The sequence below is a fragment of the Glycomyces artemisiae genome, from assembly GCF_003002955.1.
Taxonomy (GTDB): Bacteria; Actinomycetota; Actinomycetes; order Mycobacteriales; family Micromonosporaceae; genus Glycomyces; species Glycomyces artemisiae.
The window spans coordinates 1-113,804 of sequence record NZ_PVTJ01000006.1; the positions used below are offsets into that span (position 1 = coordinate 1).

Below are 113,804 nucleotides of genomic sequence, written 5' to 3' on the forward strand. Positions count from 1 at the left end.
AGAGTTCAAGGTCGTTTCCTGCTTTCTGCTAGCGGAGAGCACAAAGCCCGGACCAGGGTCTAGCTGGTCCGGGCTTTCGCGTGCGGGATCGGTTGTGGCTCAGGCAGTGACGGCGAGCAGGACCGTGGCGAGAGCCAGGAGTCCGGCGACGCCGGTCAGCGCCATAGCGGTGCGGAGCCACCGGAACTTGAGAGCGGCGATGCGCTCGATGCGGAACGCCTCAGCGGCGGCGCTGTTCACGTCCGTCGTTTTGTTGGTGAGCGATTCGATGAGTTGCGCCGGAGTCGAGGGTCTAGCGGTGGGGTCCGTGCGGGGCCACAGGACGACCCCAAGCAGGGCGACGGCAAGGGCCGCAACAAAGGCGGCGGTGGCCCCGGTGACGGCCGCAGGGCCGTGGAGGTCAGCGAACGCGCCCGCAGCGACGCTGGCGGCGATCGAGGGCACGAGCCCGGAAGCGAGCGTCTGCGCCTTGGTGTCAGCCAATACGGTCAGATCGCGGGACTTCCTTCCGTGGGAGGCCAGATCGGTCATGACCTTGGGGGGCAGGTTCATGCGTCGTCGCCTTCGCTGATGGCGATGATGCGGCGGGCGGCGGCGGCCCAGTCGGTCACGGTCGGGTCGGTGGTGTCGATGTCGAAGATGGTCACGGCGCCTTCGGGATGGAGCTGGACCTTGACGGTGTCGGCAGAGACATAGACCTCGGTGAAGGCCGTGCCGTCGGCCCGCATGGCGGGGATCGCGGAGTGGTCGAGGGTGAGCTTGGCGCCCTGGTGGTGCAGGTGCTCGCGGATCATGTGGACCGCGATCGGGTCGCCGTAGAGGTAGTGGCGGTTGCGGTGGCGGTGGGTCTTGCGGTACTTGGCAACGCGGCCCTCGATGTCGCGGATGCCCAGGTCGCCCCAGCCTTCGAGATGGGCGCGGATGAGCATGGCGGCCAGCTTGCCGTCAATGGCGCCGCCGGGCCCGATCGGGAGCGTGACAGTCATCGGCAGCGTGCCGGGGAAGTCCTCGATGTGGGCGGTGTCGCCGCCGTGGTAGGTGATGGCGGCGTACTCGGCAGAGGCGATGGCCGCGGCAGCCTCGGGGGTCTCGGGGGCGATGAACTCGTAGTGGTTGGACTCGAACTCGTCGCGGATGGCCTCACGGAGGTCCGGGAGGCCGGTGTAGATCACGGGATAGACCATGATGGGTTCCTTTCGCGGATGTGGTTGGGGCATAGCGGGTTACCGGACGTAGGGGGTGGGGTCGGCGGCGGCGAGGCGGGTGATCCGCTGCGCGGTGAACCCGGCGAACTCCCAGGAGCGGAGGCCGCCGCGCGCGTCGATGAAGGGCGCCGCGTCGATGAAGTGGGGGCGGGCCTTGTAGTAGAGGGTCAGGTCGTGACCGCGGGGGCTGGACTCAACCCACACCTCGTGCGACCACAGGTCATCGCCCGGCCCGGGTTCGGCGGCCCAGTCGATGAGGTTGGCCGTGTCGTCCTCGACCCTGGAGCACAAGACCTCGTCGGTGAGGCCCACGAGCAGGCCGCGGAGCTTCGCCGGGCGGCCGTGCTTGCCGGAGGCGGCAGGGCCGGTCGGCGGCGGGGCCGGGGTGCGCGGCGGCGGTGCGCCGTGGAAGTGACTGGTAGCGCCCTCGCCGATGGCGCCGATGGTGACCGGCCCGGCCGGGTTGACCGCGCCGATGGTGACGTTTCCGGATTCGCCGAAGCTGTACTTCGACATAGGTTGTCCTTTCTGGATCAGGGCCGGGCGGGAGCGGGTCAGCGGCTCCCGCCCGGCGGTCGGGTCTACGCCGGGTGTGCGGCGGCGTAGTACTTCGCGGCCTGCTCGGCCATGGCGGCGGGCAGGGCGATGAGGGCCTGGACATCGGCGGCGGTGATGGCCCGTCCGGCGGCGGCGAGTTCGGCGGCGCGGGATTCGACGGTGTGAGCCACGGCGGTGGGGAGCTTCGGGCGCGGCAGGTTGACCGGCGGCGTCGGCTCCGGCGACCGCGGCGCGACCGGCGGCAGGGCCGGGGAGACCGCCGCCGGAGCCCGGTCGAAGTCCTCGGCGAAGTCGGCGACGGTGACCGGCGAGGAAACGGCCGGCGCCGTCACTGCCGGAGCGTCTTTCGCCTGGTCGGCCTCGCGTTCGGCCTCTTCGGCGGCGAGGTGCGCGGCGATTTCGGCCAGGATCTTCGCCCGTGCCCGCCCGAACCGGTCTTGCACCACGGGCATGACCTCGGCGAGGCAGAACACGAGCGCCGGGAAGATGACGTGCAGGACGACCTCCACGACCGCCCCGCCGATCGAGGAGAGCACGTTCATCACCAGCGTGGACAGCAGCAGCGCCCACTTCGTGATCGAGACCCACCGGGACTCGATGCGGATGCCGCGGATGAGCATCGCCGCCTCCCACCGGAGCACGGTGATGAGCATCCCGGCGAGAGCGGGCTCGACGGCCCAGGCGCCCCACCACATCGGATCGGTGATCGAGGCGCCGTGGGCGATGAACCGCTGGACGCCGACCGTGGTGTAGGCCAGGCCGACCGAGAGGAAGAACCACAGCGCCCCGGTGATCGAGGAGCGGAGCGCGTCCAGTTCCACGACCTTCAGGTACGGGTCGTCGGCGATGGCGTGGACCTGCCGGGCGACCCCGAGCCGCTTGCGCAGCTTCTGGACCTTCTTGGCCTCTTCCTCGTCCTCGTCGCCGGTCGTCTTCTTGATGCTCTGTTTCGTTGCAGCCATGAGGGTTGCCCCTCCTTTCTCGGTCATGGCTCAGGCGACGAGGCGCAGGTGCGCGCCGCCCTGCTCATCGGATTCGGCGCGCTCATCGAGCACGAACTTGACGAGGGCCTTCAGGTCCTCGTCAGTGGCGAACGCGGCGCGGACGCGGACGGGGGTGCGGGTGCGCTCGACCACCTTGAAGCCGATGCCCGCCGTCTCGCCGACGTTCGGAATCTCGTCCGCGAGGGCCCCGCGGGTGCGGGCGCCGTCGCCGAGCACCATCTCGGGGTGGACGGCCGCGGTGACCCGCAGGCACACCCGGAGCGTGAACAGGTCGCGGACCGGGACGGTGTCCTTCGTGGGCTCCTGGACCGCGCCCCACATCAGGTGGCCGGTCGCGCGCCCCTGGGAGCCGACGAGCGCCATGCCCTGCCGGTTGCGGGCCATGCGCATCCGGTCCGAGGCGTAGGCCAGGACCGCGCCCAGCTCATCCACGATGAGGATGTTCAGCGGCGTTTCCACGCTCGGGGTGAACTTCCGCAGGCCCTGTTCGTGGAGTTTCGCCTGCGTGGCCTGCTGGTCTTCGAGGAACTCGGAGACGACTTCGGCGGACGCTTCCTCGCCGGAGGCGTACCGGTAGGCGATCGGGGCGGCCACGTTCAACTCGACCTGCTTGGGGTCGCACAGCCACAGCCGGACCGAGCCCGCCGCGATCATCGGCGCGAGCGTGAACAGCGGCGCCCACAGCACCGAGTTCTTGCCCGAGCCTGACGCGCCCGCGACGAGGAGGTGGTTGTTGACCACCGATTCAGTCCATTCGCGACCGAACTCGTCGTAGCCGAAGTGGACCGAGCCCAGGTCGACCTCCTCGACCGTGGCCGGGATCGCCGGGGCGGGGATCGTGTACGTGAACGGCTCGCGCCGCTGCACGACCAGGGCGACCCTGGTCGGGGCGATCTTCTCGACGGTGACCCGCTCGGCATTGAAGCACGCGGCGAGCACTTCGGCGGCGTCGATCCAGTGTTTGAGGGTCTGGCCCTTCAAGGTCTTGACCCACACCGTCTCCACGGCCGCGGAGTAGGACCGCAGGCGCAGAATCCGCGGCACCAGCAGCTCGCCAGTCGAGGGGTGCTCGCGGACCAAGTTCGCCTCGCGCATGTTCCGCCGCCAGCCGGGGCCGGTGTAGGTGGTCGACAGCCACCGCCGCCGGACGTTGCGCAGGTGGGGCAGGACCAGGTGATCGAAGGAGTCGGGGTGGGCCCGGCCCCAGGCGATGGCCGCGGCGAGGCCGGTTCCGGCGACCGCGGCGGACAGCTCGGGAGCGGTCGCGGCGGCGTAGCCAAGGGCAGGGACCCCGGTCGAGATGAGCGGGTGCCGGGCGGCCCAGGCGGCGGCGCGCCATTCGCGACCGGTCTTGCGCTTGGACTTCGAGTGGTTTTCGGACATGACAGATACCTCCCGCCTATCGGCGTGATTCGTTGCGTGCGTTAAGGATTCGTTCGATTCGGCGGATGTGACCGCCCCCTCGGACCCCGTGTCCCGAGGGGGGATCAGACCGGCCGAAGCGCTAGAGGAAGCTCAGGAGATCGTCCCCGTCCGGGTTGAACCGGGCCGCCTCATCGAGCAGGACCGACAGGACCGCGGCGGAGCCGACGAACCGGCGGTGCGCGGCGTTGAGTCCCAGCCCCCGATCGGGGACCTTCTTCATCGAGTCGCGCAGGTTGGACATGGCGAGGTCGAGGGCCCCGTTGAGTTCCTCGACCTTGTTCTGCGTCAGTGCCATTGGTGGTTCCTTTCTCTCCGGGAGCCCTACAGGCTCCACTCCCAGGTCTTGAGCTGCGATTCGTGGCGGACGATGGCGACCCGCAGCGACGCGAGGTCCTCGTAGACCGCCTGGAGGGCCTGCTTGAGGACCTCCTTTTCGATCGCCTGCCAGGCGCCCGAGGTGTTCTCCGGGACGTAGTCCACGATCGCCTTGTCGATGTCTTCGAGGACGAAGCGGACGCCGTCGAGGTTGCCCATGAGGGCGGCGTACTTCTTGGCGGATCGGGCGTTGATCCCGAGCCAGTCGATCTTTTCCATCGGCGTTGACCTCCAGTTGTCTCGCCGGACTGGGCACCGGTCGGTGACCACAAACCCCCACCACCCGGCGTCCGGGTCGATGGGGGAATGACGCCACCGCGGCGTCTAGGCGCGAAAGATGAACCGCGCCCACGCCCGGCGGATGAACCAGACGTTCAGCGACAGCGACGCCAGCAGCGCCAGACACAGCACCACCACGAACAGTTCCATCCACGCTCACCTCCTCTCTGTGTTGTTGCGGCCCTTCACAACAGGCCGTCCGGATTGAGCCGGAACCAGGTCTCGGCCTCGCGCTGATCGGCGACGCACTCGACATGGACCGTGTGCCCGGCCAGCAGGTGCCGGGCGTACAAGATGACTTCCGGGGGCGGACCGAACTCGAACCCAGGGTCAGCGCCCGTGGCCTCGCACCAGTCCGCGAAGTCCCGCACCGCCCCGAACCCCTCGAACACCCCGGTCAGCTCGCGACCGGCGATCCACCGCGGTTGCACCGTCCCGGCGGGCAGCACCTCAGCGAGGGCCCGCCGGAACAGCGCATCAACCTCGGCAGGGTCGCGACCGGCGACGATGCGCGCTACTTCGGCGGCAGCTACCGCCACCGCTCCTCCTCGGCCTCGCGCCGACGAACGTCGTAGTCGAGGTCAACGCCGCGGTGCTCGCAGTGCTCCAAGACCATCCGTGCGCCGCCGCCGACCGAAATCCGCGGCAGTTCACCACGATCAGCGCACCGCTCGCACAACGTCAGGCAGATGACGCCGACGACGGTGTCGGCCTCGTAGACGGCGAGGTCGCCTCCCTTCGAGCAGGAAGCGCACTCGTCATCGACGGGGCAGTCCAGCGTCCCGCGATCGATCACGACCTCACCCCCGCAAGCCCGAGATGGGCGCGGTGCGCCTCGACGCACATCGGCGCGACGAACGGACTGACCGGCGGCAGCTCGCCGCGGTCGGCGCAGGACTCGCAGACGGTGACACAGGCCGCGCCCGCGTCCGTCTCGACCTCGCGGACCGTGAGCTTGCGCCGCCGTCCACAGGAGGCGCATTCTGAAGCCACGGGACAATCCCGCGTCTCGATTGAAAGCATTTCCACCTCTTTCCCTGTGACCCGCACATCGACGTTCGACGTGCACAAACCCCCACGGAGATGCGTCTCCTTTCCTTGCGCCCGTGGAGGAATGAACCCGGCGACCGCGACACGATGTGTCTATTGCGGACGGCGAGTCAGCCCGGAAAAAGGCAAGCTCAAACACCCTGTTGAATTCAGTGACAACTCACCAGCGAAGGGACCCGCGCGACATCCCGTCAGCGCCGACCGCACCTCACCGGTCTCGCGCCCTCGCCGGACTCAAACCGGCCGCCCCGTCAAAACCCGGGGGAAGGGCCACCAAGCAGCGCCAGCCGCTAGCCCTTGGGCGCAGGAACCAGGCCCTCAGCCTGGAACTTCTGCGAGACGAAGGTCCGGCCCTTGTCGTTGGTGAACTCCGAAACCGAGACCGAAGCGCGATCGAGCTGGATGTACATGCCCTCGTCGAACTCCTGGTCCGGCTCGCGGGTGAACTCCACCTTGATCTCTTCGCCCTTGAGCCGCTTGCCGAACGCGGACTTCTGGAGCGGCTTCGCGAAGACGCTGACCACGTAGATGGGCTCATCCGTGTCGAAAGTCTTCGCGGTCACCATCTGGCCGTCCTTCTCGAACATCTTCAGCTCAGGCATCTCAGTGACCATGAGCGAGTAGCCAGTCAGGTTGATCGGGAGCTTCTGAAGCATGTGTAGAACCTCTTTCCGTTGCCCTCACCAGGACCTTCCCGGAGAGCCACCGTCGATTCGGTGTGTATACCCACTAGCGTATACCCATCTGTGTATACCTAGCAAGCCTCTGGGTATACACAGATTGTGTGAAGCAGCTCACATGTTTGGGCGTTCGGTGACCCCGATTTGCCCGAAGGCGACAGTTAGGCCAAAATGGCACCCATGCTTGAGCTTTCCCCGCAGCGCCGACAGGAGCTACTCCAACTGCTGGATGAGCCAGAGCGAATGAAAACCGAGTACCCCTTGCTTGCCCGCTACTCGGAGACGGCTCCGTTTCTTGCTGGCACGGGGAACGACGAGGTAGACGCGTCCTTCGAGCTTCGCTTCCTTCACTACATGTCGGCAGCCGCACCAACAGACCCCTATTGGTCCATCGTTTCGCCACTGGTGTCGCGGATCGAGGGCCGCCGGGTCCTAAATGGCGGCTCGCCGGACGGCAGCCCTCGGCTTGGGTTCGCGCAGACCGTCCTCCAGGAGGCGTTCGCGTATGCCGTTCCATCACCCGAGACGATTTCCTGGATTCGAGCAATCACACAGGGGCGCAAGGTAATCGAGGCCGGAGCCGGAAGAGGGTACTGGGCACATCAGATGCGGTCGCAAGGCATCGATGTCCTCGCGTTCGATGTCGAACCTCCGGACGCCGCCGACAATGCCTCGTTCTCGCCTCCAGGTCGGCAGCCACAAACATGGCACGAGGTGGAGAAGGCTGGACGCCTAAGCCAGCTTGCCCTTGACGCCACCGACGCCGTGCTGTTCCTCTGCTGGCCTCCTGGATGGGGTAACACCATGTCGTCCGAATCCCTTGACGATTTCGTGAACTCGGGAGGTAGCAGGCTCATCTACGTGGGCGAGCCAAAGGGCGGAAAGACCGGTGACCACCAGTTCTTTTCCGCCCTATCGGATTCCTGGGACCTAGAGTCCACAGATGATGAATTTGTCTCTTGGTGGAACTTGAACGACCAAGCTCAGTTTTGGGTTCGGAAGTCCGGGTCCCTGAACTGATCGCTGTCTATCGGACCAAGCGCCATTCGAAACACGAACGCGTCGTAGCGATCCGGCGGATACGACACGTCCGAAACCATCAGTGTTTGTCCGTCGCGCGTACTCCATCGCTGGTGAACCTTCTTCACCAGTGTGCCGATACCGACTCCCAACCAAGCGCGATGTACGGGATTTGCCATGTCATCCCTCCACGTCTCTTCCAGCCAGTAGGCTCCATCCGTGCCATTCCGGCCAATGGGTTGATACGTATCCGAAATGGATGCGGGCTTACCATCATCCGACGCCCTCGTGACCGTGTGCGTCACGGCGTCTCCCTCGGAGAGCTTGAACTCGTCGCGCAACCAAGGGCTCGCGAGGATGTCGTTGACTTCGCGCTCCACCTTGATGTTACCGTTCGATTCGTGACGGTAAGTCTCCTCCGCGCTTTCCATCTGGCGCTCAGGAGAAACGCGAATGAGCCTCGTCTGGCTAGAAACGAAAACGCCCTTTCGAGGCATCCTTTTTACCAGCCCCTGAAGCTCCAGCAAGTCGATCGCGCGACGAACAACGATGTTCGACACTCCGTATGCTGCCTCAAGATCGCTGTAGCTCGGGAGCCGAAGCCCAGGCGGATACTCACCGCTTCGGATTTTGCTAGCAAGGTCCGCAGACATATCCACGTATGCGGATTCAGCCATCTTTGCAACCCCCTTTCTAGTTTCGGTTGCTATCTCAGTATACACAGCTTAGTATACACAAGGAACCCCCGAGTCTAGTTACGTTCAACTCTCCCATTACCCGCCTAATGCGATCTTTTCTCCCCTTGTCCCACTGCGCCCAATCGTCATTGCTCGCCTTCCTCTCCGCTCGACGTTCCGTCTGGCTCGATCGTCCGGCGTCGACCAAGCTCCACCGGTTCAAACTTTCTATACGTCATCAAGGGCGCGCTGCGCGCGCCTGGCGCGCGCCGCCCGCCCAGGGCATGCGGCCTTCGGCCGGTCCCTGTGCGGCGGCGGGCGCCAGCGAGGCGGACCAGGCGCGCGAACCGGCCGCCATCGCCACGACTACGAGCCGGGTGGGCGCAGGGGCGCCAGGGCAGCGACAGCGAGATTGTGGGGAGTGTCGCGATCTTCGAACATACGTACGTATGAATTGCGCGAGACTCCGGGCCCGATCCGAGCAGGACCGACACGAACGGCGTCCGGGCCCCCTTGGTCGAGGCCGTGGCGGTCAGCGTCACCACCGAAGGGACCAATTGCGCTACTTGCCGCCGCAAGCGTCGGCTGCGGCAAGGTGGCAAGTCCGTTCTGAGACAGGCCCATTGCGTCAGGTGTAGCGGTTGTGGCAATTGTGCGTAATACTGCGGCATGACATTCTGTGACCAATGCGGCCGAAAGCTCCCGCCGGGCACGGTCATGGCCTGCCCGTGGTGTCGGACCTCGCTCACTGGAGAGATGGCGCCAGAGCCGGTGGCGGGGCGACGGTGGGCGGGTCGTCCGGCGGCGGCCTCGATGGGACGGTGGCTGTGGTCAGCGATCAAGGCGCATCCGATGGGAACCACGGCGGCGGTCCTGTGCGCGTGGTTCGGGGTGCCCCTGGCGGTGCTGTTCGGCGCGGTCGGCGTCGTCGCCGGGGCGGTCCTCGGGTTCTTCTCGGGAACGCCCCTGGGCGGCCCGGTTACCGATCGGGTGTGGATGCTGCTGGACCTGGTGATTCCGCTGCCGGTGGCGGTGCCGGACCTCATCCCTGACATTGCGTGGCAGCTCGGCGCGATGCTGGGGCTCATCATCGGTGCCGTCTATGCCGGGGTCACGCTCGCGTGGTTGGGTCTGACCGGCTCGTGGCTGGTGTTGTTCGAGGCCGATCCGACGTGGCCGTTCTCCATGATGCTCGGGAACGTTGCCGCCGCCCTGGTCCTCGGTGCCGCCGTCACGTCGGTCATGGTCGCCGCGGAGCGGTGGCGCCTGACACGCTTTGGTGGCGCCCGCGAGGCGAGTGCGCGCGAGGCCGACATGCTCGCGCCCGCCGTCGCCGCCGCGGCCCGGACGCTCGGAGTCGCCTCGGTGCCGCATGTGCTGATCGCCGATGCCGGGCCCGCCGGAGTCCTCGCGCATGCGCGGCACCTGGTGGTCTCTCGGGCGCTCCTTGCCGAGTGTGCGGGTGATCCCGACCGGTTGACCGCGCGCATCGGCCGGGAGTTGATCCACTGGCGTGCAGGGCATCCGGTGACCAAACTGTGGGTCCAAGCGGTCGCGCTGCCGTTGACCGTGGTGTATGAAGTCGCCGCCCGTCTGCTGGCACCGTCGACCAACACCAGGGCCAGGCCCGCGACATTGGTGCTTTATCTGCTGCTGTGGCCGTTCGTGGTCACCGTGCGGCACATCATGGTTCCGATTCAAGCGGCCTGGTGGCGCCGGGCCACGGTCGAGGCCGACGCGATCGCCGCCGAGTGCGGTTGGGGCGCGGTGCTCGCCGACGTGCTCGCCGCCGCACCCGCACCCGAGGGCGCCGGTGTGGTGACGTGGCGGACCGCGTTCGACACCACCCCACCCGCTGAGACCCGGATAGACGCCCTGGAGCGCGCCGGAGTCCCCCGACGCGACCTCGCAGCCGACCTCGCCGAAGACCAACCGAGAAACGGCCGGCACGGGCTGCCGATGACCGAACTTCCCCAGCTCAGACGCCAGGAGGTGCCCGCCGATGCCGACTGACCACACCCCCGACACCGACACCGCCGAGGACGCCGCCGAGGTGTGTCGCCACGATGGCGCGCGCGCCGGGGCGCGGTTCTGTGCCTCCTGCGGTGCCGCCATCGCCGCGCCTGATCCCGTTGCGCCCGTGGAGCCCGCACCGCGGGCGGGTATCCCGCACCGAGCCCCAGGGGCGCGGCGGCGGTTGCCGCGTCGTGTCGTGGTCCCCGTCGCCGCCGGGGCGGTGCTCGTGCTCGCTGCGGTCGGCGCGCTGTACCTCGTGCAGGGTGCGCGGTACTCACCCGAGCAGCCCGCCCGAGAGCTAGCCGAAGCCCTGGAAGCCGGTGACGGGCCCGCCGTGGCGGCGATCCTCGGCGTCGAGGCCACCGACCACCCGATGCTCGCCGCCGGAGCCCTCGACACCGGCTACGAGGCTCCGACCGGCGTCGAGGTCGTCGGCGTCGAGTACGACACCGCGGGACAGTGGGAGGGCACCGGAGACGGGACCTCGGTGCGCTGGGTCGAGGACTACACCCGCCGCCCGGACATGGACCACGCCACCGTGACACTCGCCTATTCGCTTGGGGGGCAGGCGTACACGGTGGACCTGGACGCGACGCGCGAAGGCACCGGATGGGCGCGGCCCTGGAGCCTCAACCCCGCGCCCCTGGAGACGACGGTCAGAGCGTCGGCGACGCGGGCGGGTGCCGTGCAGCTCGCCGCCGCGAGCGTCAACCAGACCGCCGAAGCCGCGCAGTGGGACGACGAGGACGACGCTCCCGGGCTCCTGGTGCTGCCGGGGGTCTACACCGCCACCGCAGCCGGGGACGGCCTCTGGAGCGACGCACAGACCACCGTCGCGGTGCCGCTCGGCGAGGACGTCGCCGCGGTCCTGTCGGCCGACATCCAGCCCGACGCCGAGGACGCCGTCACCGCCGCCGTGGTCGCGCACATCGATTCGTGCGCCGCGGCGGGCGGGTACCCGGACGCATCGTGCGGGTGGCGCGAGGACACCGGCTGGATGACGATCATGCCCGCGGACACGCCCTGGAGCGTCGAGACGTACCCCGCCGTCGAGGTCGCGCCCGACTACACCGGGGGCCTGGAGGTCACCACGGTGACGCCGGGGTCCGCGGTCGCGGAGTACGAGACGGCCGCCGGAGAGACACGGACCATCACCGCCGAAGTCCACGCCAACGGCGTCGCGATCCTCGGCGACGACGGGACGCCGGTCTACACCCCGCAGGCGTGCGACATCGGCGCGTCCTACTGCTAGACGATTGGGGGCGCGATCGGGGCGCGGGGCGCGCTGGGGGCGCTCCGGAGGGACCGTTGTTGACCAACAATGACCTACAACGCCTCGACGGATGCCCAGGTCAGCCGCTAGGTAGCGCGATCTAGCTGGGGTTGAGAAATCTCACGCCCGATACCCGGCGTATCGGCCATCTCGTTCCACCTGTTCAGGCCGAGGCCGGGGGCTCGTCGGCCGGGTCGCCTTCGGCGAGGGGGCCGAGTCCGTAGTGGGACAGGAGCTTCGCGGTCGCGCGGGTCATCTCGGGGAGGTCGTGGGCGGGGTGCCACCCGGCGTCCCAGACTTCATGGCCGTCGACGATGACCTCGGTGGTCTCGGGGTCGCGGACGAGGCGGAAGACGTTGTCGACCCAGCGGCCGTTGGTGTGGACCACCGCGTTGGGCGTCGCGGGGACGAGTTCGTCGAAGTCGGCTTCGATACCGGTCTCCTCGCACAGTTCGCGGCGGGCGCCTTCGATCGGCTGCTCGCGGCGGTTGAGGAGGCCCGCGGGGAGGGACCAGCGCTTGCCCGGGGGCTGCTTGAGCATCAGGAGCCGTGTGCGGTCCGCGTCCATGACGAGGACGACGGAGCCGAGCGTGTACGTGGGCGTCGCGATCCGCACGATCCGGCGGCGCACCGGGTGCGGGAGGCTGTAGAAGACCGTGCCCACGAAGCGCCGCAGCAGAGGCGCTTTCCGGCGCCGCACAGAGGGAGTCACGCCCACACCCTACAGACGCGCGGAAGGCCCGGAGCGTGGCGCTCCGGGCCTTCAATGCACTGCGGCTACTGAGGGCCGAGCTTGCGCGTGCCCGTGTAGTACTCGTAGGTCAGGCCGCCGACGGCGAACAGAACCGCGACGATCCCGGCGGTGATGAGCCACGGGAGCCAGAAGACGAGGCCGAGGCCGGTGAGGACCGCGGCGAGCGCCAGGCCCAGGGGCCAGTAGGAGCCGGGGCTGAAGAAGCCGACCTCGCCCGCGACGTCGGAGATCTCGCCGTCGGGGCGGTCCTCCGGGCGCGGGTCGATGCGCCGGGAGATCACCCAGAACACGAGCCAGACCATGCCGGTCAGGAGGCCCGAGAAGATGAGGGCGATGGTGCCGACCCACTCGACCTGGCCCGGGTGCCCGTAGGCGGGGTTGTCGTTGAGGTAGGTCCAGTAGCCGTATCCGCCCGCGAAGATGAACATCGTGACGGCCACGATCGCGAACAGCTTGTTCTCGGTCTTCATCGCTGGTCCCCTAGCTCGCTTCGCCCGAGGCCGGGTCGGTGTTGAACGGGTGCGTGGTGGTCGCGTACGGGTCCTGGCCGATGAGCTCCAGCGCCTCGGGGGTGGTCATCCCCTCGACGCGGGCGTTCACGAAGGTCTCGTAGTCCTCGGGGGAGACCACGCGCATCTCGAAGTTCATGAAGGCGTGGTAGGCGCCGCAGAGCTCGGCGCAGCGGCCCACGAAGGTGCCCTCGGAGTTGAAGTCGACCTCCCAGCGGGTGGTCTGCGCTTCGCTGCCGGGGATGAGGTCGCGCTTGAAGAGCAGGTCGGGGACCCAGAAGGAGTGGATGACGTCCTCGGCGTTGCCGACGAAGCGCACGTCGTCCTCGTTGGGGACCACGATGATCGGGATGTAGTCCGAGTCGCCGGTCTCGGTGACGGCCTGGCCGTCGGCGCCGGTGAGGGGCTCGCAGTTCTCGTCGGTGTAGGTGAACTGCCAGTTCCACTTGAACGCCGTGACCTCGGTGCAGGCCTGCGGCTGCTCGCTCAGCTCGGTGACGTTGTCCTGGACGACGACCGTGTAGTAGAAGAGGATGCCGATGAGCACGAACGGCAGGGCCGTGAAGGTGAGCTCGGCGGGGAGGTTGTACTTGGTCTGGCGGGGCAGCTCGGTGTCGCTGTCCTTCTTCTTGTAGGCGGCGACGCACCAGAAGATCAGGCCCCACACGATGACGCCGACGGCGAGGGCCGCGATCGTCGAGCCGATCCAGAGGTCGAACATCTGCTCGGACTGCGTGGTGGGGCGGGTCCGCGGCCAGCCGAAGTAGAAGGCGTCGTCAAGGCTGCACCCCGCGAGGACGATTGGGAGCAGCGCGGCGATCCCGGTGAGACCTATCGCGCGGCGGGCTCGGCCGCGACGTTCTCGGGACGGTGTTCCGACCACCTGTCTCATGCCTTTCTCAGCGCTCGGCTCCGGGCGTCCGCCGCCGGGCAGGCGACATGGCACGGACTTGACGGCAAGAGCCTACTGCTTGGCTCGTGAAGCGGGGCGCAAGGGGTTGGGTTCGGGGACGCGCGTCTTCTAGATTGGAACGGTGACCGAGACCTACTTCGACGGCGCGACCGCCCAGCCGCCCCATCCGGCGGCCCGCGACGCCTATGCTGCGGCTTTGTCGGAGGGCTGGGCGGGGCCCGGACGTCTGTACACATTGGGCCGCCGGTCCCGGATGCTGCTGGAGGCGGCCCGCCAGTCGGCGGCGGCCTCGCTCGGCGTGAGTGCTGATGAGGTCACTTTCACATCGAGCGGGACACAGGCCGTGCACGCCGGGGTACTCGGCGTCATCGCGGCCCGCAGCGCCCCCGGCCCGCTCGTCCACAGCGCGGTCGAGCACTCGGCGGTGCTGCACGCGGCGCAGTGGCATGAAGCGCGCGGGGGCACCGTGGCGGTGGTCCCGGTGGACCGGCTCGGGCGGGTCGATCCCGATCCGCTGGCCGCGGTCGAAGGGGAGGCGTCGGTGCTCGCCGTGCAGTCGGCGAACCACGAGGTCGGGACCCGGCAGCCGATCGCGGAGATCGCGGCGAACTCCTCGGAGGTGCCGCTCGTGGTCGACGCGGCCGCGAGCCTGCCGTGGGAGCCGGTGCCCGAGGGCTGGTCGGTGCTGGCCGCGAGCGCGCGGAAGTGGGGCGGCCTGTCGGGTGCGGGGATCCTGGTGGTGCGCAGCGGGGTGCGCTGGCGCAATCCGTTCCCCGGGGAGGACTCGTCGATCCGGGAGGCGATCGGCGAGGTGGACGTGGCGGCGGCGGTGGCCGCGGCGGCGTCGCTGCGGGCGGTCGTCGCGGAGCGCGAGGAGCTGTCGGCGCGGATGCGGGTGCTCACGGACCGGATCCGGGAGCACATCGCCGAGACGGTCCCGGAGGTGGAGCTGCCGGGCGATCCGGTGGACCGGCTGCCGCACATCGTCACGTTCTCGTGCCTGGGGGTGGACGGCGAGGTGCTGCTGACGGAGCTGAACCGGGCCGGGTTCGCGGTGTCGTCGGGGTCGGCGTGCGCGTCGACGCGGCTGCGGCCCTCGCACGTGCTCCAGGCGATGGGGGTGCTGTCGCACGGGAACGTGCGGGTGTCGCTGCACCGGGAGACGACCGAGGCCGAGGTGGAGCGGTTCCTGGAGGTCCTGCCGGAGATCGTGGAGTCGATCCGGCGCCTCGCAAGGTGATCGGGACTTAAGTCCTAAGACGACAGGGATCACGGGGCGACCCGTGCGGCTTTCTATTGCAAACGACTTGCAGTTGTGAAACGGTGGCAACAGTGTTCGAACTGCCGCGATAGAGAGAGGCGACGATGACCGTCTACACGCTTCCGGACCTGCCCTACGACTACGGCTCGCTGGAGCCGCACATCAACGGCTACATCCTCGAACTGCACCACGACAAGCACCACGCGGCGTACGTCAAGGGCGCCAACGACACCCTGGAGCGCATCGAGGAGGCGCGCGACAAGGGCGACTTCACGTCGATCGTGGGCCTTGAGAAGACCCTCGCGTTCAACGTCTCCGGGCACGTGCTGCATTCCCTGTATTGGGAGAACATGAGCCCCGACGGCGGGGACCGCCCCGAGGGCGACCTCGCCGACGCCATCAACGAGTACTTCGGGTCGTTCGAAGGCTTCCACGGGCAGCTCTCGGCGGCGACGACGCTCGTGCAGGGCTCCGGCTGGGGCGTGCTGTCGTACGAGCCGACTTCCAAGCGGCTCATCGTGGAGCAGGTCTACGACCACCACGGGAACGTCGCGCAGACCTCGGTGCCGCTGCTCGCGTTCGACGCGTGGGAGCACGCGTACTACCTCCAGTACAAGAACGTGCGCCCCGACTTCGTCAAGGCCATGTGGGAGGTCGTGAACTGGCGCGACGTGGCCGCGCGCTACGAGGCGGCCAAGGCCGCGTAAGTCCGTTCGGTCTCCGGGCCGCGTCCGCTCACCCCCGTGGCGGCCGCGGCCCGGTCCCGTCTCAGAACGTGAAGTCGGCTTCGTCCTCGGCGCGGGCCCGCAGGCGCTCCGCGGCGAGGAGGACGGCGATGAGGGGGAGGCCCGCGGCGGCGGCGAGGAGCGGGAGCTGGTCGGCGGGGCCGAACCAGGACGGGGCGGCGTCCTTGAGGAGCGCGGTCAGCTCGTAGCTCGCCCAGTCGCCGAGCGGGAGGTCGCCCGCGACCTTCGCGATGCCGAACCAGGCGATGATCGCGGTGCCCGCGGCGCTGAGGCCCACGGTGGCGTGGACCGACCACTGGGGACCGAAGCGGATCGCGACCGCCAAGGCGGCGAACAGGACCGCGACGGCGAGGTACGCGACCGCGGAGTCGGTGAACCGGAACCGGACGATCTCGTCGAGGTGCAGGAGGTAGACCTCCACGAAGTCGTCGCCGCGGGCCCGGAGGGCCTCGGCGGCCCCCGCGCGGGCCTCGGCCGCGGCGATCCACACCGCGACCGCGCACACCAGCGAGACGATCGCCACCGCCGCCGTCGTCAGGAAGGCCGCCCGCGAACGGCGCGGGGCGGGGTCCGGGAGCCCGGTCAGCGGTCGGAACATGGGAGTCTCCGATCATCGAGTGATATTCCATCCTACGAGGTCCCGGCCCGACGTGCCCGAACCGGCCCGTCCAGGCGTGAGCGCGCCTAGGGTGAGGGCATGGGCGAATCGACAGCACCGCGGCCGGAGGACTGCCCCGACGAGCTCGACGCGCAGGGGCGCAAGACCGGCCTGTGGTCGGACCGGGACCAGCACGGCGGATACATGGTCGGCGAGTACGGCGAGGGCCGCCGCCAGGGCGTGTGGCGCCACTACGGCGACGACGGGCGGCTCAGATCCGAAGGGCCCTTTCAGGACGGGCTCGTCGCGGGCCGGTGGACCTGGTGGCGCGCCAACGGCGAACTGCTCCAGCGCGGCGGCTTCGACGACGCCGAGGCCAAGCACGGCCTCTGGGAGCGCTGGACCGCCGAGGGCGCGCCCCTCGACCGCGGCGAGTACGACCACGGCCGCAAGACCGGCGAGTGGACCGCGTTCAACCCCGACGGGACCGTCCGCAAGACCACGAGGCACCGGCCGCGGAAGTGACCGCTAGCCTCATCCGATGAGGGTTCTGCACCTTTCTGACACGCACCTGACCGGCGACGGTTCCTTGCACCGCACCGGCATCGACGCCAAGGCGGCGCTCGCCGGGCTCCTCGCGCACCTGGAGCCGCTGCGCCGCATCGACCTCGTCGTCGTCACCGGCGACATCGCCGACGACGGCGCGACGGGCGCTTACGAACTCGCCCGCGACCTCATCGGCGCCTACGCCGCCGACCGCGGCGCGCCCGTCCTCTTCACCACCGGCAACGCCGACGACCGCCGGAACTTCACCGAGGTCCTCGGCAGCGGCCACCTCGGGCCCTCCGGCGGCCCGTGCGCGGTCGACGCCGTCGACGGCCCCGACCGGGCCGCGGCCACCGCCCGCGACGGCATCAGGTTCGTCACCCTCGACACGCTCGTCCCCGGGAAGGTCCACGGCCGCATCGGCACCGCGCAGCTCGCCTGGCTCCGCGGCCTCCTCGCCGCCCCCGCCCCGCGCGGCACCGTCCTCGCCTTCCACCACCCGCCCATCCGGTTCCCCAACGCGATCCAGGAACCCCCGACGCTCATCAACCCCGGCGACCTCGCCGAGGCGATCGACGGCACCGACGTGCGCGTGATCCTCACCGGCCACTACCACCTCCAGCTCGCCGGCAGGCTCGGCCCGGCCATGGTCTGGACCGGCCCCGCCGTCGTCAACCGCCGCGACCTCTCCTGCGGCGACGACGCCGTCAGGTACGTCGCCGGATCGGCGGCCACCCTCATCGACCTCGCCGACCCCGCGGCCCCCGTCTTCCACACCCTCCAAGCGGGCACGACGATCGCCGAGATCGGCGGCGAGCAGCTCCGGGAAGCCTTGCAGGGCACCAGCCCCGACGACTGAACGCGGGACGGGAGGCCGGACAGGGGGGAACCGGCCTCCCGTCCCGCAGCGGGCTACTTCACCGCGTGCGTGACGTCGCGCTCCTCGGCGTAGAAGCACGCCGTCGGATGTGTGCCGTTGTCGCCCACGTCGAGGGACGGGACCTCCTCGGCGCAGTGGTCGGTCGCCTTCCAGCAGCGGGTGCGGAACCGGCAGCCCGAAGGCGGATCGATCGGGGACGGCACATCCCCCTGCAGGACGATCTCATCGCGCTGGCCGCGCAGGTCCGGGTCCGGCACGGGCACAGCCGACAGCAGCGCCTGCGTGTACGGGTGCCTCGGATGGTCGTAGATCTCCGGGCCCGTGCCCTGCTCGACCACCTTGCCCAGGTACATGACCGCGACCTCGTCGGCGATGTGCCGCACCACCGACAGGTCGTGCGCGATGAACACGTACGCCAGGCCCAGCTCGTTCTGAAGGCGTTCGAGCAGGTTGATCACCTGCCCCTGGATCGACACGTCCAGCGCCGACACCGGCTCGTCGCACACCAGCACCTGCGGGCGCAGCGCGAGCGCGCGGGCGATGCCGATGCGCTGGCGCTGGCCGCCCGAGAACTGGTGCGGGTAGCGGTTGACGTGGTCGGGGCTGAGCCCGACCATGTCGAGCAGCTCCTTCACCTCGCCGGCCCGCTTCGCCCGCGGCACCACCTCCGGGTGGATCTCGAACGGCTCCCCCACGATGTCGCCCACCGTCAGGCGCGGGTTCAGCGACGTGTACGGGTCCTGGAACACCAGCTGGATGTCGCGCCGGAACGGCCGCATGCGCCGGTTCGACAGGTTGCCGATCTCCTTGCCCTGCAACTTGATCGAACCCGACGTCGGCGACTCCAGGCCCACCAGGAGCTTCGCGAGCGTCGACTTCCCGCACCCCGACTCCCCCACCACGCCCAGGGTCTTCCCCGGGTACAGCTTCAGGTCCACGCCGTCCACGGCCTGCACGTGCCCCACGGTGCGCTTGACGACCACGCCCCGCTGGATCGGGAAGTGCTTCACGAGGTCCTTCGCCTCCAGGACCGGGTCGACACCCCGGTCCGCCTGGCCCAGTTCAGCGTTCATCGGCGTAGACCTCCTCGGCGAAGTGGCAGCGGGAGCCGTGGAACTCCGCGGGCTCGGCCCACGGCGGCACCTCGGTCTTGCACTTGTCCTCCGCGGCGAAGCACCGCGGGTGGAACGGGCAGCCGCCCGGCAGCCGCGCCGGGTTCGGCGGCAGCCCGCCGATCACCTCCAGCTCCTGGCCCACCGTGTCCACGCGCGGGATCGCGCGCAGCAGCGCCTTCGTGTACGGGTGCGCCGGGCGCTTGAACACGTCCCGGATGCCCGCCCGCTCCACGACCTCGCCCGCGTACATGACCGCCACCTCGTCCGCGACGTCGGCGACCACGCCGAGGTCGTGCGTGATGAGGATCAGGCCCATGCGCCGCTCGGTCTGGATGCGCTTGAGCAGCCGCATGATCTGCGCCTGCACCGTCACGTCCAGGGCCGTCGTCGGCTCGTCGGCGATGAGGACCTCCGGGTCGAGCGCGAGCGCCATCGCGATCATCACGCGCTGGCGCATGCCCCCGGAGAACTGGTGCGGATAGTGCCCGACGCGGTTCTTCGCGTCGGGGATGCCCACCTGGTCGAGCAGCTCGATCGCCTTGAGCCGGGCCTCCTTGCGGCTGGTGCCGCGGTGGACGCGGAACAGCTCGCCGATCTGGAAGCCGACCGACCACAGGGGGTTGAGCGCGGACAGGGCGTCCTGGAAGACGATCGCGATGTGGTTGCCGCGCACCGCCCTGCGGGTCTCCTCGTTCTGCTCAAGGAGGTCCACGCCGTGGAGGCGCACCGCCCCGCCGGTGATCTTCGCGGGCGGGGTGTCGAGGATGCCCATGATCGCCTGGGAGGTCACGGACTTCCCGGAGCCGGACTCGCCGACGACGGCGAGCGTGCGGCCCTGCTCCAAGGTGAAGCTCGCGCCGCGCACGGCGGGGATGCGCTCGCCTCGCACCCGGAACTCCACGTGCAGTCCGTCCACTTCGAGCAGCGGCGAGTTGAAGTCGGCGCCCGGGAGGGTGTCGCCGATGACGCGTACGGTCTCTGCCACCGCTGTCACCTCAGTTTCGGGTCGAGGGCGTCGCGCAGGGCGTCCCCGAAGGTCGCGAACGCGAACACGGTCAGGATGAGCAGGCCCAGCGGCCACGCGAAGAGGTAGACGTACCCGCCGCCGGCCCACTCGGTGCCCTTGGACAGCAGCACGCCCCAGCTGGTCGCGGGCGGCTGCACGCCGATGCCGAGCACCGCCAGCGCCGCCTCGGTGACGATGATGCCGCCGATGGTGGTGGGGACGACGGCCGTGACCGGGACGATCGCGTTCGGCAGGATGTGCTTGAACATGATCCGGCGGTCCGAGGCGCCCAGGCACTTCGCGGCGACCACGTAGTCGAGATTCTTCGTCTCCAGCGTGGCCGCGCGCGTGTACCGGCAGAACTCCATCCACCCGAACAGCGAGAGGGCGAGGAACGGCACGGCGATCGTCTCGGCCAGCGTGTCGGTGGAGACGCGACCGCGGAACAGGCTCAGGATCAGGACCGCGCCCATGAGCATCGGGATCACGATGAACACGTCGAGCGCGCGGGAGATGAGCGTGTCGAGCCAGCCGCCGTAGTAGCCCGCCAGGATGCCCAGGATCAGCCCCACCACGACCGACGCGACGATGACGCTCAGCGCCAGCGCGATGGTGGGCCGGGTGCCGTGGACGAGCGTCGCGGCGAAGTCGCAGCCGAACGCGTCGGTCCCCAGTGGATGCTCGCCGGTGAACCAGGTCCCGGGCCGCTGCTTGGCGTCGCGGCCGAAGCACACCGTGGGGTCCTGGTCGGTGAACAGGGAGGGGAACGCGGCCATCGCGAACACGAACAGCAGCACGAGGCTCGCGATGATGACGTCGGGGCGCTTGCGCATGGTCCGGAAGGCGTCCGACCAGAGGGACGCCTGCCGCTCGGCGGTCGGCGTCGGGGCGGTCAGCTCACTCATAGCGGATCCTCGGGTCGAGTACGGCGTAGAGCAGGTCGACGATCAGGCTCACGAACACCACGACCACCGCCGAGACCGTGAGGCCGACGATGACGAGGTTGCCCTCCTGGCGCTGCACCGCCTGGAAGATCATGCGGCCCATCCCGGGGATGCCCATGACGCCCTCGGTGAGGACGGCGCCGGAGAGCATGAACGCGAACAGGAACCCGATGCCGGTGATGATCGGGATCATCGAGTTGCGGATGACGTGGACGATCGTGATGCGCAGCGGCTTGAGGCCCTTGGCCTTCGCGGTTCTCACGAAGTCCGAGCCGAGGTTCTCCAGCTGGCTGGCGCGGATCAGGCGCGTCATGGAGGCGAGGCCGACGGTGCCGACGATGATGCCCGGGATGATGATCGTCGTCCACGGGTAGTCGGGGTTGTAGTTCGGTCTGAACACCTGGCCCATGAACGACTCGGTTCCCCAGATGTCCCTGGCCCACCGGGTGAGCGGCACCGCCACGATGTACACGTAGGACAGCAGGATGAGGAAGACCGGGATCGAGTCGGCGAGGATCGTGGTGCCGCGCACGGTGTGGTCGATGAACTTGCCGCGGTGGCGGGCGGCCCAGGTGCCGAGCACCATCGAGACGGCCACCAGCGTGATCGTCGCGAAGATGAACAGCCGCAGCGTGTTCGGGATGTAGATCGCCAGGAGCTGGCCGACGTCCCGGTTGCCGTTGAGGGTGGTGCCGAAGTCGCCCTGCACGAAGTTCTGGAGGCGGTCGACGAACGGGGCCAGGCACGGGTCGCCCGTGCGCTCGTAGCACTTGTTGTCGAGGCCGTAGAGGCGTTCGACCTGGGCGAGCATGCCCGGGTCGGGGGTGCGGTCGCCGCCGAAGAACAGCAGTGCCGGATTGCCCCTGATCTGGACCGACAGCGCGGTCAGGTAGTGGAGGAGGAAGAGCACGATCCCCAGGGTGAGCAGGGCCTGGAGGAGTCGGCGGATCACATAGCGTCCCATTGGTTCTTTCCAGTTCCAGAATCCGCCGGGCGGGGGCCGCCGCGGCGCGCTCTCGCGGCCGCGGCGGCTCCGCCCGGGCGGTCTTCAGTTGTCGGGCGCTACTCGGCGATCGTGACTTCGCGCAGCTCGCAGTCGCCGCCCGGTCCGCTGTAGATCGGGTGGACGTACACGTTCTCGAGCCGCTCGGTGTAGAAGTAGTTGAACCGCTCGCCGAACACCGGGACGCTCGGCATGTCGTTGGCGAGGATGGCCTCGGCCTCGGCGTAGAGCGCGACGGCCTCGTCGAGGGTCGCGGCGGAGCCGGCCTCGGCGATCTTCGCGTCGTACTCGGCGTTCTCGTAGCCCTGGTCGTTGACCGAGGCGCCGCCGCCGTAGATCGGCTCCAGGTAGTTCTCGTTCAGGTTGTAGTCCGGGCTCCAGCCGGAGCGGAACGGGCCGTCGACGCCGTGCTCCTCGCGGGTGGCGAGGAACTCGGGGAAGTCGAGCGTGACGAGCTCGTACTCGATGCCCAGCGACTGGGAGATCGAGTCGCCGATGGCGCGGAAGATGTCCACGTTGTCGGCCGCGTCGTTGACCCAGATCTGCATCTTCTCGCCCTCGGGCCAACCGCCGGCCTCCTCCAGGAGCGCGGCCGCGGCCTCGGGGTCGTAGGTGCAGTACTCGCCGCAGGAGTGCGTGCCGCCGCCGAGGATCGATTCGGGCACCCACTGGTCGAGCGCGTAGAAGCGCTCGGGACCGACGACGTTCGCGACGCCCTCGCGGTCGATCGCCATCGAGATGGCGCGGCGCACGTTGACGTCCTGGTACTGCGGGTCGTAGAGCGGGAACGCGAGCATGAGGATCGACGGGTCGTCCTGCTGGATGTGGCGCGACTCCAGGTCGGGGTCGTTCATCGCGTTCTCGTAGTCGGCCGCGGTCGGGCGGCAGACGTCGATGTCGCCGGTCAGGAAGTCCGCCCAGCAGTCGTCGCCTTCGAGGTAGACCTTCCAGTTGACGGCGTCGATGTGCGCCGGCATGTCGCCCGCGTAGTCCTCCCAGCGGACGGCGGTGCCGCCGCTCTCGATGTCATAGGGCTCCTCGAACATGAAGGGGCCGTTGCCGATCGGCTTGGCCTCGCAGGCTTCGAGGTCGGCCAGGCACTCCTCGGCGACCGGGTAGAACGCCTCGTAGCCGAGCATCGTCGGGAAGCCGATGAACGGGGCGGAGAGCTTGACCTCGATGGTGAGGTCGTCGACGGCGGTCACGCCGGAGAGGTGGGTGACGTCGATCGGGGCCCACTCGGGGACCTCCGGGTCGGCCCACTGGTCCTCGGGCAGCGGGTCGGGGTTCATCTCCGCGTAGCCCTCGAAGGTCGCGAAGAAGTAGTTGAGCGGCAGGGAGTTGGACGCGAGGGCGGTCCGGTCCCAGGAGCGGATGAAGGCGTCGGCGTTCACCGGCTCGCCGTTCTGGAAGGTCAGGCCGTCCTTGATCTTGATCGTCCAGACCGTGTTGTCCTCCGAGGAGATGTCCTCGGCCACCAGGTTCTCCGGCTCGCCGGTCTCGCGGTCGTAGTAGACCAGGCCGTCGTAGACGTTCTTCATGATCCGGTAGCCCTCGGACTCGCCGGAGCCGCCTGGGACGAGGCTGCGGATCTCGCCGATCTGCATGTTGACGGTGCCGCCGCTGCCGCCGCCCTCGCCGTCGACATCGCTTTCATCGCCGCTACAGGCAGCGGTGGTTACCGCGAGCCCGGCGGCCGCAAGCGCGGCCACCGTCATTCGCATTCGTCGCACTGGGAACGCTCCAGGGTGTGAGTGGGTCGTGGGATAACTCACACGATGTCGCACAACACAACAGAATAAAAGAGTGCGTTGTGAAATCGTTACCTGTCGGACGGTAAGCAGAGACCTTGCACGTGCAGACCTCTGACGGTCTGCCCGCCTATATCCCGCTTTGCGGGAGCGGAGTTGTCGTTGCGGGACAATACGACCCTTGAGTTCAATCCGGCAACAGGTATGCGGACGCCTCGGCCGCCGCGGCGGGTCCGTAGGACTGCTCCAGGCGGTTCACGAAGTCCACGGGATTGACCGAGTAGCCCTGCGGGCCGACCGATTCGAGCGCCAGCGCGGTGAGCTGGCTGCCGACCTCGGAGGCGCGGCGCAGGCTCATGCCCCAGCCGAGCCCGGCGAGGAGCCCGGCGGTGAACGCCTCGACGCCTCCGGCGGGGTCGATGATCTCGCGGGCGCGGGCGAAGGGGACGCGCACGCGGTCCATGTCGTGCCCGGCGATCTCGACGCCGTCCTGGTCGAGCGTGGTCACGCGGACGCGGACGCGCTCCAGGATCTCGTCGTCGGCGAGGCCGGTCGTGGCCTGGAGCAGGTGGTAGCGGTGCTCGCTGGTGACGAGGAACTTGGCGCCGGTGAGGAACTCGACGGCCTCCTCGCCTTCCAGGTCGCCGGGGTCGGCGCTGAACTCCAGGCCGAGGTCGCGGGCCTGGTCGGCGTAGGCGTGCATGGCCTTGGGCTCGGCCGGGCCGATGTGGATGAGCCCGAGGGACCCGCCGCGCTCCATGACCTCGATGAGGTCGAGCTCGTCGCCGCCGAGGACGACCGGGGACTGCCCGAGGCGGGCGAGGCCGGTGCCGACGGCTTCGGCGGTGGTGCCGGTGACGGCGGTCTTCATGCCTTGCACGACAAGTGCCACTGAGATGGTCCTCGCATCAGTCGGGGACTGGAAGATCGGAAAAGGAATTCGCGGGACGAAAGCGATGCGTCCGGCGGGGGGCGCTCAGCCTAGCGCACGGCGAAGCCCGGTCGGCGAAAGCGTCCGACCGGGCTGCGCGAGTCTGGCCGGGGGCCTAGTGGAACGAGTCGCCGCAGGCGCAGGAGCCCTGGGCGTTCGGGTTGTCGATGGTGAAGCCCTGGGCGTCGATGCGGTCGGCGAAGTCGATGTTCGCGCCGATGAGGTACGGGATGCTCATCTTGTCGACGATGACGCCGAAGCCCTCGTAGTCCTGGACGATGTCGCCGTCGCGCACGTCGGTGTCGAAGTACAGGCCGTAGCGCAGGCCCGAGCAGCCGCCGGGGCTGACCTCGACGCGCAGGCGCAGGCCCTCTTCGCCTTCCTGCTCGATCAGGGCTTTGACCTTGGCGGCCGCGGCATCCGTGAGCACGACGCCGACCTTGGCGTCCTTGGCTTCGGTGGACTGCTCGGTGTCAGCCTGCTGAGTGGCGCTCACTTGCTACTCCTCTGATGTGTGCGAGACCCGGGTCGACCGGGTCGATTCGACCCGTCAACAGTACCCAACCGCATCGGAAGTGTTCCTATTCCCGAGATCACTCGGGGAGTGGAATGACTCGCCATAACGGCTGATGTCCGACGGTACCTATTCCCGCCATTCCTTCGCCACCTTCTCGGCGAGCGCGGTGAGCCCCTCGACCGGTCTGGCCATGGCCTCCTTCGCGCTGCCGAGCAGTTCGGTGACGGAATGCACCCCGGCGAGGTCGGGGTGGGCGTCGACGTCGGAGCGCCCGGCCATGACGAGGCAGGGCCTGCCGTGGGCGGCGGCGCCGGAGGCGACCTCGGCGGCGAGCTTGCCGCGCAGGCTCTGGGAGTCGAAGGAGCCCTCGCCGGTGATGACGAGGTCGGCGGCGGCGATCTTGGCGTCGAGGCCGACGGCGTCGCAGGTGAGGCGGGCCCCGGAGGCGCGGGTGCCGCCGAGGAGGAACAGGGCGAACCCGAGGCCCCCGGCGGCTCCGGCGCCGGGGAGGTTCGCGGCGCCGACGTACCCGGTCGCGGGTTCGGCGGCCTGCGCGAAGTGGGCGACGGCCTGTTCGAGGAAGGCGACCTGCTGCGGGTCGGCGCCCTTCTGGGGGCCGAAGACGTGCGCGGCGCCGTGGGGGCCGAGGAGCGGCGAGTCGACGTCGGTGGCGGCGATGAACTCGGCGCCGCGGGTGCGCGGCTGCCAGTCGACGGACGCGGTCTCGGGGAGTCCCATGCCGCCGTAGGCGATCGGGCGGCCGGTGGCGTCGCGGAAGGTGCAGCCGAGGGCGGTGAGCATCCCGGCTCCGGCGTCGGTGGTGGAGGAGCCGCCGAGGCCGACGACGACGCGGCGGGCGCCGTGCTCGACGGCGTGGGAGACGAGCAGGCCGACGCCGTAGGTGGTGGCGCCGAGCGGGTCGCGCTCGCCGGGGCCGAGGAGGTGGAGGCCGCAGGCGGCGGCGGACTCGATGTAGGCGGTGTCGCCGTCGAGGAGGTAGTCGGCCTGCGTGGGGCGTCCGAGCGGGTCGTAGACGTCGACGGTCCGCAGCTGTGCGCCGGGCTTGGCGCGGGCGAGGACCTCGACGAACCCGGGCCCGCCGTCGGCGAGCGGCAGCGTCTCGGCGGTGTCGCCGGGGCGGGCGCGCAGCCAGCCTGCGGCGACGGCGTCGGCGGCCTCGCCGGCGCTCATGGTTCCGGCGAACTTGTCGGGGGCTATGAGGATGCGCACACCTAGAGGGTAGTGGATGCCGCGGACGATGCGGTAACCGCTTTCCGGAATCCACATCGCGGATTCGAGGAGGCCGAAGCAGCCTCGGAAGCGACTACGATTGCGGCCATGACGGGCTTCACTGAACCTGCGAACACCCAGACCGCGCTCCTGCTCCTCGGCCGCGGCTCCGACGCCGGGTCCGAGCGCGGCGTCGACTGCCCCGGCGAGCTGCCCGCGCCCTCCGACCCCGACCTGGTCGCGCGCGCGAAGGCCGCGAAGGAGGCCTTGGGCGGCAACGTGTTCGTCCTGGGCCACCACTACCAGCGCGACGAGGTGATCCAGTTCGCCGACGTCACCGGCGACTCCTTCAAGCTCGCGCAGCAGGCCGCCGCGCGGCCCGACGCCGAGTACATCGTGTTCTGCGGCGTGCACTTCATGGCCGAGAGCGCCGACATCCTCACCGGCGACCACCAGCGGGTCGTCCTCCCCGACATGGCCGCGGGCTGCTCCATGGCCGACATGGCGACCGCCTCCCAGGTCGAGCAGTGCTGGGAGGACCTCCAGCGCGTCGGGATCGCCGACGTCACCGTCCCGGTCACCTACATGAACTCCACGGCCGCGATCAAGGGCTTCGTGGGCCGCGAGGGCGGCCTGGTCTGCACCTCCTCGAACGCCGAGCGGGCCCTGCGCTGGGCCTACGAGCACGGCGAGAAGGTCCTGTTCCTGCCCGACCAGCACCTGGGCCGCAACACGATGGTCCGCGACATGGGCTACTCGCTCGACGACTGCGTGCTCTACAACCCGCACAAGCCGAACGGCGGGCTCACCGACGACGAGCTGCGGAACGCGAAGATCATCCTGTGGAAGGGCCACTGCTCGGTCCACGGCCGGTTCACCCTCGAATGCGTCGAGGAGATGCGCCGCGTCGACCCCGAGGTGAACATCCTGGTCCACCCCGAGTGCAAGCACGAGGTCGTCGAGGCCGCGGACTACGTGGGGTCGACCGAGTACATCATCAAGCAGCTCGAAGCGGCCGAGCCGGGCTCTTCGTGGGCCATCGGCACCGAGTTGAACCTGGTGCGGCGCTTGGCGAACCGCTTCCCGGACAAGAAGATCTCGTTCCTGGACAAGACGGTCTGCTACTGCTCGACGATGAACCGGATCGATCTGCCGCACCTGGTGTGGGCGCTCGAAGAGCTCGTGGCCGGGCGCGTGCCGAACGTGATCACCGTCGACGAGCGGACCGCGTCGTACGCGCGCGAGGCGCTCGACCGGATGCTCGCACTGCCGTAGCGGCGCGGACCCGGAGTCGTTCGCCACAAAGACGTCCGCGAGGTGAACGGTTCCGGGTCCCCCGAACGTGTATTCCACGGAGCCGCGGGTGCGCATGATCACCGAGGGTTATACGGCTACCTGGGCGTTTTCCATGTGGCTATTCCGTTATCGTTGGTCCGCCAAGTCGATTCCCGGTGAACGAGACGTCTCCGCGGAACGAACTGTCGCATTGACGCTTCCCGGCTTCCGTAACCAGTACTCCCTTCCATCCGAGGAGATCTGTTGAGCAGCACCGACGCCACCCCGCTTTCCGAGGACATGCTGATCATCCACGGCGGCACCCCCCTGGAAGGGGAGGTGACCGTCCGCGGGGCGAAGAACCTCGTCTCCAAGGCCATGGTCGCCGCCCTGCTGGGGACGTCGCCCTCGGTCCTGCGCTCGGTGCCCGCGATCCGCGACGTCGAGGTCGTCACCGGCCTGCTTCGCGTCCACGGCGTCGACGTCGAGCTCGACGGGGACACGCTGTACATGGACCCGACCTCGGTCGAGTCCGCGGGCGTCGAGGAGATCAACGTCCACGCCGGGACCAGCCGCATCCCGATCCTCCTGTGCGGGCCGCTGCTGCACCGCCTCGGCCGCGCGTTCATCCCCGACCTCGGCGGCTGCAACATCGGCGGCCGCCCCATCGACTTCCACCTCGACGCGCTCCGCCAGTTCGGCGCGGTCGTCGAGAAGGACGCCTCCGGCACGCACCTGTCGGCCCCGAACGGGCTCCACGGCATCCGCTACGAGCTGGAGTTCCCCAGCGTCGGCGCCACCGAGCAGGTCCTGCTCACCGCCGTCATGGCGAAGGGCACCACGGAGCTGCGGAACGCCGCGATCGAGCCGGAGATCATCGACCTCATCTGCGTCCTCCAGAAGATGGGCGCGATCATCAAGGTCCACACCAACCGGGTCATCGAGATCGTCGGCGTCGACGAGCTCAAGGGCTACCGGCACCGCGCGCTCCCCGACCGCATCGAGGCCGCCTCGTGGGCGTCCGCGGCGCTCGCCACCGAGGGCAGCGTGTTCGTGCGCGGCGCGCAGCAGGCCGACATGATGACGTTCCTCAACGTGTTCCGCTCCATCGGCGGCGCGTACGAGGTCGACGACGACCCCGTCGAGGGCGGCATCCGCTTCTGGCACCCCGGCACCCCGCTCAAGCCGGTCGCGCTGGAGACCGACGTCCACCCCGGGCTCATGACCGACTGGCAGCAGCCGATCGTGGTCGCGCTCACCCAGGCCGACGGCCTGTCGATCATGCACGAGACCGTGTACGAGAACCGCTTCGGCTACACCTCGGAGCTGCGCCGGATGGGCGCGAACATCGAGCTGTACTCCGACTGCCTCGGCGGCACGCCGTGCCGGTGGGGCCGCCGCAACTTCCTGCACTCGGCCGTCATCGCCGGGCCCTCGAAGCTGCACGCCGCCGACCTCCAGATCCCCGACCTGCGCGCGGGCTTCAGCCACCTCATCGCGGCCATGGCCGCCGAGGGCACCTCCCGCGTCTACGGCGTGGACCGGTACATCACCCGCGGCTACGAGAACTTCGAGGAGAAGCTCCTCGGCCTCGGCGCGAAGATCGAGCGACCTGTCACGAAATAGGCGAAGTCCGGGACGTAGGTATGCTTGCAGGAGCACCGCCCGCAGCGAGTTGAGGAAGGCCGATCGTCCGTGGCCAAGAAGTCCGTCCAGGCAGCACCGGAAACCGAGGAACCGAAGCCGGTTTCGGCCACGGACAAGAAGGGGAAGGCCACGCCCAAGCGGCCCAACCAGTCGAAGGCCCGGCCGCCGGTGAACCCGCCGCTCACGAACAAGGAGAAGCGGGAGGCCGCCAAGAAGGCCGGCCCGCTCACCAAGGAGCAGAAGAAGCAGGCGCGCGAGGACGTCAGGGCCGAGCGCGCCCGCATCGCCGAGGGCCAGTGGAAGGGCGACCCGCTCTTCGACAAGTACCACCTCCCGCGCGACCGCGGCGCCGAACGGCTGCTCGTGCGCGACATCGTGGACTCGCGCTGGTCGATCGGGCAGTACTACATGTTCGCGGCGTTCGCGATCCTCATCCTGTCCACCGGCTCGGTCCAGCTCCAGAGCTACCTGTTCATCGCGCTGCTGGTCCTCACCGCCGCGATCGTGATCGAGTCGGTGCTCCTCACCCGCCGCGTCAAGCGCATCGTCCTCAGGCGATTCCCGAAGACCACGCAGCGCATGGGCGGCCTGTACTGGTACGCGATCCAGCGGGGCATCATGCCGCGCTCGATGCGCAACCCGCGCGCCCGCATGAGCTACAAGGCCACCGAGGACGACCTCGGCAAGATCGTCAAATGACGAGGCGGGGCCGCCCGGCCCCGCCGCTGCACGGCGATCGCGCCCGGGGTCGCTCGACTGTCCCTCCCCGGTCCCGATGGCTTACCCTCGATACTGACGTAGCCCTCTCTGACCCCGGAAAGTAGTCAACGTGGTTGATGTCGCGGCGGACTTGCGGGCGGGGCTGTTCCGCGCCCTCGGCCCACTCGATCGCGCCACCATGCGCCACGCCATCGCCGACACCGTCGCCCTCCAGCAGATCCGCGAAGAGGCGACGCTCCGGCTCGCCCGCCACGCCGCCGAGGCCGACCAGTCGCGGCTGCTCGGGGTGCGGGCCGTCATCCTCCGCGTCCTCGGCGACTTCGACGGCGCCGAGGTCGACGCCGCCGCGGCCGTCAAGTACGCCGAGGCCGTCGGCGCCGACCTGCTCCTGGCCCCCGCCCGCGCCCGCCTCGCCCAGATCCTGCGCGTGCGGGGCCGCTACGAGGAGGCCGACCAGCTGTTCGCGCTCGCCGAGGCCGGGGAGCTGCCGCGGACCCTCACCGGGGCCGTCCGCGCCTACGCCGGGCTCTCGTGCATCGCGCAGGGCCGCATCACCGAATCGCTCATCCACGTGCAGCGCGCCTCCGAGCAGAACCCGCACGGGTTCGTCATGCAGATCGTCGAGACCGCCCTCAGCCTCATCGAGGAGCACGCCGCGAAGTACGGGTTCGGCGCCCCGCCGCGCGGCTGGGCCGAGCGCGCCGGGTACCCCGCGCCCGAGCGGTTCCAGGACCCGCAGACCGGCCGCTTCGGGTACCTCGGGCACGACGGGCGGCCGGTCGTGCAGGCCGCGTTCAGCCAGGCCGGGGACTTCCGCGGCGGCGTCGCCGCCGTCTGCCAGGCCGACTGGGGCGCCATCGACCGCAACGGCACCGTCGTCGTGCCGATGCTCTACGGGTCCATGGAGACCCCCACCGCCGACGGGCGCACCGTCACCGGGTTCGTCAACGGCGTCGCCGTCGCCGGGCAGCGCGGGCGCGTCATCGCCGTCCACAAGACCGGCCGCGTCGTCGTCCCCCCGCGCTACCAGCGCGTCGAGGTCCACCCCGCGGGGTTCCTCGTCACCGACGGGTACTCGTGGGGCGCCCTCGGATTCGACGGCAACGAGCTCCTGCCCGTGCGCGGCGACCGCGGCGAGTCGCTGCGGCACCTCGACGCGGCCGTCTCGATCGACGACGGGCCCCTGTAGCCCGTGTGATGACGGTTGCTTTCGCCGCTAGCCGCTCGGCAGGTAGGCTCTGTACCCATGGAATTCCGTCATCTCGGCCGCTCCGGCCTCGTCATCTCCGAACTGGTCTACGGCAACTGGATCACCCACGGCGGGCAGGTGGAGGAGGACGCCGCCGTCGCGTGCGTGAACGCCGCCCTCGACGCCGGGATCACCACCTTCGACACCGCCGACGTGTACGCGCAGGGCGCCGCTGAAGAGGTCCTCGGCCGGGCCCTCAAGGACCAGCGCCGCGACGGCATCGAGATCTTCACCAAGGTCTACTGGCCGATGGGCCCGGGCAAGAACGACCGCGGCCTCTCGGCGAAGCACATCAAGGAGTCGATCAACAACTCCTTGACCCGTCTCCAGACCGACCGCGTCGAGCTGTACCAGGCGCACCGCTGGGACGTGGAGACCCCGCTCGAAGAGACCATGCAGGCGTTCGCCGACGTGGTCCACTCCGGGAAGGCCCACTACATCGGCGTGTCCGAGTGGACCGCCGAGCAGATCCGCGCCGCGGCCGCGCTCGCCAAGGAGCTGAAGATCCAGCTCGTGTCCTCGCAGCCGCAGTACTCGCTGCTGTGGCGGGTCATCGAGGAGGAGGTCGTGCCGGCGTCCGAGGAGCTGGGCATCGGCCAGATCGTGTGGTCCCCGCTCGCGGGCGGCGTGCTCTCGGGCAAGTACAAGCCGGGCCAGGCGGCCCCGGCGGGCTCGCGCGGCGCCGACCCGAAGTTCGGGCGGTTCGTCGAGGGCTGGCTCAAGGACGAGGTCCTGGAGCGCGTGCAGCAGCTCGGCCCGATCGCCGAGGACCTGGGCCTGACCATCGCGCAGCTGTCGCTCGCGTGGGTCCTCCAGAACTCGAACGTCTCGGCGGCGATCATCGGCGCGACCCGCCCCGAGCAGGTCGTGGAGAACATCAAGGCCGTCGGCGTGAAGCTGCCCGAGGACGTCTACGCCCGGATCAACGAGCTGTTCGCGCCGGTGTCGGTCACCGACCCGAAGGAGACGACGGCGCCGAACCCGCGCGCGTGACCGCCTTCTGATTCAGCTGGGGATCGGCCGCATCGAACCATTCGATGCGGCCGTCCCGTTTGAACCAGGAGCGCTGGCGGCGCACGAACCGGCGCGTGCCCTGCACGGTGAGCCGGAACGCCTCCTCCTCGGAGTACTCCCCCGCGAAGTGGGCGAGGACCTGCTGGTAGCCGAGGGCGCGTGAGGCGGTGCGGCCCTCGCGCAGGCCCTTCGATTCGAGGTCGCGGACCTCGTCGAGGAGCCCGGCGTCCCACATGTGCCGGACGCGCCGCTCGATGCGCTCGTCGAGGACGGGCGTGTCGAGGTCGACGCCGATGCGGACGGCCTCGATGTGGGCCTTCGGCTCGGGGAGCGAGGCGGTGAAGGAGCCGGTGAGCTCCACGACTTCGAGGGCGCGCACGACGCGTCGCCCGTTCGAGGGGAGGATCGCCTTCGCGGCCTCGGGGTCGCGGGCCTTCAGGCGCTCCCACAGCGCGGCGGAGCCGTCGCGCTCCAGGTCGGCTTCGAGGCGGGCGCGGATCGCGGGGTCGGTGCCGGGGAAGTCCATCTCGTCGAGCGCGGCCTGCACGTAGAGCCCGGAGCCGCCGACGAGGATCGGCCGGTTCCCGCGGGCGCGGATGTCGGCGATCGCCTCGCGGGCGAGGCGCTGGTATCCGGCGACGTCGGCCGCCTCGGTGACGTCGAGGACGTCGAACACGTGGTGGGGGACGCCGCGGCGCTCGGCCGCGGTGATCTTCGCGGTGCCGATGTCCATGCCGCGGTACAGCTGCATCGAGTCGGCGTTGACGACCTCCCCGCCCAGGGCCTCGGCGAGCGCGATCGACAGCGCCGTCTTCCCGGCCGCGGTGGGGCCTACGACGGCGATCACCGGCGGTTGTAGGGTTGGGTTGCCGCCGACTACGCTCCTCAACTGAACGACCCCCTCGGTTCGCGCGGCCCCCACCCGGCTGGCGGCGACCCGCCGACCACCGTAAGGTACGGGAAATACGTCCCTAAGTTCGTGTGAAGGATTTGAGATTACCGCGATGAGTGACCTCGGAGACTGGACCAGCTTCGGCCGCATCGACGCCGACGGCACGGTCTATGTGAAGACCTCCTCCGGCGAGCGCGCGGTCGGCTCGTGGCAGGCCGGCTCCACGGAAGAGGGGCTCGCGCACTTCGCGCGCAAGTACGCCGACCTCGTCGTGGAGGTCGATCTCATCGCCGCGCGCCTGAACTCGGAGTCCGCCGACGTCGAGCAGGCCGCCTCGCAGCTGCGCAAGCTCCGCGAGGGCCTGGACACGGCCGCGGTGGTCGGGGACGTCGAGGGCCTGGCGACCCGCCTCGACGGCCTCTCGAAGCACGCGGAGGACAAGCTCGGCGAGTTCAAGGCCGCCAAGGAGACCGAGCGCGCCGAGGCCGTCGCCGCCAAGGAGGCCCTGGTGGCCGAGGCGGAGGACCTGGCGTCGCGCGACAGCCACTGGAAGGCGTCCGGGCAGCGCTTCAGCGAGATGATCGAGGAGTGGAAGGCGATCCACGGGGTCGACCGGAAGACCGATCAGAAGCTGTGGCGGCGCTTCTCGGCCGCGCGCGACACGTTCACGCGCCACCGCGGGGCCTACTTCTCGCAGCTCGACGCCGAGCGCAAAGTGATCGGCTCGAAGAAGGAAGAGCTCATCGCCCGGGCCGAGGCGCTGTCGACCTCCACCGACTGGGGGCCCACCGCCGACGCGCTCAAGGGCCTCATGGCCGAGTGGAAAGAGGCCGGGCGGCTCGCCCCCGACGCCGAGCAGAAGGCCTGGAAGCGGTTCCGGGCGGCGCAGGACGTCTTCTTCAACGCGCGCTCCGAGGTGTTCTCGGCCCGCGACGCGGAGCTGGAGGCGAACCAGGCCGCGAAGGAGGAGCTGCTCAAGCAGGCCGAGGCCCTCGACATCGAGGCCGACCCGAAGGCCGCGCAGAACGCGTTCCGCGAGCTCCAGGCCGGGTGGCACGACATCGGCACGGTCCCGCGCAAGAACCAGGCGAAGCTTCAGCGGCGCCTGCGCAACGTCGAGGACAAGCTCCGCGACGCGCTCGACACCGCGTGGCGCAAGGTCCCGGTCGAGGAGAACCCGCTGCTGCTCCAGATGCGCCAGCAGGTCGCCGAGGCCGAGGAGAAGCTCGCCCGCGCGAAGGCCGACGGGAACGCGGGCCGGATCAAGAAGGCCGAGGCCGACTTGGCGAGCAAGAAGCAGTTCCTTCAATTGGCCGAGGGCTCCAAGTAGACGGAACCGGCTCTCCGGTGGACGGCGGTTTGGCGTTCGCGGACGGATCGGGATAATCGGATATGGGCTACGACGGCGTGGACCGCTACGGTCCGCGCCGTTCGCTCTGCCCCGCCCCCGACCGCGTCACCCCCGGACAGGAAGGCAGCCGCAATGACCCTCGAACCGCTCCCCCGCCAGTTCATCGACGCCGACCGGATCTTCAACCTCCGCGACCTGGGCGGCTGGGACGCCGCCGACGGCCGGAAGGTGCGGACCGGGCGGGTGTTCCGGTCCGACAACCTCGGCATGGTCACCGACGCCGACGTGGACCTGCTCGTGAACCGGCTCGGGATCAGGCACGTGATCGACCTGCGCCGGGGCGAGGAGCTGGAGGAGTACGGGCGCTTCCCCGAGACCGGCGGCGTCGAGTTCCACCACTTCGAGCTGCTGCACGTCAAGTGGGAGAACATCGGCAAGGACTACCCCGAGGGCGCGGACGTGGTGCCGTTCCTGCGGCAACGCTACTCGGCGATGCTCGAATCCGGGTACCGGAGCGTGAAGGACTCCCTCGACGTGATCGCCTCGGGCGAGCCGGTCCTGTTCCACTGCATGGCGGGCAAGGACCGGACCGGCCTGATCGCGGCGGCGCTGCTGTCGGCGCTCGGCGTCGGCGAGGAGGACATCGCCGCCGAGTACGCGCTGACCGAGTTCGGGATCGACCGGTGGCGGGCCTGGCGGGACGCGAACCTGGGGAGGCCCGGGTTCGAGTCGGGCCTGCGCACGCCCCCGGAGGCGATGCTGGAGACGCTCGCGGAGATGAAGGCCCGCTACGGGTCGATGGTCGACTACATCGCCGCGATCGAGTTCGATCAGTCGGATTCCCTTCGCGCGCAACTACTTGAGTGACGGCGTGCCCCCACCTGCCGTCACTTACCGGTCGGCAGGTGGGAAATCGGTTGCACGATGTCACAGGCCGCTCGTAGGTTTGAACAGTGGGCTCAGAGCGGTTGAAAACTCCAGAAGAATCCGACAATCCCCCCGAACAGAAGTCGGCGCTGACGAACCTGTGGCGGATGAAGAAGTACCTGCATCCGTACCGGTACCGCCTCGCGCTGCTGTGGTCGATGGTGCTCTTGAACATCGTCTCCGGCCTGGCGATCCCGCCCTTGGTCGGCCGTGCCATCGACGGGCCGATCGCGCACCGGGACATCCCCGGGCTGTGGGCGATCGTGGGCGTCATCGCCGTCCTCGGCGCCGCCGACGCGCTGCTCAACCTGGTGCGGCGCTACTTCCAGACCACCACCGCGATGGCCATCGAGGCCGACATCCGCGGCGCCCTGTACGAGCACCTCCAGGTGCTCCACACCGGGTTCCACGACCGGTGGCAGACCGGGCAGCTCCTCGCCCGCGTCACCTCCGACCTCGGCATGGTCCGGCGGTTCTTCGCCGGCGGCCTGGTCTTCGCGATCACCTCGGTCGGCATGATCGCCATCATCATGGGGCAGCTGCTGTTCATCGAATGGCGCCTGGCCCTCATCGTCCTCGCCACCGCGGTCCCGCTGCTCCTCATCGGCCGCAAGTTCTTCCGCGAGTACCTCCCCGCGGCCAGGTCCGAGCAGGACCAGTCCGGCGAGGTCTCCAGCGCCGCAGAGGAGTCGGCGCTCGGCATCCGCGCCATCAAGGCGCTCGGGCGCGGCCCGCTCATGGCCGCCCGCTTCGAGAAGGAGGCCGAGGAGCTGCGGTCCCGCTCGATCTTCAAGAGCATGATCGCGTCCCGGTCCTGGTCGGGCTACGACGCCATCGCCACCGCCGGCGTCGGCGGCGTCCTCGTGCTCGGCTCGACCATGGTCGCCGGCGGGTCCCTGTCCGTGGGCGACCTGACCGCGTTCATCATGCTCCAGCTCGCGCTCCTGTGGCCGATCGAGGCCTCGGGCTGGGTCATGGCCCACGGCAACGAGGCCATGACCGCCGCCGACCGCGTCTACGACGTGTTCGACACCGAGCCGGCCATCAAGGACCGCCCGAACGCCAAGGTGATCGACCGCAGCGAGGTCCGCGGCGAGCTCGTCTTCGAGGACGTGCGGTTCGCGTTCGAGGACGACTCGCGCGAGATCCTCGCGGGCGTCGACCTGCGCGTCAAGCCCGGCGAGACCGTCGCCATCGCGGGCAAGACCGGCTCGGGCAAGACCACGCTCGTGTCCCTGCCCTCGCGCCTGAACGACCCCACCGCCGGACGGATCCTCCTGGACGGCACCGACATCCGCGACCTCAAGCTGGAGAACCTCCGCTCGGTCGTGACCACCGCGTTCGAGGAGGCGACGCTGTTCTCCATGAGCGTCCGCGAGAACCTCGCCCTCGGACGCCCCGGTGCCAGCGAAGCGGACCTCGAAGAGGCCGTGCGCGTCGCCCAGGCCGAGTTCGTCTACGACCTGCCGTACGGCCTCGACACCCGCATCGGCGAGCAGGGCCTGTCCCTGTCCGGCGGCCAGCGCCAGCGCCTCGCGCTCGCCCGCGCCGTCGTCGTGCGCCCCGCGGTGCTCGTCCTCGACGACCCGCTGTCCGCGCTCGACGTGCACACCGAGGAGCTGGTGGAGCGCGCGCTCGCGCAGGTCCTGCGGGACACGACCGCGCTGGTCGTGGTCCACCGGCCGTCCACCGTGGCCCTGGCCGACAAGGTGGCGCTGCTCCACGAGGGCCGGATCGCGGCGTTCGGGAAGCACTCCGAGCTGATGGCGTCCAGTCCCGAGTACGTCGACGTGCTGTCGGCCGAGTCCGAGGAGGTTGCGGCGTGACCGTCACCGAGACCGAGAAGCCCGACAAGCACGCGGCGTGGCGCGGGCGCGCGGAGTCCGCGGAGGCGGACCGCACCAGCGCCGAAGTGGACGACGCCGAGTCGATCAAGGAGCTGCGGCAGAAGAGCCGGGCGCTGCTGGGCTGGATGATGCGCCCGCACAAGAAGGGGATCGCGTTCCTGTGCGCGATCCTGGTGGTGCAGAACTTCACGAGCATGGCGACGCCGCTGCTGGTCATGTTCGGGATCGACAACGCGATCCCGGCGATATCCGAGCGCGGCGACTACACGATGCTCGTCGGGATCGCGGTCGTGTTCGCGCTCGTGTCGGTCCTGAAGTACGTGTGCGTGCGGCTGTACATCGCGCAGTCGGCGAAGGTCGGCAACGCGATGCTGTTCGCGCTGCGCAGCAGGGTGTTCCGCAAGTTCCAGGACCTGTCGGTGTCGTTCCACGAGCGGTTCACGTCGGGGCGCGTGACGGCCCGGCAGTCCTCGGACATGGAGTCGATCCGGGAGATGACGGAGAACGGCGTCGACGACCTGGTGCTGGCGGCGTTGAACGTCGTGACGATCACGATCGTGATGCTGGTGATCGACCCGATGCTGGCGGCGGTGTCGCTGCTGACGTTCCCGCTGATGCTGCTGCTGGGCCGCTGGTTCAGCAAGGTGTCGGCGGTGGCGTACCGCAAGGCGCGCGAGACCGTGGCGCTCTTGATCGTGTACTTCGTGGAGTCGATGGGCGGGGTGCGCGCGGTGCAGGCGTACCGGCGCGAGCCGCGCGACCGGGAGCTGTTCGCGGGGCTGAACACCGACAACCAGTTCGCGCAGGCGAAGGGGCACCAGCAGAACGCGTTCATGTCGGGCGGGATGCGCGGCATCGGGCACCTGGCGACGGTGGTGGTGCTGCTGTTCGGCGGCTGGCAGGTCATGCAGGGGAACACCGAGCTCGGCGTGCTGGCGGCGTTCCTGCTGTACATGAAGCGGTTCTTCGACCCGCTGAACGAGCTGGTGCAGTTCTACAACGTGCTCCAGTCGGCGACCTCGGCGCTGGAGAAGCTCTCGGGCGTGCTCGACGAGCCGGTGGAGGTGCCGGAGCCGTTGGAGCCGAAGGCGATCGCGTCGCCGCGCGGCGAGCTGCGGTTCGACGCGGTGGAGTTCCGGTACCGGGAGGACCAGGTGGTCCTGCCGGGGCTGGACCTGCGCGTGCCGGGAGGGCAGACGCTGGCGCTGGTGGGCGCGACGGGCGCGGGGAAGACGACGATCGCGAAGCTGGTGAGCCGGTTCTACGACCCGGGTTCGGGGTCGGTGTCGCTCGACGGCGTGGACCTGCGGGACCTGTCGGAGGCGGACCTGCGCGGGAACATCGTCATGATCACGCAGGAGAACTTCCTGTTCAACGGCACGATCGCGGAGAACATCGAGCTGGGGAGGCCGGGGGCGTCGCGGGAGCGGATCGTGGAGGCGGCGAAGGTCGTCGGCGCGCACGAGTTCATCGACGCGCTGCCCGACGGGTACGACACGCACGTGCGCAAGCGCGGCGGGCGCCTGTCGGCGGGGCAGCGGCAGCTGGTGGTGTTCGCGCGGGCGTTCCTGGCGGACCCGCGGGTGCTCATCCTGGACGAGGCGACGTCGTCGCTGGACATCCCGTCGGAGCGGCTGGTGCAGCGGGCGTTGCGCACGATCCTGGCCGACCGCACGGCGATCATCATCGCCCACCGCCTCTCCACTGTGGAGATCGCGGACCGGGTGCTGGTCCTGGAGCACGGCCGGATCATCGAGGACGGCCGCCCCGACGAGCTGATCGACCGCGGCGGCGAGTACGCGACGCTGCACCGGCAGTGGGAGGACTCGCTGGTCTAGGCCGGTGCTAGGAGGCGGTGACGACGTAGTAGTCGAGCCAGCCGTTCTCGTAGCAGCGCAGCAGGTTCCGGCCCCATGAGTCCTTGTACTCGGTCTGGGCGACCCAGCGGTCGAACTGGTGCCACACGTGGCCGCCGATGGATTCGGCGGCCACGTGCGCGAATCCGGCCCGCTCCAGGTCGGTGGTGAAGGCGCCGAGGGAGTGGACCACGTCGACGCCGGAGGCGACGGTCTCCAACAGGTCGGCGAGCGGGCCCTCGCCGGAGTCCACGGGCGCGAAGAACGTGGCGGACGCGAAGTGGCCGCCGGGCCTGATGACGCGGCGGGCCTCGCGGGCCACGGCACCGAGGTCGTCCACGTGCTGGAGGGCCTCGACGGAGTAGGCGCCGTCGAAGGAGTCGTCGGGGAACGGCAGCTCGGTGGCCGAACCCTCCTGGAACGACAGGCGCCCCGAGAGCCGTTCGAGCGCTTCGGCGTTGGCGTCGGCGGCGCGGGCGAGCTGGGCCTTCGAGCGGTCGAGGCCCGTGGCGTAGGCCGCGTACTCGCGGGCGACGAGCGCGGTCCCCACGCCGATGCCGCAGCCGATCTCCAGCAGCTGTACCCCTGGGGGCGTGGGGATCCGGGCGAGGGTCTGCCGGTACAGCTCGGCCTGGCTGGCGGTGCGCTCGGCGAGCGTGATGTCGCGGCCGGGCGCGAGATCGCCCCAGTACCCGTAGTTGATGAACGACCCCGAGAACAGCGACAGCGAACTCAAGTCCAGTTCGCCGTACATGAGGTCGCGCTTGGCCTGTACGTCGATTTCCTGTTCCATCGCCCGATTCTGGCACGGGCGGCCGACGGCCGCCTCATGCGCCGGGCCGGGAGCCGGTCAGCAGGTGCCGCAGCCGGGGGCGTCCTGCTTCGGCAAGGGCTTCTTGCCGATCGAGGGCATGCCGAGGCTGACGCCGGGGAGCTTGGTGGCCTTGCCGGAGGCCCACGCGTCGCCCGCCTTCGTCTTGCGGTGCTTGAGGACCGGGCCGTCGGCGACGAGGTGGTGCGGGGCGCCGTAGGTGACCGCGGTGGTGACGACGTCGCCGGGGCGCACGCCCTCGGCGTTCCCCGTCGGGTCCGATTCGGAAGGCGTGACGGTGAAGTGGACCAGGCGGCCGTCGCGGGCGCGGCCCGAGAGGCGGCCGGTGGCCTCGTCCTTGCGGCCGTCGCCGACGGTGACGAGCACCTCGACCTCGGCGCCTTCGAGCTTGCGGTTCTCCTCCCAGGAGACGCGCTCCTGGAGCTCGACGAGCCGCTCGTACCGCTCCTGGACGACGGCCTTGGGGATCTGGTCGGCCATCGTGGCGGCGGGCGTGCCGGGCCTGATCGAGTACTGGAACGTGAACGCGCTGGAGAAGCGCGCTTGCTCGACCACGTCGAGGGTGGCCTGGAAGTCCTCCTCGGTCTCGCCGGGGAAGCCCACGATGATGTCGGTGGTGATGGCCGCGTCGGGCATCGCCGCGCGGACCTTGCCGAGGATCTCCAGGTACGCGGCCGACCGGTAGGACCGGCGCATCTCCTTGAGCACGCGGTCGGAGCCGGACTGGAGCGGCATGTGCAGCTGGTGGCAGACGTTCGGGGTCTCGGCCATCGCCGCGATCACGTCGTCGGTGAAGTTCTTCGGGTGCGGGCTGGTGAAGCGCACGCGCTCCAGGCCCTCGATCTCCCCGCACGCGCGCAGGAGCTTCCCGAAGGCGAGCTTGTCGCCGAACTCGACGCCGTACGTGTTCACGTTCTGGCCCAGCAGGGTCACCTCGGAGACGCCCTCGTCGACGAGCGCCTGGACCTCGGCGAGGATCTCGCCGGGGCGACGGTCCTTCTCCTTGCCCCGCAGCGAGGGCACGATGCAGAACGTGCAGGTGTTGTTGCAGCCCACGGAGATCGAGACCCAGCCCGAGTAGGTCGAGTCGCGCTTGGTGGGGAGGGCGGAGGGGAACGTCTCCAGCGACTCCAGGATCTCCACCTCGGCGGCGCGGTTGTGGCGGGCGCGCTCCAGGAGGACCGGGAGCGAGCCGATGTTGTGCGTGCCGAAGACCGCGTCGACCCAGGGGGCGCGCTTGACGATCTCGCCGCGGTCCTTCTGCGCCAGGCAGCCGCCCACCGCGATCTGCATGTCGGGGTTGGCGCGCTTCGCGGGCGCGAGGTGGCTCAGGTTGCCGTACAGCTTGTTGTCGGCGTTCTCGCGCACCGCGCAGGTGTTGAACACGACCAGGTCCGGCGCCGACTCCCCCTCGACCGGGACGTAGCCCGCCGCTTCGAGCAGGCCCCCGATGCGCTCGGAGTCGTGCACGTTCATCTGACAGCCGTACGTCTTCACCTGGTACGTCTTCACACCGTTCACAGCCACACCCCCAGGATAGACGCGAGGCCGGTCACACGTTGAGGGCCGGGAGCGCGACGGCATGGTGACGCTCCGCAGTCGATCCACCGCCCACAGTGCACTGTCTTCCGTCCGCCTGTTCACAACCTTTCACAGAGTGCGCGATGTTCACCCTGATTGTTCACGGTAAAGCCAGCAAGTCGCACAAACTTATTGTTGTCCGGTCTTGTGCGGCTCTCACCGTCCTTATAAGGTGGCCTGCGTGCCGCCTGATCCCCCACGAGACGGTGGCTTCCCCACCAAAGACCCCACGAGCCTCTCTTATCATCATTTCCATTCAAGGAAGAACATGCGCCTCAAATCCACCACCGGCGCGGTCTTGGCCGCTGCCGCCCTGCTCGCGACCGGTGCCTGTGTCTCGGAAGACACGAACGAAGCCTCCTCCGACAGCGCCCTCTCCGGCTCGGGCACGGGAGCTGACTGCACCATCGACGAGACCGTCAAGATCGGCGCCGTCTTCAGCCTCACCGAAGCAGCCGCGTTCGCCGGCACCTATCAGCAAGAGGGCCTTGCGCTGGGCTTCGAAGAACTCAACGCCGCCGGGGGCATCACCTACGAGGTGATCCAGGAGGACGACAAGACCAGCGTCGAGGACTCCGTCGCCGCGTTCGGGAAGCTCATCGACCGCGACGAGGTGTCCGCCATTGTCGGCCCGACCCTCTCCAACATGGCCTTCACGACCTACACCGACGCCGAGAGCGCCGGCGTCCCCGCGCTCGGCGTCTCCACGACCGCGGAGGGCATCCCGGAGATGGGCGACTACATCTTCCGCGCCTCGCTGCCCGAGGAAGTGGCCCTCGCCGCGTCCATCCCCGCCGCCAAGGAGGCCCTGGGCCTGACCAAGGTCGCGGTCCTCTACGACAACGCCGACGAGTTCACCACCTCCGCGGCGAACACGATCAAGGACGTCCTCAACGACGAGAACATCGAGATCGTCGCCGAGGAGACCTTCGAGACCGCCGACACCGACTTCGCGGCGCAGCTCACCTCCGTGCTCGAAGCCGAGCCGGACGCCGTCATCCTTTCGGCCCTGCCCGGCGCGACCGTCCCGCTCGTCAAGCAGGCCCGCAACCTCGGCATCGAGGCCCCCATCGTCGGCGGCAACGCCTTCAACTCCCCCGTCCTCGTCGGCGCCCTCGAAGACGCGTCCGAGGGCCTCATCGTCGGCGGCGCCTGGAGCGCGGCCTCCGACACCACCGGGAACGCCGAGTTCATCGCGAACTACACCGAGAAGTACGGCCGCGCGCCCGACCAGTTCGCCGCCCAGGCGTACACCGCCGCGTACCTCCTCGACCAGGCGATCCGCGCCGACTGCGACGCGAACCGCGAGGCCATCAAGGACAACCTCGGCCAGATCCTCGAATACGACTCCATCCTCGGCCCGATCTCGATCGACGAGGGCGGCGAGGTCACTCAGGAGCCCGTGGTCCAGATCGTCCACGACGGCGCCTTCACGCTGCTGTAACCGCTTCGCCGGGACCCCGGCGGACCCCCTTCCCCACCACTCCACAGGAATCCAGACATGCTGCAACAGTTGGCGAACGGCGTGTTCGCAGGCTCGATCTACGCGCTCTTCGCGATCGGCTTCACGCTCGTGTTCGGCGTGCTCCGACATCTGAACCTCGCCCATCCGGCGGTGTTCACGGCCGGGGCGTTCATCGGCATCGAGGTCGCGGCGCGGACCGCGATCCCGATCTGGATCCTGTTCCCGGTGGTGGCCCTGTTCGGGGCGCTCGCCGGGGTCCTGGTGGAGCGCATCGCGTTCCGGCCGCTGCGCGGCCGGGACGACGAGCACTTCGCCGGCCTCATCTCCTCCGTCGCGCTCGGCGGCGTCGTCATCGCGCTCCTCCAGGCGCGCTACGGCACCGACCCGCAGCACTTCGCGGCGGACTACTTCCCCAACCGGCTCTTCGAGGTCGCCGGCGTCAGGGTCACCCTGACGCAGCTGGTGACGCTCGGCCTCGCGCTGGTCCTCATGCTCGGCCTCGCCTGGCTCGTCTCGGCCACCTCGCTGGGCCGGTCCATGCGGGCCGTCGCGGAGAACCCGACCGCGGCGAAGGTCCTCGGCGTCAACGTGGGGCGGGTGACGGCGGGGACGTACGCGCTCTCGTCGGCGCTCGGCACCGTCGCCGGGGCCCTCCTCGCGCTCAACCTCGGCCAGGCCGGGCGCGACCTCGGCGCCTCGATCGAGCTGGTCGGCTTCGCCGTCATCATCCTCGGCGGCCTCGGCTCTTTGTGGGGCGCCATGGCCGCCGGGGTGGTGCTCGGCGTCGCCGAGGCCCTCACGATCCACCTGTTCGACTCCACCTGGAAGAGCATGGTCGCGTTCGCGCTGCTCTTCGCCGTGCTCGTGCTGCGCCCGAGGGGCCTCTTCGGCCACGTCAAGGTCAGGGAGGTCTGATGCTCGCCGGATACGACGCCCTCATCACCACGATCGCGCTCGGCGCGATCCTCGCCTACTCCTTCCACGTGGTCCTCATGGCCGGGCAGCTCAGCCTCGGCCAGGCCGGGTTCGCGTCCCTCGCGGCCTACGTCTCGACGCTCGTGGTCCCGACCGAGCCCATCGCCGGATCGATCTCCCCCGTCATCGTGGGCCTGCCCATGGGGGCGCTCGTCGGCGCCGCCGCCGCGTTCGTCGTGGGCCTGCCGGTGCTGCGCCTGCGCGGCGTGTTCCTCGCTATCGCGACCATCGCGTCCGCGGAGATGATCCGCGTGCTCATCAACAACGCCGAGTGGACGAACGGCGCCCTCGGCATGCGCCTGGACCGGTGGGTGACCTTCGACTTCGCGTGGGCCGTCGTCGCGGTCCTCGCGTACCTGTTCTGGCGGCTCGGGCCCTCCCGCTCGGGCCGCGCGTTCGCCGCCGTCCGCGAGGACGAGCTCGCCGCCGGGTCCATGGGCGTCGACGTCGCCCGCACCCGCATGGCCTCGTTCGTCGCCTCCGGCGCCATCGCCGGCGTCTACGGCGTCATGTTCGCGTACTTCTTCGGCCGCATCACGCCCGTCTCGTTCGACTTCAGCCTCACCGTGAGCGGCCTCGTCACCGCAGTCCTCGGCGGCTACCTCGTGTTCTTCGGTCCCGTCCTCGGCGCCGTGTTCCTCGGCGCCGTCCCGGAAGTGCAGAACGCCCTCGGCCTCGAAGCGGGCTGGATCCACCCGCTCGTCACCGGCGTGCTCCTGCTCGCCGTGATCCTGTTCCTCCCCGGCGGCCTGTCGACCCTGTTCGCGCGGCTGCGACCCGCGCCGGCGCGGCCCGGCCCCGACTACGCGCCCCTCGACGCCCTCGACCCGCTCCCCGACCCCGGGACGCCCCTCGCCTCCGTGACCGGCCTCGCCAAGAGCTACGGCGCCGTCAACGCCGTGCGCGGCGTCGACCTGGAGATCCGCGCCGGGGAAGTCCTCGGCGTCATCGGCCCCAACGGCGCCGGGAAGACCACCCTCGTCAACATGATCTCCGGCCTCGAACCCCCCACTGCCGGAGAGGGAACCGTCCTCGGCGTCCCGATCGGCTCGCGCCCCCACCGCTTCGCGCAGGCCGGGGTGAGTCGGACCTTCCAGCACTCCAAGCTGTTCGAGCGCCTCACCGTCCTCGACAACGTCCTCGTCGGCACGCACGTCGTCAGCCGCTCCACGTACCTGCGCCGCCTCCTGTGGCTCCCCTCGGCCCGCCGCGACGAGCGCCGCGCCCTCGCGCTCGCCTGGGCCCAGCTGGAACGCGTCGGCCTCGCCGACCGCGCCGCCGCCCGCCCCGGCGCCCTCTCCTACGGCGACCGCCGCCGCCTGGAGATCGCCCGCGCCCTCGCGGCCCACCCCACCCTGCTCATCCTCGACGAGCCCGCCGCGGGCATGAACCACGTCGAGGCGCTCGAACTCGCCGGGCTCATCCGCGGCCTCGCCGACGACGGCGTCACCGTCCTGTTCATCGAGCACAACGTGAAGATGGTCCTCGACGCCTGCACCCGCCTCGTCGTCCTCGACTTCGGCGAGGTCATCGCCGAGGGCGAGCCGCGCGAGGTCGCCGCCGACCCGCGGGTCGTCGAGGCGTACCTGGGCACCGAGCACGAGGAGTCCGAACATGTCTGAACCGATCCTCGAAGTGGAGTCGCTCAAGGTCGCCTACGGGCGCGTGCAGGCCGTCAGGGACGTGTCCTTCAGCGTCCCCGAAGGCGGCCTCCTCGCCCTCGTCGGCGCCAACGGCGCGGGCAAGAGCTCCGTGCTCGCCGCCGCCTCCGGCCTGGTCCGCCCCGCCGCGGGCCGCATCCGCTTCCAAGGCGAGGACGTCACCCGCCGCCCCGCGCACCGCCGCGTCGCCGCCGGGCTCGTCCTCGTCCCCGAAGGGCGCCAGATCCTCGGCACCCTCACCGTCGCCGAGAACTTGCTCCTCGGCGCGCACCGGCGCCGCCGCCAGGCGGCCCCCGAATCCGAGATGTACGACCTGTTCCCCGTCCTGGCCGAGCGGCGGGCCCTGCCCGCCGGGTCGCTGTCGGGCGGCGAGCAGCAGATGCTGGCGATCGCGCGCGCGATGATCGCCAGGCCGCGGGTCGTCCTGCTGGACGAGCCCTCGATGGGGCTGGCCCCCAAGATGGTCGACGAGGTCTTCGCGGTCATCGAGAAGATCCGCGCCTCGGGCGTGACCGTCGTGCTGGTCGAGCAGAACGCCCGCCGGGCGCTGCGCGCGGCCGACACCGGGCACGTCCTGGAGACCGGGGAGATCGCCCACAGCGGCCCCGCCTCCGAACTCCTGCAAGACCCCCGAGTCGTGAAAGCCTATCTGGGCGTCGAGTAGCGCCGCGCCCGCCGAAGGAACCCCTGAGATGAACGATGAGCTAGCCGAGTCCCCGCCTTCGCAGTCGAAGCGGCGCCCGCGCGGCGGCCCCTGGTCCCGCATGAGAATCCGGACCAAGCTGACGATCATGCTGCTCGTCCCGGCGCTCACCCTGGCCGGGATGGTAGCGCTCCGCCTGGTCGAGTCGGCGGACGAGGCGCGCGACATCGGCGCGACCGCCGACGCCGTCGAGCTCGCCCGGGACGTCAACGCCGTGATCGTCGCGATCCAGGCCGAGCGCAAGGACGCCGCCCGGCTCGTGTACCAGGAGCAGACCGGCGTCACCGACGTCGAGTCCATCCAGAACTCGTTCGCGGGCAACGAGACCGACACCGGCGCGGCGCTCGACGCGCTCGCCGCGACCCGTGCCTCCCTCGCCCTCGACGACGAGTCGGAGGCGCTCCTCGACCGCGCCGACGCGCCGCTGGAGCGGCTCGGCATCGCCCGCGAGGCCGTCCGCGACGGCTCCGTCGCCGCCGTCCACCTCACGGTGTACAACTCCGTGGTCTCCCGCCTCGCGGCCGTCCTCGACCACGTCGTCGACCTCGCCGGGACCTCGGAGCTGACCCGGACCGTGCGCACCGCCGCGCTCCTGGCCGCGATCGACGAGTCCTCCGAGCAGATCCGCATGCTCGTGCTCTCGCTCGAAGACGGCCGCCCGCTCGCGGGCAAGCACCGGACCTTCATGCGGCTCACCGCCGCCCGCGAGGAGTCCCTCGCCGAGTACCGCCGCATGCTCGCCCAGACCGACCCCGACGCCGCCGTCTTCGAGGTGGGCGGCCTCGGCGCCGCCGACGCCCGCGAGGCCAACGCGTTCGAGAGCACCATCGCGGGCTCGCGATCCGACGAAGAGCAGGAGGTCGAGCACTACGCGCTCATGGCCGCGTACGACGCCCGCCACGCGGCGACCACGGAGCTCGTGACCGCCTCGTTCGACGAGGCGACCGCGGAGGCCGAAGCCGTCAGCGCCGCCGCGATCCGAAGGCTCGCAACGGAATCGATCATCGCGATCGTGGCGCTCGCCATCGCGTTCCTCATCGCGTTCACCATCGGCCGCTCGGTCACGCGGGGTCTGCGCGACCTGTCGGGCTCGGCCCGGCAGATCGCCATGGTCGACCTGCCGCAGGCCGTCAAGCGCGTCGACCAGCAGCAGGGCCTCGGCGGGCTCAGCCCGTTCGAGTACGCCGCCCGCACGACCCCGCCCATGCAGGTCCGCGGCGACGACGAGCTCAGCGAGGTCGGCGAGGCGTTCAACATCGTCCACCGCGAGGCCATCCGCGTCTCCGCGCAGCAGGCGCTCCTGCGGTACCACGTCGGCGCGATCTTCGTGCGCCTCGCCCGCCGCGGCCACTCGCTCACCGGGCGGCTCACCGCCGAACTCGACGCGGCGGAGCAGAACGAGCAGGACCCCGAGCGGCTCCAGCGGCTGTTCCGCCTCGACCACCTCGCGTCGCTCATCGGGCGCGCCAACGACTCCCTGCTGGTCCTCGGCGGCTCCTCGGCCGCGAAGGTCCGCACCACCGACGCCTCGCTCGACGACGTGCTCATCGCGGCCCAGAGCCGCATCGAGTACTACACGCGCATCGAGGCCGCGGCCGACGAGGGCGCGTGGGTCAAGGCCGACCACGTCGACGACGTCGTGCAGCTCCTCGCCGAGCTCATGGACAACGCCACCCGCTATTCGGAGTCGGCCGCCGAGATCACCGCCCGGGTCCTCACCGGGAAGGTCATCATCCAGGTGCGCGACCACGGCATCGGCATCGAGCCCGACCGGATGGAGCGGTTCAACGACCGCCTCCGCCGCGATACCCCGGTGGACCTGGAGGCCATGCAGGCCATGGGGCTCACCGTGGTCGGCTTCCTCGCCGGGCGGCACGGCATCGAAGTCGAGCTGCGGCCCTCGATCGGCGGCGGCGTCGTCGCCGAGATCGCCGTGCCCGGCACGCTGCTCTCGTTCACCCCGCCGCCGCGCAGCCAGCGCCCGGAGAACCTCACGGGCACCGCGGCCGGGGCGCGGACCGTGCCGCTGCCGCGGCCCCGCCGCAACGCTCCGCTGTTCGGCCGCCCCGACGGCGCCGACGCCGCGCCGCCCCAGGTCCCGGGGCAGCGTCAGCCCGCCAAGCACGTTGCGCCCGAACCGAAGGCGCTCCCCGCGGGTCCGAGCCCGCGTGTCTCCGCTGTGGACGACACGCGCCCGCTCCCGGTACTCTCCTCCTCGACGACGGCCGTGCTCTCCGAGCTCCCGGAGATCAAGTTCGACGTGACCGTGGTGCACGCCGACCCGTCCCTGCGGGCCGGTCATGCACTGCCCCAACCGAAGAAACCGCCCGCGTTCGGGCCGAACGGCCTGCCGCGGCGGGACCCGATGACGAATCTGGTCCCCGGCGCGGTCGCCCCCAGCCCGGGTCAGGACGGCATGGTCATCGAGCGCAACCCCCGGAGCATCGGCGCGACGTACTCCGCGTACGCCCGCGGCCTTTCGAGCAGCAGGACCGCTGGACCCCAAAATGAGAAATGACCCGGAGAACGATCATGAACACCACTAGTGCGCAACTGGACTTCCTTCTCAACGACTTCGTCGGCCGGGTGCCCCACGTGACGCACGTGATCGCCGTGGCCGCCGACGGCCTGCTCATCGCCTCGAACAACACGCTGCCGCGCGACGAGGCCGAGCGCCTCTCCGCCATCGCCTCGGGTCTGACGAGCCTCCTCGCCGGTGCGGCCCGGTCGCTCCAGGCCGACCCGGTCATCTCCAACCTCACGGAGATGAACGGCGGCTTCATGTTCTCGATGTCCGTGTCGAGCGGCGCCAGCATCCTCGCCCTCGCCGGCCTCAACTGCGACATCGGCCAGGTCGGCCACGAACTCGCCAACCTCATCAACCAGGTCGGCCCGGCCCTCACCCCCGCCGCCCGCCAGGTCTACGCCGCCCAATACCAGCAGCACTGACCGACAAGCGAAGAGGCCGGAAGCCGCTCCGCGGCTTCCGGCCTCAGGTTTGCAGGTCCACAGTTTTATGAACCACAGGCCTATAAGCGGTCAGGCGGCCTTCGAAAGCTGCGAGACGCGCTGTCAGGGGCCATGTGCCAGACGATGGCGATCGGTGCGGTATCGGCCTCGGCGACGCCGAGGCAGTCGAGGTAGTCGCGGACCATCTCCTCTGCGCCTCCAGCGGTGGTCGACTGGGTGACGCCAACACCGGGGACGTCGAGTTCCCACCGGCCGTGCACTCGCGTCGCAGTGACGGTGTATTCCTTCATCGCAACCACCCCTCCTCCAGGCATTCCATATGCCTGATGATGCTGGCACAGATGCCGGGACTAGATGGTCTCGGTGTTCTCTGGCGGTCTCATGACTTCGATGTCGGTCCGGACGAAGTCGTCGCCGACGCAGAGGATCGGCCAGCCGAGTTCGGCGGCGATGCCGTAGACGATGCAGTCGCCGAAGTTCAGTTTGGCGGGATGTCGCCCTTTGCCGAACCGGCGCCATGATTCGAGCGCCCGTTCGGCCGACTTGGCCGTCACATCGACGATGTCGATCTCCGCGTCGCGGACGAACCGAGCCGCGATTCCGGTCTCGCGCGGACCGAAACGGGACTCCAGGACCATGCTCAGCTCAAGATAGGTCGCCGCGGGCATGACCGCCGCGGTCGTCTTCTTGAGCGCCTCGGCCAGCCAGTCGGCGCCTGGTTCGCCGCTCAGGATCGCGACCGCGGCGGAAGCGTCCACGACGAGGAAGTCTGCTTCGGTCACGTGGGCAGGCCGTTCTCGTCGTATCCCAGGATCTCGTCGGCGGTGCGGTCGTCGACCACCGGCAGTTCCCGCAGCTCGGCGCGCAGCGCGTCGAGTCGGTGGCCGATGCGTCGGGAGCGGGTGCCGTGCGTCTGCCGCTCCAGGCGTTCGCGGATCGCCTTCTCGACGGCCTCCGTCAGGGATTCGCCGGTGGCCGCGACCAGCTCGCGCGCGAGCCGGTCGGCCTCGGCGCTTTTGATGCTCAGTGCCATGTCTGGAATTCTACCGCTGGTTCTCGAAATCTAGAATCAATGCGCCGCGGCCTCGGAAACGCCGGTGGGCCGGGAGTCGCGAAGCGGCTCCCGGCCCACCGGTCGAGGTGCTGAAAACCTAGGCGGTTTCCGTGATCTTGCGCTGGACCCAGGGCATGAGGTCGCGCATCTTCTTGCCGACCTCTTCGAGCTGGTTGTCGGTCTGGACGGCCTGGAGCTTCTTGAAGTTCTCGCGCTTCTCGGACTCGGCGACCCACTCCTTGGCGAAGGTGCCGTCCTGGATCTCGCCGAGGATGCGCTTCATCTCCTTGCGGGTGTCGTCGTTGATGATGCGCGAGCCGCGGGAGACGCCGCCGTACTCGGCGGTGTCGGAGACGGAGTACCACATGTTGGTGAGGCCGCCCTCGTAGATCATGTCCACGATGAGCTTGAGCTCGTGGAGGCACTCGAAGTAGGCGGCCTCGGGCGCGTAGCCCGCTTCCACCAGGGTCTCGAAGCCGGCGCGGATGAGCTCGGCGGTGCCGCCGCAGAGGACGACCTGCTCGCCGAACAGGTCGGTCTCGGTCTCCTCCTTGAAGGTGGTCTTGAGGACGCCGGCGCGGGTGCCGCCGATGGCCTTCGCGTAGGAGAGGGCGACGGCCTGGGTGTCGCCGGACGGGTCCTGCTCGACCGCGACGAGGGCGGGGACGCCCTTGCCGTCGACGAACTGGCGGCGGACCATGTGGCCCGGGCCCTTCGGGGCGACCATGGCGACGTTGACGTCCGCGGGGGCCTGGATCAGGTCGTAGCGGATGTTGAAGCCGTGGCCGAAGAACAGGGAGTTCCCGGCGGACAGGTTCGGCGCGATCTCGTCGGCGTACAGCTTGGCCTGCACGGTGTCGGGGACGAGGATCATGATGACGTCGGCCCACGCGGCGGCCTCGGCCGGGGTGAGCACCTTCAGGCCCGCCTCCTCGGCCTTCGGGCGGGACTTCGACCCTTCCTGGAGGCCGATGACGACCTCGACGCCGGAGTCCCGCAGGCTCAGCGAGTGGGCGTGGCCCTGCGAGCCGTAGCCGAGGACGGCGACCTTCTTGCCCTGGATGAGGGCCAGGTCGGCGTCGTCGTCGTAGAACACTTCAGCGGACATGCAAATGCTTCCTTCTTGACTAGCTATTCGGTGAGACGTAGCGCGACAGCGAGGCCATCGATTTGGCCCCCCGCCCGAGTGCGACCGTCCCCGACTGGACGAGCTCCTTGATCCCGAACGGCTCCAGGACTTCCAGGAACGCCTCGATCTTGTCGTGGTTCCCGGTGACCTCGAAGGTGACCGTGTCGGGTGTGACGTCGACCGAGCGGGCCTTGAACAGCTCGGCGGCCGCGATCACCTGGCCGCGGGTGGCGGCGTCGGCGCGGACCTTCACCAGCAGCAGTTCGCGCTGCACGGAGGCGCCCGCTTCGAGTTCCACGATCTTGAGGACGTGGACGAGCTTGTTGAGCTGCTTGGTGACCTGCTCCAGCGAGCCCGCCTCGACGTCGACCACGATGGTGATGCGGCTGACGCCGGGGTGCTCGGTCAGCCCGACGGCGAGGGACTCGATGTTGAAGCCGCGCCTGGAGAACAGGGCGGCGACCCGGGCGAGGACGCCCGGCTTGTTCTCGACGAGGACGGACAGCGTGTGCTTGCTCATCTCAGATCTCGCCCTCGTCGTCGAAGTTGGGGCGCACGTCGCGCGCGTAGAGGATCTCGTCGTTGGAGACCCCGGCGGGGACCATCGGCCACACCATGGCGTCGGGGCCGACGGTGAAGTCCACGACGACGGGCCGGTCGTTGATCGCGTTGGCCTGGGCGATGACCGCGTCCACTTCCTCGGGGGTCTCGGCGCGCAGGCCGACGCAGCCGAGGGCCTCGGCGAGCTTCACGAAGTCGGGGATGCGCGGGGACGCCTCGGAGTGGTGCGTCGACAGGTTCGTGTTGGAGTACCGCTTGTCGTAGAACAGGGTCTGCCACTGGCGCACCATGCCGAGGTTGCCGTTGTTGATGACGGCGACCTTGATCGGGATGCCCTCGACCGCGCAGGTCGCGAGCTCCTGGTTGGTCATCTGGAAGCACCCGTCGCCGTCGACGGCCCACACGGTGCGGCCCATCTCGCCGAGCTTGGCGCCCATGGCAGCCGGGACGGCGAAGCCCATGGTGCCCAGGCCGCCCGAGTTGAGGAACGTCCCGGGGGTCTCGTACTTGATGAACTGGGAGGCCCACATCTGGTGCTGGCCCACGCCCGCGGTCCAGATGGTGTCCTCGGGGGCGAGGGCGCCCAGGCGCTCGATGACGTACTGCGGGGACAGCAGGCCGTCGTCGATGTCGGTGTAGCCCAGCGGATACCGGCCGCGCAGGTCGTCGAGGGTCTCCCACCAGGTCTTCAGGCGCTCCTTGCCGGGGTCGGCGTACGCCTCCGTCATGGCGGCGATGGCGGCGCGACAGTCGCCCACGATCGGCACGTCCACTTCGCGGTTCTTGCCGATCTCGGCCGGGTCGATGTCGACGTGGACGATCTTCGCCTCGGGCGCGAACGAGTCGAGCTTGCCGGTGACGCGGTCGTCGAAGCGCGCGCCCAGGGCGACGATGAGGTCGGACTTCTGGAGCGCGTGGACGGCGGGCACCGAGCCGTGCATGCCGGGCATGCCCAGGTGCTGCGGGTGCGAGTCGGGGAAGGCGCCGCGGGCCATCAGGGTGGTGATGACGGGCGCGCCGGTCAGTTCGGCGAGCTCGCGCAGCTCGGCGTGGGCGCCGGACTTGACGACGCCGCCGCCGACGTAGAGCACGGGGCGCTTGGCCTCGGCGATGAGCGCGGCGGCCTCGCGGATCTGCTTGCCGTGCGGCTGCGTCGTGGGCCGGTACCCGGGCAGGTCCATCTTGGGCGGCCACACGAAGGGGGCGGAGCCCGACAGGATGTCCTTGGGGATGTCGACGAGGACGGGCCCGGGGCGGCCGGTCGAGGCCACGTGGAAGGCCTCGGCGAGCACGCGCGGGATCTCCTCGCCGGTGGTCACCAGGTACGAGTGCTTGGTGATCGGCATGGTGATGCCGACGATGTCGGCCTCCTGGAACGCGTCGGTGCCGATCGCGGTCGAGGCGACCTGGCCGGTGATGGCGACGATCGGGACGGAGTCCATGTGGGCGTCGGCGAGCGGCGTCACCAGGTTGGTCGCGCCGGGGCCGGAGGTCGCCATGCACACGCCGACGCGGCCGGTGGCGAGCGCGTAGCCCTGGGCGGCGTGGCCGGCGCCCTGCTCGTGGCGGACGAGGACGTGGCGCACCTTCTCGGAGTCCAGGAGCGGGTCGTAGGCCGGGAGGATCGCGCCGCCCGGGATGCCGAAGACCGCCTCGACTTCGAGCTCTTCGAGGGCGCGGACGACGGCCTGCGCCCCGGTGAGGACGGGCGCGGCGGCGGGAGCGCCGAGCGGGGGTGCGGGCCTGGGTGCCTTCGGCCTCGCGGGCTGAGCTTTGGCAGCCTGCGTCCCCGCCGATCCGGCCTGCGGGCCTGGCTTGGGTGCCTTCACTGGTGTGCTCATGTCCTTCGTCCAATAGGGAGATGTGGCTGGTTCGACATGCGGCGTCGTTCCCCGGGCAGAAAAAATCGCCCGCGTGCTAGGACGCACGGGGCGAGCGCACCGTCAAGGAACGACGGTGCGCTAGGTAAGTACTACGACGAGCGGCCGGGCGGCGAGGGCCTCGGTCGCGTTCTGGTCGTAGTTCTGCTGCGGCACGCCCCCCATGATTCACGATTCCGGCCCGTGAGTCAACTTTTCTCAGACTCCGGGACGTCGCTCGGCGTGTCGCGGGGCCCGGGCACGTCGTACGGCCCGGACGGGAGGGCCCTGGGCTCCTCGGTGAGCCAGCGCGTCAGGTCGTCGGGGTCCATGGGCTTGGCGAGCAGGTAGCCCTGCACCAGTGGGGCTTCGGCGGCGATCATGGCGTTGAGCTGGAGGTCGGTCTCGACGCCTTCGGCGATGACCTCCATGCCGAGGATGCGGCCGAGGGCGACGGTGACGGCGGCGAGGGGGCCGACGCCGCCGTCGTCCTTGGCGATGAGGTCGCGGTCGATCTTGAGGATGTCGACGGGGAGGCGGTCGAGCTGGCCGAGGGAGGAGTACCCGGATCCGAAGTCGTCCAAGGCGATCCGCACGCCCGCGCCCCTCAGAGCGCCGAGCTGGGCGATGAGGGTGTTCATCTGGTGGGAGAAGTCGTGCTCGGTGACTTCGAGCACGAGGCGCTTGGCGGGGACGCCCGCGGCGATGAGCGCGGTGTTGACCTCGGTGGCGAACAGGTGGGTGTGGAGCTCCTTGACGGAGACGTTGACGGAGATCCAGGCTTTGATGCCGCCGTTGGCCCAGGCGGCGAGCTGCTCGGCGGCGCGGTTGACGGTCCACACGGCGAGGTCCTGGGTGAGGCCGGACTCGGTGGCGGCGGGGATGAACTCGGCGGGGCTGACATGGCCGAGCCGGGGGTGGTGCCAGCGCATGAGAGCCTCGGCGCCGACGATGGAGCGGTCGGCGGTGGAGAAGACGGGCTGGTAGACGAGGCGGAGCTCGTCGCGGAGGATGGCGCCGCGCAGCTCTTGGGACAGCTCGTTCTTGCGGCGCACGACGCGGTCGAACTCGGCGTCGTAGGTGGCGTAGCGGTTCTTCCCGGCCTGCTTGGCGGCGCGCAGGGCGAGGTCGGCGTTGCGCAGGAGCAGTTCGGGGTCGCCGAGTCCCTCTGCGGCGGTGGCGATGCCGACCGAGCCGGTGACGAAGACGGTGGACTCGTCGTGGAACTCGTACGGCTCGCCGAGGCGGGCGACGAGCGCCTTGGCGGTGGCGACGGCCTCGGCCCGGCTGGCGCGCAGCAGTATCGCGAACTCGTCGCCGCCGAGGCGGGCGCCGACGTCGGTGGGGCGCAGGAGTTCCTTGATGCGGCGGGAGACCTCGACGAGGAGCTCGTCGCCGAAGTCGTGGCCGCGGGTGTCGTTGACGTTCTTGAAGCCGTCGAGGTCGAGCAGGAGCAGGGCGGTCTGGTGCTCTTCGGCGGCGACGCCGTCTTCGAGGCTCTGGAGGAGCGCCCGGCGGTTGGCGAGGCCGGTGAGGGGGTCGGAGTAGGCCATGCGGGCGAGCTCGGTCTCCAGGCTCCTGCGGGCGCCGACGTCCTCGACGCGGGCGACGAGGGCGCGCACCTGGGGGCGGCCGCGGAGGTCGGAGACGACGGTCTCGGTGTGGCGCCAGCGGCGGGAGGCGTCGCGGACGCGGACGTTCAGGGAGACCTGGCCGGTGTGGCTGAGGCCGTCGAGGAGGGTGCGCAGGTCCTCGGCGGTGTGGCGGCGGTCGTCGACGTGGACGAGGTCGAGGAAGGACTCGCCGAGGCAATCGCCCGCTTCGGTGGCGGGCCGCCACGCGGAGTCCTCGGGGTGCCAGGTGACCTTGAGCTCCTCGTCGAGGACGAGGACGGTGTCGGAGGCGACGCCGACGATCGCGGAGAGGCGGCGCTGCCGGGCCGCGGCCTCGCCGGTGACGCGTCTGACGTCGAAGTAGGTGAGGACGAGGCGGGCGCCGAGGGCGCCGACGGCGGCGAGGCCGAGGAGGGCCGCGTCGAGCGGGAGCGCGCCGCGGGTGGCGCCGTTGATGAGGACGGTGGCGGCGGCGAGGGCGCCGGCCCCGGCCATGACGGTGTAGTGGACGCCGGGGTAGTTGGGCTTGTCGATCGGGGCGGGCTTGTGGCGGCGGGCGGCGAAGTAGGTGACGCCGAGGAGGGCCGCGCAGGTGGCGACCCAGGCGACGGACCACCACAGGACGCGCTCCTCGGGGCGCAGCCACTGCCAGGCCACGAACGTGGACAGGCCGGTGAAGTGGACGGCGAAGACGGCGAGGTACGCGGAGGCGTGGCGGCGGCGCCAGCGCTGGATGCGGAAGGTGGTGGTGAAGCCGACGCCGAGCATGACGATCCCCATCATGCCGGGGATGACGATGGCGAGGTCGCCTTCGCCGAGGGGGCCGCGCATCTGCGCGAACAGGGGGCGCGCGAACAGGGTCCAGGCGAAGAAGAGCACGCAGAGGCCGACGAAGGAGCCGTCGACGAGGCGCCGCTGGACCGCTTGCGGGGCCCAGCCGCGGTCGGGCAGGCGCAGGAGGGCGAGGGCCCAGAGGACGACCGCCGCGGCGAACCCGGACCCGGCGACGGCGTCCCCCGCGGGGTCGGGGAGCCAGACCGCGGCGGCGAAGGACGCGGCCATGGTCTGGATGCCGGCGGCCATGAGCTGGTAGGTGGTGCGGCGGCCCGCCTCGATGCGGCGGGCGGCGCGCCACATGAGCGATCCGGCGCAGGCGGCGCCGATGGAGCCGAGGGCGGCGGCGGTCCCGGGTGCGATGGTCCCGAACGCGGTGTCGAGGGCGACGGCGACGGCCGCCGCGAGCACGGAGCACCACACTGCGGCGGTCGCGGTCCACGACAGCGATTGCCGGACGCGACGGGGGGTTGGCGTCATCCACTGGTCCGATCGTAGGAAGCCTCGTGCATTACAGGATGCCGCATGGTCCGCCGTTTCCGTCTCGGGCCCTCCGCGATTCCAGTCCGCGTCCGGTCAGTCGGCTCCGGGCAGGGCCTTGATGAGGCGTTCGAGGGCGGTCCGGTCGGCGAGATGGGCCGCGGCCGCCGCCTTGTCGGCCTCGGAGGCGTCGGCGCGGGCGGTGAAGAGCGCGGCGCGCAGGTCCGCCAGTTGCGCGTCGCGCTTCTCGGTCTCCTTGCGGGCCTTCTTGTCGTCGCCGCGGTACATGAGGACGGGGATGAGGACGGCGAGCGCGACGAACACGGCGGGGACCCACTGGCCGAACGCGGCGAGGGCCGCCGCGAGGGCGGCGATGACGGCGCCGGTGGCCGTGTACACGGGCTTGGAGGGGCCCTTCGTGTCGAAGTGCAGGCCGATGCGGTCTTCGAAGGCGGCGGCCTCGTCGGCGTCGTGCCCGGCGGCGGTGACGTCCACGGCACCGCCGCGGCGCTTGACGGTGACGACGGCGGGCGCGGGGGCCTCCATGGACTCCTGGAGGTGTTCGAGGCGGGCCCGCAGGAGCGGCGCGGCGAGGTCGAGTGCCAGGCGGCGCAGCGCGACCGGGGTCTCGGGCTCGAAGAGGTCGCGGCGGACGAGGGCCGCGACGGTCCCGGCGGGCTCGGCCCAGGTGGGGCGGGAGCGGTCGGGGCCGTCGTCGAAGCCGAGGGATTCGATCTCGCCGACGATCGGCAGCTCGGCGGGGCTGGGTTCCTCGATGAGCTCTTCGAGGTAGCGGCGCCAGCGGCCGTCGCGGCGGTCGAGGTCGGCGAGGTCGACCGGCTCGGGCTCGGCGGCGAGGTGGACGCGCAGGGCGTTGAACGCTTCGGCCGCAACGGTTCCCGTGCCGAGGATCGCCGCGTCCCAGGCGGCGGTCTCCTCGTCGTCGAGCTTCTCGGGGTCGAACAGCTCGCGCAGGCGCCCGGTGAGCTGGACGGCCGCGTTCGGGCCGAAGGCGCCGAGCGCGGCGTGCTCCCACAGTGCGCGCCAGGCGTTCGCGACCTGCCCGTCCTCGCATTCGCCGAGGTCGGCGGGGTCGGCGATGAGCCGCAGGAACGCGGCGTCGACGAGGACGGCCTGCCCGAAGCAGCGGCCGACGGCGAGGTTGAACAGCTCGGCGCGCACGGCGTCGCGCCCGCGCGCGGCGTCGAGGCCCGTGGTCAGGTTGGCGCCCTTGGCGTTCGCGCCGGGACGGCCGCGGAACACGAGCGGGAGGATCGCGGCGGCGGCGGGCGGCAGCCAGTACCCGGGCAGGTCCGGGAGCTCCGGGAAGCGCGCGGGGCGGCCTTCGGCGAGGGCGCGGAACGCGGAGCGGATCTCCCTGCGCGCCTGATACTCGTCGAGTTCGAGGACCTGGAACCGCAGGTCGGTCCAGGTGAGGAGGAGGTCGATCCGGTCGGCGACGGTGTCGAGGCGCGACCCGACCTGCTTGAGGCCCTGGCCGATCTCGCTCTGGACGGCTTCGAGTTCGCGGCGGCGGGCCCGGCGCTCGGCGCCGATGTCGTGGTTGAGCTCGTTGATCGCGGCGGTCTGGGACCACTCCTGGCCGAAATCCGTCCAGTTCCACTGGCTGACAGTGCGGGCCATGCGGCTGCTCCGGGTGGCTTCGAGGGAATGAGGGCGGTTTCATTCTGCCCCGGGAACGCCGGCGGCGGAGCCCTCCGTTCGGAGGACCCCGCCGCGGCTTCTGTCCTCAGTCGACCTTGCGGACGGCTCCGTCGCTCGCGGGGGTCGCCATCGACGCGTACGCCTGGAGCGCCCGGGAGACGATGCGGTCGCGGTTCACGGGCGTGTAGGGCTGCTCGCGCTTCTCCTGCGCGACCCGGCGCTGCTGGAGCACCGCGTCGTCCACTTGGAGTTCGAGCTTGCGGTTCGGGATGTCGATCTCGATGATGTCGCCGTCCTCGACGAGGGCGATGAGCCCGCCGCCGGCCGCCTCGGGGCTGATGTGCCCGATCGACAGGCCCGAGGTGCCGCCGGAGAAGCGGCCGTCGGTGATGAGCGCGCACTTGCGGCCCAGGCCGCGGCCCTTCAGGAACGACGTCGGGTACAGCATCTCCTGCATGCCGGGGCCGCCCTTGGGGCCCTCGTAGCGGATGACGACCACTTCGCCCTCGACCACGGACTTGTCGAGGATGCCCTGCACGGCGTCCTCTTGGGACTCGAAGACGTGCGCGGGGCCGGTGAACGTCCAGTTCTCCTCGGGCACGCCCGCGACCTTGACGACCGAGCCGTCCTCGGCGAGGTTCCCGAACAGGACCGCCAGGCCGCCGTCGACGGTGTACGCGTGCTCGACGGACCGGATGCAGCCGTCTTCGGCGTCGGTGTCGAGGGTCTTCCAGCGGTTCGAGGTCGAGAACGCCTGCGTGGTGCGCACGTTCCCGGGCGCGGCGTGGAACAGCTCGACCGCTTCGGGCGCGGGCGATTCGGCGCGGATGTCCCACGCGCCGAGCCACTCGTCCACCGACGCGGAGTGGATCGTGCCGACCTCCTCGTGGAGCAGGCCGCCGCGGCGCAGCTCGCCGAGGATCGCGGGGATGCCGCCGGCCCGGTGCACGTCCTCCATGTGGTACTTCGCCGAGTTCGGCGCGACCTTCGCCAGGCACGGGACGCGGCGCGAGACCGCGTCGATGTCGGCGACGTTGAAGTCCAGCTCCGCTTCGCGCGCGGCGGCCAGGAGGTGGAGGATCGTGTTCGTGGACCCGCCCATGGCCACGTCGAGGGCCATCGCGTTCTCGAACGCCGACTTGGTGGCGATCGACCGCGGCAGGACCGATTCGTCGTCGTGCTCGTAGTAGCGGCGGGCCAGGTCCATCACGGTGCGCCCGGCCTGCTCGAACAGGGCCCGGCGGGCGGTGTGCGTGGCGAGGGTCGAGCCGTTGCCCGGCAGGGCCAGGCCCAGCGCCTCGGTCAGGCAGTTCATGGAGTTCGCGGTGAACATGCCCGAGCAGGAGCCGCAGGTCGGACAGGCCTGCTCCTCCATCTTGAGCAGCTGCGCGTCCGACACGTCGTCGTTCGCGGCCGCGATCATCGGGTCGATGAGGTCGAGCTTCTGCGTGACGATCCCGTCGCTGTCGATCGTCTTCCCGGCCTCCATGGGCCCGCCGGAGACGAACACGACCGGGATGTTCAGCCGCAGCGCGGCCATGAGCATGCCCGGGGTGATCTTGTCGCAGTTGGAGATGCACACCAGGGCGTCGGCGCAGTGCGCGTTGACCATGTACTCCACCGAGTCGGCGATGATCTCGCGCGAGGGGAGCGAGTAGAGCATCCCGGAGTGGCCCATGGCGATCCCGTCGTCGACGGCGATCGTGTGGAACTCCTTCGAGACGCCCCCGGCCTCCGCGATGGCCTCGGCGACGATGTCGCCCATGTTCTTGAGGTGGACGTGCCCGGGGACGAACTGGGTGTAGGAGTTGGCGATGGCCACGATCGGCTTGCCGAAGTCGGAGTCGGTCATACCGGTGGCGCGCCACAGCGCGCGAGCGCCCGCCATCTGGCGGCCGTGCGTGGAAGTGCGAGAACGAAGCGCTGGCATGGTTCCAGTCTGCCACGTCTCGGATACCGGGACGACACGCCCGGTGGTTAGGATCGCCTATCCCGTTAGAAACCGTGCACCATCGTGCCGAAGATCATCTGCTCGGGGCACGGCCCGTGGCGGCGGGAGTCCTCGCCTTCGGGGTTGTCGCTGAGGAGGTAGTAGTGCCCGGCCGGGACTGCCCCATCGCCGCCGGGGACCGGGTCGCCGGGCCCGGCGGCGACGCGCTTGATCCACCACGGGGCCTTGAGCCGCCGGACCTCGGCCCAGCCGAGGTCCGGGTCCGGGGCGGCGACCACGACGACGTCGCCGACGGCGATCCGCCTGGTGCGCTTGGCGAGGACCTCGCCGCCGTCCTTGAGCGCGGGCTCCATGGACCGGCCCTCGACCTTGACGAGGGTCCAGCGGCGCCGCAGCTGCCTGACGCTCTCGGCGACCAGCGCCGCGGCGGCGATGAGCAGGACCGGGAAGAGCCAGCTAGAAGAGCCCATCGATGCCGTCGTCCTCCGGTTCCTCTTCGCGCTTCCCGCGGATCAGTCGCGCCACGGAGAAGCTCGTCAGCCCGAGCAGCGCCGAGACGGCGAGGACGCCCCAGGCGAACAGCAGGAGCACGCCCCCGCCCATGAGGAGGTACATGAGCAGGAGGCCGCCGTCGGCGTTCACCTCGTCCATTGGCGGCCCCTACGGCAGGTCGTTGATGATGTCGGTGATCGAGCGGCGCTTGCCGGTGAAGAACGGGATCTCCTCGCGCACATGGAGTCTGGCACGGGAGGCGCGCAGCTCGCGCATGAGGTCGACGATGCGGTGCAGCTCGTCGGCCTCGAACGCGAGGATCCACTCGTAGTCACCGAGGGAGAACGCCGGGACGGTGTTGGCGCGCACGTCGGGGAAGTCGCGGGCCATCTGGCCGTGCTCGCGCAGCAGGTCGCGGCGCTCCTCGTCGGGGAGGAGGTACCACTCGTAGGACCGCACGAACGGGTAGACGCTCACGTAGCCGCGGGGCTCCTCGGTGAGGAACGCGGGCAGGTGGCTGCGGTTGAACTCGGCGGGCCGGTGCACGGCCATGTTCGACCAGACGGGGGCCAGGTGGCGGCCCAGCGCCGAGCGGCGGAAGTCCGAGTACGCCTTCTGGAGGTCGTCGCTGCTCTCGGCGTGCCACCACACCATGAGGTCGGCGTCGGCGCGCATCCCGGTGAGGTCGTAGGTGCCGCGGACGGTGACGCCCTGGTCGCCGCAGTGCTTGGAGAAGAACGCCTCCATGTCGCTGGCGAGGTCCTGCCGGATCGACGGCATGGGCTCCTCGGCGCGGAACACCGACCACAGCGTGTACCGGATCGTGTCGTTCAGTTCCTTGATCCGCGCGGCGTTGGGGTTGTTGGACTGGCGTTCGGTCACGGTGCGGCCCTTCTACTTCGGTGCGAGTTGCTGAGCGATGTCGTCGGCGGCGGCCTGGCCTGAGGCGATGCACGCGGCGATGCCGACGCCGTCGACGGCGGCCCCGGCGATGGCGACGCCGCGGTGGCGCGCGAGCGCGACCCGGGCGGCCGCGACGCGGGCGACGTGGCCCGGCGCGTACTGCGGGAGGGCCCCGCCCCACCGGTCGATGCGCTGCTCGACGGGCTCGGGCAGGCGCTGCCCGAGGTGCTCGCCGAGTTCGCGCAGGGCGGTCTTGGCGAGGGTCGCGTCGTCGTACTGGAGGAGCGCCTCCTCGCCGAGGCGGCCCATGGAGACGCGCACGATCTGGCGGCGGCGCCCCAGGTGCGGCCACTTCTTCGACGCGAAGGTCGCGGCCTTGACGGTCTTGCCTTCGGATGCGGGCGTGAGGAATCCGGAGCGCTCGGGGAGTTCGATGCCGTCGAAGGCGAACGCGGCCAGGGCGACCGAGGCGTAGGCGACTCCGGAGAGCGCGGCGGCGGCCTCGGGGGCGACGGCGCGCAGCAGCTCGGCGGCGGGGGACGCGGGCACGGCGACCACGACGGCGTCGGCGCGGACCCGGATCGGGTCGGGCACGGGGCCGGTGATGACCTCCCAGCCGTCGGGGGGGGTCTGGCGCAGCTCGCGCACGGTCATGCCGAGACGGATTTCAGCGCGGGCGGCGGCGGACGTGGCGGTCACGAGCCGGTCCAGGCCGCCGTCGATCGTCGCGAACACCGGTTTCCCAGTGGCGGGCCGCTTGATCTCGGCGACCGCTTCGGTCAGGCGCGCATGGCGTTCGAGCGCGGCGGCGAGCTGCGGCATGACGGCGCGCACGGAGAGGCGGTCGACGTCCCCGGCGTAGACGCCCGCGAGCATCGGGGACACGAGCCGGTCCAGGACCTCGTCCCCCAGGCGCGAACGCACCAGCGCGCCGACGGACATGTCCTGGCCCGCTTCGAGGATCGGGAGGCCGTTGTCGGGGCGCTCCTTCGCGTTCGCGATGGCGGCGACGTCGGCGGGGTCCCCGGGGATGCCCATCATGTGCCCGGCAGGGAAGTCGACGAGCTCGCCGCCGAGGCTCAGCGCGGGCTTGAGGGCCGCGGGATGGACGATCGCGTCGCCCAGGCCCACGGCTTCGGCGAGCCTGACGGCCTCGGGCCGGGCCGCGAGGAGCGATTCGGCGCCGGTCTCGACCGGGCGCCCGGCGAAGTCGGCGGTGCGGATCTTGCCGCCGAGGCGCATCGACTGCTCGGCGATGATGATCTCGGCGTCGGGTCCGAGGCGCTCGCGGAGCCGGTGCGCCGCGGCGACCCCGGTGATGCCGCCGCCCGCGACGAGGACCCGGGTGCGTCCCGGCGTGCCCGTGACGCGGGCGGGCGTCATGGGGCTCATCGGGCGGTGGTCTCGTGCACGCGGTCGACCACGAGCTTCAGCTTCGCGGGGTCGGAGTACGGGAGGACGCCGTGCCCGAGGTTGAAGATGTGGCCCTTGGCGGCCCGGCCCGCGGCGACGACCTTGTCGGTCTCGGCGATCAGCGCGTCGTCGTCGGCGAGGATGAGCGCCGGGTCGAGGTTCCCCTGGAGGACCTTGCCGGGCAGGCGCTTCGCGGCCTCGTCCAGCGGGGTGCGGAAGTCGACGCCGGAGATCTCGGCGCCGGTCTCGGCCATCGCTTCGAGCAGGTGCCCGGTGCCGACGCCGAAGTGGATGCGCGGCACCGACTCGGCGACGCCCGCCAGCGCGGCGGTGGAGTGCGGGAGGGCGAACTCGCGGTAGTCGGCCTCCGAGAGGGCCCCGGCCCAGGAGTCGAAGAGCTGCACGGCGTTCGCTCCGGCGTCCACTTGGACGCGGAGGAACTCGCCGCAGATGGCGGCGAGGCGGGAGGCGAGGGCGTGCCAGACGTCGGGGCGGGACTTCATGAGCGCCTTGGTCTTCGCGTGGTCGCGGGAGGGGCCGCCCTCGACGAGGTAGGACGCGAGGGTGAACGGGGCCCCGGCGAAGCCGATGAGCGGGGTGGCGCCGAGCTCCTTGCCGAGGAGGCCGACCGCCTCGGTGATGTAGGGGACGTCGCAGGGGTCGAGGTTGCGCAGGCGCTTGACGTCGGCCTCGGTGCTGAACGGCTCGGCGACGACGGGGCCGACGCCGGGGACGATCTCGATGCCGACGCCGATCGCGGCGAGGGGGACGACGATGTCGGAGAAGAAGACCGCGGCGTCGACGCCGTGGCGGCGCACCGGCTGCATCGTGATCTCGCAGACGAGTTCGGGGGTGCGGCAGGCCTCCAGCATGGAGGTCTCGCCGCGGGCGGCCTTGTACTCGGGGAGGGAGCGGCCGGCCTGGCGCATGAACCAGACGGGCGTGTGAACGGGCTCCTCACCGCGGCAGGCCGCGAGGAACGGGGACTCGTGCGGGGAAGGAACGGCGTTGACCACAGGGCCATCCTTGCACGCGCGGGGGCGGTCCGCCCGCAGCGGCGAGTGCGATGTGGCCCGCACCGGGAGGGGCACTGTGAGGGAGGTCGGCGGGGGCGGCCGTCCACGATAGAGGAGAAATAGGGTGATGAGCCCACTATCGGGTGGAAATCGGTCTCCTGGACGGCGGGGCAGTAGCGCGCGCAGGTTACCTGCCCGTACGGTGAACAGGTGACCGATCCCCAGCCCGAACCAGAAGCCGTGCTCCTCACCGAGCCTCGCGAAGGCATGCCCCCGCTGATCCAGACCTCCGCGGACCTCGCCGAGGCCGCCGAGCGGCTCGAAGCAGGGTCGGGTCCGATCGCGGTGGACACCGAGCGCGCCTCAGGCTTCCGGTACTCGGGCCGGGCGTACCTGATCCAGCTGCGCCGGGCCGGCGCGGGCACGATCCTGGTCGACCCCATCCCGATCGAGGACCTCGGCCCGCTGCGCCGGGCGCTCACGGGCCCGGAGTGGATCCTGCACGCCGCGAGCCAGGACCTGCCGTGCCTGGAGGAGCTGGAGCTCCACCCCACACGCCTGTTCGACACGGAGCTGGCCGCGCGCCTGTGCGACTTCGAGAAGGTCGGGCTCGCCTCGATCACGGAGCAGCTGCTGGGGTACCGGCTGGAGAAGCAGCACTCGGCGGCCGACTGGTCCTCGCGCCCGCTCCCCCACGACTGGCTCGTGTACGCCGCGCTCGACGTGGAGCTGCTGACGGAGCTGCGCGGCAAGCTGGCCGCGGAGCTGGCGAAGCAGGGGAAGTCCGCGTGGGCCGAGGCCGAGTTCGAGCACGTGCGCACCGCGGGCCCGCCGAAGCCCCGCAAGGAGCCGTGGCGGCGCACCTCCGGCATCCACAAGGTCCGCGGCGCGAAGGCCCTGGGCCGGGTGCGCGCGGTGTGGGAGGCGCGGGACGCCTTGGCGCGCAAGCTCGACCGCGCGCCCGGGAAGGTCCTGCCGGACGCGGCGATCGTGGAGGCGGCGACCGCCGACCCGACTGACTTCGCGGAGCTGATGGGCCTGCCCGGGTTCCGCCGCCGCGGCGGGCGCACGAACGCGCGGCTGTGGCTCCAGGCCCTCGCCGACGCGCGCCTCGTCCCCGCCGACGAGCTGCCGTCGACGACCCCGCCCCAGGACGGCCCGCCCGCGACCCACCGCTGGGCCGACCGCGACCCGGTCGCGGCCGAGCGCCTCGCCGCGGCCCGGGAGGTCGTCACCGAGATCGCCGGCAAGCACCGCCTCCCGGCCGAGAACCTCATCTCCCCCGCGCTGGTGCGGGGCCTGGCGTGGGAGCCGCCGAAGAAGGTCTCCGAGAAGCACGTCCGCACGGTCCTCGCAGAAGGCGGCGCCCGCGAATGGCAGATCGACCTCCTCGCCGAGCGCCTCGCCGAGGCGCTCAAGGACTGAACCCCTGCACGACGGAACGGCCCCGCCGAGGCGGGGCCTTCGCCGTCTCCCGGGGCGGTCGCGAGCAGGGCGAACGTTTCGCGGAAGACGGATGTCCGACACGCGGCGGGGGGCCGTGACACTGAACTTACTAACGGGTAACATCGGTTGTGACGTTGCACTCGTGCCGACGTGCACTCTCACCGACGCTGCATACCCAAAGGAGGGGCTGGCGTGAACGACACCATCCGCGATGTCGTCTTCGTCGACGGGGTCCGCACCCCGTTCGGCAAGGCGGGGAAACTCTTCGAGGAGACCCGCGCCGACGACTTGATCATCCGCTGCATCAGGACGCTGCTGCGCCGCAACCCGGGTCTGCCGCCTGAGCGGGTCGACGAGGTGGCGCTGGCGGCCACGACGCAGATCGGCGACCAGGGCCTGACGCTGGGCCGCACCGCCGCGCTCCTGGCGGGCCTGCCGCGGTCCGTCCCGGGCTACTCGATCGACCGCATGTGCGCGGGCGCGATGACCGCGGTGACCAACGTCGCCGCCGCGATCGCCTCGCGCCAGTACGACATCGCCATCGCCGGGGGCGTGGAGTCGATGTCGAACCACCCGATGGGCGAGGGCGTGGACCCGAACCCGCGGATCATCGCCGAGCGCCTGGTCGACCCGGACGCGCTTCAGATGGGCGTGACCGCCGAGAACCTCCACGACCTGTACCCGCAGCTCACCAAGGAGCGTGCCGACGCGTACGCGGTGCAGACGCAGCAGCGCTATGCGGCCGCCGTCGAGCAGCTGTCGGCGGACATCACCACGATGGCCGCCCGCTCCGACGAGGGCTGGACCGTGGCCGTCGCCGACGAGCTGCCGCGGCCGTCGACGAGCATGGAGGGGCTCGCGAACCTGCGCACCCCGTTCCGCCCGCACGGGCGCGTCACCGCCGGGACCTCCTCGCCGAACACCGACGGCGCCACCGCGTGCCTCATCGCCGACGCCGAGACCGCCGCCGAGCTGGGCCTGCCGGTCGCCATGAAGATGGTCGGCTTCGCGTTCGCGGGCGTCGACCCCGAGACCATGGGCGTCGGGCCGATCCCGTCCACCGAGAAGGCCCTCGCGCGCGCCGGGCTCACGATCGACGACATCGGCCTGTTCGAGATCAACGAGGCGTTCGCCGTCCAGGTGCTGGCGTTCCTCGACCACTTCAAGATCGCCGACGACGACCCGCGGGTGAACCCGTGGGGCGGCGCCATCGCGATGGGCCACCCGCTGGCCTCCTCGGGCGTGCGGCTGATGACGCAGCTCGCCCGCGAGTTCGCCGTGCACCCCGAGGTGCGCTACGGCATCACGACCATGTGCGTCGGCCTCGGCCAGGGCGGCACGGTCATCTGGGAGAACCCGAACTTCAAGGGGGCCAACTAATGTCCGCGACGCCGCTCGACCTCCCCGACTTCGAGGAAGAGGTCGTCACCGAGTCCTACGTGCGCTTCGTCGAGCCCCGCGGGCTCGGCGGCAAGGCCGCGATCATCACGCTCGACAACGGCTACGACCACACCAAGCCGTCGTCGTTCGGGCCGGGTGGCCTCAAGAGCCTGTGGCGGGCCCTCGACACCGTCGAGGCCGAGGACGGGGTCAAGCTCGTCGCCGTCACCGGGAAGCCGTTCATCTTCCTGGCGGGCGCCGACATCAAGCTCATGCCGAGCCTGGAGACCCGCGAGCAGGGCCTGGCGCTCGCGCAGGCCGGGCACGCGCTGTACAAGCGGCTCAAGGACTCCGCGGTGCCGACGTTCGCGTTCGTGAACGGCACGGCGCTCGGCGGCGGATTCGAGCTGGCGCTGCACTGCCACTACCGCACCGTCTCCAAGACCGCGGTGGGCCTGGGCCTGCCGGAGGTCTCGATCGGGCTCATCCCCGGCTGGGGCGGCTCGCAGCTCCTGCCGAACCTCATCGGCATCGAGAAGGCCGCGCAGGTCGTCGTCGGGAACCCGCTGAACCAGAACAAGATGCTCAAGGGCGCCGACCTGGTGCCGCTGGGCATCGCCGACGCCGAGTTCGAGGGCGCCGACTTCATCGAGGAGTCCCTGGACTGGGCGGTGGGAGTCGCCACGGGCGCGATCACCGTCGAGCGACCCGAGATCGACCGGGACGTCTGGCCGGCCGTGATCGCGGGCGCCCGCAAGCTCGTCGACGAGAAGGTCCACAACGCCTCCGCCGCCGCGGTGCGGGCCCTGGACCTGCTCGAACTCGCGCAGCACGCCTCCTTCGAGGAGGGGTCCCTCGCCGAGGACGAGGCCCTCGCCGACCTGGAGGCCGGGCCGCAGTTCCAGGCCAGCATCTACGCGTTCAACCTGGTCCGCTCGCTCGGCAAGCGCCCCGAGGGCGCCCCGAGCCCCGGGCTCGCGAAGGACGTCACGAAGGTCGGCGTCGTCGGCGCCGGGCTCATGGCCGGGCAGATCGCGCTCATGTTCGCGCGCCGCCTCGAAGTACCCGTGGTCATGACCGACCTCGACGAGGAGCGGGCCCAGAGGGGCCTGGCGTACGTGCAGGCCGAGATCGACAAGCTCGAAGCGAAGGGCCGCACCTCGAAGCTCAAGGCCGCCAAGCTCCGCGCGCTCGTCTCCGCCAGCGCGGACAAGTCGGTGTACGCCGACTGCGACCTGGTCATCGAGGCGGTCTTCGAGGAGCTCGGCGTCAAGCAGGCCGTGTTCGCCGAGATCGAGCCGATCGTCTCGGAGGAGGCCCTGCTCGTCACGAACACCTCGGGGCTCTCGATCACCGCGATGGCCTCGCAGCTGAAGCACCCCGAGCGGCTCGTGGGCATGCACTTCTTCAACCCGGTGGCCGTCATGCCGCTCGTGGAGGTCATCGCGACCGACTCGACCGACGACGAGACCCTGGCGACGGCCTACGCGGTCGCGAAGAAGCTCAAGAAGACCGCCGTGGGCTCGGCGGACCGGCCGGCGTTCATCGTGAACCGCCTGCTCGGCCGCATGCTCGCCGAGGTCACCGGCGCGGTGGACGCGGGCACGCCCGTCGAGACCGCCGACGTGGCCCTCGACCGGCTGGGCCTGCCGATGCGCCCGTTCGCGCTCCTGGAGCTCGTGGGCCTCCAGGTGGCCTGGCACCTGTGCCAGCACCTGAACGAGGACCTCGGGCCGCGCTTCCCCGCGTCGGAGAACCTGCGGCGCATGGCCGAGGCGGACTTCCCCGTCTTCGACCCGGCGCACAAGGGCAAGGGGAAGCTCACCGAGGAAGCCAAGGCGCAGATCGCGCTCGGGGACTCGCCGCAGTCCGCGGAGGAGGTCGAGCAGCGCGTGCTGCGCGGCCTGACCGAGGAGATCGGCCTCATGCTCGACGAGGGCGTCGTGCCCTCGGCGAAGCAGGTGGACCTCGCGATGATCCTCGGCGCGGGCTTCCCGTTCTGGCTCGGCGGCCTCACGCCGTACCTGGACCGCGAGGGGATTTCGACCGATGTGACCGGAAAGCCCTTCGCCTCGTAGCGTCCGGTGTGCCCGATCACATTATCTTTGCGACGAGCCCGGACTCCTCCGAAAGGACGAGTCCGGGCTCGTCCCGTGTACCGACGGGGCCGGACGGCAGCGGTGACGCGCTCGGGCGAGGGCGCCGATAGGGCCGGTACCGGGCAAAAGCCATAGAGCCTACTCGCCGGTACGGAAACCCCTTGCCACCTGCGTTTCCGCGGTCGCGACCCGGTTTGACCTGGGGATTTTCGCCCCTAGGTTTGCCCAGTGCATTTTCGCAAGATCATCGAAGGCGTGACCGGTCCGGTCCGGAGCGCCGCCGCCGCGCTCTCCCAGCGGCTGTCCTTCAATGACGCGGCCGGGGAGCACCACCGCTTCCGCCGCATCGCCACCGTCGGCCTCGCGGCCGCCGTGTTCACGGGCACGGGCGCCACCGCCGCCTGGGCCATCTCGAACACCGACGAGCCGGTCGAGGAGACCGCCGCCGTCGAGCAGGCCCCGGCCACCACCGAGGAGGCGACCACCGAGGAAGCGGCCCCCGCGACCGAGGAGCCGACCGAGGAGGCCACCACCGAGCCGGCCCCCGAGCCGGTCGTGGAGGAGACCACCGAGGAGCCCGCCGGGCCCGTCGACATCGATGTCGAGGGCATCGACGACGAGCAGGAGGCCAACGCCGTCACGATCATCGAGACCGGCAAGGACATGGGCTTCGACGAGAACGGCTGGGCCGTCGCCCTCGCCACCGCGATGCAGGAGGCGAAGCTCTACAACGCCGCCTCCAACGACGTCCCCGAGTCCTGGGACTACACCGACTCCGACGTCCACTACGAGGACCACGACTCGGTCGGCATCTTCCAGCAGCGCACCTCGATGGGCTGGGGCTCGGTCGAAGAGCTCATGGACGTCTCCACCTCCGCGAGCAAGTTCTACGGGACCCTTGAGGACGTCGACGGCTGGGAGGACATGTCCATCGCCTCCGCCGCCCAGGCCGTCCAGGTCTCGGCCTTCCCGGACTACTACGCCCAGTGGGAGGACCTCGCCTGGTCCATCATCGACGCCTACGAGAGCGCGTCTTAACGACTTATCCTCCTCCCGACGGAACGGGCCTCGCGATCTCCACAACGCGAGGCCCGTTCCTATTTCCCCGGAATGTCGTACCCCCGAGAGATACTGAAAACCGGGGGTCCCTTAGGCGCTCCGATGCCGGGTGCCCTCGATTCGGCTCCGCGGCCGCGGTTCGTTTGGAGGAACCCGAGAAAAACGGGGCGACCGGACGGCGCGGTGGCTCCGGACACTGTCGAAACTCCACAAATCCTGCCCGATTTGTCCGGTTACTGGTTTGACATCGCCTCGACACTGTGCGTATGGATCAGCCCGTAGCCGCATCGGAACACCTTCCGCCGCAAGCCCCTCCGCCTCCCGCGGACCGACCCGGCCGCCGCGCCGAGGTCACCGCCAAGTCCGTCCAGATCGTCCTGCTGTGCCTCGGCGGGCTCCTGCTCACCGCCGGGGTCATCGTCTTCACCGCCGTCGCCTGGCGCCAGCTCGGCGACGGCGGACGGCTCACCATCCTCGCCGGGACCACCGGCCTGCTCATGGCCGTCCCGTTCGCGCTCACCAGGTCCCGCCTGTGGGCGACCGCCGAGACCCTCGCGGCCACCGCCACGCTCGCGCTGTGGTGCTCCGCACTCGCCGGGTACTACCTGTACCTGCCGAGCGGCACCGGCCTCACCGCCGTGTCCGTCGCCCGCTGGACCGCGGCCGTCCTCGTCGCCGCGACCCTCTACCGGATCGCCGCCCGCGTCGCCGCCCCCGCCTGGGCGCTGCTCCCCCTCGCCGCGACCGGCGCCGCGTTCGCCGCCTTCGGCGACGCCCTCGAAGCCGCACTCCACATGGGCGCCATCGGGCTCCTCCTCGCCGGCGCCGCCTGGACCGTGAAAGCCGCCCCGACCCGCCACGCGGGCGCCGACCAGTAGTCCGCGCGCGTGCTCCTCGCCGCAGGGATCACCACGGTCTTCCTCGCAGGCATGCGGGCCGCCTTCGGCCTCGACGCCGCGATCCTGCCGGTGGCGGCGGCAACCGGCTGCCTCCTCGCCGCCGCGTGCATGCTCGCAACCGCCCACGCCCGCTTCGCAGGAGCCTCCACCGCGGCCGTCGCAGTCCTCGGCTCGGCAGCCGGCGCGCTCACCATCGCCTCGTGGGTCCTCGCACTCCGTTCCCTGGAGCCGCTGGTCGCGCTCCCCGCATTCGGCCTCTCGGCGGTCGCGGTCATCCTGGCCGCCTCCTGGACCGACCCGAACGGCTACGAGCGCCTGCCGCTCGGTGCGGCCGCCAGTGCGGTCACCGCTTCGCTCGCGGTGCTCGGCGCGGTGATCACCGATGCGTACGAGCTGACGGCGTTCTTCGCCGCCGCGGTGCTCTCGCTCGCCGTCTCCTTCATCTTCCCCGCAGCGCTCGCAGACGCCCTCCGCAAGGGCGCCATGGTCATCGGCGCCTCGGTGTTGGCCTGGTGCACGTTCGTGAGCGCCACGGCGCTGCCGGTCGCCTACGGGGCCGAGCCGAACCCGCTGGTGCAGTGGGAGGTTCCGGCGATCGCGGTCGGGAGCGCGGTCGGCGCCTTCCTCGTCGCCAAGGGCTGGCGGCGCGACTTCCTGGCGCTGGCCGCGGCCACGGCCGCCATGAGCGCAGGGGCGCTGGCCGGGAGGTCGGCCGCATCCCTGGCCGCGGTCGCGGCGCTGGCGGTGTTCGTGGCGTTCACCTCGCCCGGCACGGGCCGCAGAGTCCTGGGGTGGACGGCGGCGTACCCGGCGGTCACCGCGGCGGCGCTGGCGTGGGCTTACCGTCCAGCGACGAACGACCTCGATCCCGGGCCGGCCCTGGCGGTCGCGGTCGGGGTCGTCTCGGTGCCGCTCGCGGCGACCTGGTTCGTTCGCCGCGGCGGCGACAGCAGCGGCCACCGCGGCCGCGCGGATTTGGTGTGGGGCCGGGTCGGCGCGCACTCCATGATCGGGGTGTACCTGGTGTGGCTCACCGGGATCGCGCTGGCAGACGGGATCGGCCTGGACACGCCATTGGGGTTCACGGCCTACGCGGGCGCACTGGCGGCGGCCGCGATCGCGAACCCGGCGAAGCGGCTCGGGCATGTGCTCGGCTCGTGCGCCTCGATGGTCGTTGCCGCGCTCATGTTCGCCGCGTACGGCGGGGCGACCGCCGTCGAGTGGTACACCGTGCCGCCTGCCGTCGTGCTGGTCGGCTTGGGACTGTGGCTGCTGCGGCGGGACGCGGCGACGAGCTCGTGGCTCGCGCTGGGCCCGGCGCTCGCGGTGGGCTTCGGCCCGTCGCTGGTCATGGCGCTCGGGCCAGAGGGCGACCCTTGGCGCCGGATCACGGTCGGCGCGGCCGCCGTGGCGGTGCTGATGGCGGGCGCCTGGCGGCGCTGGCAGGCGCCGCTGGTCCTCGGGGCGGTGGTGTTGACGGCCTTGGCGGTCAACGAGATCGCCCTGGTGTGGAGCGCGGTCCCCAAGTGGATCCCGCTCTCGATCGGCGGCGCGGTCCTCATCGCCGCGGGCGCGACCTTGGAGCAGCGGCGCCGCGACCTCGCCCGGATCGGCCGGTCGCTCAAGGCCATGCGCTGACGCTTGTCGGGGACATGGAAGGGCCCTCGCATCGGGATGGTGCGGGGGTCCTTGCTGCTTGCGGGTGGGGTGGGGGTTGGGGTTCGTGCGGGCGGCGACGAGAGGGTGGACGGTGGGCCGGGGTGGGGCGGGTTGCCTTGGGGCCGTGGGGGTCCGGGGGTGGAACGTGAGGATGTTCCCCGCGTGTGGGTGATGACAGTGGCACCTGGTGCGAGGGATGATTGGGGTACGCACAGGGACAGGGAAATCGTACAGGTGTCGGGCGGTGCAAGCAGACTAAGCCAAGCCTCTGGCCGACCGGCAAACCAGACGATCTCCGAGGCAGTGTCGCCGACGCAAGGTGTCGGGCCGACGGCAGATCTCATCCCCGCAGTGCTATCGGGACCCGCAGCAGTCAACCACCCCCACGGGGGCATGGTGATCGGGCGGGGGACCCGGGGAAGGGATCACCTCGACCCCGGGCGGTGTCCGCTACGAGGCACACGACCGGACCACCAAGCGACCGACAGGCCGAACACACACCGCACGCAGCGACCGCGCATGGAGAAGCAGTGCCGCACCCGGCCGGGCATTCGAGGACCCGGCACCGCGACACCACCCCCACACGCGCAGACCCGCACCCCTGCGGCCACGGCCCACCCACCGCACCACCCCGACACGGGCGCCAGCCTGCCCACAGGGACACACTCTCCTGACACGGGCGAAGCCTGCCCGGACGGGCGCACTCTCCCGACGGGCAGCCAACGCGCCCACCGGGAAGCAATATCCGCCAGGCGCACCCGCGACCCGGGGGAGCGACACCGGACAGCCGGCCGTCCAGGAGTGGAAGTCGGCGGCGACACACCACATGAGGAGGTGAATCAACCACATGGGCGTCCCTAGCGCGGTTCCGTCAGATCCGAATCGCCCTGACACCGGGAGAAGGGATATCGACTTCCCGGATTTGGCGGTGCAGGCTTCCGCTTTTGGGATTCCAAGGGGAGCGCGTGGGTGGTCCGTTTGGAGGAAACCTGAAGAATACGGGGTCCCTGACGAGGCCGCAGGGCGGTCGGGTTGTGGGACGTGCACAACTGGCGCCCGTTTTGTGCCGTGCTTGATTTGACAGGCCCAGCACACTGTGCACATGACGACGTACAACTGCCCCCGCTGCGGGCGTCCATCGACGGCCGCCGGGTGCGCCGCCTGCGGGCGCGGACCCGAGCCGCTGCTGCAGCGGCTCGGCGACCTCGACGCGGTCCTGGCGTCGATGCCCACCGCCCTCACCAGCCGCGCCGCCGTGGAGGCGGAGCGGATCGAGGTGCTCGACGGCCTCCGCGAGGTGGCCGCCGGATATCTCGCCGAAGCCGAGCGGCAGGCCCAGGCCGCTCCGGCGCCGCAAGTGCCGCAGACGCCCGCGCACGGCACTCCGCAGGCGGCACCGGCCGCCGCCGCGCCCTACGCGCCCCAGCCGCACACGCCGCCCAGCGGCGCACCGGCCGCCTACCTTCCCCCGCCGCCTCCGCCTCCGGGCGGGGAGGTCGGGACGAAGACCGTGCAGACCGTGCTGCTGAGCCTCGGCGGGCTGCTCGTCGCCGCCGCGCTCATCATCTTCACGGCCGTGGCCTGGCGCAACATGGGCAACGGGGGCCGGGCCGCGGTGCTGAGCATCGCGACGATCCTGCTGCTCGCGGTGCCGTTCCCGTTCAAGCGGTTCAAGCTGTGGGCCACCGCCGAGACGTTCGCCGCGCTCGGCGCGCTCGCGCTGTGGTGCACGACCCTCGCGGGCTACTACCTGTACCGCCCGCCGGGCACCGACTTCGGGCCCGACACCGTGGGCGCCTGGACCGCCGGAGTCCTGGCCGTGCTCGCCGCCTACCGCGGCGCGTCGCGGCTGAGCGCCACGAGCTGGGCGATGCTCCCGCTGGCCGCGATCGGCGCCTCGTACGCCGCCGCGAGCGACCTCGGCCTCGCCGTCATCCTCATGCTCACCATCGCGCTCGCCCTCGGCATCGCCGCGTGGCTGACCGCCCGCTTCCCGGGCCGGTACGCGCGCTCGGACCTGTGGGCCTCCCGCCTCCTCACCTGCGCGGCAGTGGTCGCCGCGTGCTCGGCCGGGCTGCGGGCCGCGTTCGGGCTCGACGACCCGGTCGTCCCGCCCGTCGCCGCCGCCGTCGCCGTGCTCGCCGCCGCGAACCTCGTCGGCGTAGGCTTCGCGAAGCGGCTGCGCGTCTCCACCACGTCGATGCTCATCGCCGCCTCGGCGGCCGGGTCGCTCGTGCTGTGCGCATGGACGCTCGCCGTCCGCTCCGACTCGGGCGAGCTGGCCGTGCCGTCGCTCGCGCTCCTCGCCGCCGCGTTCGTCCCCTTCGCCACCGCCGGGTCGCGCGACTACAAGTGGGGCTTCGCGCTCGCGCAGGGCGCCGGACTCGCCGCGCTCGTGGCCTTCGCCACCGTCGCGTTCGACGCGCCGGACCTGAGCGCCTACTTCGCCGTGTTCCTCGCCGCCCGCCTGGTCGCGCCGCTTCTCGGCGAGCCGCTCGGGGAGCCGCTGCGGATCGCCTCCTACCTGGTCGGCGCGGGGACCGCGCTCGCGGCCTCGCTCATCACGCTCGGCGGCCTCGGCGTGCTGTGGTTCGGCGCCGAACCGGCCGGGGTGTTCACATGGGAGATCCCGATCGTCCTGGTGGCCTTGGCGTTCGCGGCAGTGCTGCTGCCGGTGCGGTTCCGCGTCCAGGGCGCGGCGCTCGCGCTCACGTTCGCGGTCGTCTCCACCTCGATCCTGCTGTGGCACAGCGACCCCGAGCAGTGGGACGCGGTGCCGTTCATCGGCTTCACGCTGTGCGCGGTCGTCGGCCTCGTCACGGCCCTCGCCTCCCGCACGCTCGCGGGCCGGTGCTGCGGCTGGGTCGCCCTCGCGGTGTGGGCCCCGATCGCGGCCCTCGCGGCCTCCGACTCGCGCTCGATCGACCCCGGTGAAGGCTGGGTCCCGTTCTGGCTCACCGTGACCGCCGCCGCGATGCTCGCCGTCGCCGCGGGCGCGCCGCGGCGCAGCCGCCCCGACCGGGTCCTGGGCTCGGTCCTCGCTCACGTCGTCGCCGCCGTCTCCGTGATCGGCGGCCTGTTCCCGTGGGTCGAGGCGGTCTGGGAGGGCTCGGACCTGCGGCTGTTCCTGCCCGCCCAGTTCGGGGTGTACACGCTGGCGCTCGCGGGGACCGCGCTCATGGTGCCGGTCCGCAAGTGGGGCTACATCATCGCGGCCCTGTGCACCGGCACCGTCGGCTGGTGGCTGCTGCTGGCCGCGCAGGAGGTGCAGACCCTTGAGTTCTTCACTGCGCCTCCGGCCGCGGTCCTGTTCCTCATCGGCCTGTGGCGCTTGGAGAAGCGCCCGCAGACCGGGTCGTGGGCGACGCTCGCCGTGCCGATCCTCATCGGCATCGGGCCCTCGCTGCTGCTCGCGCTCGGCGACGGCGAACCGGCCCGCCGCGTCGGCGTGGGGGCCGCCGCCATCGCGGTCATCATCGCGGGACTGGGACGCCGCTGGCAGGCGCCGCTGGTGCTCGGGTCGATCGCGCTCGCGGTGCTCACGATCAACGAGCTGTCGCTGGTGTGGGACTACATCCCGGTGTGGATCCCGCCCGCGATCGGCGGCGTCGTCCTCATCGGCGCGGGCGCGACGTTCGAGAAGCGTCGCCGCGACCTCGCCCGGATCAGGCAGGGACTGAAAGCGATGCGATGAGGATGCAACCGATCAGCGCTTCGCGGCGTCTGAATGAGTAGCACCGGGCGCGGCGGTCCCACCAGGACCGCCGCGCCGCTCTGCGTCTACGGCTAGTGGTGGTGGTGCGCTTCGGCTTCGCCGCGGCGGTGGACCTCGGCGGCGAGGCGCTCGGCGATCGCCGCGGGCGTGAGCCCCAGGTCCTCCAGCAGCTCGCCGCGGGAGCCGTGCGGGTGCCAGCCGCGCTCGACGGCGAAGTCCACGAGCGGGGTCTCGTCGCCGGAGTCGCGCAGGGCCTGCGCGAGCGCGTCCCCGAAGCCGCCGGTGCGGATGCCGTCCTCGACGGTGGCGACGAGCGGGTACTGGCCTGCGAGCTTCACGAGCGCGTCCGGGACCGGGGAGATCCAGCGCGGGTCCACCACGGTGGCGCGGATGCCTTGGGCCGCAAGGAGGGACGCGGCCTCGACCGCCGTCCCGGCGAGGGAGCCGCACGCGGTGATCAGGAGCTCGTCGTCCTCGTGCTTGACGAGCACGTCGAGTCCTTCGTGGACGTCGACGGCGGCGATGTCCTGCTCGGGCACCGCGCCGGTGGGCCAGCGCAGCATCGTCGGCCCGTCGTCCACGGTGAGCGCCTCGGCGAACTCCTCGCGGAGCGTGGCGGCGTCGCGCGGCGCGGCGATGCGCAGGCCGGGGACGACGCGGAAGATCGAGGTGTCCCAGATGCCGTAGTGGCTGGGCCCGTCGGGGCCGGTGATCCCGGCCCGGTCGAGCACGAACGTCACCGGCAGCTTGTGCATGGCGACGTCGAGCACGGTCTGGTCGAACGCGCGGTTCATGAACGTGGAGTACACGGCCACGACGGGGTGCATGCCGTTCATGGCGAGCCCGGCCGCGGAGGTGACGGCGTGCTGCTCGGCGATGCCGACGTCGAAGACGCGGTTCGGGTGCAGCTTCATGAGCTTGTCGACGCCCGTGGGGCCGGGCATGGCCGCGGTGATCGCGACGACCTCGGGGCGCAGGTTCGCCTGGGCGACGAGCTCGTCGGCGAACACGCCGGTCCAGCGGCGCTTGGAGGAGCCGACGGGCTCGCCGGTGATCGGGTCGAACGCGGGCGGGGAGTGCATCTGCTCGGCCTCGTCGGCGCGGGCGGGGGCCCAGCCGCGGCCCTTCTCGGTGAGGGCGTGGACGATGACGGGGCCGCCGAAGCCCTTGGCGCGCTCCAGGGCGAGGGTGAGCTCGCCGAGGTCGTGGCCGTCGACGGGGCCGACGTACTTGATGCCGAGGTCGGAGAACATGCCCTGGGGGGCGAGGGCGTCCTTGAGGCCGGTCTTGGCGGCGTGGAGGCCCGCGTAGGCGGCGCGGCCGAACACGGGGATGCGCTCGACGAGCTCCTGGATCTTGCGGAGCGCGGGCTCGTAGCCGGGGTTGAGGCGCAGGGCCGAGAGGCGCTTGGCGAGGCCGCCGACGGTGGGCGCGTAGGAGCGGCCGTTGTCGTTGACGACGATGACGAGCTTGAGGTCGTCGCGGGCGGCGATGTTGTTCAGGGCCTCCCAGCACATGCCGCCGGTGAGCGCGCCGTCGCCGACGAGGGCCACGACGTGGCGGTCGGAGCCGGAGAGCGCGTGGGCCTTCGCGAGGCCGTCGGCGTACGAGAGGGACGTGGAGGCGTGGGAGTTCTCGACGAGGTCGTGGGGCGACTCGGCCCGGCTGGGGTAGCCGGTGAGGCCGCCGCGCCCGCGCAGGCCCGCGAAGTCGCCGGCGCGGCCGGTGAGGGCCTTGTGGACGTACGACTGGTGGCCGGTGTCGAAGACGACCTGGTCGTGGGGGGAGTCGAAGACCCGGTGGATCGCCATGGTGAGCTCGACGACCCCGAGGTTGGGGCCGATGTGGCCGCCGGTCCTGGCGACCGCGTCGACGAGGAACCGGCGCAGCTCGTCGGCGAGCTCCGGGAGGTCGTCCTCGTCCAGCGACTTGAAATCGGCCAGTGCGCCGATGCTCGACAGCAGCGGGCCCATCTCGGGTTCGTCGTGCGGGTTCATAACGCGGAAGTCTATCCGCGGCACCGCCTGGAGGGAACCTCAGCGAGTGCGCCTGGGACGTGTCTCATGGGGGTCCGGGGGCCGTGATCAGGGAGTCATTCCGGGGCCGCGGGGCGGTCACGGTCCCGACGGGCGGCCGTCACGGCGGCAGGTGTACGACGGAGTCCGCAGCCGGGCACCGGAAATTCATCCGAAGGAGGGACACCAGACGTGACTGTCGGAAAGCGGTCAGTCCCCGAAAGGGACACGCCGGGCGAAAGCCCGGCCCCTCCGTGATCGGAATGTGATCATCCCAACATGGACCTCATCGACCTGCACCAGAACACGGAATGGCCCGCGCGCCTCGATCAGGTGTTGAGCTCCTCCCCGGTGGACTGGGGCGACCGGCGCGACAGCGTGCGGGACGTCGCGCCGGGGCTGGCCCGGCTCCAGCGGATGTCCGCGGTGCCGCGGTTCGACCTGGACGTGGTGGACCCGGAGGTCTACGAGGGCATCCTGGTCGACGCGCTGGCGGCGGCGGCGCGCGGGGGCGCCGTCTACACCGAGCTGCGGCTGCCGCAGGAGTCGGTGGTGTACCCGCAGTTCATGGAGCGGTTCGAGGCGGCGCGGGAGCGGGTCGCGGAGGACTACCCGGAGTTCGACGCGGGCGCGGTGCTGTCGATGAACCTGTGGGACCCGATGCTGCGGGAGCTGTGCGACGCGTTCGCGGACGCGGCGGCGGCGGGCCTGTCGGGCGTGGAGATCATCTACGTCCCGTATGCGGCCGAGGCGGACTGGTCGCGGGGCCGGGTGGTGGCCGAGGCGGCGGGCGCGGCGGGCCTGGGGGTGACGGTCCCGGCGGGGGCGTTCAACGCCTCGAACCTGGCGGTGCTCGCGGAGATCGAGGAGATCGGGCGGATCGGGCACGCCGTGGGGGCGGCGAGCGACCCGGGGATCATGCGGCTCCTCGCGGAGCGGAACGTGACGGTCGAGGTGTGCCTGACGTCGGCGGTGGTGCTGGGGATGGTGCCCGCACTGGAGGCGCACCCGCTGCCGCGGTTCCTGGAGGCGGGGATCGCAGTGGTGCTCGGGACGGACTCGCCGATGCGGATGGGCACCAACATCGCCGGGGAGTACGAGAAGGCCCGCAAGCTCGGGCTGAGCGACGGGGACCTGGCGGACCTGACGGCGCGCGCGAAGGCGGCCCGGCTGAAGTAGCGACCGGGTACGAGGTCACAAATCGGACTCGAAGGGGTCTCCGCACGGTCTCAATTCTGTCGAATGTCTGTTTGTAGACAATCCAACTGGCAACAAGCTTACTGCGACTTTCACGGCTTCTACCTGGGTAAACACAGGTCCGCAACGTCCCGTGTCGATCTTCTCACGCGATGCTCGGGGTTGAAAAACCACAGTTGTTGACTACTGTTCCAAGTGTTGCCGCCCCCGGATGACGCCCCGCGCCGCGCCCCCTCCCCCAAGGCCGGGCGTGCCGCGCTGTGAAAGGAAGCAATGCCAGCGATCGAAGTGGAGTCCCTGTACAAGGTCTTCGGCAAAGGCGCGAAGAGCGCCGTCGCCCAGCTCAAGGCCGGAGTCCCGAAGGAAGAACTCAACGCCAGGAACGTGACCGCCGCCGTCGTGGACCACGGCTGGGCCATCGAGCCCGGTGAGATCTTCGTGGTCATGGGCCTGTCGGGATCGGGGAAGTCCACCCTGATCCGGATGCTCAACGGCCTCATCAAGCCCACCTCCGGGACGATCCGCATCGACGGCGTCGAGCTCGGCTCGCTCTCGGCCCGGGAGCTGCGCCGCCTGCGCCGCGAGAAGATCTCGATGGTGTTCCAGCACTTCGCGCTCCTCCCCCACCGCACGGTCGTCGAGAACGTCGCGTTCGGCCTGGAGATCAAGGGCCTGAACAAGACCGAGCGCCTGGAGCGCGCGAGGGAGGCCGTCGAGCTCGTCGGCCTCGCCGGGCACGAGGACAAGCTGCCCGCGCAGCTGTCGGGCGGCATGAAGCAGCGCGTGGGCCTGGCCCGGGCGCTCGCGGCCGACACCGAGATCCTGCTCATGGACGAGGCGTTCAGCGCCCTCGACCCGCTCATCCGCCAGGAGATGCAGGACCAGCTCCTCGACCTCCAGGGGAAGCTCGGCAAGACCATCGTCTTCATCACCCACGACCTCAACGAGGCCATGCGGATCGGCGACCGGATCGCCATCTGCGACGGCGAGGTCAAGCAGCTCGGCACCGCCGAGGAGATCCTCATGCACCCGGCCGACGAGTACGTCGCCGAGTTCACCGCCGACGTCGACCGCACCCGCGTGCTCACCGCCGAGGCGGTCATGGAGCCGTGCGGGACCCGCGACACCAGCGCGTTCACCACAGTGGAGTCCGGCGTGCCCGTGAACGAGCTGTACGAGCCGGTCCTCAACTCCAAGGCCCCGCTGCTCGTCGTCGACGACAACGCCGACCCGCTCGGCGTGGTCACGCCCCGGTCCATCATCAAGTCGCTCGCGCCCGACCCCGAAGCGGTCGGCGACACCGAGCAGGAGGCCCAGCCCGCATGATCGAGTACCTCCGCAACTGGCTCTGGACCTACATCTGGAAGCCCCTGCCCGACATGCCGTTCGGCGACTGGATGGAGACGTTCATCCGCTGGGCGCGGGACGCGTGGGCCGCCGGGTTCGACGCCGTCGACGCCGGGCTGGAGTTCCTGTACACGCACCTCGCCGACGGACTGCTGTGGCTCCCTTCGGGGGTCATGGTGCTGCTGTTCGCCGCGGCCGCCTGGGCCGCGAAGGGGTGGAAGCTCGGCGCCGGGATCGGCCTGGGCATGTTCGTCGTCGCGTGGACCCCGTACTGGGAGCAGACGATGCAGACCCTGTCGATGGTCCTCGTCGCCGCCGTCATCGCGATCGTCCTCGCGATCCCGCTCGGGATCGCCGCCGCGGAGAACCGCACGTTCTCGGCGATCGCGAGGCCCGTGCTGGACTTCATGCAGACGCTGCCCGCGTTCGTGTACCTCATCCCCGTGGTGATGCTCTTCAGCGTCGGCGTGGTGCCCGGCATCATCGCCACCATCATCTTCGCGATGCCCCCGGGGGTGCGCCTCACCGAACTCGGCCTGCGCCAGGTCGACCGCGAGGTCGTCGAAGCCGGGCAGGCCTTCGGCGCCTCCCCCGCGCGCATCCTCGTGCGGATCAAGCTGCCGCTCGCGCTGCCCACGATCATGGCCGGGCTCAACCAGGTCATCATGCTCGCACTGTCCATGGTGGTCATCGCAGGGCTCGTCGGCGGGGGCGGCCTCGGGGCCGTCATCTCCGGCTCGCTCGGCCGCCTCGACATCGCCGCCGGGTTCAACGCCGGGCTCGCCGTGGTCCTGCTCGCGATCCTCCTGGACCGCGTCACGCAGGGCCTGTCCGACCGCACCCCGGTGGCCCGCGCCGCCAGGCTCGCGGCCCGCTAGACCGCCCCACCAGTACCGAACGCCCCCAGAGGAAGGCGCGCGCCCGTGCGCCGGAAAGCAGGAGACATGCAACGACGTTCGATCATGAAGGGCGCCGTCGCCACCGGCGGCGCGATCGCCTTGGCCGCCTGCTCGGTCGAGGAGGAGCCCGGCGACGCCGCCGCCGAGGGCGTCGACTTCGGCCTGCCCGAAGGCGAAGGCGAGATCGTCATCGGCTACATCAACTGGGACGAGGCCGTCGTCGCCACCGAGCTGTGGCGCCAGGCCCTCGAATCCGCCGGGTACACCGTCACCACGCAGGAGTTCACCGAGGTCGGACCGCTGTTCGAGGGCCTGTCCTCGGGCGACCTCGACGTGTTCCTCGACGGCTGGCTGCCGATCACCCACCAGACCTATATGGACACGTACGGGGACCAGCTGGAGCAGCTCGGCACCTGGAACGAGAACGCCGCGCTCACCGTCGCCGTCCCGACCTATGTGGATGTCGACTCGCTGGAGGACCTCAACGCCAACGCCGACCTCTTCGGCGGCCGCATCGTCGGCATCGAGGCCAGCGCCGGACTCACCGAAGCCGTGCAGAACAGCGCGATCCCGACGTACGGCATCACCGACCTGACGCTGGAGACCTCTTCGACGACGGCGATGCTCACCGAGCTCGACTCGGCCATCGCCGCGGAGGAGCCGATCGTGGTGACCCTGTGGCAGCCGCACTGGGCGTACGCGAAGTACGACCTGAAGAACCTCGCGGACCCGCAGACGACCCTCGGCGAGGCCGAGACCATCAACGTGCTGGCGCGCACCGGGTTCAGCGAGGAGTTCGCGGATGTCGCGGGCGCGCTGGAGACGTTCGCGATGAGCGACGAGCAGCTCGCGGACCTGGAGAACCTGGTGTTCGCCGAGAACGGCGGCGACGTCCAGGCCGGGGTCACGGCGTGGCTCCAGGACAACGAGTTCAAGGACCTCATCGCATAGTGCCCGCGCGCGGCGCCGCGGCTCCGGGGCATTGGGGGCCCCGCGGCAGGAACGAGGATCAGGGCCTGGCCTGCGGGCCAGGGCGAGGCGGTATCCGAGACCGTTCGTTCGCTCGCAAGGCGGAGGCCCCTCCGAATACCGGTGTTGTATTCGGAGGGGCCGACAACGCAGCGAGCGGGCGAACGGGCCGGATAACGGCCGTTCTGGCCCGCAGGCCAGGCCCTTAAGCCGCCTCCAGCTGCGGCGCACGCGCGCGTCGGCCGTACGCGGCCCGGCCGCCCGCCCCCACAGGCGGCGGCCTCCGGTGCGGGACCGGCCGATCCCCGGTCCCGCACCGGCACAGTCCCAGAGCGTTCATTTGTATTGAAATATGTTGATGGGTCGGTTATGCTGGCTCACGGCAACCGGTCTCAGGACCGGGGGCCGCCAGGTTGGCGGTGGCATTCCCCGGCATCGCGCACCGCATGGCGCATTGGAGCACCATGTCGTACGACAACCACAGCAAGACCGAAACCCCGGTTTCGGGCCCGCGCCTCAAGCGGCGGCGCCTGATCCAGGGCGCGTTCGCCGCAGGCGGCCTCGCCGTCGCGGGCGCGGGCGGCCTCGGGCTCGCCGCGGCACAGGAATCTTCCACTGAGGACGTCTCGGCTCTGGCCGTCCACCCCGGCCTCCTCCACACCCAGGCCGACTTCGACCGCATGAAGGCCAAAGTGAACGCGGGCCTGGAGCCGTGGCTCTCGGGCTGGAACAAGCTCATCGCGAACTCCCACGCCCAGAGCACCTGGACCGCCCGGCCCACCGCCACGATCATCCGCGGCGGCGACGGCCAGAACTACCCGCAGCTGTACAACGACATCCACGCGGCGTACCAGAACGCCCTGCGCTGGCGCGTCGCCGGAACGACCGCGCACCGCGACAAGGCGATCGAGATCCTCAACGCCTGGTCGAACACGCTGACCACGGTGACCGGCAACGCCGACCGGTTCCTCGCGGCGGGCATCTACGGCTACCAGTTCTGCTGCGCCGCCGACATCGTGCGCGGCCAGTCCGGGTTCGACCTGGGCGCGTTCCAGGGCATGATGACGAGCGTCTTCCTGCCGATGAACAACTCGTTCCTCACCAACCACAACGACGCGTGCATCACGAACTACTGGGCGAACTGGGACCTCTGCAACATGGCGTCCAAGCTCGCGATCGGCCTCATCTGCGACGACAACGCCGTCCGGGACCAGGCGATCGACTACTTCTGGAACGGCGAGGGCAACGGCTCCATCGAGAACGCGATCCCGTTCGTGTACTCGGGCGGGCTCGCGCAGTGGCAGGAGTCCGGGCGCGACCAGGGGCACTCGATCATGGGCATCGGGCTCATGGCGACGTTCATGGAGATGGCCTGGAACCAGGGGATCGACCTCTACAGCGCCAACGGCAACTCGTTCGCGAAGGCCGCGGAGTACGTGGCGCGCTACAACCTCGGCAACACCGTCCCGTACACGACCTACAGCTGGGGCACGGGCCAGAACTGCGCCTACAGCGAGCAGACCGTCATCGGCTCGGGCGGGCGCGGCCAGGTCCGGCCGGTGTGGGAGATGGTGTTCCACCACTACACCTCCCGCAAGGGCTTCGCGATGCCGAACGTGGCGAACATGTGCGGCGCGAACAGCCCCGAAGGCGGCGGTGGCGACTACGGCACCACGTCCGGCGGCTTCGACACCCTCGGCTTCGGGACCCTCGCGCACGTGCGCCTGACCTGGGACGAGATGCCGGACAACCTGACCCCCTTGGGGTAAGGCCCGTTGCGGCCGGGTGCGCGCCGCACCCGGCCGCCCTGGACGCGCGATCCGTTCGCGTTGCCAAGGGCCGGTAGCATCCCCGGGCAGGACCCGCCTTCAGCCGCCGGCCCCGCCGGTGTGCTGCCGACGAGCTAGGAGACCCGTTGTTCGGCATGCTCGCCCCCTGCCCGTCCCGCACCCCCGACGACCTCAAACCCCGCTGGATGGGCCACTTCTGCGGCCTGTGCCTCGAACTGCGCGACGACGCCGGGCACCTCGCCCGCCTCACCACCAACTACGACGCGCTCGCGCTGTCGGTCCTCGTGGAGGCCCAGCTCGGCGACGACGCGGACTCGCGCAACGCCGGGCCGTGCGCGCTGCGCGGCATGCGCCGCCAGACCGTCGCCACCGGCGGCGGCCCGCGGCTCGCCGCGACCGCCTCGCTCCTGCTCGCCTCCGCGAAGCTGCGCGACCACGTCGAGGACGGCGACGGCATCGCCGCCCGCCCCGGCGCCCGCGGCCTCGCCGGGATGACAGCGGACCGCCTGCGCGCCAAAGCGATCGGACTCGGCGAGTCGATCGCCCTGGACGTCGAGCCGCTCGTCGCGGCCATCGCGGGCCAGCGCGGGGCCGAAGCCGCCTGCGGTCCCGGGACCGCGCTCGCCGAGGTCACGGCCCCGACCGAGACGGCCACCGCCGAGCTGTTCGCGCACGCCGCGGTCCTCGGCGGCAGGCCCGAGAACGCCGGGGCGTTCCGCAGGGCCGGGGCGGCGTTCGGCCGCCTGGCGCACCTGCTCGACGCCGCGGAGGACTTCGACGACGACGCCGCGCGGGGCGCGTGGAACCCGTTGGCCGCCACCGGGACCGGCGTCGAGGGCGCGCGGCCGCTGGTGCGCGGGGCGCTCGCCGACCTGCGGGCGGCGCTGGAAGCGGCGTCGCTGGTCGACCGGACGATGACGGGCCTGCTGCTGGACCGCTATGCGCACCATGCGGTCTCGCGCACGTTCGGCTCGACCTGCGCGACCTACCCGGCCGCCGAGCGGCGCGAGCACCGCCGCTACCGGGAGCGCCGCCGCGACCGCGACTACTACGACCACGACCGGTACCGGCCCGAGGGGCGGAACTTCTTCGCAGGGCTCTGCGCGTTCACCTTCCTGTGCTGCACCTGCCAGATGTGCTGCCGGGAGCACTACGAGGGCCCGTGGTCCCGCAAGCGCCGCGAAGGCTGCTGCCGGGACGGGTGCGACTGCTGCGACTGCGACTGCTGCCCGTGCGGGTGCGACTGACGCAGGGCCGCAGGCGGGTTCAGCGCGGCTGCTGCGGCCAGTTGTACTGCGGGCCGGGCTGCGGGGGCCCCGGCTGCTGCGGGGCGCCGTAGCCGTACGGGGCCTGCGCTCCCGGGCCCGCGGGGTCGCGCCACTGCGGCGGCGGCGCCTGCGGGGCCGCGGGCGGCGGTGCGTCGGTTCCCTTGCGGCGGTTGCCGGGGCGGTCGAGCCATGCGCGCACGGGCTTGGTGAACGCGAGCACCAGGACCAGCAGCGCGGCCGTGATCTGGAGGATCGCGGGGACCACCGTGAACGGGTTGAAGACCCGGAACAGCGCGATGAGGGCCAGTGCCCCGAGTCCGATATAGATCGGAAGCCGCGGGTCGTCAGAGCCGAAGCGGCCCAGGGCTTCTCGTGCGACCGCCCAGATGAGGACGAGGTTCACGGCCGCGGCCAGGATGCCCAGCGCGATGCTCAGCCCCGTAGAGCCAGTGAGGCCGAGCAGGGTCGCGACCACGGTGGCGGCCAAGTGGATCCACAGCGTCTGGAGGATCACCGTGACCTGCTTGGGCCGGTCGTCCTTCGGGAGGACGCCCCAGCGCTGGCCCCAGGTGGGCGGCGGCGGCAGGACCGGCCCGGTCGGCTGCCCGTACTGGACCTCCCCCGGGTCCTGCGGCCGGTACTGGAAGGCCGGGCCCTGCGGCGGGCGGTTTGGGTCGTGGGCTGGCCCGGAAGTGTAGGGAGAGTTGGTCATCGATCGGCTCCGAGGAGTGCGTTCAGGTGAGGCGACAGGCTACCTCACCCGACCATTGTGCGCCTCAGTCGACCGGCTCGAAGAGGGCGACCGTCTCGAAGTGCTGGGTCATCGGGAACGCGTCGAACGCGCGGATGCGCGTCAGCGCATAGCCTTCGATCGCGAGGTCGCTCGCGTCCCGCGCCAGCGCGCCCGCGTCGCACGCCACGTAGCAGATCGCGCGCGGCCGGGCCTCGCCGAGCGCCACGACGACCTCGGGCCCGGCCCCGGCGCGGGGCGGGTCGAGGACGACGAGGTCGACCGAGCCGAGGTCGGGGGCGACGGAGGCGACGTCGCCGTCGATGGCCCCGGCGTTCTTGAACGCGGCGAGGTTCGCGGCGGTGCGCGCGGCGGGCGCGTTCTCGACGGCGATGACGCGGCCGGTGTCGCCGACGGCGGTGGCGAGGCCGCTCGCGAAGAGCCCGGCGCCCGCGTACAGGTCCCACGCGGACTCGCCTTCCCGCGGCTGGAGGAAGTCGAGCGCGGTCTCCAGGAACGTGGGGGCGGCGGCTGGGTGGACCTGCCAGAACGCGTCGAAGCCGATCTCGAAGGTCGTGTCGCCGACGGTCTGGTGGAGGAGCTTGGGGCCGCTCTTGTGGTGCGGGCGGGCGGTGCGGCGCAGCTGGGTGTAGACGGCGAGCTGCTCGTCGTCGGCCTCGACGACGCCGACGGCGCCCATGCCGTCCCAGGTCCGGTCGAGGACGTCGGCTTCGCGGAGGCGCTCGGAGGCGATGCGGCACCAGTCGATGTGGACGAGCTCGTGCGACTTGTGCTCGCGCAGCCCGGGGCGGCCGTCCTCGTCGACGGCGTACTGCATGCGGGTGCGCCATGCGAGGGGCCCGCCGGGGAGGGCCTCGACCTCGACGCCTTCGAGGAGGGCCGGGTCGATGCCGCCGATGCGGGTGAGCTGGTCGAACAGGACCTTCGCTTTGAGGCGGCGCTGGGCCTCGGGACTGGCGTGCTGGAAGTCGCAGCCGCCGCACTTGCCGGGCCCGGCCCACGGGCACGGGGGCTCGACGCGGTCGGGTGAGGCGTCGAGGACCTCGACGGCGTCGGCGAACGCGAAGCGCTTCTTGCGGTCGGTGATCTCGATGCGGACGCGCTCGCCGGGGAGGGCGTGGCGCACGAAGTAGACCTCGCCGTCCACGCGGGCCACGCAGTGGCCTCCGGCCGCGACGTCTCCGACGGTGACGATCATGGTGTCCTTCTTCCCCCCGGCCCGCGCCGGGCGCGGCGGGCCGCACGCAAGGATACGGGACGCGCTATTTGGGGATGCGGCGCAGCGGCGGCGGCTCGGTGCTGTCGCCGAGGATCCACGGCACGGTGCAGACCATGACGCCGGGCTCGTACTTGAGCTGGCGGTGGAGGGCCTTGGTGGTCTGGTTGTGGAGCAGGCTGGTCGACCAGTTGAAGTAGCCGCGGGACAGTCGCCCTTTCTGGGGGCCGAGGCCGACGACGTACTCGGGGAGGTAGACGGTGACGACGTCCCTGGGGGCGTCGCGGCGGCGGGCCTTGACGTAGTCGACGATCGGGCCGGTGATCTCGCGGTAGGGCGAGTCGAGGACGGTGAGGGGCACGCCGATGCGGCGGCGGTCCCATTCGGCGACGAGGCGGCGGGACGCGGCGGCGTCGACGTTGACGGTGAGGGCCGTGACGGTGTCGGGGCGGGTGGCCTTCGCGTAGGAGAGCATCCGCATGAGCGGCAGGTTGACGCTGGAGGCGAGGACGATCGCGTGGCTGCGCGAGGGCAGCTGCGGCTTGCCCTTCGGGTGCTCGATCTCGCCGCGCACGGCCGCGTAGTGCCGGCTGATGGCGCGCATGAGGAGGTAGCAGCCGCCGATGATGAGGACGGCGATCCAGCCGCCGCGCCGGAACATCGTGAACGCGACGATCACGAGGACGGCGGCGCACGCGAGGACCGCGGCGACGGCGGTGGCGCGGGCCCGGTGGGCGCGGGCGCGGCGGGCCGGGTCGCGTTCGACGTCGAGGACGCGCCGCCAGTGGCGCGACATCGCGGCGTGCGACAGGACCATCGAGAGGAACACGCCGACGACGTACAGGCCGATGAGCTCGAACGCGCCGCCGCCGTAGAGGACGACGAGGAGCGCGGCGGCGACGGCGAGGATGAGGATGCCGTTGGAGTAGACGAGGCGGTCGCCGCGCTTGTGGAGCTGGCGCGGCAGCAGCGAGTCCTCGGCGAACACCGACGCGAGCTGCGGGAAGCCGACGAACGCGGTGTTCGCGGCGAGCAGGAGCACCCCGGCGGTGGCGAGCATGACGGGCCACAGCGCGGCGGGCGAGGCGCCGAAGACGGCGTCCGAGAGCTGCGCGAGGAGCGGGTACCCGCGCGCTTCGGGGCCCTGCGCGCGGACGAGGAACGCGAGGACCACGGTGCCGATGAACAGGGCGACGGTGGCCGCGCCGACGGTGGTGATCGCGGCGGCGGCGTTGCGCCCGCGCGGGGGCCGGAAGAAGCGCACGCGGGTCGTGAAGGTCTCGACGCCGGTGACGGCGACCGACCCGGCCGCGAAGGCCCTGGCGCACAGCAGGAACAGGGCCGCGGAGGTCCATTCGGCCTCGTCGGCGGGGGCGGGCGCGGAAGAGGTCAGGTCCTCCCCTGCGGCGAGGCGCGCGAGCCCGGTGAGGACGATCGCGGCGACCCCGGCGACGAACGCGACGGTGACCGCGGCGGCGACGCGCCCGGAGACGCGCAGGCCCCGCAGGTTGAACGCGGCGAGGAGCGCGATCGCGGCGGCGGCGAGCCATTCGCGCCACGGATGCAGGCCCGGCATGAGCGCGTCCAGGGCGGCGACGGCCGCGGCGGTCGAGACGGCGACGGTGAGGATGTAGTCGAGGACGAGCGCGGCCGCGGCGAGGCGGCCCGCGCCGGGCCCGAAGTTCGCGGTGACGACCCGGTAGTCCCCGCCGCCGCCCGGATAGGCCTGCACGGTGTACCGGTAGGAGGCGATGACCGCGACCATGACCGCCGCGACGGCGAGGCCGGTCCACGGCGACAGCGCGTACGCGGCCGTGCCCGCGACGCCGAGGACGAGGAACACCTGCTCGGGGGCGTACGCGATCGAGGAGATGGGGTTGATCGCGAGCAGCGGGATCGCGTACCGCTTCGAGAGCACGAGGGACGATCCGCGCCCGGAGGCGAACGGCTCGCCCACCAGCAGCCGCTTGAGGACCGCCCACGACCTTGTCACGGCCGTAGCGTAGCGTCCCGCGGCCGGGCCCGGGGCCGCGAGTTTCCCCGCGGCCCCACCAGAGCGCGCTAGTCCTTCACGGCCGCTTCGACAGTGAGCGTCCCGGCATCGGTGTCGAGCACCGCCTCGGTCCCGAGGGGCACGACGCGCGGGTCGAGGTCGTGGCCGATCTTGAGGCCGCCGAGGACGGGCACGCCGAGGTCCCCGAGCTTGTCGAGGAGGACCTCGTTCATCGTCCACTCGCCGGGCTTGTGCTCGTCGAGCGGGTGCGGCACGAACTGGCCGACCGCGATCCCGGCGAGGCCGTCGAAGTGCCCGGCGCGGATGATCCGGGTGAGCATGTTGTCGACCCGGTAGCGGGCCTCCTCGACCTCCTCGACGAGGAGGATCGCGCCGTCGAGGTCGGGCCAGTTGGACCGGTCCGGCTCGGCGGCCATGAGCGAGAGGTTCCCGCCGAGGAGCTTCCCGGAGGCGGTCCCGGGGACCTCGACGCCCGCGGTGGACTCGGCCGGGTCGCGGGTGAGGACCACCGGGTCGGCGGTCATGATCGCGGCCTTCAGGGACTCGGCGGTCGCGGCGGTGTTGTTCGAGGACCACGCCATCATCGGCGAGTGGAGCGTGGGGATGCGGGTCTGCTCGGCGACCGCGAAGTGCAGCGCGGTGATGTCGGAGTAGCCGATGACGAGCTTCGGGTGGTCTTCGAGGGCCTCGACATCGGCCCCGTCGATGATCCGGGTCGTGCCGTAGCCGCCGCGGACGGTCATGAGCGCCTTGGCCTCCGGGTGCGCGAGCGCGTAGTTGAGGTCGGCGAGGCGGTCCTCGTCGGGCGCCGAGAGGTACCCGAACGTGTCGAGCGCGTGCTCGGTGAGCTCGACGCGCAGGCCCCAGCTCTCCAGAATGGCGGTGCCGCGGGCGACGGCCGCGGCGGTGGAGGGCCCGCCGGGGGCGGGGACGACGACGAGGTCGCCGGGGACGAGCTTCTTCGGCTTGCGGCCGCCTTTCGCGGCGGCGGGCGAGGCCGTCGCGGCGGCGGCGACGGCCCCGGCGGCGATGCCGCCGATGAGGGCGCGGCGGGACAGGGACGGGTGGTGTGCCATCAGTGCTCCTTTGCGAGAGTGGGAGGTCCACTGTCTAGACGCTTTCGGGCGCCGGATGTTGCACGGTTCGGGCGGGAATTCCGGAATGTTCATCCCGGACGCGAGCGGGGCGCGCCCCTGGCGGGCGCGGTAAGGTCACTGCACGTCCGATCGAGGGGTGGTGTGCCGGTGCACGTGGTCATCATGGGGTGCGGGCGCGTCGGCTCGTCCCTGGCGCGCAGCCTGGTCGAGCGCGGGCACACGGTCGGGATCATCGACCAGGACCCGAAGGCGTTCCGGCGGCTGGGACCGGACTTCGACGAGACCACGGTGCGGGGTGTCGGGTTCGACCGGGAGGTGCTCGCGAAGGCCGGGATCGGGCGCGCGGACGCGTTCGTGTCGGTGTCCTCGGGCGACAACTCGAACATCATCGCGGCACGGGTCGCGCGCGAGAACTACGGCGTCCCGAAGGTGATCGCGCGGATCTACGACCCGCAGCGCGCCACCGTGTACGAGCGACTCGGCATCCCGACGGTGGCGACGGTGCGGTGGACGGCCGACCGGCTGCTGCGCCACCTCGTGCCCGACGGGCAGGAGGCGCTGTGGCGCGACCCGACGGCGACGCTGTCGCTCATCGAGGTCATCTGCGACGAGGGCTGGTACGGGACGGCGCTGTCGGCGCTGGAGCAGGCCACGGGCCACCGGGTCGCGTACATCAACCGGTTCGGGCGGGCGGCGCTGCCGACCGCGTCGACGGTCCTCCAGGACGGCGACCAGGTGTTCATGCTCGTCGCCGACGGCGACGAGGCGGGCATCAAGCGGATCGCGGGCGCGGCCCCGCAGGGGGGTTCGTGATGCGGGTGGCGATCGCCGGGGCCGGGAACGTGGGCCGGTCCATCGCGTCGGAGCTGGTCGGCAACGGCCACCAGGTGCTCCTGATCGAACGGGACCCCGATTCGATGCGGCCCGAGCGGGTCCCGGACGCGGAGTGGCTGCTCGCCGACGCGTGCGAGCTGGAGAACCTGCGGCAGGCGCACCTGGAGATGTGCGACGTCGCGGTGGCGGCGACCGGCGACGACAAGGTGAACCTGGTGGTGTCGCTGCTGTCGAAGACCGAGTTCGCGGTGCCGCGCGTGGTCGCGCGCGTGAACCGGGCCGAGAACGAGTGGCTGTTCAACGAGGAGTGGGGCGTCGACGTCTCGGTCTCGAAGCCGCGGCTGCTGGCCGCGCTCGTCGAGGAGGCCGTGAGCGTCGGGGACCTGGTGCGGCTCCTGACGTTCCGCCAGTCGCAGGCGAACCTCGTGGAGATCACCCTGCCCGCCGACGCCCCGCACGTGGGGCGGCGGGTCGCGGAGGTGCCGCTGCCGCACGACGTGGCGCTCGTAGCGGTCATCCGGGGCCGGCGGGTCATCGCGCCGACGCCCGACGACACCGTGGAGGCGGGCGACGAGCTGGTGTTCGTGTGCCACGAGGACGCCGAGGACGCGACGCGCGCGGTCATGCTCGGCAAGTCCCGCTTTTGACCGCACGAGCCGACGAAATTGCCCCTGGTGGGGTTTACTTCCGGTCCGCGCCCACGTTACATTGAGAGTTCTCAATGTTCCTATATTTTGGGAGCGCTATCATGCTCAACGTCCGAAGACGAGGCGTCAGCGGCACACGGCTGCGCAGCCTCATCGTCCTCATCGCCGCGCTGTTCGCGGCCGGGACCGCCGCGGTCCTGTTCGTCCAGCCCGCCTCCAGCCACGGCACCGCCATCGGCCCCTCCTCCCGGCACTACAGCTGCTGGGAGCGGTGGGGCTCGGACTTCCAGAACCCGGACATGGCGCAGGAGGACCCGATGTGCTGGGCCGCCTGGCAGAACGACCCCAACGCCATGTGGAACTGGAACGGCCTCTACCGCGAGCAGGTGGGCGGCAACCACCAGGCGGCCCTGCCCGACAACCACCTCTGCTCCGGCGGCCTGACGGGCGGCACCCGGTACGCCCCCCTCGACGACCCCGGACCCTGGAAGACCACCCAGGTGGACGCGAACTTCACGTTCACCAACTGGGACCAGGCCAACCACGGGGCCGACTACTACCGGATCTACGTCACGAAGCAGGGCTACGACGCCGAGACGGACGCGCTCGACTGGGCCGACCTCGAACTGCTCGCCGACACCGGCGACATCGACCCGGGCGTCGGGCGCACCCCGCCCAGCGGCGGCGGCACGCTCGTCGACATCCCGGTCTCGGCGCCCGGCCGCTCGGGCCACCACGTGGTCTTCATGATCTGGCAGGCCAGCCACTTCGACCAGTCGTTCTACTCGTGCTCCGACGTGTGGTTCGGCGACGGCCAGCCCGAGGAGCCCACCGGCGGGCCCACCACGGGCGGGCCGACCGGCGGCCCCACGAGCGGCGAGCCCACCGAGGAGCCCACGACCGGCGGCCCGACCGCCGGGTACGCGTGCTCCGCGTCGGCCACCGTCAACTCGTGGGGCTCGGGCGCCACGGTCAGCGTGAAGGTCAAGAACACCGGCACGCAGGCCATGCACAACTGGATGCTCCACTGGACCTGGCCGTCGTCGGGCGTGACGGTCAGCCAGATGTGGAACGCCGAGCACAGCACCATGGGCGGCGTCGAGATGGCGTCCCCGGTCTCCTGGAACGCGGCGGTCGCCTTGAACGGCACCGTCGAGTTCGGGTTCAACGTCTCCGGATCGCTCACGAGCGCACCGGAGTTCGAGTGCTTCCCGACCTAGGAGGACGGCGAGAACGGCCCGGAGCGTCCGCTCCGGGCCGTTCTGCGCACGTCTCTAGGCCGCGTTCGGGGACGCGGCGCCCGCGGCCTCCACGGCCTTCATGTGGCGGCGCACCGCCCAGATCGTGAACGCCGTCAGCGCGATCGTCACCGGCCAGCCGCCGAACAGCGTCACCAGGCCCAGCGCGTTCTCCGCGTCGATCCAGTACAGCCACACCCGGACCGCGTTCTTGACGAGGAAGACGATCCCCCACAGGATCGTGATGCGGCAGAGCACGTCCACGAGCGGCTTGTTCTGCCGCCACTCCTTCTTGCCGCCCTGCGCCACGACCGCGTAGATCCACCCGATCACCGGGTGGCGCACCAGCGCCGAGACGATGAGCAGGACCCCGTAGACCGCGCCCTGGATGATCCCGGGGAGGTAGAAGTTCCGGGCGTCCTCGGAGCGCCACGCCAGGAACGCGCCGAGCGCGATCCCGAAGAGCCCGTTGAGCGCGTGGCGGATCGGCTCCTTGCGCAGCGCCCGCCAGGTCGCGATGCCCAGCGCGCTCGCCGCGGAGAGGACGATGGCCCACTGGAGGCCGCTGAGCGGCCCCATCTGCTCGGGCAGGAGCGGGTTGAGGACCACGAACAGGGTGATCGGGACGGCGGCCTCGACGACGCCCTTGACGCCGCCGAGCTGCTGCGAGAGCTGCTCGGTGAACGGCGGGAGCTCGTCCGGGTCGGCCCCGTCGCGGGTCTCGGCGTCCGTCTTGCGGCTCGGCGTCTCGGTGCTCAAAGCGGGCCTTCCAGATCGGGACGGTCCGCGCTCAGGGGCGCAGCTCGTAGGTCGGGTTGTAGATCGCGAGGCGTCCGTCGCCCAGCCGGCCGACCCGTCCGCGTGCGACGAGCCTGGTCCCGGCCTCCAATCCCACGATACGCCGTCGGCCCATCCAGACCAATGCGACCTGACCGGTGCCGTCGTAGAGTTCCGCCTCCACGGAAGGCGAGCGGCCGTCGGTGCGGTGCACGACGGCCCGCAGGCGCCCGGCGACGACGGCGAGCTGCCGCGCCTCCAGGTCGGCGAGCGGGACCGCGTCCGGGTCGGTCTCGCGGCGGACCTCGGCGGCGAACAGCTCCTGGTGCGGGACGGCCAGGCGCCTGAACCAGCCGCGCAGGCCGCTCCGCGCGGGGGCGGCGTCCACTACCGCTTCGGGCGGGGCGAGGGCTTGCGGCGCACCTGCGGCCGCGGGGTGTCCCCGGCGGCGATGATCGCGCGCGACCCGTCGCCGCCCTCGGCCTTGCGCTGCGCGATGCGGGCGGCGGCCTCCTCGGCCATCTTCGGCGGAAGCTTCAGCGGCAGCGGCTCGCGCACCGGCATGGCGATGCTCCCGCGGTCGATGACGAGCTTCGTGAGGGCCTCGTCGAGCTCGGGCGCGGCGTCCTCGTCGAGGGCGCGCTGCCCCTGGAACGTGGCCTGCACGAACCAGCGGGGGCCGTCGACGCCGCAGAAGCGCACCGAGTTCACGCCCTTCTTCGTGGCGACCTTCGCGATGAGCTCGGTGCCCCAGCGTCCCTCGACCTCCTCGGTCTCCCCGCCCTGGCCCTTGACGGTGGCCGCGAGCTCCTCGCGGATCTCGGGCCAGATGCCCTCGGAGCGGGGTGCGGCGCGCACGAGGAGCTGGAGCGCGGACGCGCCCGTGGTGAGCAGGACCTGGCTGATGTTGCCCTTGGCGTCGGTCTGCGCCTGGAAGCCCACGCCCTTGGGGACGGGCAGTCGGATCGCTCCCAGGTCGATGCGCCGGATCTCGTCCTCGGGGGCGTCGGCGACGTCGTAGGGGCCCTCGGTGGCCTCACGCTCGTAGGTGTCGCCGCTCTCGGCCAGCGAGTCGAGGACCGCGCCCTCAGCGGGGCGCTGCTTCTTCGACCCCCGTCGCCGTTTAAACACGTTCGCTCTCCTCTGCAAGTCGGCGGTGCCCGCCGGTGGATCCGTGGCCGCCCGTGCCGCGCGCCGTGGGCGCGAACTCGTCGACTTCGGTGAAGCGGGCTCGCACCACCGGTTGGACAACCAATTGTGCGACACGGTCGCCGCGTTCGATGACGGCGGTCCGCTCGGGGTCGAGGTTCACGAGGTTGATCTTGATCTCACCGCGGTAGCCGGAGTCGATCGTGCCGGGCGCGTTGACGATGGTCACGCCGAGCCGGTGCGCGAGCCCCGACCGCGGGTTCGTGTACCCCACGTGCCCATCGGGGATCGCCACGGCCACACCGGTGCCCACGAGCGCGCGCTCCCCCGGCTTCAGCTCCACGCCCTCCGCGGCGTACAGGTCGGCGCCCGCGTCGCCCTCGTGGGCGTAGGCGGGGACGGGCAGGTCGGGGTCGAGCCGCCGGATGGCGACCGGGACTTCCGCGGTCATCGGGTTCCTCTCACTCGCGCCGCACGCCGCGTCACGGGTCCGGCGTGCGGGGATATGGTCTCAGACATGAGGAGTGGGGAACGGTACGCCGAGCGCATGAGCCTCCCGGTGGCGGGCTGGCTCGCCGTCCTGGCGCTGGCGGTGATCGCCGCGGCCCTGTCGAACATGGGCGACCTGCGCTGGTGGCGCGTGGCCGCCAGCGCGGTCGTGCTGGTCGCGCCCCTGGTCGGGGCGTGGTGGCTGGGGCGGCTCCCGGTGCGGGTGGTCGAGGAGTCCGGCGAGGTGTGGCTGCACGTGGACGACGCGCGGCTGCCGATGTCGGCCGTGGCCTCGGTCGAGGTGCTGGAGCCCGTCGCGTACTCCGACGCGCTGGGCGTGGCCCAGCACCCGCTGGCGTTCGCGGTGCAGCGGCCGTGGCTGAACCGGGGCGTGCGGATCGTCCTGGACGACCCGGAGGACCCGACCCCGTACTGGATCGTGTCCTCGCGCCGTCCTGAGCGCCTGCGCGACGCGATGCTGGCGCCGGAGTCGGCCGCAGTCTGAACGCGAGATGAACGGGCCCTCCCGGACAAGCGAGACGGCCCGCGGAACGCTCCCGCAGGCCGTGCGCTTTCCGAGGGGTCGATCTTCGCGCTTACGCGCAGTCCTTGCAGATCGGCTGCCCGTTCTTCTCCTTGGCGAACTGGCTCCGGTGGTGGACCAGGAAGCACGAGGAGCAGCGGAACTCGTCCTGCTGCATGGGCAGGACCTTCACCGAGAGCTCCTCGTCGCCGAGGTCGGCGCCGGGCAGCTCGAAGTTCTCGGCGACCTCGGCTTCATCGACATCGACCGACCCCGATTGATCGGTGCGGCCCTTCGCAAGGGCCTCGATGCCGTCGGGCCCGGCGCTCTCTTCCTTGTCCCGGCGGGGGGCGTCGTAGTCGGTTGCCATCGTTTTCCACTCCCATTGGTTTTGCAATCGTGGCACCGGATCCGGGCTCGGGGTGCCGCCGTCGTGCTCGGGTACACGGCGGCTCGGCTCGGGTTCGGCGGGTTCGGTTCCTCCGTGCAGGCGGCGTACCTTACCGCGTGCAGTCCATTCCTATACACGATGCCCCCCGCTTTTTCATCCCCGTTGTGGCGAGAAACACTTTCTTTAGGAGGGCTGCGAGTGTACCGCCTCTCGCCCACGAAGACGACCCGCGCACGATAGCCTCTCCATGGCAACGTTTGCGGGACGTCGGATCGTCTAGGTGCCAGAAGATGAACTGCTGGTGTTGAACACTCGGGGAGGCAACCGTGCGTATCGCTCGTATCCGCGCTTTGATCGTGCTGTGCGCATTGGCGCTGGTCGCTGGACTGGCAACGCTCTGGGCCATCAGGAACGACTCGCAGCTCTCCGCGAGCAGCGACTGCGAGCCCGGCGCCGTCGAGATCAAGACCGCGCCGATCCCCGACCCCTCCGAGATCGAAGTGGTCGTCCTCAACGGGACCGACCAGTCCGGCCTCGCCGAGCAGGCCGCCTCCCAGCTCGAAGACCGCGGCTTCGTCGTGGTCGACACCGGCGACGCCCCCGAGGAGTACGACGGCACCGCGCTGGTCCAGTACGGGCCCGAGCAGTACGCCGCCGGACTGCACACGTACGCGTACTTCTACCAGGGCCGGGACGGTTTCGCGCTCGACTGGGACCAGCCGATCACGATCACCCTCGGGAGCGACTTCCGCGAGGTCAGGTCGGCCTCCGACGCGCGCCAGTCGTTCGCGCAGAGCGGCGGCATCGAGGCGCCGGAGGGCACCTGCACGGTAGAATAGGCGGCCGTCACCCCCGACGCCCTCACTGAAAATGCGGAAACACAGCTCGAAACGGCATCACGGACGGGCCGCAGGCGAATTTCGGCGCTACAATTCACGCCTGCCCGGTCGTTGTGCCGACCTGGGCTGCCGACCCAATATCCAATGCTCACCCGCTATGGAGCCCGGCTGCGCCGTGCCCGCCATTGCCTCGGAAGGTTGCTCGTGACTGACGCACGTCCCACCGGCACAGACGTCAATTCCCTGACCGACTCGCTGCTCGCTCTGGCCCGAGAGAGCAACGGGCAGCTGACGTCCGCGACGGTCGCCCAGGTTCTGGAGTCGGCGTCGGCCTCCCCCGCCGAAGGCAAGAAGGTCCTCCGCGCGCTCGCCGAGGCCGACGTCACCGTGGTCGTGGACGGCTCCTCCTCCACCCGCAAGCGGGTGCCCGCCGCCCGCACCGCCACCTCCTCCCGGACCACGACGGCCAAGGCCGCCAAGAAGACCGCGGTGAAGAAGACGGCCGCGAAGAAGGCCGCCCCCGCCGCCGAGACCGACGAGGCCGAGGCCCCGGTCAAGAAGGCCGCCAAGAAGACCGCGAAGAAGGCCGCTGCGAAGAAGACGGCCAAGAAGGCCGTCCCCGCGAAGGCCCCCTCCGGCGACGAGGAGCCCGACGAGGCCGACCTCGCCGCCGCCGCGGAGGACGACGACGCGCTGGCCGAGGCCGCCGCCGCGGCCCCCGCGAAGAAGGCGTCCCGCAAGAAGGCCGCGAAGAAGGCGACGTCCCGCAAGTCCAAGAAGGACGACGAGGACGACGACGAGGAAGACGGCTTCGAGTGGGACGAGGAGGACTCCGAAGCCCTGAAGCAGGCCCGCAAGGACGCCGAGATGACGGCCTCGGCCGACTCCGTCCGCGCCTACCTCAAGCAGATCGGCAAGGTCCCGCTGCTCAACGCGGCCCAGGAGGTCGAGCTCGCCAAGCGCATCGAGGCCGGCCTGTACGCCGTCGAGCGCATCAAGCAGCTCAAGGAGGCCGGCGGCGAGATCCCGACGCAGATGCGCCGCGACCTCGAATGGATCGTCCGCGACGGCGACCGCGCCAAGGACCACCTCCTCGAAGCGAACCTCCGCCTCGTCGTCTCGCTCGCGAAGCGCTACACCGGCCGCGGCATGGCGTTCCTGGACCTCATCCAGGAAGGGAACCTCGGCCTCATCCGCGCCGTCGAGAAGTTCGACTACACCAAGGGCTACAAGTTCTCCACGTACGCCACGTGGTGGATCCGCCAGGCGATCACCCGGGCCATGGCCGACCAGGCGCGGACCATCCGCATACCGGTCCACATGGTCGAGGTCATCAACAAGCTCGGCCGCATCCAGCGCGAGCTGCTCCAGGACCTCGGCCGCGAGCCGAGCCCCGACGAGCTCGCCAAGGAGATGGACATCTCCCCGGAGAAGGTCCTGGAGATCCAGCAGTACGCCCGCGAGCCGATCTCGCTGGACCAGACCATCGGCGACGAGGGCGACAGCCAGCTCGGCGACTTCATCGAGGACTCCGAGGCCATCGTGGCCGTCGACGCCGTCTCCTTCTCCCTCCTCCAGGGCCAGCTCCAGCAGGTGCTCCAGACGCTCTCCGAGCGCGAGGCCGGCGTCGTGCGGCTCCGCTTCGGCCTCACCGACGGCCAGCCGCGGACCCTGGACGAGATCGGTCAGGTCTACGGCGTCACGCGCGAGCGGATCCGCCAGATCGAGTCCAAGACGATGTCCAAATTGCGACACCCGTCGCGCTCGCAGGTGCTCCGCGACTACCTCGATTAGCGGCACCGCGTTCGCTGTCGGCAAACGCCGCAGGCGAACCGGCCGCCGCCGCGAGGCCCGGACCTGGTGTGTATCACCCGAACGGGTGGGTACCTGAACAACGCGCCGGGTTGTCGATCGCCGCTAGGTGGGCTACGGTGTGGAACAACTATCGCGACCGCAAGAGCGAGTGAGCCGAGTCTCAGTCGGAACTTGTCGGGAAGGGGTAGTACAGTGCAGGCGTTGAACGGAACGAGCCGGTCAACCGGCTGACAGAACACCCGCGTTGTGCAGATCGCACAACGACCGAACGCAGCGGAGGACCTGGTATGACATCCACCCTGACGCCCCCGCCCCAGACGGAGGAACGTCCGATCGCGGGCGAGCGCTGCGATCGGTGTAGCGCCGCGGCAAAGCTTCGCGTGACCCTGGCCGAAGGCGGCGACCTCGTCTTCTGCGGCCACCACGCGAACCAGTTCGCCGAGAAGCTCGTCCCGATCGCCATCGACTTCACCGCCGACCCCGAATTCGAGTGGCGCGGCACCGACCTCATGGCCTCGGAGAACTAGCGCCTCACGAGACTTCAAGGGCCCGAGCGGAAATCCGCTCGGGCCCTGCCTCGTCTCCGGGCTATCGAGTCACCAGGAGCGGCTGCGCCTCCCGGCTGAGCCGCCCGGACCTGATCGCCCGCTTCGCTACCACGAGCGGATCTCCGCGATCCGCTCCTCCAGCTGCTCGATGGTCGCCTGCGCGCTCGGCGGGCCGCCGCACTTGGAGCGCAGCGTCGCGTGGATCTTCCCGTGCGGCTCGTTCGTCGCGAACGAGCGGGCGCCCACCAGAGCGTTCAACTGCTTGCGCAGCTTCAACCGCCGCTGCGCGTTCGTCATCGGCGGCTCGGCCGTCTGGCGCTCGGCGACCTCCGTGCGCGCGCCGCCGCCCTGCTTCGACATCTGCTCGCGCTGCCGCTTCTGGAGCAGCAGGTGGATCTGCTCGGGCGTCAGGAGCCCCGGCAGGCCCAAGTACTCCTGCTCCTCGTGGCTCCCCGACTGCACCGGCAGGCCGAACGAGCCGCCGTCGAAGATCACCTGGTCGAGCTCCGCGCTCGACTCCAGAGTCTCGCGCTGCCCGCCGAGTTCGGTGCCCTCGTTGAGGACCCGCTGCGCCTGCTCCAGCAGCAGCTCGGGGTCCTGGTCCTCGGACTTCGGCTTGATCACGTGGTCGCGGTCCTGCTCCAGGTTCTCCGCGAGGCTCAGCAGCGGCACCACGCTCGGCAGGAACACCGACGCGGTCTCCCCCGGGCGCCGCGACCGCACGAAGCGGCCGATCGCCTGCGCGAAGTACAGCGGGGTGTGCGCGTTCGTCGCGTACACGCCGACCGCCAGGCGCGGGATGTCCACGCCCTCCGACACCATGCGCACCGCCACCAGCCATTCCTGATCGGACACCGCGAACTTCGCGATCTTCTCCGAGGAGCCCGCGTCGTCCGACAGCACGATCGTGGCGCTCTTGCCGGTGACCCGCTTCAGGATGCCCGCATACGCGCGGGCCGAGTTCTGGTCCGAGGCGATGATGAGGCCGCCCGCGTCCGGGATGCCCGCGGCGCGCAGCGACGAGAGGCGCCGGTCGGCGGCCCGGATCACCTGCGAGATCCACTCCCCCTCCGGGTCGAGCGCGGTGCGCCACGCCTGGCTGGTGAGGTCCTTCGTGAGCGGCTCCCCGAGGCGCACGGCGAGCTCGTCGCCCGCGCTCGTGCGCCACTTCGCCTGGCCGGAGTAGGCCATGAACATGACGGGGCGGACCACGCCGTCGGCGAGGGCGTCCCGGTAGCCGTAGAGGGAGTCGGCGCGCGAGCGCTTCGCGCCGTCGTCGTACTCCTCGTACCCCACGAACGGGATCGGGTTGTCATCGCTGCGGAACGGGGTGCCGGTGAGCGCCAGGCGCCGCTCGGCCTCCTCGAACGCGGTCTTGACGCCGTCGCCCCACGAGCGGGCGTCGCCCGCGTGGTGGATCTCGTCGAGGATCACGAGCGTGCGGCGGGCGAGCGTGCGCCGCCGGTGCACGGCCGGGTCCGCGCCGATCTGCGCGTAGGTGAGGACCACGCCGTGGTAGTCGGTGGCGCTGTGGACGTCGGAGTTGCGGAACGCCGGGTCGAGCTGGATGCCGAACCGCGCCGCCGCGCCCGACCACTGGACCTTCAGGTGCTCGGTCGGGCAGACCACCGTGACCGTGTCGACGGTGCCGTCGGCGAGCAGGTCGTAGGCGATGCGCAGGGCGAACGTGGTCTTCCCGGCGCCCGGGGTGGCGACGGCGAGGAAGTCCCGCGACTGACCCCGGTGGTACGACACCATCGCCTTGCGCTGCCAGACCCGAAGCGACGGAAGCGACTCGGGTGGGGCGGCCGGGATCATGCGGGCTCCTTCCGGTGGACGACGGACCCGGATGATTCTAGGCCGCGGCGGCCGTCCCGGCGCCCGCTTGCCAGCCGTACATCGGGACGGTCACGTTCAGCGCTCCAGGAGGATGGTGTTGGGGCCCACGTTGACGCTGGAGACGCGCATCATCGCCCCGAACTTCCCGGTCTCGACGTGCGCGCCGAGCGCGCGGAGGCGGGCCGCGACGGCCTCCACCAGCGGTTCGGCCACCGGGCCGGGGGCCGCGGCGTTCCAGGACGGGCGGCGGCCCTTGCGGGTGTCGGCGTAGAGCGTGAACTGGCTGACGAGCAGGATCGGCGCCTCGTTGTCGGACGCGGACCGCTCGCCCTCCATGATGCGGAGGCTCCAGATCTTCTCGGCGATCCAGCGCGCCTCGTCGTCTCCATCCGTATGGGTGACGCCGACGAGGACGAGGAGCCCTTCCCCGATCTTGCCGACGCTCGCGCCGTCCACGGTGACTTCGGCCTCGGCGACGGTCTGCACCACTGCTCTCATGCCCCCGATCCTCCCCTATGGCGCAGGCGTACGCTCGAAGGGTGGGTCGGCGTGAGAAGACAGCGGTCATCACCGATGCGGCCATCTCCCTTGAAGAGGAGCGCCGGTACCGGACGATCCGCTATGTCGTGATGATGTCGATCCGCGCGTTCCTGGTGATCCTCCTGGGCATTCTCGTCATGCTCGACGTGCCGCTGCTGTGGCTGTGGCTGCTGTTCGGCGTCGCGGGCATGGCGGTGCTGCCGTGGCTGGCGGTGCTCCTGGCGAACGACCGGGTCGTCAGGCGCCCCGGGAGCTTCTTCCACCGCCAGCGCCGGGCCGAGACGCTCCAGGCGCCCGACAGGCCCATGATCGATTCCGAGTGAGGGCCCGCCGCGTGGCAATATTGACGGATATTGCCCGCGCGATGAGGAGTGAGTCAACGTGAGCGGACTTCCCGAGACCGGCACCGGCGGCCTGGACGGCGGCGGTTCCACCCTGCTCGAAGAGCAGACCCAGACCCAGCCGAACTACACCTACGAGGACGGCGACGAGGAGCGCTTCTCGCACTACGTCCCGAAGGACAAGCTCATGGCCGCGATGGTCGACGGCGTCCCGGTGAAGGCCCTGTGCGGCAAGATGTGGGTCCCCTCGCGCGACCCCGACCGGTTCCCGATCTGCCCGCAGTGCAAGGACATCTACGAGAAGATGAAGGCCTAGCGCGGACCGCGGCTCCCGCCTTCCCCCCGGAGCACCGGTGTGACGCGGCGCTGCCTGCTATAACGCACGTGTGGTCACTGCAATCTCGGGATTCGAGCCGACGAGCCTGAGCCTCGTCGCGGAGCTCATCGGCACCGCGGTGTTCGCCGCCTCCGGCGCGAGCGCCGCGGTCGGCAAGCGCCTCGACCTGTTCGGGGTGGTCGTGATCGGGACGCTGTGCGCGCTCGGCGGCGGCGCCGTGCGCGACATCCTCATCGACGCCAAGCCCCTGGTGCTCACCGACTGGCGGTACCCCCTCGTCGCCGTCCTCGCGTCGCTCGTCGTGTTCCGGTTCCACCCCGCGCTGTCGCGGATGCGCCCCACGATGCTGGTCCTCGACGCGGCCGGGCTCGCGCTGTTCACCGTGGTCGGGACGCTGAAGGGCCTCGACTACGGCTTCGCGGTCTACGCGGCTTGCATCGTCGGAGTACTCTCCGGTATCGGCGGCGGCATCCTGCGCGACGTGCTCGTCCAGGAGATCCCCGCGGTCCTGCGCGAGGACTTCTACGCGATGGCCGCGGTGATCGGCGCGATCATCGTGTCGGTGGGCGCGCGGTGGGAGTCGCAGATCGGGCACTGGACGCTCATGCTGATCGCCATCGCGACGATCTTCGTTGTACGGATGGTGGCCATCAGGTATCGCTGGCAGGCCCCGAAGCCGAATATCTGATCGTGTCTCCCGGGTTCGTGCCACCCTTCGAGCCGGGGGATCGCAACGCTCGAAATCCGCTGCAAGCTGGTACTCCTCAGCCCGGTGCCCGCCGGGCGCGGTGCGGGGCCCCTCCCGCACGGGGGGATTGCAGCGAAAGGCGAAACCGATGGCACCTGTCGACAGCATCCGTCAGCGACCGGCCCAGCGACCGGCGCAGCGCGCGACCGAGTACTCCGGCGACCCCGTGCGCGCCTATCTCAACGGCATCGGCAAGCACCGCCTCCTCACCGCGTGCGAGGAGGTCGAGTGCGCGAAGGCCATCGAGGCCGGCCTCATGGCCGAGTGCCGCATCTCCGAGACCACCGACCCCGACCTGCGCAGCGACCTGGCCCGCGTCGCCGCCGACGGCCGCGCCGCCAAGCAGCGGATGCTGGAGTCGAACCTGCGCCTGGTCGTGTCCGTGGCGAAGCGCTACTCCGGCGCCGGGATGAGCCTGCTGGACCTGATCCAGGAGGGGAACCTGGGCCTGATCCGCGCGGTCGAGAAGTTCGACTACCAGAAGGGCTACAAGTTCTCCACGTACGCCACGTGGTGGATCCGCCAGGCCATCAACCGGGCCGTCACCGACCAGTCCCGCACGATCCGCGTCCCCGCCCACACGGTGGACCAGATCAAGCGGATGAACCGGGTGCGCCAGGACCTCATGGCCGAGCTGGGCCGCGAGCCCCGCTACGAGGAGATCGCCCGCGAGCTCGACACGACCCCGGGCAAGGTCCTGGAGCTCATGTCCTACGACCGCGAGCCGGTGAGCCTCGACCAGACCGTCGGCGAGGACGACTCCACGGCCCTCGGCGACCTCGTCGCGCACCTGCCGCGCGAGAACGCCGGCGACGACGCGGTCTCCTACGCGCTGCTGCGCCGCCACATCGCGAACGTCCTCGCCTCCCTCCCCGAGCGGGAACAAACCGTCCTCCGCCTGCGTTTCGGCATCGACGACGGGCGCCAGCGCACCCTCGAAGAGGTCTCCGCGGACTTCGGTCTCTCCCGCGAGCGGGTCCGCCAGATCGAGAAGAACGCGCTGCACCGCCTCCGCCAGCCCGACTACGCGGGTCGGCTCGCCGACTATGTGGCCTGATCGCCGTATACCATTGGTGCAGACAGGGGGTCTGGCGGCTACTTGACCCACCCCGCCCGGTGCCCTGCGGGCGGACAGAGTGAAGGAACGAAGCTGTGACCACGGACCTCGTCGACACCACCGAGATGTACCTGCGCACCATCCTCGAACTGGAGGAGGAGGGCGTCCCCGCGCTGCGCGCCCGGATCGCCGAGCGGCTGGAGCAGAGCGGTCCGACGGTCTCGCAGACCGTCGGCCGGATGCAGCGCCACGGCCTGCTGAACGTGAAGAGCGACCGGCACCTGGAGCTCACCGAGGAGGGCCGCCGCCAGGCGGTCGCGGTGATGCGCAAGCACCGGCTCGCCGAGCGGCTCCTGGTCGACGTCATCGGGATGTCCTACACCGAGGCGCACGACGAGGCGTGCAAGTGGGAGCACGTCATGAGCGACACCGTCGAGAAGCGCGTGTACGAGCTGCTCAAGCACCCCACCCGGTCGCCGTACGGGAACACGATCCCCGGCCTGGGCGAGCTGGACGCGAACGCGCCGTCCGACGCGCACGAGGCCGACGAGCGGCCCATGAGCGTGGTCTCCGCGGGCGCGAAGGTGCGCGTGACGCGCCTGTGCGAGTCGGCGCAGACCCACCCGGACCTGCTGAACGCGCTGCACGAGGCGGGCGTGGACCCGGGCGCCGAGATCGCGGTGGACCGCCAGGAGGGGCAGGTCGCGGTGACCTCCGCGACGCAGACCCTGCGCCTGTCGGTGGACGACGCCGCGAAGATCTTCGCCGTTCCTGTCGTTTAGTCCGTTTCCGTTGCGGCGCAAGCCGTTTCACCGGCACTACGGTGTGTTTCGAGCACCTGACCGAGTCTTGACCACCGGACTACCGGGTAGTAGGCTGGCCAAAGCGTTGGAAACGGTTTCAACCGCGCGGCAGCTCCGCTGCCGGAGCCGATGGGCTGAAACCCCCGAACTGCACTCCGCACCTGAGCGCCCTCCTTGCACCCCCGGCAAGGAGGGCGCTCGCGTTCAGGAGAGGAACGGCCGCCGGACCACAGGTCCGGCGGCCGTTTCGGGTCTTCGCGGGTTATCCGGCGGCCTCGGCGTGGGCCGTCGAGACGCCGACGGCGAGCTGCGCGAAGCCGTCCACGAGGCCCTCGACCACGGCCGCGTCGGTGCCGGCGGGCGTGGTGTAGCGCATCTCGAAGATGGTGCCGCCCTCGTACCAGCCCATCTCCAGGGCCGGGCCCGCGCCGGTGTCCTCGGTGTGGACGACCCAGTAGGCGGCCTCGCCGAGGCCGGAGACCTCCGAGGTGCCGTCGGCGAGCTCGTCCTCGTAGACGTCCACGGTGGCCTCGGTGCCGATGATGAACAGCGTCAGGTCCGGGTAGGCGGCCTCGCCGGTCTGGACGGCGCAGGTGAGCTGCGCGGGCGCGTCCTCCCCCGCGTCCTCGCCGGGCCCGCCCGAGGCGAACCGGAAGTCCTCGCCGGTCGTGGAGTTGAGGAGGTCGGAGTCGATGTACGGGCAGGCGCCCGCGGCGTCGGCGAGGTCGAGCTCCACGGGCTCGGTGTCCTCCGCGGAGGCGGTCTCCTCGTTGGCGGCCGTGTCGAGCGGGCCCTCGTCCTCGGGCGCCTCGTCGCTGCACGCGCCGAGCGCGAAGAGGAGCGCCGCCGGGGCGGCGATCAGGAGTCGCTTCATGATTCCTCCCCGCGGGCGACCTCGCGGCCCCGTGAGGCCCAGTCGCTCCAGGATCCGATGTACACCGGCGGCGTCGGCAGCCCGGCGGCGGTGACGGCGAGCGCGCTGCGGGCCGCGCCGACCCCGGAGCCGCAGTAGAACGCGGGCTCGGGGAGGGACTCGTAGCGGGCGCGGAGGCGATCGACGTCGGCGAGGTCGTCTTCGCCGAGGAACCGGTTGATCGCGCCGGGGATGTGCCCGGCGACGGGGTCGACGGGCTCCATCTCGCCGCGGTACCGCTCGGGGCTGCGCACGTCGACGAGGCTGTGCTCGGCGGCCCAGGCGGCGGCGCCGTCGGCGTCGAGCACGGGCATCCCGCCGGGGCGCACCGTGACGTTTCCTTCAGGCCGCTGCGGCACCTGCGTCTCCAGGGGGAGCCCGGCCGCGTTCCAGGCGGCGAGTCCGCCGGCGAGGACGCGCACGTCCTCGATCCCGGCCCAGCGGAGCGTCCACCAGGTGCGGGCGGCGGACATGCCGTCGCCGCCGTCGTAGACGAGCACGGGCGTGCCGTCGTCGATCCCCGCGGCGCGCAGGACCGCTTGGAGCGCTTCGGGTTCGGGCAGCGGATGGCGGCCGCCGACGGGGCCGACCTTCCCGCAGACGTCCCGGTCGAAGTCGAGCCAGACGGCCCCGGGCAGGTGCCCGGCGGCGTACTCGGCTTCCTTGGAGTCGCCGCCGAGCGTCCACCGGACGTCGATGCGGACCGCGTCGGTCCAGGCGGCGGCCTCGACAGCGTCGATGATCGGCCTCATGGGTCCCAGGTTATAGGAGGTGCGCGTTCGGCTCTTCGGCCGCCGCCGCGAATTCGGGCATCACGGTCACCGCGACGCCGTGCTCCCGCAGGAAGGCGTCCCCGCCGGGCGCGGACACGAAGTTCGCGGGCTCGGGCATGGCGTACGCGACGCGCGCGACCCCGGCGTCGGCGAGCAGGTGCGCGCACGGCCGCGGCCGGGAGGCGCGGCGCGCGCACGGCTCCATGGACGAGTAGGCGACCGCGCCGCGGGCGGCGGGCCCGGCCTGGCGCAGCGCGACCTCCTCTGCGTGGTCGTGCGGGCCCTCGGCGCGCGACCAGCCCTCGCCGACGACGCGCCCGTCCGCGACGATCACCGCGCCGACGCTGAACGCGGTCGCCGACGGCGGGCAGCGCAGCGCCAGGTCGCAGGCGCGGCGCATCCACGCGGCGTCGTCCGCATCGGACCTGTTGGCGGCGTTCGGGGGCGGGCTCTTCGGGTGCTGCACGGGGCCTACCGTACCGGGAGGATTCGCGACAGGGCGGCAGCCCGCGTTCCTTGCCGCTTGCCGATACCATGTGGGAGTCCCCCGACACTCCAGTCACGGTTCCGTGCGCGCGGCGCAGTCCCGACAGTCGTCTTCGAGTTGAGGTGCAGCAGTTTTGGCCGTCCAGTCCCCTCCAGCCCCGACCCAGGCGCCGCCTGCCGCGGGACCGCCCGCGCCCGGCGCGGCGCCCGGGCGGTGGACCGACCGGGTCGCGGCCGCGCTGCGGCAGACGCCCGGCCAGCTGCGGGGCGTCCTCGCGGTCCTCGCGGTCCTCATCCTCGGCGCCGGGGTCACCGGCATGACCTCGATCCTCGCGAAGTCCGCGGTCATCGAGGAGACCACCAGCCAGTCCGGGCGCCTCTCGGTGGCCGCGCTCCAGCTGTACCAGGCGCTCTCGCAGGCCGACGCGACGGCGGCGTCCTCGTACCTGACGGCGGGCACGCCCTCGGAGTCGATGAACGAGGCGTACCGGACCGCGCTGCGCGACGCCACGGTCGCGCTCGCGACCGCCGCGGGCGAGGTCGAGCATGCTGAGGACGTCGAGCTCGTGGCCCAGCTCAACGCCCGCCTCCCCGTGTACACGGGCCTGGTCGAGTCGGCGCGCACGTTCAACCGCCTCGGCGAGCCCGTCGGCGCGACGTACCAGGAGCAGGCCTCGACGCTCATGCGCCAGGAGATGCTCCCGTCGGCGCACACGCTCCAGGAGAACGCGCTCGCGCAGCTCACCGAGTCGCGCGACGGCGCCGCGGCGTTCCCGTGGGCCGCCGCCGCGCTCGTGATCGCCGCGCTCGGCACGCTCGTGTGGGCGCAGCTGTGGCTCACCCGCAAGACCAACCGCACGTTCAACCTCGGGCTCGTGGGCGCCACGGTCCTGCTCGTGGTGTTCGCCGGCTGGCTGGCGATGGCGTCGCTGGCGTCGGCGAGCCACACGTCCCGGTCCCACGAGGAGGGCTCGCGGCCGCTCGAACTGCTCGCGCAGGCCGAGATCGCGGCCCAGCAGGCCCGCGCCGAGGAGTCGCTGCTGCTCATCGCCCGCGGCGAGGCCCCCGAGGCGGCCGACCGGTACGCCGAGCACATCGAGGAGCTGACCTCCGACGGCGGCCTGCTCGACCAGCTCGACGACGCGTTCGCCGACGACCCCGACCTCGCGGCGAAGATCGGCGACGCCCGCGACGCGGCCACCGCGTGGAGCAACGGCCACGGCGAAGTCGTCAAGCTCGCCCAGGAGGGCAGCTACACCGAGGCCGTGGCGCTCGCCGTCGGCGACGACGAGGCGAGCCTCCAGACCTCCTTCAACGGCCTCAACGCGGCCCTGACCGAGGCCACCGAGACCAGTGCCGACCGGTTCGTGGACGCGACCCTCGACGCGCAGCGGTCGCTCCAGGGCGCCGCCGCGGGCCTCGCGGCCCTGTCCCTGGCAGCGCTCATCTGCGCGGCCGTCGGCATCCAAGTCCGAGTGGCGGAGTACTACGCATGAACCGAACCGGAAGAACCGCCGCCGCGTTCGCCGCGGCCGCGTGCCTCGCCCTCGCCGCGTGCACCGGGCCCGCGAGCATGGAGCCGCCCGTGGTCGACGTGCCGACGCCGCTGCCCGACGGGGTCAACTTCTCGCCCGACGCGAGCCCCGCCGACGCCGACACCTCCTGCGACCCGCTCTCCTCCTACTCCCCCGGCTCGGTCACCGCCGAGCAGGCGCGCGCGCTCCTGGAGGACCCCGAGCAGATCAGCATCGGCATCAGCCAGTCCACGAACCTCATGGGCTACCGCGACCCCGAGACGAACGAGCTCGCCGGGTTCGACATCGACATCGCGACCGCGATGGTCCAGGCCGTCATGGGCGACGCGACGAAGGTCCGCTGGGTGCCGATGAACTCCGCCGACCGCGAGCAGGCCCTCGCCGACGGCCGCGTGGACATGGTCGTGCGGACCATGTCCATCACCTGCGAGCGCTGGGAGAACGTCGAGTTCTCGACCGAGTACTACCACGCGGGCCAGCGCCTCCTCGTCGCGAAGGACTCCGGGATCGCCGGCCTCGCCGAGATGACCGCCGACCAGCTGGTGTGCACCGGTGCGAGCTCCACCTCGGTGGGGAACATCGCGGCGGTGAACCCGGAGGTCCAGCCGGTCACGGTCCCGGACTTCAACGACTGCCTGGTGCTGCTCCAGCAGGGCACCGTCGACGGCGTCGCCATCGACGACACGATCCTCGCGGGGATGGCCGTGCAGGACCCGACGCTCCAGGTCGTGGGGGACGCGTTCTCGGAGGAGCACTACGGGATCGCGTTCCAGAAGGGCGACACCGACCTCGCGCGGTTCGTCAACGGCGCGCTCGCGGCGATGATCGCGGACGGGCGCTGGCAGGACTCGTACGACGAGTGGCTGGCCGGGCCGCTCGCGACGGGACCGGCCGCGCTGACCACGCAGTACCGGGATTGAGGGGACCGCATGAGCGACCAGCAGCCGCCGCCCGAGCACACCCAGCGGTACATGGCGGGCCAGTACCAGCAGCCGCAGACCGAGGAGAGCGACACGCTCGCGGTCCGCAGGCGCATGTCGACGCCGCCGGCGGTGCCGCCGCAGCCGGGCTTCGCGCCCGCGCCTCCCGGGCCGCCCGGGACGGGCTCGCCGCCCCCGAACGCGGCGCTCCCGACCGGGACGGCGGCGCTGTCGCCGCCGAGCATGACGGCGCCCGTCGGGCCGCCGCAGGCCCATGCGGCACAAGCGCAGACAGCCCAGTCGCAGCAGGTGGTGCCCGCGAACGCGGTCGCCTCGCCGCCTCCGGCGCCGTACCGGGCCCCGGCCGCACCGCTGCCGCAGCCGATCACCGGGCCGGTGACGCGGTCGACGACGTCGAGCACGCGCCAGCGCGGGGGCCTGTCGGACATGCCGCCGGTGCCGCCGCGCGACCCCGCCGAGGCGGTCATGGCGACCCCGCAGGTGCCCGAGCACAAGCGGTTCTGCTCCTCGTGCGGGAAGCCCGTGGGGCGCCCGCAGGCGGGCCGCGCGGGCCGCGTGGAGGGCTTCTGCCCGTACTGCCGGGCGCGGTACTGGTTCACCCCGGCGCTGTCGCCCGGGGACCTCCTGTCGGACCGGTACGAGGTGCTGGGCGCGATCGCGCACGGCGGGCTCGGCTGGATCTACCTGGCGAACGACCGGAACTTCGCCGACGACCTGACGCAGCGGTGGGTCGTCATCAAGGGCCTCATCAACACCTCGGACGAGGACGCGATCGAGGCGGCGATCAACGAGCGGCGGTTCCTGGTCGGGATCGACCACCCGAACGTGGTGGACATCCACGACTTCGTGACCGCGGCGGACCCGCGGTCGGGGCAGCTCCAGTCGTACATCGTGATGGAGTACATCGCGGGGAAGTCCCTGCGCGACATCAGGGACGCGACGGACGACGAGGGCGAGCGCAAGCCCCTGCCGCTGGAGCAGGTGCTGACGTACACCGCGGAGCTGCTGCCCGCGTTCAGCTACCTGCACGACCGGGGCCTGCTGTTCTGCGACTTCAAGCCCGACAACGTGATCCACGTGGAGACGTGGCTGAAGCTCATCGACCTCGGGGCCGTGCGGCACGTCGAGGACATGGAGTCGGCGATCTACGGGACGCCCGGGTACTCGGTGCCGAACGACGAGATCCTCTCGGTGGGCCCGTCGGTGACCTCGGACCTGTACACGATCGGCCGGTCGATGGCCGTGCTGGCCTTGGACTTCAAGGGCTTCACGACCACGTACCGGGACCACCTGCCCCCGGCGTCGGAGGCCCCGCAGTTCGCGGAGTACGGGTCGTTCCACCGGCTGCTGCTGCGCGCCACGCACATCGAGCCGCGCTCGCGGTTCCAGGACGCGGACGACATGCGCACGCAGGTGCGCGGGGTGCTCCACGAGGTGCAGTCGGTGCAGCGCGGGGAGCCGCGCTCGGAGCCGTCGACGCTGTTCTCCGGCGAGCAGTCGGTGTTCGGGGAGCCGGACGTGGAGTACGACGTCCACAAGATCGGCGACCCGTTCGAGGTGGCGCACGCGCTGCCGACGCCGATGGTGGACCTCGCGGACCCGATGGCGGCGTTCCTGGCGACGCAGCAGGCCACGGACGTGAACGGCATCCTCCAGGAGCTGAACTCGGCGCCGCAGCAGAGCCCGGAGGTGCAGCTGCGGCGGGTGCGCACGCTCGTGAACGCGGGCGAGCTGCACCAGGCCGCGGCGGTGCTCGACCAGTTCGCGCAGCGCGAGGGGAACACGTGGCAGGTGACGTGGCTGCGCGGGATCATCTCGCTGCTGGCCGCGGACTTCGCGACCGCGGCGGCGCATTTCGACGCGGTCTACTCGCACCTGCCCGGCGAGCTGTCGCCGCGCCTGGCGCTGGCGGCGTGCGCGGAGCTCGCGGGCCGCGCGGACCTGGCGCTGCCGCACTACACGCGGATCTGGGCGTGCGACCACCGGTTCGTGTCGGCCGCCTACGGGCGGGCGCGCCTGCTCGACCTCGAAGGCAATTCGACGGACGCGATCACGACGCTGCACCAGGTCCCGAAGACCTCGGCGCAGTACGGGATCGCGCAGACCGCGGCGATCCAGACGGCGCTGCACTCGCGCACCGCGCCGCCGTCGCTGCTGGACCTGCACCACATGGCCGGGCGGCTGGACGAGCTGAAGCTCGAACCGCGGCGCCGGCACCTGGTGTCCACGCGGATCCTGCACCTGGCGCTGGACACGGTGCAGCGCACCGGTCCGGCCGCGGAGCCGCCGGTCTTCGGGGCGCGCCCCGAGGAGCGGGAGCTGCGCCTGGCGCTGGAGCGGGCCTACCGGGACCTGGCCCACGCCTGCACCCGCAGGGAGGACCAGGTGTACTACTTCGACCTGGCGAACCGCCACCGCCCCCGCACGATGCTGTAGCGAAGGAGCCCTATGCAGCCCTCACCGACCATGGGCGCCGCGAAGCGTTGCACCGCTTGCGGTCTCCCGGCAGACCTCGGCCGCTTCTGCGAGGACTGCGGCGGCGACCTGGAGGAGTTCGAGGTCCCCGCCGAGGCCCTCCCGTGGCGCTCGTCGGCGGCGGTCGAGGAGAACCCGGACCATCCGGGCGGCTCCGACGACCACCTGACGTTCGAGATGCCGGGGATCGGCGCGGCGACGGACGTCGGGAAGCGCCACCACTACAACCAGGACTCGATCGCGATCGCGCTGGCCGAGGACGGCCGGAAGATCGCGGTGGTGTGCGACGGCGTCTCGGGCGCCTCCGACTCCGAGCGGGCTTCACTCGCAGGGGTGGAAGCGGCTGTGACGGAGATCCGCTCGGCGCTCGCCGAGGGCCTGTCGGCGGAGGACGCGTCGCGGCGCGGGGTGGGCGCGGCCCACTCGGCGGTGGCCGCGGTCGGCAAGCAGTACCCGAACTCGCCGCCGTCGTCGACGTACGTGTCGGCGGTGGTCGAGGGGAACCAGGCGGTGCTGTGCTGGGTCGGGGACTCGCGGGCGTACTGGGCCGGCGAGAAGGAGGCGCGGTGCCTGACGGTGGACGACACGATCCAGGCGCGGCTGGAGTACCAGGGCGTGGACCCGTCCGATGAAAGGTACAAGAATCCGTACGCGAAAGCCCTGCTGGCGTGGCTCGGCGCGGACGCGCCGACCCTGAACCCGAACCTCCTCCGCGTGGATCTGGGCGGAGGGCATGTCGTAGTGT

At 70.9% G+C, this 113,804-nt stretch carries 106 protein-coding genes (1 of these 106 running past the window's edge); 51 read left to right on the forward strand and 55 right to left on the reverse strand.

From position 1 onward, the window contains the following. Window positions 1-99: 99 nt before the first annotated feature. From B0I28_RS15680 to B0I28_RS15730, 10 genes are all read right to left on the reverse strand, one after another. Entirely contained in the window at window positions 100-552 is a 453-nt protein-coding gene (locus B0I28_RS15680) for a Pycsar system effector family protein (RefSeq protein ID WP_106364800.1), read from the reverse strand. Continuing rightward, on the reverse strand, window positions 549-1,184 hold the full coding sequence (locus B0I28_RS15685) for a hypothetical protein (RefSeq protein WP_106364801.1): 636 nt from the start codon (window positions 1,182-1,184) through the stop codon (window positions 549-551). Before B0I28_RS15685 ends, B0I28_RS15680 begins: the two co-directional genes overlap by 4 nt. A 39-nt stretch (window positions 1,185-1,223) precedes the next feature. Next, window positions 1,224-1,721, reverse strand: a complete 498-nt coding sequence (locus B0I28_RS15690; RefSeq protein WP_106364802.1) for a hypothetical protein — start codon at window positions 1,719-1,721, stop codon at window positions 1,224-1,226. Between the two features lie 65 nt (window positions 1,722-1,786). After that, the gene (locus B0I28_RS15695; RefSeq protein WP_106364803.1) at window positions 1,787-2,725 is read right to left on the reverse strand and encodes a hypothetical protein; all 939 of its coding nucleotides are present in this window, start codon (window positions 2,723-2,725) and stop codon (window positions 1,787-1,789) included. Between the two features lie 30 nt (window positions 2,726-2,755). After that, window positions 2,756-4,150, reverse strand: a complete 1,395-nt coding sequence (locus B0I28_RS15700; RefSeq protein ID WP_106364804.1) for an FtsK/SpoIIIE domain-containing protein — start codon at window positions 4,148-4,150, stop codon at window positions 2,756-2,758. A 121-nt stretch (window positions 4,151-4,271) separates the two neighbouring features. Beyond that, entirely contained in the window at window positions 4,272-4,487 is a 216-nt protein-coding gene (locus B0I28_RS15705; protein ID WP_106364805.1) for a hypothetical protein, read from the reverse strand. 26 nt (window positions 4,488-4,513) lie between these two features. After that, window positions 4,514-4,786, reverse strand: a complete 273-nt coding sequence (locus tag B0I28_RS15710) for a hypothetical protein (RefSeq protein ID WP_106364806.1) — start codon at window positions 4,784-4,786, stop codon at window positions 4,514-4,516. Window positions 4,787-5,031: 245 nt separating this feature from the next. Beyond that, window positions 5,032-5,385: a hypothetical protein gene (locus B0I28_RS15715; protein WP_106364807.1), complete on the reverse strand. Its 354-nt coding sequence runs from the start codon at window positions 5,383-5,385 to the stop codon at window positions 5,032-5,034. After that, window positions 5,376-5,642 (reverse strand): hypothetical protein, encoded by a 267-nt coding sequence (locus tag B0I28_RS15720; RefSeq protein WP_106364808.1) that lies wholly within the window; start codon window positions 5,640-5,642, stop codon window positions 5,376-5,378. Before B0I28_RS15720 ends, B0I28_RS15715 begins: the two co-directional genes overlap by 10 nt. Window positions 5,643-6,186: 544 nt before the next feature. Further along, entirely contained in the window at window positions 6,187-6,552 is a 366-nt protein-coding gene (locus B0I28_RS15730) for a hypothetical protein (protein WP_106364810.1), read from the reverse strand. Between the two features lie 204 nt (window positions 6,553-6,756). Between B0I28_RS15730 and B0I28_RS15735 the strand changes: the two genes are divergently transcribed. Next, window positions 6,757-7,596 carry a class I SAM-dependent methyltransferase gene (locus B0I28_RS15735; protein WP_245888994.1) on the forward strand — a complete coding sequence of 280 codons (840 nt, stop codon included), beginning with the start codon at window positions 6,757-6,759 and terminating at the stop codon, window positions 7,594-7,596. Here the strand turns inward: B0I28_RS15735 and B0I28_RS15740 are convergent. Further along, a complete protein-coding gene (locus tag B0I28_RS15740) occupies window positions 7,560-8,273 on the reverse strand; it encodes a GntR family transcriptional regulator (protein WP_106364812.1) in 714 nt (237 codons plus the stop codon). The genes B0I28_RS15735 and B0I28_RS15740 overlap by 37 nt on opposite strands. An 852-nt stretch (window positions 8,274-9,125) precedes the next feature. Between B0I28_RS15740 and B0I28_RS15745 the strand changes: the two genes are divergently transcribed. Both B0I28_RS15745 and B0I28_RS15750 read left to right on the forward strand, forming a co-directional pair. Further along, complete coding sequence (locus tag B0I28_RS15745; protein WP_181245811.1) at window positions 9,126-10,286, forward strand: M48 family metalloprotease; 1,161 nt, start codon at window positions 9,126-9,128, stop codon at window positions 10,284-10,286. A 199-nt stretch (window positions 10,287-10,485) separates the two neighbouring features. Then, entirely contained in the window at window positions 10,486-11,541 is a 1,056-nt protein-coding gene (locus tag B0I28_RS15750) for a hypothetical protein (protein ID WP_106364814.1), read from the forward strand. Window positions 11,542-11,725: 184 nt separating this feature from the next. Here the strand turns inward: B0I28_RS15750 and B0I28_RS15755 are convergent, their stop codons facing one another. The 3 genes from B0I28_RS15755 to ctaC all read right to left on the reverse strand — a co-directional run bounded on the left by B0I28_RS15755 (window position 11,726) and on the right by ctaC (window position 13,717). Beyond that, a complete protein-coding gene (locus B0I28_RS15755; RefSeq protein WP_219926795.1) occupies window positions 11,726-12,274 on the reverse strand; it encodes an NUDIX hydrolase in 549 nt (182 codons plus the stop codon). A 65-nt stretch (window positions 12,275-12,339) separates the two neighbouring features. Beyond that, window positions 12,340-12,786: a cytochrome c oxidase subunit 4 gene (locus tag B0I28_RS15760; RefSeq protein ID WP_106364815.1), complete on the reverse strand. Its 447-nt coding sequence runs from the start codon at window positions 12,784-12,786 to the stop codon at window positions 12,340-12,342. Window positions 12,787-12,796: 10 nt separating this feature from the next. Beyond that, the gene (gene ctaC, locus B0I28_RS15765) at window positions 12,797-13,717 is read right to left on the reverse strand and encodes an aa3-type cytochrome oxidase subunit II (RefSeq protein WP_106364816.1); all 921 of its coding nucleotides are present in this window, start codon (window positions 13,715-13,717) and stop codon (window positions 12,797-12,799) included. Window positions 13,718-13,859: 142 nt separating this feature from the next. Here ctaC and B0I28_RS15770 point away from each other — a divergent pair, with 142 nt between their 5' ends. Then, on the forward strand, window positions 13,860-14,978 hold the full coding sequence (locus tag B0I28_RS15770; protein WP_106364817.1) for a cysteine desulfurase family protein: 1,119 nt from the start codon (window positions 13,860-13,862) through the stop codon (window positions 14,976-14,978). Window positions 14,979-15,103: 125 nt separating this feature from the next. Further along, window positions 15,104-15,706 carry a superoxide dismutase gene (locus tag B0I28_RS15775; protein WP_106364818.1) on the forward strand — a complete coding sequence of 201 codons (603 nt, stop codon included), beginning with the start codon at window positions 15,104-15,106 and terminating at the stop codon, window positions 15,704-15,706. Between the two features lie 61 nt (window positions 15,707-15,767). Here the strand turns inward: B0I28_RS15775 and B0I28_RS15780 are convergent, their stop codons facing one another. After that, a complete protein-coding gene (locus tag B0I28_RS15780) occupies window positions 15,768-16,343 on the reverse strand; it encodes a hypothetical protein (protein ID WP_106364819.1) in 576 nt (191 codons plus the stop codon). A 99-nt stretch (window positions 16,344-16,442) separates the two neighbouring features. On the opposite strand from B0I28_RS15780, the gene B0I28_RS15785 reads away from it, so the two are divergent. Then, window positions 16,443-16,868: a toxin-antitoxin system YwqK family antitoxin gene (locus B0I28_RS15785; RefSeq protein ID WP_106364820.1), complete on the forward strand. Its 426-nt coding sequence runs from the start codon at window positions 16,443-16,445 to the stop codon at window positions 16,866-16,868. 16 nt (window positions 16,869-16,884) lie between these two features. Continuing rightward, the gene (locus B0I28_RS15790; protein WP_106364821.1) at window positions 16,885-17,748 is read left to right on the forward strand and encodes a metallophosphoesterase; all 864 of its coding nucleotides are present in this window, start codon (window positions 16,885-16,887) and stop codon (window positions 17,746-17,748) included. Window positions 17,749-17,801: 53 nt separating this feature from the next. Here the strand turns inward: B0I28_RS15790 and B0I28_RS15795 are convergent, their stop codons facing one another. The 8 genes from B0I28_RS15795 to B0I28_RS15830 all read right to left on the reverse strand — a co-directional run bounded on the left by B0I28_RS15795 (window position 17,802) and on the right by B0I28_RS15830 (window position 26,266). Beyond that, window positions 17,802-18,842 carry an ABC transporter ATP-binding protein gene (locus B0I28_RS15795; protein WP_106364822.1) on the reverse strand — a complete coding sequence of 347 codons (1,041 nt, stop codon included), beginning with the start codon at window positions 18,840-18,842 and terminating at the stop codon, window positions 17,802-17,804. Beyond that, on the reverse strand, window positions 18,832-19,869 hold the full coding sequence (locus tag B0I28_RS15800) for an ABC transporter ATP-binding protein (RefSeq protein ID WP_219926796.1): 1,038 nt from the start codon (window positions 19,867-19,869) through the stop codon (window positions 18,832-18,834). Before B0I28_RS15800 ends, B0I28_RS15795 begins: the two co-directional genes overlap by 11 nt. A gap of 5 nt (window positions 19,870-19,874) precedes the next feature. Then, entirely contained in the window at window positions 19,875-20,795 is a 921-nt protein-coding gene (locus tag B0I28_RS15805) for an ABC transporter permease (protein WP_106364824.1), read from the reverse strand. Continuing rightward, on the reverse strand, window positions 20,788-21,786 hold the full coding sequence (locus tag B0I28_RS15810; protein ID WP_219926797.1) for an ABC transporter permease: 999 nt from the start codon (window positions 21,784-21,786) through the stop codon (window positions 20,788-20,790). Before B0I28_RS15810 ends, B0I28_RS15805 begins: the two co-directional genes overlap by 8 nt. Window positions 21,787-21,896: 110 nt before the next feature. Beyond that, the gene (locus B0I28_RS15815) at window positions 21,897-23,561 is read right to left on the reverse strand and encodes a peptide ABC transporter substrate-binding protein (RefSeq protein WP_106364826.1); all 1,665 of its coding nucleotides are present in this window, start codon (window positions 23,559-23,561) and stop codon (window positions 21,897-21,899) included. Between the two features lie 214 nt (window positions 23,562-23,775). After that, entirely contained in the window at window positions 23,776-24,480 is a 705-nt protein-coding gene (locus B0I28_RS26910; RefSeq protein ID WP_146148124.1) for a carbohydrate kinase family protein, read from the reverse strand. Window positions 24,481-24,634: 154 nt separating this feature from the next. Beyond that, the gene (gene erpA / locus B0I28_RS15825; RefSeq protein WP_106364827.1) at window positions 24,635-25,015 is read right to left on the reverse strand and encodes an iron-sulfur cluster insertion protein ErpA; all 381 of its coding nucleotides are present in this window, start codon (window positions 25,013-25,015) and stop codon (window positions 24,635-24,637) included. A gap of 147 nt (window positions 25,016-25,162) precedes the next feature. Then, on the reverse strand, window positions 25,163-26,266 hold the full coding sequence (locus B0I28_RS15830) for a glycerate kinase family protein (RefSeq protein ID WP_219926798.1): 1,104 nt from the start codon (window positions 26,264-26,266) through the stop codon (window positions 25,163-25,165). 108 nt (window positions 26,267-26,374) lie between these two features. On the opposite strand from B0I28_RS15830, the gene nadA reads away from it, so the two are divergent. The 5 genes from nadA (at window position 26,375) to B0I28_RS15855 (ending at window position 32,150) form a co-directional block, all read left to right on the forward strand. Beyond that, window positions 26,375-27,541 (forward strand): quinolinate synthase NadA, encoded by a 1,167-nt coding sequence (nadA, locus tag B0I28_RS15835; protein ID WP_106364829.1) that lies wholly within the window; start codon window positions 26,375-26,377, stop codon window positions 27,539-27,541. A gap of 300 nt (window positions 27,542-27,841) precedes the next feature. Continuing rightward, the gene (gene murA, locus B0I28_RS15840; protein WP_106365136.1) at window positions 27,842-29,167 is read left to right on the forward strand and encodes a UDP-N-acetylglucosamine 1-carboxyvinyltransferase; all 1,326 of its coding nucleotides are present in this window, start codon (window positions 27,842-27,844) and stop codon (window positions 29,165-29,167) included. A gap of 69 nt (window positions 29,168-29,236) precedes the next feature. Continuing rightward, window positions 29,237-29,887, forward strand: a complete 651-nt coding sequence (locus B0I28_RS15845) for a DUF3043 domain-containing protein (protein WP_181245812.1) — start codon at window positions 29,237-29,239, stop codon at window positions 29,885-29,887. Window positions 29,888-30,017: 130 nt separating this feature from the next. Continuing rightward, window positions 30,018-31,097: a WG repeat-containing protein gene (locus tag B0I28_RS15850; protein WP_146148125.1), complete on the forward strand. Its 1,080-nt coding sequence runs from the start codon at window positions 30,018-30,020 to the stop codon at window positions 31,095-31,097. A gap of 57 nt (window positions 31,098-31,154) precedes the next feature. Further along, window positions 31,155-32,150, forward strand: coding sequence for an aldo/keto reductase family protein (locus B0I28_RS15855; protein WP_106364832.1), 996 nt, complete (start codon window positions 31,155-31,157; stop codon window positions 32,148-32,150). On the opposite strand, the gene miaA is transcribed toward B0I28_RS15855, so the two are convergent. Further along, window positions 32,107-33,060: a tRNA (adenosine(37)-N6)-dimethylallyltransferase MiaA gene (miaA, locus tag B0I28_RS15860; protein ID WP_342761226.1), complete on the reverse strand. Its 954-nt coding sequence runs from the start codon at window positions 33,058-33,060 to the stop codon at window positions 32,107-32,109. The two genes, B0I28_RS15855 and miaA, sit on opposite strands and share 44 nt — an antisense overlap. 115 nt (window positions 33,061-33,175) lie before the next feature. Here miaA and B0I28_RS15865 point away from each other — a divergent pair, with 115 nt between their 5' ends. The 4 genes from B0I28_RS15865 (at window position 33,176) to B0I28_RS15880 (ending at window position 39,026) form a co-directional block, all read left to right on the forward strand. Beyond that, window positions 33,176-34,393: a DUF349 domain-containing protein gene (locus tag B0I28_RS15865; RefSeq protein WP_106364834.1), complete on the forward strand. Its 1,218-nt coding sequence runs from the start codon at window positions 33,176-33,178 to the stop codon at window positions 34,391-34,393. Between the two features lie 153 nt (window positions 34,394-34,546). Then, window positions 34,547-35,281 (forward strand): tyrosine-protein phosphatase, encoded by a 735-nt coding sequence (locus B0I28_RS15870; protein ID WP_106364835.1) that lies wholly within the window; start codon window positions 34,547-34,549, stop codon window positions 35,279-35,281. 167 nt (window positions 35,282-35,448) lie between these two features. Continuing rightward, a complete protein-coding gene (locus B0I28_RS15875) occupies window positions 35,449-37,167 on the forward strand; it encodes an ABC transporter ATP-binding protein (protein ID WP_106364836.1) in 1,719 nt (572 codons plus the stop codon). Beyond that, window positions 37,164-39,026, forward strand: a complete 1,863-nt coding sequence (locus tag B0I28_RS15880) for an ABC transporter ATP-binding protein (protein ID WP_106364837.1) — start codon at window positions 37,164-37,166, stop codon at window positions 39,024-39,026. Before B0I28_RS15875 ends, B0I28_RS15880 begins: the two co-directional genes overlap by 4 nt. Window positions 39,027-39,033: 7 nt before the next feature. Here B0I28_RS15880 and B0I28_RS15885 read toward each other — a convergent pair whose 3' ends face one another. Next, complete coding sequence (locus tag B0I28_RS15885; RefSeq protein WP_106364838.1) at window positions 39,034-39,837, reverse strand: class I SAM-dependent methyltransferase; 804 nt, start codon at window positions 39,835-39,837, stop codon at window positions 39,034-39,036. A 57-nt stretch (window positions 39,838-39,894) separates the two neighbouring features. After that, the gene (miaB, locus tag B0I28_RS15890; RefSeq protein ID WP_106364839.1) at window positions 39,895-41,460 is read right to left on the reverse strand and encodes a tRNA (N6-isopentenyl adenosine(37)-C2)-methylthiotransferase MiaB; all 1,566 of its coding nucleotides are present in this window, start codon (window positions 41,458-41,460) and stop codon (window positions 39,895-39,897) included. A gap of 265 nt (window positions 41,461-41,725) precedes the next feature. Here miaB and B0I28_RS15895 point away from each other — a divergent pair, with 265 nt between their 5' ends. The 6 genes from B0I28_RS15895 to B0I28_RS15920 are packed head-to-tail and all read left to right on the forward strand — an operon-like array spanning window position 41,726 to window position 49,210. After that, a complete protein-coding gene (locus tag B0I28_RS15895) occupies window positions 41,726-42,901 on the forward strand; it encodes an ABC transporter substrate-binding protein (protein ID WP_106364840.1) in 1,176 nt (391 codons plus the stop codon). 57 nt (window positions 42,902-42,958) lie between these two features. Continuing rightward, on the forward strand, window positions 42,959-43,837 hold the full coding sequence (locus B0I28_RS15900; protein WP_219926799.1) for a branched-chain amino acid ABC transporter permease: 879 nt from the start codon (window positions 42,959-42,961) through the stop codon (window positions 43,835-43,837). Continuing rightward, a complete protein-coding gene (locus B0I28_RS15905; RefSeq protein ID WP_106364841.1) occupies window positions 43,837-45,519 on the forward strand; it encodes a branched-chain amino acid ABC transporter ATP-binding protein/permease in 1,683 nt (560 codons plus the stop codon). Before B0I28_RS15900 ends, B0I28_RS15905 begins: the two co-directional genes overlap by 1 nt. Beyond that, a complete protein-coding gene (locus tag B0I28_RS15910) occupies window positions 45,512-46,222 on the forward strand; it encodes an ABC transporter ATP-binding protein (RefSeq protein ID WP_106364842.1) in 711 nt (236 codons plus the stop codon). The genes B0I28_RS15905 and B0I28_RS15910 overlap by 8 nt, the downstream gene beginning before the upstream one ends. A 28-nt stretch (window positions 46,223-46,250) precedes the next feature. After that, a complete protein-coding gene (locus B0I28_RS15915) occupies window positions 46,251-48,779 on the forward strand; it encodes a sensor histidine kinase (RefSeq protein ID WP_106364843.1) in 2,529 nt (842 codons plus the stop codon). A gap of 14 nt (window positions 48,780-48,793) precedes the next feature. Beyond that, window positions 48,794-49,210, forward strand: coding sequence for a roadblock/LC7 domain-containing protein (locus B0I28_RS15920; protein WP_106365138.1), 417 nt, complete (start codon window positions 48,794-48,796; stop codon window positions 49,208-49,210). A gap of 80 nt (window positions 49,211-49,290) precedes the next feature. On the opposite strand, the gene B0I28_RS15925 is transcribed toward B0I28_RS15920, so the two are convergent. From B0I28_RS15925 to hemE, 14 genes are all read right to left on the reverse strand, one after another. Further along, window positions 49,291-49,521 (reverse strand): hypothetical protein, encoded by a 231-nt coding sequence (locus B0I28_RS15925; RefSeq protein ID WP_106364844.1) that lies wholly within the window; start codon window positions 49,519-49,521, stop codon window positions 49,291-49,293. Between the two features lie 60 nt (window positions 49,522-49,581). Further along, window positions 49,582-50,013, reverse strand: coding sequence for a type II toxin-antitoxin system VapC family toxin (locus B0I28_RS15930; RefSeq protein ID WP_181245813.1), 432 nt, complete (start codon window positions 50,011-50,013; stop codon window positions 49,582-49,584). Beyond that, a complete protein-coding gene (locus tag B0I28_RS15935) occupies window positions 50,010-50,264 on the reverse strand; it encodes a type II toxin-antitoxin system VapB family antitoxin (RefSeq protein WP_106364846.1) in 255 nt (84 codons plus the stop codon). The genes B0I28_RS15930 and B0I28_RS15935 overlap by 4 nt, the downstream gene beginning before the upstream one ends. A gap of 118 nt (window positions 50,265-50,382) precedes the next feature. Then, window positions 50,383-51,393, reverse strand: a complete 1,011-nt coding sequence (gene ilvC, locus B0I28_RS15940; protein WP_106364847.1) for a ketol-acid reductoisomerase — start codon at window positions 51,391-51,393, stop codon at window positions 50,383-50,385. Window positions 51,394-51,412: 19 nt separating this feature from the next. After that, entirely contained in the window at window positions 51,413-51,934 is a 522-nt protein-coding gene (ilvN, locus tag B0I28_RS15945; RefSeq protein ID WP_106364848.1) for an acetolactate synthase small subunit, read from the reverse strand. Between the two features lies 1 nt (window position 51,935). Beyond that, window positions 51,936-53,816 carry an acetolactate synthase large subunit gene (locus B0I28_RS15950; protein ID WP_106364849.1) on the reverse strand — a complete coding sequence of 627 codons (1,881 nt, stop codon included), beginning with the start codon at window positions 53,814-53,816 and terminating at the stop codon, window positions 51,936-51,938. Window positions 53,817-54,043: 227 nt separating this feature from the next. Further along, on the reverse strand, window positions 54,044-56,761 hold the full coding sequence (locus B0I28_RS15955; RefSeq protein WP_146148126.1) for a putative bifunctional diguanylate cyclase/phosphodiesterase: 2,718 nt from the start codon (window positions 56,759-56,761) through the stop codon (window positions 54,044-54,046). 96 nt (window positions 56,762-56,857) lie between these two features. After that, entirely contained in the window at window positions 56,858-58,405 is a 1,548-nt protein-coding gene (locus tag B0I28_RS15960; RefSeq protein WP_106364851.1) for a hypothetical protein, read from the reverse strand. A 106-nt stretch (window positions 58,406-58,511) separates the two neighbouring features. After that, on the reverse strand, window positions 58,512-60,356 hold the full coding sequence (gene ilvD / locus B0I28_RS15965; RefSeq protein ID WP_106364852.1) for a dihydroxy-acid dehydratase: 1,845 nt from the start codon (window positions 60,354-60,356) through the stop codon (window positions 58,512-58,514). A gap of 65 nt (window positions 60,357-60,421) precedes the next feature. After that, a complete protein-coding gene (locus tag B0I28_RS15970; protein ID WP_106364853.1) occupies window positions 60,422-60,847 on the reverse strand; it encodes a S26 family signal peptidase in 426 nt (141 codons plus the stop codon). Further along, window positions 60,834-61,028 (reverse strand): hypothetical protein, encoded by a 195-nt coding sequence (locus B0I28_RS15975; RefSeq protein WP_106364854.1) that lies wholly within the window; start codon window positions 61,026-61,028, stop codon window positions 60,834-60,836. Before B0I28_RS15975 ends, B0I28_RS15970 begins: the two co-directional genes overlap by 14 nt. A 9-nt stretch (window positions 61,029-61,037) precedes the next feature. Next, window positions 61,038-61,751, reverse strand: coding sequence for a hydrogen peroxide-dependent heme synthase (gene hemQ, locus B0I28_RS15980; protein WP_245888998.1), 714 nt, complete (start codon window positions 61,749-61,751; stop codon window positions 61,038-61,040). A 12-nt stretch (window positions 61,752-61,763) separates the two neighbouring features. Then, on the reverse strand, window positions 61,764-63,164 hold the full coding sequence (gene hemG, locus B0I28_RS15985; protein WP_245888999.1) for a protoporphyrinogen oxidase: 1,401 nt from the start codon (window positions 63,162-63,164) through the stop codon (window positions 61,764-61,766). Continuing rightward, window positions 63,161-64,201: a uroporphyrinogen decarboxylase gene (gene hemE, locus B0I28_RS15990; protein ID WP_219926800.1), complete on the reverse strand. Its 1,041-nt coding sequence runs from the start codon at window positions 64,199-64,201 to the stop codon at window positions 63,161-63,163. Before hemE ends, hemG begins: the two co-directional genes overlap by 4 nt. Before the next feature lie 210 nt (window positions 64,202-64,411). On the opposite strand from hemE, the gene B0I28_RS15995 reads away from it, so the two are divergent. From B0I28_RS15995 to B0I28_RS16025, 7 genes are all read left to right on the forward strand, one after another. Continuing rightward, window positions 64,412-65,626, forward strand: coding sequence for an HRDC domain-containing protein (locus tag B0I28_RS15995; RefSeq protein WP_245889000.1), 1,215 nt, complete (start codon window positions 64,412-64,414; stop codon window positions 65,624-65,626). 213 nt (window positions 65,627-65,839) lie between these two features. Further along, window positions 65,840-67,027, forward strand: coding sequence for a thiolase family protein (locus B0I28_RS16000; protein ID WP_106364856.1), 1,188 nt, complete (start codon window positions 65,840-65,842; stop codon window positions 67,025-67,027). Then, window positions 67,027-69,105 (forward strand): 3-hydroxyacyl-CoA dehydrogenase NAD-binding domain-containing protein, encoded by a 2,079-nt coding sequence (locus B0I28_RS16005; protein WP_106364857.1) that lies wholly within the window; start codon window positions 67,027-67,029, stop codon window positions 69,103-69,105. Before B0I28_RS16000 ends, B0I28_RS16005 begins: the two co-directional genes overlap by 1 nt. Before the next feature lie 249 nt (window positions 69,106-69,354). Continuing rightward, the gene (locus B0I28_RS16010) at window positions 69,355-70,164 is read left to right on the forward strand and encodes a hypothetical protein (RefSeq protein ID WP_146148127.1); all 810 of its coding nucleotides are present in this window, start codon (window positions 69,355-69,357) and stop codon (window positions 70,162-70,164) included. A 287-nt stretch (window positions 70,165-70,451) separates the two neighbouring features. After that, window positions 70,452-71,063: a hypothetical protein gene (locus B0I28_RS16015; protein WP_106364859.1), complete on the forward strand. Its 612-nt coding sequence runs from the start codon at window positions 70,452-70,454 to the stop codon at window positions 71,061-71,063. A gap of 9 nt (window positions 71,064-71,072) precedes the next feature. Further along, a complete protein-coding gene (locus B0I28_RS16020; protein ID WP_106364860.1) occupies window positions 71,073-72,722 on the forward strand; it encodes an SCO7613 C-terminal domain-containing membrane protein in 1,650 nt (549 codons plus the stop codon). A gap of 1,123 nt (window positions 72,723-73,845) precedes the next feature. Further along, complete coding sequence (locus tag B0I28_RS16025; RefSeq protein ID WP_106364861.1) at window positions 73,846-76,437, forward strand: SCO7613 C-terminal domain-containing membrane protein; 2,592 nt, start codon at window positions 73,846-73,848, stop codon at window positions 76,435-76,437. Window positions 76,438-76,529: 92 nt separating this feature from the next. On the opposite strand, the gene dxs is transcribed toward B0I28_RS16025, so the two are convergent. Beyond that, a complete protein-coding gene (gene dxs, locus B0I28_RS16030; RefSeq protein ID WP_106364862.1) occupies window positions 76,530-78,455 on the reverse strand; it encodes a 1-deoxy-D-xylulose-5-phosphate synthase in 1,926 nt (641 codons plus the stop codon). A 297-nt stretch (window positions 78,456-78,752) separates the two neighbouring features. Here dxs and B0I28_RS16035 point away from each other — a divergent pair, with 297 nt between their 5' ends. The 6 genes from B0I28_RS16035 to B0I28_RS16060 all read left to right on the forward strand — a co-directional run bounded on the left by B0I28_RS16035 (window position 78,753) and on the right by B0I28_RS16060 (window position 85,922). Continuing rightward, complete coding sequence (locus B0I28_RS16035; RefSeq protein ID WP_106364863.1) at window positions 78,753-79,652, forward strand: amidohydrolase family protein; 900 nt, start codon at window positions 78,753-78,755, stop codon at window positions 79,650-79,652. A 291-nt stretch (window positions 79,653-79,943) separates the two neighbouring features. Beyond that, window positions 79,944-80,996: a quaternary amine ABC transporter ATP-binding protein gene (locus B0I28_RS16040; RefSeq protein WP_181245814.1), complete on the forward strand. Its 1,053-nt coding sequence runs from the start codon at window positions 79,944-79,946 to the stop codon at window positions 80,994-80,996. Further along, a complete protein-coding gene (locus tag B0I28_RS16045) occupies window positions 80,993-81,895 on the forward strand; it encodes an ABC transporter permease (RefSeq protein ID WP_106364864.1) in 903 nt (300 codons plus the stop codon). Before B0I28_RS16040 ends, B0I28_RS16045 begins: the two co-directional genes overlap by 4 nt. A gap of 66 nt (window positions 81,896-81,961) precedes the next feature. Further along, window positions 81,962-82,867 carry a glycine betaine ABC transporter substrate-binding protein gene (locus B0I28_RS16050; protein ID WP_106364865.1) on the forward strand — a complete coding sequence of 302 codons (906 nt, stop codon included), beginning with the start codon at window positions 81,962-81,964 and terminating at the stop codon, window positions 82,865-82,867. 482 nt (window positions 82,868-83,349) lie between these two features. After that, a complete protein-coding gene (locus tag B0I28_RS16055; protein WP_106364866.1) occupies window positions 83,350-84,654 on the forward strand; it encodes an alginate lyase family protein in 1,305 nt (434 codons plus the stop codon). Window positions 84,655-84,809: 155 nt separating this feature from the next. Next, window positions 84,810-85,922 (forward strand): DUF5685 family protein, encoded by a 1,113-nt coding sequence (locus tag B0I28_RS16060; RefSeq protein WP_245889020.1) that lies wholly within the window; start codon window positions 84,810-84,812, stop codon window positions 85,920-85,922. A 19-nt stretch (window positions 85,923-85,941) separates the two neighbouring features. Here the strand turns inward: B0I28_RS16060 and B0I28_RS16065 are convergent, their stop codons facing one another. The 4 genes from B0I28_RS16065 to B0I28_RS16080 form a co-directional block, all read right to left on the reverse strand. Then, a complete protein-coding gene (locus B0I28_RS16065; protein WP_106364868.1) occupies window positions 85,942-86,655 on the reverse strand; it encodes a hypothetical protein in 714 nt (237 codons plus the stop codon). 64 nt (window positions 86,656-86,719) lie between these two features. Beyond that, window positions 86,720-87,892, reverse strand: coding sequence for a class I SAM-dependent RNA methyltransferase (locus B0I28_RS16070; RefSeq protein WP_106364869.1), 1,173 nt, complete (start codon window positions 87,890-87,892; stop codon window positions 86,720-86,722). A gap of 64 nt (window positions 87,893-87,956) precedes the next feature. Beyond that, entirely contained in the window at window positions 87,957-89,903 is a 1,947-nt protein-coding gene (locus B0I28_RS16075; RefSeq protein WP_106364870.1) for an amino acid permease, read from the reverse strand. Window positions 89,904-89,971: 68 nt separating this feature from the next. After that, window positions 89,972-91,000, reverse strand: coding sequence for a S66 peptidase family protein (locus tag B0I28_RS16080; protein WP_106364871.1), 1,029 nt, complete (start codon window positions 90,998-91,000; stop codon window positions 89,972-89,974). Between the two features lie 168 nt (window positions 91,001-91,168). Here B0I28_RS16080 and B0I28_RS16085 point away from each other — a divergent pair, with 168 nt between their 5' ends. The 3 genes from B0I28_RS16085 (at window position 91,169) to B0I28_RS16095 (ending at window position 93,722) form a co-directional block, all read left to right on the forward strand. Continuing rightward, on the forward strand, window positions 91,169-91,834 hold the full coding sequence (locus B0I28_RS16085) for a potassium channel family protein (protein WP_106365143.1): 666 nt from the start codon (window positions 91,169-91,171) through the stop codon (window positions 91,832-91,834). Continuing rightward, window positions 91,834-92,502, forward strand: a complete 669-nt coding sequence (locus B0I28_RS16090; protein WP_106364872.1) for a potassium channel family protein — start codon at window positions 91,834-91,836, stop codon at window positions 92,500-92,502. Before B0I28_RS16085 ends, B0I28_RS16090 begins: the two co-directional genes overlap by 1 nt. Window positions 92,503-92,603: 101 nt before the next feature. Continuing rightward, window positions 92,604-93,722, forward strand: coding sequence for a lytic polysaccharide monooxygenase (locus tag B0I28_RS16095; RefSeq protein ID WP_106364873.1), 1,119 nt, complete (start codon window positions 92,604-92,606; stop codon window positions 93,720-93,722). Window positions 93,723-93,776: 54 nt separating this feature from the next. Here the strand turns inward: B0I28_RS16095 and B0I28_RS16100 are convergent, their stop codons facing one another. From B0I28_RS16100 to dut, 4 genes are read right to left on the reverse strand one after another with little or no spacing between them, the layout of a single operon-like run. After that, window positions 93,777-94,499, reverse strand: coding sequence for a DUF3159 domain-containing protein (locus B0I28_RS16100; protein ID WP_106364874.1), 723 nt, complete (start codon window positions 94,497-94,499; stop codon window positions 93,777-93,779). A 31-nt stretch (window positions 94,500-94,530) separates the two neighbouring features. After that, window positions 94,531-94,905, reverse strand: a complete 375-nt coding sequence (locus B0I28_RS16105) for an OB-fold nucleic acid binding domain-containing protein (protein ID WP_106364875.1) — start codon at window positions 94,903-94,905, stop codon at window positions 94,531-94,533. Beyond that, window positions 94,905-95,648 carry a DUF3710 domain-containing protein gene (locus B0I28_RS16110; RefSeq protein ID WP_181245815.1) on the reverse strand — a complete coding sequence of 248 codons (744 nt, stop codon included), beginning with the start codon at window positions 95,646-95,648 and terminating at the stop codon, window positions 94,905-94,907. Before B0I28_RS16110 ends, B0I28_RS16105 begins: the two co-directional genes overlap by 1 nt. Continuing rightward, complete coding sequence (gene dut / locus B0I28_RS16115; protein ID WP_106364877.1) at window positions 95,641-96,117, reverse strand: dUTP diphosphatase; 477 nt, start codon at window positions 96,115-96,117, stop codon at window positions 95,641-95,643. Before dut ends, B0I28_RS16110 begins: the two co-directional genes overlap by 8 nt. Window positions 96,118-96,183: 66 nt before the next feature. On the opposite strand from dut, the gene B0I28_RS16120 reads away from it, so the two are divergent. Then, a complete protein-coding gene (locus tag B0I28_RS16120) occupies window positions 96,184-96,660 on the forward strand; it encodes a DUF3093 domain-containing protein (protein ID WP_106364878.1) in 477 nt (158 codons plus the stop codon). A gap of 91 nt (window positions 96,661-96,751) precedes the next feature. Here the strand turns inward: B0I28_RS16120 and B0I28_RS16125 are convergent, their stop codons facing one another. Next, a complete protein-coding gene (locus tag B0I28_RS16125; protein ID WP_106364879.1) occupies window positions 96,752-97,048 on the reverse strand; it encodes a DUF4193 domain-containing protein in 297 nt (98 codons plus the stop codon). Between the two features lie 347 nt (window positions 97,049-97,395). Here B0I28_RS16125 and B0I28_RS16130 point away from each other — a divergent pair, with 347 nt between their 5' ends. From B0I28_RS16130 to B0I28_RS28490, 3 genes are all read left to right on the forward strand, one after another. Further along, window positions 97,396-97,908 carry a LytR C-terminal domain-containing protein gene (locus B0I28_RS16130; RefSeq protein WP_106364880.1) on the forward strand — a complete coding sequence of 171 codons (513 nt, stop codon included), beginning with the start codon at window positions 97,396-97,398 and terminating at the stop codon, window positions 97,906-97,908. 204 nt (window positions 97,909-98,112) lie between these two features. After that, the gene (locus tag B0I28_RS16135) at window positions 98,113-99,702 is read left to right on the forward strand and encodes an RNA polymerase sigma factor (protein ID WP_281260933.1); all 1,590 of its coding nucleotides are present in this window, start codon (window positions 98,113-98,115) and stop codon (window positions 99,700-99,702) included. Between the two features lie 308 nt (window positions 99,703-100,010). Further along, the gene (locus tag B0I28_RS28490; RefSeq protein ID WP_091053111.1) at window positions 100,011-100,250 is read left to right on the forward strand and encodes a DUF7455 domain-containing protein; all 240 of its coding nucleotides are present in this window, start codon (window positions 100,011-100,013) and stop codon (window positions 100,248-100,250) included. 126 nt (window positions 100,251-100,376) lie between these two features. Here the strand turns inward: B0I28_RS28490 and B0I28_RS16145 are convergent, their stop codons facing one another. Both B0I28_RS16145 and dtd read right to left on the reverse strand, forming a co-directional pair. After that, the gene (locus B0I28_RS16145) at window positions 100,377-102,089 is read right to left on the reverse strand and encodes a DEAD/DEAH box helicase (protein WP_106364882.1); all 1,713 of its coding nucleotides are present in this window, start codon (window positions 102,087-102,089) and stop codon (window positions 100,377-100,379) included. Window positions 102,090-102,185: 96 nt separating this feature from the next. Continuing rightward, complete coding sequence (gene dtd / locus B0I28_RS16150) at window positions 102,186-102,608, reverse strand: D-aminoacyl-tRNA deacylase (RefSeq protein ID WP_106364883.1); 423 nt, start codon at window positions 102,606-102,608, stop codon at window positions 102,186-102,188. Between the two features lie 41 nt (window positions 102,609-102,649). On the opposite strand from dtd, the gene B0I28_RS16155 reads away from it, so the two are divergent. From B0I28_RS16155 to B0I28_RS16175, 5 genes are all read left to right on the forward strand, one after another. Further along, window positions 102,650-102,973, forward strand: coding sequence for a DUF3099 domain-containing protein (locus tag B0I28_RS16155; RefSeq protein ID WP_245889001.1), 324 nt, complete (start codon window positions 102,650-102,652; stop codon window positions 102,971-102,973). A gap of 58 nt (window positions 102,974-103,031) precedes the next feature. Then, entirely contained in the window at window positions 103,032-103,307 is a 276-nt protein-coding gene (locus B0I28_RS16160; protein ID WP_245889002.1) for a DUF3039 domain-containing protein, read from the forward strand. A gap of 70 nt (window positions 103,308-103,377) precedes the next feature. Then, window positions 103,378-104,016, forward strand: coding sequence for a trimeric intracellular cation channel family protein (locus B0I28_RS16165; RefSeq protein WP_245889003.1), 639 nt, complete (start codon window positions 103,378-103,380; stop codon window positions 104,014-104,016). 148 nt (window positions 104,017-104,164) lie between these two features. Further along, entirely contained in the window at window positions 104,165-105,133 is a 969-nt protein-coding gene (locus B0I28_RS16170; protein WP_106364885.1) for a sigma-70 family RNA polymerase sigma factor, read from the forward strand. Between the two features lie 95 nt (window positions 105,134-105,228). Continuing rightward, window positions 105,229-105,915, forward strand: a complete 687-nt coding sequence (locus B0I28_RS16175; RefSeq protein ID WP_106364886.1) for a metal-dependent transcriptional regulator — start codon at window positions 105,229-105,231, stop codon at window positions 105,913-105,915. 283 nt (window positions 105,916-106,198) lie between these two features. On the opposite strand, the gene B0I28_RS27295 is transcribed toward B0I28_RS16175, so the two are convergent. From B0I28_RS27295 to B0I28_RS16190, 3 genes are read right to left on the reverse strand one after another with little or no spacing between them, the layout of a single operon-like run. Further along, the gene (locus B0I28_RS27295) at window positions 106,199-106,810 is read right to left on the reverse strand and encodes a hypothetical protein (protein WP_181245817.1); all 612 of its coding nucleotides are present in this window, start codon (window positions 106,808-106,810) and stop codon (window positions 106,199-106,201) included. After that, a complete protein-coding gene (locus B0I28_RS16185) occupies window positions 106,807-107,601 on the reverse strand; it encodes a sulfurtransferase (RefSeq protein WP_106364887.1) in 795 nt (264 codons plus the stop codon). Before B0I28_RS16185 ends, B0I28_RS27295 begins: the two co-directional genes overlap by 4 nt. A 10-nt stretch (window positions 107,602-107,611) precedes the next feature. Then, window positions 107,612-108,088, reverse strand: a complete 477-nt coding sequence (locus tag B0I28_RS16190) for a deaminase (RefSeq protein ID WP_219926802.1) — start codon at window positions 108,086-108,088, stop codon at window positions 107,612-107,614. A 154-nt stretch (window positions 108,089-108,242) separates the two neighbouring features. Between B0I28_RS16190 and B0I28_RS16195 the strand changes: the two genes are divergently transcribed. The 4 genes in view from B0I28_RS16195 to B0I28_RS16210 are tightly spaced (at most 12 nt apart) and all read left to right on the forward strand, a layout consistent with a single transcriptional unit that may run on beyond the window. Continuing rightward, window positions 108,243-109,604, forward strand: coding sequence for a hypothetical protein (locus tag B0I28_RS16195; protein WP_106364888.1), 1,362 nt, complete (start codon window positions 108,243-108,245; stop codon window positions 109,602-109,604). Further along, entirely contained in the window at window positions 109,601-110,563 is a 963-nt protein-coding gene (locus tag B0I28_RS16200) for a glutamate ABC transporter substrate-binding protein (RefSeq protein WP_106364889.1), read from the forward strand. The genes B0I28_RS16195 and B0I28_RS16200 overlap by 4 nt, the downstream gene beginning before the upstream one ends. A gap of 9 nt (window positions 110,564-110,572) precedes the next feature. After that, window positions 110,573-113,020, forward strand: coding sequence for a serine/threonine-protein kinase (locus B0I28_RS16205; RefSeq protein WP_106364890.1), 2,448 nt, complete (start codon window positions 110,573-110,575; stop codon window positions 113,018-113,020). A 12-nt stretch (window positions 113,021-113,032) separates the two neighbouring features. Continuing rightward, window positions 113,033-113,804: the 5' portion of a PP2C family protein-serine/threonine phosphatase gene (locus tag B0I28_RS16210; RefSeq protein WP_106364891.1), read on the forward strand. It continues 296 nt past the right edge of the window; the window shows 772 of its 1,068 coding nt (coding positions 1-772); its start codon is at window positions 113,033-113,035; its stop codon lies off the right edge, out of view.

Bases quoted from the DNA above. Each gene is read 5' to 3' on its own strand.
- B0I28_RS16055 (WP_106364866.1), top strand. From the start codon at position 83,350: ATGTCGTACGACAACCACAGCAAGACCGAAACCCCGGTTTCGGGCCCG.
- B0I28_RS15870 (WP_106364835.1), top strand. From the start codon at position 34,547: ATGACCCTCGAACCGCTCCCCCGCCAGTTCATCGACGCCGACCGGATC.
- B0I28_RS15760 (WP_106364815.1), bottom strand. From the start codon at position 12,786: ATGAAGACCGAGAACAAGCTGTTCGCGATCGTGGCCGTCACGATGTTC.
- B0I28_RS15705 (WP_106364805.1), bottom strand. From the start codon at position 4,487: ATGGCACTGACGCAGAACAAGGTCGAGGAACTCAACGGGGCCCTCGAC.
- B0I28_RS15885 (WP_106364838.1), bottom strand. From the start codon at position 39,837: ATGGAACAGGAAATCGACGTACAGGCCAAGCGCGACCTCATGTACGGC.
- B0I28_RS15865 (WP_106364834.1), top strand. From the start codon at position 33,176: ATGAGTGACCTCGGAGACTGGACCAGCTTCGGCCGCATCGACGCCGAC.
- B0I28_RS15905 (WP_106364841.1), top strand. From the start codon at position 43,837: ATGCTCGCCGGATACGACGCCCTCATCACCACGATCGCGCTCGGCGCG.
- B0I28_RS15895 (WP_106364840.1), top strand. From the start codon at position 41,726: ATGCGCCTCAAATCCACCACCGGCGCGGTCTTGGCCGCTGCCGCCCTG.
- B0I28_RS16200 (WP_106364889.1), top strand. From the start codon at position 109,601: ATGAACCGAACCGGAAGAACCGCCGCCGCGTTCGCCGCGGCCGCGTGC.
- B0I28_RS15960 (WP_106364851.1), bottom strand. From the start codon at position 58,405: ATGGCCCGCACTGTCAGCCAGTGGAACTGGACGGATTTCGGCCAGGAG.
- B0I28_RS16035 (WP_106364863.1), top strand. From the start codon at position 78,753: ATGGACCTCATCGACCTGCACCAGAACACGGAATGGCCCGCGCGCCTC.
- B0I28_RS15955 (WP_146148126.1), bottom strand. From the start codon at position 56,761: ATGACGCCAACCCCCCGTCGCGTCCGGCAATCGCTGTCGTGGACCGCG.
- B0I28_RS28490 (WP_091053111.1), top strand. From the start codon at position 100,011: ATGACATCCACCCTGACGCCCCCGCCCCAGACGGAGGAACGTCCGATC.
- B0I28_RS16065 (WP_106364868.1), bottom strand. From the start codon at position 86,655: ATGACCAACTCTCCCTACACTTCCGGGCCAGCCCACGACCCAAACCGC.
- dut (WP_106364877.1), bottom strand. From the start codon at position 96,117: ATGACCGCGGAAGTCCCGGTCGCCATCCGGCGGCTCGACCCCGACCTG.
- B0I28_RS16060 (WP_245889020.1), top strand. From the start codon at position 84,810: ATGCTCGCCCCCTGCCCGTCCCGCACCCCCGACGACCTCAAACCCCGC.
- B0I28_RS15935 (WP_106364846.1), bottom strand. From the start codon at position 50,264: ATGGCACTGAGCATCAAAAGCGCCGAGGCCGACCGGCTCGCGCGCGAG.
- B0I28_RS15780 (WP_106364819.1), bottom strand. From the start codon at position 16,343: ATGTTCCGACCGCTGACCGGGCTCCCGGACCCCGCCCCGCGCCGTTCG.
- B0I28_RS16185 (WP_106364887.1), bottom strand. From the start codon at position 107,601: ATGAGGCCGATCATCGACGCTGTCGAGGCCGCCGCCTGGACCGACGCG.
- B0I28_RS16095 (WP_106364873.1), top strand. From the start codon at position 92,604: ATGCTCAACGTCCGAAGACGAGGCGTCAGCGGCACACGGCTGCGCAGC.
- B0I28_RS16025 (WP_106364861.1), top strand. From the start codon at position 73,846: ATGACGACGTACAACTGCCCCCGCTGCGGGCGTCCATCGACGGCCGCC.
- B0I28_RS16205 (WP_106364890.1), top strand. From the start codon at position 110,573: ATGAGCGACCAGCAGCCGCCGCCCGAGCACACCCAGCGGTACATGGCG.
- B0I28_RS16040 (WP_181245814.1), top strand. From the start codon at position 79,944: ATGCCAGCGATCGAAGTGGAGTCCCTGTACAAGGTCTTCGGCAAAGGC.
- murA (WP_106365136.1), top strand. From the start codon at position 27,842: ATGCTGATCATCCACGGCGGCACCCCCCTGGAAGGGGAGGTGACCGTC.
- dtd (WP_106364883.1), bottom strand. From the start codon at position 102,608: ATGAGAGCAGTGGTGCAGACCGTCGCCGAGGCCGAAGTCACCGTGGAC.
- B0I28_RS15915 (WP_106364843.1), top strand. From the start codon at position 46,251: ATGAACGATGAGCTAGCCGAGTCCCCGCCTTCGCAGTCGAAGCGGCGC.
- B0I28_RS15975 (WP_106364854.1), bottom strand. From the start codon at position 61,028: ATGGACGAGGTGAACGCCGACGGCGGCCTCCTGCTCATGTACCTCCTC.
- ilvN (WP_106364848.1), bottom strand. From the start codon at position 51,934: ATGAGCAAGCACACGCTGTCCGTCCTCGTCGAGAACAAGCCGGGCGTC.
- B0I28_RS16050 (WP_106364865.1), top strand. From the start codon at position 81,962: ATGCAACGACGTTCGATCATGAAGGGCGCCGTCGCCACCGGCGGCGCG.
- B0I28_RS15920 (WP_106365138.1), top strand. From the start codon at position 48,794: ATGAACACCACTAGTGCGCAACTGGACTTCCTTCTCAACGACTTCGTC.
- B0I28_RS16015 (WP_106364859.1), top strand. From the start codon at position 70,452: ATGGATCAGCCCGTAGCCGCATCGGAACACCTTCCGCCGCAAGCCCCT.
- B0I28_RS15745 (WP_181245811.1), top strand. From the start codon at position 9,126: ATGGGAACCACGGCGGCGGTCCTGTGCGCGTGGTTCGGGGTGCCCCTG.
- B0I28_RS16045 (WP_106364864.1), top strand. From the start codon at position 80,993: ATGATCGAGTACCTCCGCAACTGGCTCTGGACCTACATCTGGAAGCCC.
- B0I28_RS15690 (WP_106364802.1), bottom strand. From the start codon at position 1,721: ATGTCGAAGTACAGCTTCGGCGAATCCGGAAACGTCACCATCGGCGCG.
- B0I28_RS16145 (WP_106364882.1), bottom strand. From the start codon at position 102,089: ATGATCCCGGCCGCCCCACCCGAGTCGCTTCCGTCGCTTCGGGTCTGG.
- B0I28_RS15740 (WP_106364812.1), bottom strand. From the start codon at position 8,273: ATGGCTGAATCCGCATACGTGGATATGTCTGCGGACCTTGCTAGCAAA.
- B0I28_RS15795 (WP_106364822.1), bottom strand. From the start codon at position 18,842: ATGAACGCTGAACTGGGCCAGGCGGACCGGGGTGTCGACCCGGTCCTG.
- B0I28_RS15695 (WP_106364803.1), bottom strand. From the start codon at position 2,725: ATGGCTGCAACGAAACAGAGCATCAAGAAGACGACCGGCGACGAGGAC.
- B0I28_RS16090 (WP_106364872.1), top strand. From the start codon at position 91,834: ATGCGGGTGGCGATCGCCGGGGCCGGGAACGTGGGCCGGTCCATCGCG.
- B0I28_RS16170 (WP_106364885.1), top strand. From the start codon at position 104,165: ATGGCACCTGTCGACAGCATCCGTCAGCGACCGGCCCAGCGACCGGCG.
- B0I28_RS15925 (WP_106364844.1), bottom strand. From the start codon at position 49,521: ATGAAGGAATACACCGTCACTGCGACGCGAGTGCACGGCCGGTGGGAA.
- B0I28_RS15910 (WP_106364842.1), top strand. From the start codon at position 45,512: ATGTCTGAACCGATCCTCGAAGTGGAGTCGCTCAAGGTCGCCTACGGG.
- miaB (WP_106364839.1), bottom strand. From the start codon at position 41,460: ATGCCGTCGCGCTCCCGGCCCTCAACGTGTGACCGGCCTCGCGTCTAT.
- nadA (WP_106364829.1), top strand. From the start codon at position 26,375: ATGACGGGCTTCACTGAACCTGCGAACACCCAGACCGCGCTCCTGCTC.
- ilvC (WP_106364847.1), bottom strand. From the start codon at position 51,393: ATGTCCGCTGAAGTGTTCTACGACGACGACGCCGACCTGGCCCTCATC.
- hemG (WP_245888999.1), bottom strand. From the start codon at position 63,164: ATGAGCCCCATGACGCCCGCCCGCGTCACGGGCACGCCGGGACGCACC.
- B0I28_RS15950 (WP_106364849.1), bottom strand. From the start codon at position 53,816: ATGAGCACACCAGTGAAGGCACCCAAGCCAGGCCCGCAGGCCGGATCG.
- B0I28_RS15710 (WP_106364806.1), bottom strand. From the start codon at position 4,786: ATGGAAAAGATCGACTGGCTCGGGATCAACGCCCGATCCGCCAAGAAG.
- B0I28_RS15700 (WP_106364804.1), bottom strand. From the start codon at position 4,150: ATGTCCGAAAACCACTCGAAGTCCAAGCGCAAGACCGGTCGCGAATGG.
- B0I28_RS15785 (WP_106364820.1), top strand. From the start codon at position 16,443: ATGGGCGAATCGACAGCACCGCGGCCGGAGGACTGCCCCGACGAGCTC.
- B0I28_RS27295 (WP_181245817.1), bottom strand. From the start codon at position 106,810: ATGAAGCGACTCCTGATCGCCGCCCCGGCGGCGCTCCTCTTCGCGCTC.
- B0I28_RS16080 (WP_106364871.1), bottom strand. From the start codon at position 91,000: ATGGCACACCACCCGTCCCTGTCCCGCCGCGCCCTCATCGGCGGCATC.
- B0I28_RS15805 (WP_106364824.1), bottom strand. From the start codon at position 20,795: ATGAGTGAGCTGACCGCCCCGACGCCGACCGCCGAGCGGCAGGCGTCC.
- B0I28_RS15855 (WP_106364832.1), top strand. From the start codon at position 31,155: ATGGAATTCCGTCATCTCGGCCGCTCCGGCCTCGTCATCTCCGAACTG.
- B0I28_RS15790 (WP_106364821.1), top strand. From the start codon at position 16,885: ATGAGGGTTCTGCACCTTTCTGACACGCACCTGACCGGCGACGGTTCC.
- B0I28_RS15875 (WP_106364836.1), top strand. From the start codon at position 35,449: ATGAAGAAGTACCTGCATCCGTACCGGTACCGCCTCGCGCTGCTGTGG.
- B0I28_RS15900 (WP_219926799.1), top strand. From the start codon at position 42,959: ATGCTGCAACAGTTGGCGAACGGCGTGTTCGCAGGCTCGATCTACGCG.
- B0I28_RS15730 (WP_106364810.1), bottom strand. From the start codon at position 6,552: ATGCTTCAGAAGCTCCCGATCAACCTGACTGGCTACTCGCTCATGGTC.
- B0I28_RS16070 (WP_106364869.1), bottom strand. From the start codon at position 87,892: ATGATCGTCACCGTCGGAGACGTCGCGGCCGGAGGCCACTGCGTGGCC.
- ilvD (WP_106364852.1), bottom strand. From the start codon at position 60,356: ATGCCAGCGCTTCGTTCTCGCACTTCCACGCACGGCCGCCAGATGGCG.
- B0I28_RS15775 (WP_106364818.1), top strand. From the start codon at position 15,104: ATGACCGTCTACACGCTTCCGGACCTGCCCTACGACTACGGCTCGCTG.
- B0I28_RS16120 (WP_106364878.1), top strand. From the start codon at position 96,184: ATGAGGAGTGGGGAACGGTACGCCGAGCGCATGAGCCTCCCGGTGGCG.
- B0I28_RS16005 (WP_106364857.1), top strand. From the start codon at position 67,027: ATGTCCGCGACGCCGCTCGACCTCCCCGACTTCGAGGAAGAGGTCGTC.
- B0I28_RS15735 (WP_245888994.1), top strand. From the start codon at position 6,757: ATGCTTGAGCTTTCCCCGCAGCGCCGACAGGAGCTACTCCAACTGCTG.
- B0I28_RS15970 (WP_106364853.1), bottom strand. From the start codon at position 60,847: ATGGGCTCTTCTAGCTGGCTCTTCCCGGTCCTGCTCATCGCCGCCGCG.
- B0I28_RS15680 (WP_106364800.1), bottom strand. From the start codon at position 552: ATGAACCTGCCCCCCAAGGTCATGACCGATCTGGCCTCCCACGGAAGG.
- B0I28_RS15685 (WP_106364801.1), bottom strand. From the start codon at position 1,184: ATGGTCTATCCCGTGATCTACACCGGCCTCCCGGACCTCCGTGAGGCC.
- B0I28_RS16125 (WP_106364879.1), bottom strand. From the start codon at position 97,048: ATGGCAACCGACTACGACGCCCCCCGCCGGGACAAGGAAGAGAGCGCC.
- B0I28_RS15815 (WP_106364826.1), bottom strand. From the start codon at position 23,561: ATGCGAATGACGGTGGCCGCGCTTGCGGCCGCCGGGCTCGCGGTAACC.
- dxs (WP_106364862.1), bottom strand. From the start codon at position 78,455: ATGAACCCGCACGACGAACCCGAGATGGGCCCGCTGCTGTCGAGCATC.
- ctaC (WP_106364816.1), bottom strand. From the start codon at position 13,717: ATGAGACAGGTGGTCGGAACACCGTCCCGAGAACGTCGCGGCCGAGCC.